The organism is Heyndrickxia sp. NPDC080065, assembly GCF_050281185.1.
GTDB lineage: Bacteria > Bacillota > Bacilli > Bacillales > Bacillaceae_C > Heyndrickxia.
In genome coordinates, this window is the sequence record NZ_JBNNWS010000008.1 from 173014 (window position 1) to 266967 (window position 93954).

Genomic DNA, 93954 nt, shown 5'->3' on the forward strand with positions numbered 1-93954 from the left:
TGGTTAAAGGTGCCTCTTACCCTGAAGATGAGTCATATCCTGTTGAACTAGTAGTTATTAATCAGGCCGATGAAATAGCAGCGGAGGATGATGATAATGAATCAATGTCCGATGATTTTGATAAGGTGGAATTAGAACAGTCACAATTGGAAGCTCGTTTTATGGCGAGAAAGATTAAAAGATTAATTGAGGAAAAAGAACCGATCTTTAATCCGAAGACTGGAACCTATCGTCCCATTCAATATCGTGATATAGTGATCCTTTTACGCTCGATGCCTTGGGCTCCCGAAATTATGGAGCAATTCAAACTTGAAGGAATCCCGATTTATGCGAATCTTTCAACTGGATACTTTGATGCAACTGAAATTAGCATCATGCTATCACTTTTGAGGGTTATCGATAATCCTTATCAAGACATCCCTATTGCTTCAGTATTGAGATCACCTATTTGTGGACTTGATGAAGAGGATCTGTCAATCATTCGTATTCAGTCCAAACAAGGGACGTTTTATGAGGCTTTAAAAAATTTTACGGAAATAAAACCTGCAGTAGAAAATGAAGAGCTTCATGAAAAGCTAAGCATATTTATTGAAAAGCTGAATAATTGGAGACGTATAGCTCGGCAAGGAGCTCTGTCAGATCTCATTTGGCAGTTGTATAGGGATACGAACTTCTTTGACTTTGTAGGAGGGTTACCAGGCGGGAAACAGCGGCAGGCCAATCTTCGAGCATTTTATGATCGGGCACGCCAATATGAAGCAACCTCATTCCGTGGATTGTTCCGTTTTCTCCGTTTTATTGAGAGAATGCAGGAACGGGGAAATGATTTAGGTACGGCTCGAGCACTTAGTGAGCAGGAAGATGTGGTAAAACTAATGACCATTCACTCAAGTAAGGGACTCGAATTTCCAGTCGTCTTTGTAGCCGGCCTATCGAGAAAGTTTAATATGATGGACATTAATCATTCCTATTTGTTTGATAAGGAATTTGGGTTTGCGAGCAAATATGTGAATGCAGATAAGCGAATAACCTATCCGTCATTACCTCAGTTAGCATTCAAGAGAAAGAAAAAATTAGAAACGATTTCAGAAGAGATGCGTGTACTATATGTTGCCTTGACTAGAGCAAAGGAAAAGCTTATTCTTGTCGGTTCGGTAAAAAATGCTGAAAAAGCGATAAAAAAATGGGGAAAAACATTAAACCATACAGAATGGCTATTAAAGGATAGCTTACGTGCTCAAGCATCGTCTTATTTAGATTGGATTGGACCAGCCTTAATTCGTCATCATTGCAGCGAAGACATTTATATAGATGGTTTATACAGAAATCCTCTAATTTCTGATGAAATAATTTTACATCCTTCAAGCTGGCATGTTGAAATATTGGAAAAGGGAAGCTTAGTCGAAAGTACTAAGGACCATGAGGAAACTACTGATGATTGGCTCGACATCATCAAGGCTGGAAAAACAATAAACATTCATTCAGAACAGAATGAGGATATTTTTGAGCGATTAACTTATCAATATCCACACCAGTCTTCAACGGTAAAACGTTCCAAGCAGTCTGTTTCTGAGCTGAAACGACTTTATGAAATCAAAGATGAATCAGCAAGTACAGATATTATCCGTAAATATAATAAGCCAATTATGAATCGACCTCGTTTTATGAGGGAAAAGTTCATTACACCTGCTGAGCGTGGGACAGCTATGCATATGGTGATGCAGCATATTCCATTTGATAACATACCAACTAAGGATTCACTCCAGGGTTTGTTGGAGGTAATGGTAAGAAAAGAATTGCTTACAATGGATCAAATGAATGCAATTGATACCGAGCAAATATTGCGGTTTTTTTCAACAGAAATTGGCCGTCAAATGCTGGAGGCCCAAAAGATTCAAAAAGAAGTTCCCTTCAGTATGGCGATAGATGCAGGAGAATTGTATGCAAATGAGCATTTTGATACAGAAAAGGTTCTTGTTCAAGGTGTGATCGATTGTATCTTCGAAAATAATCAAGGAATTTATCTTCTTGATTATAAAACGGATGGGATACATGATCGATTTAAAGGTGGCTTTGATGAAGCAAAACCGATATTAGAAAACAGATACCGTGTTCAAATTGACTTATATGAAAGAGCTATCACACAAATATTGGAAAAAGAGGTAGCTGGAAAATATCTTTATTTCTTTGATGGTGGTCATTTGATAAGTATGTAAGTAAGATTTCGAATTTCCTTTAGTAAGAGGCTGACCTATTAGTTTTAGGTCAGCCTCTTTTTATCGTTTAGGAAATTATAAAATATTCGCACTGTGGATAACTTTATAAAGAGCGAAGTTTACGTCTAGCTCCAGCGCCTATCGGCTAGCGGATTTCTCCGTCTCCTCTCTACGATAAGTCAACATCGGCTCGTGAACTACCTCACCGTGTTTCCTTTATCTCAGTCGAAGACTACAAAATCCGTACGCCGATGAGCAAGGCGCTTGCGCTTTTGTTCTGACAGAATGATATTATAGGCGAAAACCCCATTTTAAGTAAAGATAAGCTCTTTTCCTAAATAAACGAATAGCATGTAATTGGGTAAAATAATCTTCTTCAAAAGGCAGGTGAAAAAACATGTATCCTGATATGAGAGACTGGATGATGCATCCTTATGGAATGGGAATGGGATATACCTCACCATATCATATGATGGGATATGGATATCCTTCTTACGGTATGGATCCTTGTTGCGGGTATCAGCATTATCCAATGCACTTCCACCATCCACATCATTACCATCATCACCACCACCCAGATATGATACAGAAACAAGCACAAGCAATGATGGTAAATATGCATGGAATGCCAGGTATGATGCATCATAACTAAAAAGATCTGAGGAGGCCTCTATTTGCTCGAGTCAAATGGAGGTTTTTTGTGCGTTTGGCAGCACGATCCACTATAGTATGATAATCGACCGATGATGTCAGATATTCGTGGCAGTAGATATGTAGAACAAAGTGTCGATTTACTGCACTTTGTATAATCTAAATGCTTTTTTAATATTCATGGAAAATTCTCGTTTGGATACCTTTCCTATTGTTGAACAAATAAAAATAGCACCCAGTATAAAGTGTTTTAAACGTAAAACACTTTAAGAGTGCTCAGGAAACATAGATAAAATTAGATTAAATAAGCTAGGCATTCCCAATAATTGGTTGATCTAGTAGGTCAGTATCTAATGTGGAGGTAATATTAAAGTTGTTATTCACTATAAAAAGTTTTCCAGTATTATTCGAACCTGAGCCAACAGCAACTGTAAAACTGCTTTTAGGAGAAACTAAAATTGAATCCCCCAATTGATAAACTCCTTGATCAACACGAATGACTTGTAAAGCTCCTACAACAGCTGGCATTAGACAACACTCTTTTCCAAAGTTATTTTTATGGTAGTTTATGTTTTGAGTGTATTTTTTGTGTTTTTTTTATTTTAAAGCCCGATAAAATCCCGACAAATAGGGGGATTGAATAGAGATTGAAATAAAAGAAATCGAAAATAAAAGAAATTGGCCTATTCGCCAATTTCCTCTTATCCTATCTCAAATCTCTAATTTAAACTAGGCATTCCCAGCAATCGGCTGATCTACAAGCTTTGTATCAAATGTGGTGTTGATACTAAAAGCATTATTCACCATAAAAAGTGCTCCCGTATTGACCGCACCCGAGCCGGTAGAAGTTTTTGCACCACTTTTTGGAGAAATCCAAGCTACATCCCCAAAATGTACAACTCCGCCTTCAACGTTAACGATTTGTGAAGCTCCGAGTATTGCTGGCATTAGTCAACACCCTTTTCTATGTTATTAGTGTAGTCTATGTTTTAAGATTGTGTTTCGTGTTTAGTTTTCTATCTATTTTTAAGCTGACGAGTATGGTGGACTCTTGCTTCGAGATATACATCATTGGTACTTCCAACATGGAATATCGCACTAGCGGACATACCGATAATCCTCACAAAAGGAACATGGATAGATGGCTCGGCATTATAAATATTAAAATTGATCTTTTCTAAAATCGGCGGGATTGGAATCGGTTCTGTAAAATTCCCAAAATTATCATATTCAGATTCGATACCATAAAACAATTCCTGCTCTCTCTGTAAGGCAAAAACTTTCGCAATAGCATTGATTTGTGATGAATCACCAATTTGTACAATTGATCCATGGACAATATCATTAATGACAATATTATCTACAAACGAATTTCGTTTTACCATTTTATTATTTCGAAGTAAAAGGTGTTAAAGGTCCGACAATCAGTGATTCGGCAGGTGTATCAAATGTAGTTGCTTGCTGAACTGTTTCAGCGTCCCCAATGATAAAAAGTGCGGAGGTCGCTAAACCAATAATGTGTACTGACCCTACGTTAACTTCCCTGTTAATGACATTAAGCTCCATTAGGTTCATCTCCGTTTCTATTTTGTGGCAGTTTAGATATAAACATAAAGACCGCTTGATCGATATCTGTTTTCATTCTTGAAAATGCTTGTTCAAGTAGCTCTTCCTCTGATAAATTTCCGAGATTTTCTTTGGCTAACAAATTAACAAAATAATCAACCCGTCCGGGTAACTGTTTTTGCAAATCTTCAATAATAAAATCCTCATATTGCTTTTCAAGATTCATCCCTAGCTGTTGTTCTGTGTCATGAATGACTGTTTTCACTCTTTTATTAATATACAGATTAAGCCTATTTAGTAAATTTTGTTTAAATGCGGGATTAGTGACAATAGAACTATGTGTTGGGGAGGCAGGGACATCTATATCATCAATATTATTTAAATCAGCAGGATTAAGACCGATGTTTAATGTTCCATCCAGCTTTTCTATTTTTAATTGATCAAATTTATATTCTAAACGCTCGACATTAATAGGTGGCTTTTCTTTGAGAGATTCAATATCCTTTGTTAAAGTGTCTATTTTTTTCTCAAATTTGGAAAGTTTTTTTTGCTGGTATCGAATATATTGATACAATTGCTGGATATGTCTATTGTAATCAATCAATGAATAAACCTCCGTTTCTTCATTATGATCTTTTTGAAATATTTTATTTACTCATCTTCATCATCGTTTCTAAGTGGAACTAATATCGGTGTTTCAGGTGGTGCAGCAGGAGTTACTTCAGCCGAAACTTCTGTAGGTACTCCCCCAGCAACTGGTGCAGGACCAGTAAAACATCCTGTATCAAACAAATGGGAAACGGGTTTAATAATTCCTGCTGTACCGATTTGAAAAACAGATGAGTTCGTAATTCCTCCGATTTTTATCATGCGAATTTGGATGTTTTGTTGCACATAAATTTTCATTTGATCACCTAATTATAAAAATACAGATTACAAGTTAAAGAATTGTCCTTGATCCACGACATCATTATCTAAAGTGTTTGTTGCGGATTGATGATTTTCGATGGCTAAGGTTTCACCTGTATTAAATGAACCCGCCCCAGCAAAAGTTTTTGTAGTTGAAACTGGGTGGACTTGAAAAACATCCCCAATGTGAAAAACACCGCCCGAAGTAATATTCATGACTTGAACGGCCCCGACAAACGCTGGCATAACCGTTCACATCCTTATTACTAATTCAAATGAATTGTTATTACATGAAATATCATATGATAGGAAAAATGAAAGGTGATTAATTAGCCTAATTGGTTAAGTCATTGTAAAATAAATACATAGTGAGTCACAGGCCCGAAAAAGAGGGAGTGTGGAATCAAATTTGTAGTAAGATGGTGGTAAAATGGATGATCAGTTATATCCGACACAATTAAATGAACGAATTTCTTCATTAGATGTGTTAAGGGGCTTTAGTTTACTAGGGATTTTTCTCATTAATATGATGTCATTTCAATCTCCAATACTATATTATGATCCTCATCAATGGTGGAAAGATGCTGATCAATCGTTGTTTGAATGGATTCAAATATTTGTACAGGCAAGTTTTTATCCTATTTTTGCAATGATGTTTGGGTACGGACTAGTCCTATTGAGGGAGAAGACCATCAGAAAAGGGATGATATATAACAAAATAGTGTCGAAGAGATTATTAACATTATTAGTAATCGGAATCATTCATGCATTTTTCATATGGTCGGGTGACATATTAATTAATTATGCATTATTTGGTTTCCTCCTGATTCCCATGCTCAAATGGTCTGGGAAGGTGTTAATGGCAGCAGGATTAGCTATATTTTTCATTCCCAATATGTTATTTAGTTTACTGTTAATGATAACGGCAATTATTTCGGGGCAAGATGTTAGCACGTTTTCTGACATAAATAGTGTCACTAAATCAATTGAAACATACGCAACAGGAAGCTATTGGGATATTACGATTCAGCGATTTATCGATTGGTATATGGTAAATGGAACGGAAAATATCGTATTTTTGTTAATTTCCATTATACCTTTAATGATGATTGGTGCAGGAGCTGCGAAATTATCATGGTTACAAAAAGCCCATTTAGAGAAAAAGAAATGGTCCATCATTCTATGTATTTCAATTCTTCTAGGTGTATGTTTAAAATCGCTCCCATCATTAATCGATTCGAATCTAGCATACCATTACATACAGCAGACATTAGGGGGAACGATTTTAAGCTTCGCATATATTTCTCTTATTATTCTTTTAACGACAAACATCTTAACAAAAAAAGTATTGAGCCCTTTTGCTTCAGCAGGTAGAATGTCTTTAACCATTTATTTAACTCAATCGATTGTAGGGACACTAATATTTTACAGCTATGGCTTAGGTTTATATAGTAAGATGACATTAGGTACAAGTATGTTATTAGCCATTATTATCTTTTTTATACAAGTTGTTGTAGCAGAAATATGGTTTTCAAAATTTAAATATGGCCCGATGGAAAAAGTGTGGCGCTTTTTTACCTATGGCAAAGGGGTTTAAATTCAAAATTATTATTGAATGAGGGGGATTAAGAATGAAATTTGTCAGCTATGAATGTAATGGTTTGGAACAATACGGAATTGTGGATGATCAAACAGGAGATATTTTGAATTTATCACAGATTGCTATTATAAAAGAAATTGATGATTTCCCGTTAACGCTATTGGAAGGTATTAAACAAGGAGATCATTTTATTACAACGATCCAGAAAGTCATGGATAGTCTAGAGCAGGACTACAGTTCCTTTTTATTAAAAAAAGATTCCTTAAAATGGCTGTCCCCAATCTCCCATCCACCTAAAAATGTAATATGTGTAGGAAAGAACTACCGTGAACATGCGATTGAAATGGGAAGTGAGGCTGATATTCCTGAGCATGTAATGATCTTTACAAAGGCAACTACAGCAATCACAGGACATTTATCTAATATTGATTTACATTCAGAGGTTACGAGTGAACTAGATTATGAAGGTGAGTTAGCAGTTGTCATTGGGAAGGGTGGAAAAAATATATCTGAATCAGATGCTTTAAAGCATGTGTTCGGGTATACGATTTTAAATGATATAACAGCAAGAGATTTACAAAAACGTCATAAACAATTTTTTATTGGAAAGAGTTTGGACACATCATGCCCGATTGGTCCATGGATCATTCATCATTCACAAATTAAGAACCCGAATAACTTAGATATCACAACAAAAGTAAATAATGAAGTCCGTCAAAATTCTAATACAAAACATTTCATCTTTCCAATAGAAGAGGTTATTTCAACTCTTTCAAAAGGAATGACTTTAGAGCCAGGTGATATTATCGCGACCGGAACTCCAGCTGGGGTAGGAAAAGGGTTCAAGCCGCCAATATTTTTGAAAAGAAATGATCAAATTGATATTACTATCGAAGGTATTGGAACTTTGACAAATAAGGTACAATAAACTATGTTCCATTTCATTACAGTTATACTTGTGATAAGATAGTTGAAACAAATGAATAGAGGAGGAAGAAGAAATGTATACTACACATGCCCATATTACAACGTGGGTCGTTGCCCTTATTTTGTTTTTCGTTGCCCTGGCACTTTATAAGAGCGGGAATTCAAAAGGCTCTAAAATTGTTCATATGATATTACGCTTATTCTACATACTTATTATCGTGACAGGTGCTTTTTTATTTTTTAAATTTCAATCAATCGATCCAGCTTTGTACGGGATCAAGATGCTTGATGGATTACTTGTAATCGGAATGCTTGAAATGATATTAGTTCGATTAAAAAAAGGAAAAGGTACAGGTCTTTTCTGGATATTAATGATTATTTTCTTTATAATCGCCCTTTACTTAGGTTTCGTTAAACTTCCTTTATAATTGGAACTATTTGAATTAAAAGAAGCGTTAAAGTAGAAGTAAAATGCTTTAACGCTTCTTTGCTTTTCAAGTCCTTTGTCTTCTATATTTATTTACACATTTTATCAATGATTAATCTCTTCCCAGTACTCAATGTAAATTCAAATCGATCCTTTTTTTCATTTTCATAATGAAAGTGATGATGTACAGATAAGACGATTTCGCCATTGTCAAAAATAAGTATATTTACTCCTTTTTTGTTTGCAGTTGTTTCCAAAAATGAAAGATGATTATGACTAAATATACAGTCATAAATAGAAAATTCAAGAGTGTTCAATGTATTGATAAACTGTAAAAATGCTTCATCTTCCAATTCATCAAGTAACATATCGAGAGAGAAAACAATTTGTTTTCTTATCCGAAGCTTCATCTTATCCAAAAGAAAGATCGTTTCGGTTTTATGTGTAAAGCGCCCATCTTCCTCTAAAATTCCTTTTATCCATTTATGGTGAAGATAAATTTCAATCTCTTGATCGACATAATGCTCAAGCATTGTCGCCACATCTGATTCTTCGTCAAAGAATACCCACTGATCATTAATATTTTCAATAACACCTTCCAAAAAGGCCCTTGATTGATGCTCTATTAGCTGCATTCTCTGTAACTGATCCATCAAAACAACCTCCCTTTCATCGACCCTCTAACAACGTTTTAGACAAATAATTACTAATTCATACATGATCCATGACTTAAATCATGTAAAAAGAAATCGGCTAAATCCCCGATTTTCTCAACTCTAAACTCCAACTTCTAATTTCTGGTTCAAATGTGTCATATAAATTTCAAATTTATCTACAATTTTTCTTTAATTTTTTTGTATTGGTTTGACGTTAGTAACTAGAAAGGATAATCTTAATTCGTGATGAAATATTTTGGAGGGCGGATAAATGTTAAAAAAAGTGATGGCATTTTGTTTAATTCCGTTTCTTCTTTTTTATGCTGTACCCGCAAGTGCAAACGAAAAGGAAGATCGAAGTTGGCAGGATGAAACGATATATTTTTTAATGATCGACCGATTTAATAATGGTGACGCTACTAATGACTATAATGTGAGAGTACGTGACCCATTAGGTTTTCAGGGTGGAGATTTTCAAGGTATAATTGACAAACTAGATTACCTAAAAGATCTAGGTTTTACCACAATTATGCTGACACCAATCTTTGAAAATGATGATAAGGGTTACGACGGATATAGAATTAAAGATTTTTACAAAACAGATAAGCATTTCGGGTCGATTAAAACATTCACTAAGCTTGTAGATGAAGCTCATAAACGTAAAATGAAAGTGATAATGGATTTCCCAACAAATCAAGTAAGTTCGGAAAATCCTTTAGTTAATGATCCATCTAAAAAGGATTGGTTTAAAGAAAAAACTGAGGGGAGTTTACTATCTTTAAATCAAGATAATCCTCAAGTAAATCAGTATTTAATAGATACAGCTAAATGGTGGATTAATAAAACAGATATCGATGGATATTATTTAAGTAAAGCTGATCAATCCCCAACCGGATTTTGGAAGCAATTTTCCACGGCGGTAAAATCGGTTAAAAGTGACTTTTACCTACTAGGTGAAGTAAATACAAAGCAATCTAGTGAAATTAAGAAATATGCGGAAGCGGGTTTTGATGGATCTTTAGATATCGCATTAAATCAAGTAATCCGTAATGCATTTTCAAATATTAATGAACCAATTAAGCCGGTTCTCACTGTTGAAGATAAAAATAGTAAGGAATACGCTAACCCATCGTTAATGGGAGCATTTTTCGATAATCATAATATGAAGCGGTTTACAAGGGATATGGTGGGCCATAATCAATTTCCAGGAACTCGCTGGAAGCTTGCTTTAACTTATTTATATACACAGCCTGAAATTCCTATCGTCTATTACGGAACTGAAATTGCTGTAGATGGAGGAGATACTCCTGATAATCGAAAGATGATGAATTTCAGAACGGAAAAAGAATTGATAGATTACATGACAATGATTGGTGAAATTCGCCAAGAGCAGCCAGCATTAACGAGAGGTACTATGAAAACCATCTATGAAAAAGGTGGTTTGGTTGTGTACAAAAGGGAGTATAAGGATAAAGTAAATTATATTGCCATTAACAATACGGATAAAACTCAAGTAGCATATATATCCGATGAACAATTAAAAAATAAAGAATTAAGAGGATTAATAGGTGCCGGTATTGTTCGTTCTGAAAATGGAACATTCAAAATTGCGCTCGAGCGAGAAACCTCCGAAATATATAATGTCGTTGAAAAAACAGGCATAAACTTTATGTTTATAGCAATATTAGTTGCTATCTGGATTGCTTTCTTTGCTTTCTTGTACATCGTTTGGAAACGCGGTAAAGAGAAAAAAATTAAATAATGATTTGAAAGAAATAACCTGCTCTTTAAAAGTCGGCAGGTTATTTTTTATTAAGAGAGGTCCAATTAATTTTTTTGATATTACCCATTCACCACTGTTCCTCCATTAACATGCATAATTTGGCCTGAGACATAACTTGAATCATCTGATGCTAAATAGACATATGCAGGTGCAAGTTCATAAGGTTGTCCAGGTCTAGACATCGGAGTGGTTGAACCAAACTGTTCAACTTCTTCAGCTGTAAAGGTTGATGGTATAAGTGGAGTCCAAATAGGACCCGGTGCCACTCCGTTTACACGAATGCCTTTAGGAGCTAATGAAAGGGCAAGAGATCTAGTAAAAGAAACAATAGCTCCCTTGGTTGCGGAATAATCAAGCAATGTTTTATGACCTTTATAGGCAGTGATTGATGTAGTATTAATTATCGTACTTCCTTTTATTAAATGGGGAAGTGCAGCTTGTGTCATGTAAAAATATGAAAAAACATTCGTTTGAAAGGTTTTAGTTAATTGTTCAGATGTGATATTTAGGATACTTTGTTGAGGATGCTGCTCCGCACAATTATTCACTAAAATATCTAATTGTCCAAATTGGCTGATAACCTGTTGTACAACTGACTTACAATGTTTTTCATCTCCTAAATCCCCTCGTAAAAGTAAACATTTCCGACCTTCTTTTTCCACTAGTTCTTTTGTTGTTTCAGCATCTTCGTCTTCATTTAAATAACAGATACCAATATCTGCACCTTCCTTGGCGAAGTAGATTGCAACTGCTCTCCCAATTCCGCTATCTCCTCCGGTAATAATCGCAGCTTTTCCTGAAAGCTTTCCGCTTCCTTTATAGGAAGGGTAAATAGATTTTGGTAGAGGATTCATTTCGGATTCAATTCCAGGCTGTCTGTTTTGATGTTGTTTAGGTAAAGTTTTTTTCTTTTGTTGATTAGACATCTTACTCGCTCCATTTCTTGTTAAAATAATGATAAAGGGGGAGATAATTTATGGATTTCATCATACGAAAAATTAATGCAGAGGATGCAGAAAAATTACTTTCTCACACTCAATTAGTGTTTACACAATCATCATTCTTATTAACAACTCCTGAAGAATTCACATTAACGTTGGAAAAAGAGCGAACTTGGATAGAAGAACAACAAAAATTAGGGAATTTACTTCTAGCCGCAGTACATGAAGGTGAAATTATTGGATTTCTTAATGCTTCACGCTCACAAAGAAAAAGGGTTAGTCATAATTGCATGTTTGGAATCAGCATTCAAAAGGATTATTGGAACAAAGGAATTGGGAGAAAAATGCTTGAGTATATGATTAAATGGGCAGAAAATCACCCTCAAATTGAAAAAATAATGCTTGAGGTGTTTGCTCATAATGAGCGGGCCATCTATTTATATCAATCAGTAGGATTTATCGAAGAAGGCCGCAAAAAAAATCATGTGAAATTTGAAGATGGAACATATGTAGATGAAATCATCATGTCCAGGTTTGTAAAATAAAAAAACGAATGGGGAATTCATCCCCCATTCGTTTTTGACATCTCAGCTTATCTATAATTCACAAACTGTACATCGATTGGTAAATCAGCTTCACGAACCGCTGCAATGATCTTTTGCAGGTCATCACGGCTTTTTCCTGTTACACGAATTTGATCATCTTGAACTTGGCTTTTCACCTTCACACCGCTATTTTTTATAATCGTGTTAATTTTTTTCGCGTTTTCCTTGTCAATGCCTTGTACAAGCTTAGCACGCTGGCGGACAGTGCCACCAGATGCCCCTTCCAATTTGCTATAATCAAGGTTTTTAACAGGGACGCCTCTTTTTATTAACTTACTAAAAAGTACATCCTTTAATTGATTCATTTTAAATTCGTCATCTGAAATGAGAACTAGCTCCTCTTTATCAAGGCTAATTTCACTTTTACTGCCTTTAAAATCATAACGAGTTTGAATTTCCTTCGTAGCAAGATTAATTGCATTTGTTACTTCGGAAAAATCTACGTTAGAAACAATATCAAAAGAACTTTCCTTTGCCATGGAGACCCTCCCAATTACTTAATGTTTAATACTTAAAAAATATCAAAAATAGTATGGAAAGTCCAACCAATGTATTTTTTTAGAGGTAGATATAAGTATATACATAAAAAAACAAGGCTTGTCCGGCCTTGTTTTTAAAGATGATCTGTTTTTTTGGAATATTGATGTTTACCTGCTTTACGGTTTTTCTCTCTCTCCATATTTTTTTCATGTCTTAATGCATTGTTGTCAAAGGCTTTTTTGTCATTGTCAGATGTATGCGGCATAAAACTTTTATCTCCTTTCAAAATTTATCATTCCCTTTGAATAGGAGATTATGAAATCTATTTCTTCTTATTTAAGAAGAATATCGCCAATGTACCTGGACCAGCATGTGCTCCAACTGCAGAACCAATCATATTAATATAAAAGTCTTTTGTTCCAAATCTTTCTTGAATTAATGACTTCAATTCGAGTGCAGCTGCTTCATCATCGCCATGACTAATTCCAATCAGTTGGTTTTCTAAATCAACACCGCGCTCTTCCATAACATCAAGAATTCTTTTTAGAAGTTTCTTTTTTCCACGAATTTTTTCAATAGGTATTAGCTTACCGTCTTCTACATGCAGGAGTGGCTTGATATTTAATAAACCGCCTAAAAAGGCTGAAGCTCTAGAAAGTCGTCCTCCCCTGGCTAAGAAATCAAGGTCTTCCACTGTAAATAAGTGTTCCATATGTTGACTTCTGAACTCAATATCTTGCACAATCTCTTCTTTGGTTGCCCCTTTTTGTAGTAATTCAGCAGCTGCTTTAACAACCAAGCCAAATCCAACAGAAGCACACTTCGTATCAATAATGGTTAGATCAAAATCAGGATATTCCTCCTTAATTTGTTCATGAACCATTACAGCAGTTTGGTAAGTCCCGGATAATGCGGAAGAAAAAGCAATGTAGATTCCTGATTGATTGGATCGAGCTATTTCTGTAAATATTTCATGAAAATCTTGAGGAGATGGCTGCGATGTTTTAGGCATTTTTCCAGCTCTAATTTCTTGAAACACTTGTTTAGGATGAATCGTTTTTAAATCTTCATATTCAGCTTCATCTATGTATACACGAAGAGGAATCAATGAAACCTGATTGTCTTCAAAATAAGAAAGTGGCAGATCGCTTGCGCTATCAGCAAACAATTTAATACTCATGTGTTTCACCTCCAATAATATTTATAGGAAATTGGTTTTAAATTTAGTGTACCATTTTAGGAGCTGCTTTGTTAATGGTTATTGTTGATAATTTACCTGTGAGGTATATGTGAATCGATTTTTATTCGGAGTATACTTGCTGAATGGTTATAGAAAATTATCAAAAAATATCTGTATTGTTTAAAAACATTAGGAAAAAATCACAATCATTTCAGTATGAAGTTAATAGAAATGGGTAAATCAATAATAAGATAAGGAGGTCAACTATGAGGGATTCCGTTTGGGAACATATAAAAAAACTAGCAATTGTCTTTATTGGAGCACTTTTAAATGCATTTGCTATGAATTTTTTTTTAAAGCCAGCTAATGTATATGCTAGTGGTTTTACAGGAATAGCCCAGTTATTATCAAAAATAATTACTCAATTTACACCATTAAATTTGTCTACTGGGCTATTGTTATTCTTATTTAATATTCCAGTAGCAATTTTAGGGTGGAAGAAAATAGGGAAGGCCTTTACTTTATATAGTTTTATTGCTGTCATATTTATGTCGGTACTAATAGAAATTATACCAATCCAAAAAACATCGGATGATATTCTTCTATATTCTATATTCGGTGGAGTGATTTCTGCAGTAGGTGTAGGAATTACATTAAAGTTTGGAGCCTCCACTGGCGGGCTGGATATCATTGCGATGGTTTTATCAAGAATGAAAGATAAGCCAGTAGGAATATATTATTTTATCCTCAATGCTGTTATTATTTTTACAGCTGGGGCAGTATATGGATGGGATAAGGCATTGTACACTTTACTTGCATTGTATGCCTCAACAAGAGTAATTGATGCGATACATACTCGCTACCAAAAATTAACTGCCATGATCATAACAAAAAATTCGGATGAACTAAAAAAGGCTATTCATCGAAAATTAGTACGGGGAATAACGATGGTTCCAGTAAAGGGAGCTTTCACAAATGAGGAGAGACAGATGTTAATAATTGTAATTACTCGCTATGAATTATATGATTTAGAGCATATTATCAGGGAAGTCGATCCAAATGCATTTACTAATATTGTTCAAACTACTGCAATTTTTGGTTCTTTTCGCAAGGATTAAGATGTAAAATATAAACTAATACTAAGGTGAGATTTTTATGAAAATGGCTTTATTAATGGTTCTTTTCGTATAAATTGTTGTTTTTAGACTATAAACTTAGTCCGTTGATTTCCGCTCCAGACACTTGCTTTCCGCGGGGAGGGATGGGAGCCCTCCTCGGCGTTACCGCCTGTGGGGTCTCCCACTTCCCTCTTTTTCCCGCAGGAGTCAAGTGTCCTCCGCTACAATCAACTCAGATTGTTAATAAAATATCACTAAAAAATCAACAAACTTTACGAAAACAGCCTTATTAATAGATATTGTCGATAAAATCACCTGTATGGTATGCGTGAAGCGATTTCTTTACGCAGTAAAACTAGCTGAACGCATACCATACAGGGTTTTATTTAAAACAACATAATTGTTTAATAAAGCCATGAAAATAAAGGAGAGTTCACCTTGAAAAAGTATATTTTGTTTTTTGTCATGTTCCCCATCATGTTCATGGCATCTATTCCTGCAGAGGCTGAAAGGGATGGTTTATCAATGATATCATGGAATATCCATCTAACACCTAAGCCCAATCAACTAGATATTGAACTTATTGTCAAAAATTTAAGCGACTCAGATGTAACATTAGAATTTCCGACTAGCCAATATTACGATTTTTCTATTTTTGATACGAAAAATAAAGAAGTATATCGTTTCAGTAAAGGAAGATATTTTTTACAAGCATTTCAGTATATTACCATTAAAAAAGGTGATAAAAAAGTATGGAAGTCGAGTTGGGACTATACATCTGAAGGACAGAAGCTAAATGAAGGTGCTTTTGTGGTAAAAGCAAAATTGCTACCAACAAAAATTAATGGAGAACGACCATCAAAAGGGTTCGTTACTTCAGAAGAATTTACGATTTCTGATAAAAAATAGCTGCCTAAGCAGGCAGCTATTTTAATTGCTCTAATTCATTTTGAAATTCTTGTAATTGCTGTTGTTCGGCAAATGTGGAATTAGCATAAGCGGAAGATAAGGCGTTTTTCGCCTTCATTATTGCCTCTTCTCGTTCCTCACAATTACTCGAAGAAGCTTCTTTTGCTCGTTCTACAAATTGTCTCGCCTGTTGAAACAGTCTGTTCGCCACTATTCGATTCCTCCTAAAGAGGATTCCTTCATGAATTCAAGCTGTCGTTCTTCGGCTTCAGCCATAGTTGACCGAAATGGAAAGCGTTCAGCATGTTTTGACACTGCGTCTTTTCCTTGTTGAACAAAGCGTTTAGACTTGTTTCTTTTACCCAAACGAAACACCGCCTTTTTTATGCTATTAGTGAAAAGAAATAATGGTTTAACCCGTTATTTCATTATTTAGTATGAAACACACAATAGCAAAAAAAACGAGAAAAAAATGGAATTATATTTTCTGTTTCAGATTAAAAAAGTCCTCTAAAAATACGGAGACACCATCTTCCATATTAGAAGAGGTTATTTCATTAGCGATATCTTTTAATGGTTTTATGCCATTTCCCATCGCTACACCAATTCCGGCATATTCAATCATTTCCATATCATTATCCTCATCTCCGAAGGCAATAATGTTCTTTTGATCGATATTGTAATAATTGGCGACTTTCTGAATCCCGACAGCTTTATTTAATCCAGATCTAACTATTTCAATAATATGCCATGGAGCACCCCAGCGGCGATGGTCGATGACTTCTGCATGAACATCATTTAAATGGTGTCGGATGTAAGGAACATCTTTTTCATCTGCATGAATTAACATTGAGGTTGGATTATCTGTTAAAAAATCTGCGATATTCCCTGTTGTCACTTTCGGATTTCCCATGCTAAATATATCTAAAAGTTTTTCATCATGATAGTGTAAGTAAACGCTATCTAATACTTCAGCTACAATATTATGGATTTTGTATTGGTTACATGATTCAACGATTTCTTTTGCTACTTTTAATTCCATTGGGCTATGATATAATCCCCAATTAGAGTCTAGTGGATGATGCACAAAAGCTCCATTAAAATTCACAATAGGTGTTTTTAAACCTAATTCATGATAATATTGAACACTGGAACGGAAAGGCCTTCCAGTTGAAATCATTACGATGTGACCCTCTTGTTGAAGTTTTTTGATGGTCTTTAAGGTTCTTTCGGAAATCGTTTTATTATCAGTTAAAAGGGTACCATCCAAATCTAATGCGATTAAGTGTTGATTGGTCATTTTTCGTCTCCTTTTAAAATGGAATTTATTTGATTTAAAAAAAAAATTATAAAACCTCAATTTTAGGAAATTGAAAGTTATTTTGCTAAACTATAGTTAACTAATTTAAATATACTAAATAATAAAGCCAATTAGAAGGATAACATCTTAGAAGGAGTGGGAAACGTGGTTATTATTGAAAATCAGGTAGTTCAGTCAATCCCGGTTTTACATGTTGTAAAAGAAAATTTAAAGGGTACAAAAACTCCTTTTATTATGTTTGTACATGGATTTGAATCCGCAAAGGAACATAATTTACACTATGCTTATTTGTTAGCAGAAAAAGGATTTCGAGTTGTGTTACCAGAAGCAAACTATCATGGTGAGCGGGAAGAGAACCTATCTCAATCTGATAGGATGTTTCGTTTTTGGAACGTTATTATTCAAACGATACATGAACTCAATATCATAAAAAATCATTTTGTTGAATCTGAGCAAGTGGATGATAAGAATATTGGTGTTGTGGGAACATCAATGGGCGGCATTGTTACATTAGGTGCACTCACTCAATATGATTGGATAAAAGCAGCCATAAGTTTAATGGGGAGTCCTCATTATGCTGATTTTGCGAAAGCCCAAATAAACCATTTTAGAAGTACTGGTGTCAATATTCCCTTTACAGATGATGAGCTTGAAGCTCAATATAAGGACCTAGAGCCATATGACTTAAGCAAAAATGCACATAAGCTTAAAAATCGTCCATTAATGTTTTGGCATGGAAAAAGGGATCAAATGGTACCTTATGAGCCAACCTTTAATTTTTATAAAAAGCTTAAAAATATGTACACCGATAACCCAGACAAGTTATTTTTCTTAACAGATGAAAAGGCCGGACATAAAGTTTCAAGAGAAGGTTTGTTAAAGACGGTGGAATGGTTTGAAAAATGGTTAATTAATAAGGATGTTCGATAAGTCCGGGAAAAATAGCTGTCGAATTTCAGCGTCAGCTCGCTCCTCCGCTCCTCACGTATTAAAAGCATACGCTCTGGTGCTCGGAGGCTTCGCTTCCTTGAACTTCTCGGCTCTTTTTGTCCTCCTTATTGAACTTTATTATATGGCTGATATTTTTACAATTTAGTGATTTTTGGTATGATGGTGATAATATGTTATGAAGGAGTGAGTGGAATGGATGAGGAATTAAAAGAAAGTATTTTTGGTGCTCTTGAACAAGTGATTGATCCTGAATTGGGGATTGATATCGTCAATTTGGGCCTTGTTTATGATATAGATATGAATGAAGAAGGAAAAGTGACTGTAACAATGACCTTGACTGCTATGGGATGTCCATTAGCAGGTGTGATTGTTGATCAAGTTCAATCAGCCTTAAAAGATCTGCCTGAAGTAAAAGATACAGAGGTAAACATCGTCTGGAATCCGCCTTGGTCAAAAGACCGTATGTCTCGTTATGCAAAAATTGCATTAGGAATATCTGATTAAGAACAAAAGAGTAAGCGTCTTGATCATCGGCGTACGGATTTCGTAGTCTTCGACTGAGATAAAGGAAACACGGTGAGGCAGTTCACGAGCAGAGGTTGACTTATCGTAGAGAAGAGACGGAGAAATCCGCTAGCCGATAGACGCTGGAGCTAGACGTAAACCTCGCTCTTCATATAGTTCCCCACAATGCGAATATTTTATAATTAACTAATCGAAAGAGAACAATTTTTGTTCTCTTTTTTTCATTTTTTTCCTAGTAAAAAATTACTGTAAACGACACAAAATAAAACTGTAAAGGTTGCATTGTAGTTAGACAATTGAAGGAGGTAAAATAATGGGACAAAGTCATCGCTTTCGTTCTGGAGATAAAGCTCCAAATAATGGAATATATATCGAAGTAGGAGAGACCGGAAGCATGGTCAAGAATCCGAAGCAAATAAAGCTAAAAGCTGGTGATCGTTTTCCGGAATCTTCGAACGACGACCGCCATTGGACATATAAGAGGAAACCATAAACCATCCACCCAGGATGGTTTTTTTTAAATAGGAGAAAATTATGGATAAAGAATCAATCCAAGGAAAATACATACCTTTTTAGTTTGAATACAATTACTTTTAGAATAGAATATGGATAACAGTATTTTTTTAGAGGTGAGATCATTGGATATTCAAAAATTTACTTTATCTGTTCAAGAGGCTCTTGGCACGGCTCAGCAATTATGTGCAGAATATGGTCATCCTGAAATTGATATCATCCATCTTTGGTCAGCACTGCTAGATAAACCCGATAGCTTACTAACAAGCATTTATAATCGACTAGGAGTAAATACAGCCGACTTAAGGGGATTTTTCAAGGAAATCTTGAAGAAAAAACCTCAAGTTTCAGGAAGTAATCAAAATCAGTATATATCTGCTCAATTAAATTCATTATTTGTTGAAGCAGAAAAGGAAACTAAGAAATTAGATGATGAATATATTTCGGTTGAGCACCTTATCTTAGCCTTAATGAAACTTCATTCGAATGAAATCGTAGAATACTTACATAAGAAAAATATCACTACTGAAATGCTTAAAAGCGAAATAATGAATATAAGGGGGAATCAACACGTGACAACACAAAACCCTGAAGCTACCTATGAATCCTTAAAGAAATATGGCCGTGACCTTGTCGCTGCTGTTAAAGAAGGAAAAATTGATCCAGTCATCGGACGCGATAGTGAAATTCGCAACGTTATTCGAATTTTATCTAGAAAAACGAAAAATAATCCTGTTTTAAACGGTGAACCGGGAGTAGGAAAAACTGCGATTGTGGAAGGTTTAGCTCAAAGAATCGTTAGAAAAGACGTCCCTGAAGGTTTAAAAGATAAAACAATTTTTGCTCTTGATATGGGAGCACTAATTGCGGGAGCGAAATTTCGAGGCGAATTCGAAGAAAGATTAAAGGCTGTATTGCAGGAAATTAAAAAAAGCAATGGTCAAATCCTTTTATTTATTGATGAACTTCACACGATCGTGGGTGCTGGAAAAACAGAAGGGGCAATGGATGCAGGAAATATGCTTAAGCCAATGCTAGCAAGAGGTGAACTTCATTGTATTGGTGCAACAACCTTGGACGAGCATCGTAAGTATATTGAAAAAGATCCTGCTCTTGAACGCCGTTTTCAGCAAGTATTAGTTCAGGAGCCAACAGTTGAAGATACGATATCCATTTTGCGAGGATTAAAAGAAAGATTCGAAGTCCATCATGGTGTAAATATTCATGACCGTGCCTTAGTAGCAGCTGCAACATTATCCAATCGCTATATCACAGACCGCTTTCTTCCAGATAAAGCAATAGACTTAGTAGATGAAGCTTGTGCAACGATCCGTGTAGAAATTGATTCAATGCCAAGCGAATTAGACGAAGTGACAAGACGTGTCATGCAGCTGGAAATCGAAGAGGCAGCATTAAAAAAAGAATCTGATGCAGCAAGCAAAGAACGCTTAGATATTTTGCAGAAGGATTTAGCAGATTTGAAGGAAAAAGCCGATGAAATGAAAGCGAAATGGCAGGCAGAGAAAAAGGAGCTTCAAGATATTCAAGAAAAGCGGGAACAATTAGAAAAGCTAAGAAGAAAGTTAGAAGAAGCTGAGAATAATTATGATTTAAATAAAGCAGCAGAATTAAGACATGGAAAAATTCCAGCATTAGAAAAGGAATTAAAAAACTTAGAATCAACTATGTCAGAGGGAGATAGTGAAAATAAATTATTGCGGGAAGAAGTAACCGAGGAAGAAATTGCAGAAATAGTTGGTCGTTGGACCGGCATACCAGTTACAAAACTAGTCGAGGGTGAACGTGAAAAATTATTAAGATTAGAGCAAATATTACACGAACGCGTAGTTGGACAGGACGATGCAGTAAGATTGGTCAGTGATGCCGTCCTTAGAGCACGAGCGGGTATTAAAGACCCTAATCGTCCAATCGGCTCTTTTATCTTTCTCGGACCAACAGGAGTGGGGAAAACAGAACTAGCCAAAGCCCTTGCCCAAACTTTGTTTGATAGTGAAGAACAAATGGTTCGAATTGACATGTCAGAATACATGGAAAAACATACGGTTTCAAGATTAATTGGAGCCCCTCCGGGATATGTAGGCTATGAAGAGGGAGGCCAATTAACTGAAGCTGTTCGGAGGAAACCTTACTCAGTAATATTATTAGACGAAATTGAAAAGGCCCATCCAGAGGTATTCAATGTTTTACTCCAAATTCTAGATGATGGACGGGTAACGGATTCACAAGGAAGAATGGTTGACTTTAAGAATACGGTAATCATCATGACTTCTAATATTGGTTCTGGGTATCTATTAGAACGAGAGCATATATCAGAAGATATTGCAGAAGAAACGAAGGAAAAGGTATTGGCTCAGCTTAGAGCCTCTTTCAGACCTGAGTTTTTAAATAGAGTGGATGATATTATTATTTTTAAACCATTATCGATCGAGAATATAAAAGGCATTGTCACTAAATTGATTCAACAATTACAATCAAGATTAAATCAACAGTATATTCATTTAAATATGACAGAGGATGCAAAGGAATGGGTAGCCAAGGCGGCTTATGATCCTATTTATGGTGCACGACCATTAAAACGCTATATTCAGCATCATATTGAAACAAAGCTAGCAAGAGAAATCATTTCCGGAAATATCCATCCACAAACAACTGTAACCCTAAGCTTAGAGAATAATCAATTAACAATAAAAACAGAAAAATAACCTCGCTATTTAAGCGAGGTTATTTTTATTGTCTAGCTCCAGCGCATTTCGATTAATGAGCTTCTGTAGATGGTTTTGGAATTACTGCCGATAAAACAGCAATCAAAAATGTAGCTATTACACCGATAATTGACATGGTTTGAATACTATATTCTGTATTTGTCATGGAGCTTGCTACATATCCTAAAACTTGAATAAGGATAAAGGTCCAGAAAAGAGTTGCAATAAATTTCATTCGATTCACCCCATTTTATAAAAACTATATAATAATTTTATTTACAATTAATATTCCCGTTCCATCTTAACATAGCTATTCGAAATAATAAATAAATTTCACAAAATATATAAGGGCATTTTGTACGAAATAGCATAATTATTACGAAAACATTACTAATTACCGAAGAAAAAACAATTCCAGTCAAAAATAGGCGTTTACCCTTTCTAAAGATAAAAGACTTGCATACATTATAATGACCGATACTGCATTGTTTTTATATTGGCAAATAAAAGTGGTAAAAAATCTTAATTTTTTTTAAAGCCACCATACAAGGAGTTTTATTAAAATGTTGGAAAAATTTCTGTTTGATCAACAATGGTGTAGAATACATTATCCAGAAAAACCTAATGGGTTTGCTATATTTTTCATCGGTGATCAACAGCATTATGTAAATGAAAATACAAGTTTTTGGGTTGACAATAAAGGACGAGCAAAAATGATTGATCAGTTATCAAAAGCAGGATATTTAGTCTATTACTCCAATCTGTATGAAAAAAATTGGGGGAACCATCAATCAGTTGAACATTCCCATAATCTTTATCATCTAATTATGCGAAAGGAAATATTAAATAAAAAAATTCATATCTTCGCTGAGGGGATGGGATCACTTACAGCTGCACAATTAATCCCTCTTTTGAAAGAAAATATCCGCTCCGTAGTTCTTTTTACTCCATGCATTTCACTAGATAGTCATATACAACAGGAGAAAAACAGAAAATTTTACTACAAAAAACTAATGAAGGAAATAAAAATAGCATTTAATAATAACGTACCAGATTTAGGAACAAAAAGACCTTTAGAAGAAATGAAGCAGCCTTTATGCCTAATTCAAGTAATTGATCAAAATCGATATAAAAGTCAAAAACAAATCATCGATGAGCTTTTCCAAATTCGAAAAGAAAATAACCTTCCTGTAGAAAATTATTATATTCTCCTTGAAAATCGTTTATATATTACTGAAAAAATGATTCGCTTTTTAAGAAGTACAGAAAAAGAATTATAAAGAATGAATAGCTAAAAGGGCTAACTAACATGGTAAGCCTTTTTCTTTATGCTAAGAATCTGTGATTCAAACGGTTCCAAAATATTTGTTTTAGTTCATGCATACGATTACTGTATAGGAGCATTGGAGGGAGGCATTTTTTATGGATCGTGCAATAGTTTTCACTGCTCAACAGTTTCTAGGGTTTGAATTATGTAAAGGTCTGTTAGAAAAAGGATTTGAGGTTACTGCTGTTGAGCATAAAGATATGATCAATAATGAATGTGAGGATAAATGGCTTGAAATTGGGAGAAATGCAAACCTTTCATACCAATTAATGAACGAAAAAATAGAATTGTGCGAGCAAACATCTATTTGCTTTGTTCCAATATATGATTTATTTGTTGAAAAAGATGAAAAACTTTTAAATAGATGGATTGGAAGATTTAAGGAGATATATGATGAATTGAAATCAAATATTAAACTGATAGTACTAATTAGTCCAAGCCAATTTTTATTAAATTTTTCTAATAGGGGCGATAAAATTTATTATGACATGATATCAGATATTTTTAATATAGTCCGATCAAGAATTCTCGAATTTTATGTACCGACAATATACGGTCCTTGGCAGCCAAATTCATTCTTATTTCAACAAATAATCTCTAGAATGGGAGTAAGAAATTATATAGATGATTGTCAGGATGCTATTTATATTGAAGATGCTATTCAAACCATCCTCCAAAATATAGATAAAGACTTATATGAGGAAAAGATTCTATTAAAAAGCGAGAAAAAAGATTTATGGGAAAAGTGTATACACTTTTTAAATTATGCTGATCCTTTCCGAAATAAAGATAATCAAAGACAACTTAATTATACAAAACTAATTAATGTAAAAGAAAACACGTCTTATGAAGAAGGTCTCAAAAAGCAAATTGATTGTAATCGAATAAGGAAATAACCCTTTGCATAAATTCTTGATACGAGTAAAATAAAAAAGAAATTGTCTCCTTATGTATCAGCTTGAAAAAAGGAGTTGCTTGAGATGTTAAAAAAATACATAATTATTTTCGTACTTCTGTTGCTTTTATCAAGTTGCTCAAACAGTACTGATAAAGGTAATATTAAAAAGGTTGGACTTCTTGTACCAGAAACGATTAATGATCAGGTATGGGGTACTAAAGGATATAAGGGACTATTACTTATTCAAAATGAATTCGATGTAGATGTATTTTATAGAGAAGGAATGAATTCTGAATCGGCCGTTGACCATGCAATTAAAGAACTTAAGCAAAAAGGCGTCAATTTAATTTTCGGTAATGGTGATGTATATTCAGATATCTTTAATAAAATTGCTACAAAATATCCTACTATTCATTTTGTAAGTTTTAATGGTGATGCAAAACAAAAAAACACAACGAGTATTAAATTTGAAGGTCATGCTATGGGTTTCTTTGGCGGAATGACAGCAGCACATATGTCGAAAAATAAAAATATAGGAATTGTAGGAGCTTATAGCTGGCAGCCAGAAATAAAGGGATTTGTTGAAGGTGCTAAATTCGAAAACCTAAATACAGATGTGAAAATCCTTTACACAGAGAATTGGGATGACCAAGAAAAGGCAATTATATTATTACAAAAGTTAATCGATGAAGGTATAGATGTTGTCTATCCTGCAGGTGATGGTTTTAATGTTCCGGTAATTGAAAAAGTGAAGGAAAAAGGTCTTTATGCAATAGGGTTTGTTTCAGATCAATCGGATTTAGGGAAAAATACAGTTTTAACAAGCACAGTACAATTAGTAAGCAAACTTTACGATCTTGTTGCCAAAAAATTTGCAAATGGTACCCTTCAATCAGGGAATCTTTCTGTTGATTTTCAAGATGGTGTGATTGAAATGGGGAAATATAGTCCTTTAGTTGATAAAGAATTTCGAACCAAAATTGATCATTATGTTGAAGAATACGAAAAAACAGGAAAATTACCCAAATAAAATGTAAAGAACAGAGCATAGTAGGAGGAAATCGTAATGAATCAAGATAAAACAATGGAATTTATGCAAATTGCAATGAAATATCTGCCTGAGGCAAAGGAAAAACTTGATCAAGCTGGTGTGGAAATCTCTTTTGAATTACTCCAACCTTTTATGGAATTGTTTACGAAAGTTATGAACGAAGCATATGATTTAGGAAAAAAAGATGCATCGAATGAATAATAAAATAGAAAAAAGCTTCCATAATTATGGAAGCTTTTTTTTATTATTTCTCTTTTTTTAGATACTTAGTTATTAAAGGAGACACCTTTTGAAACATAGGCTTTAATTCATTAAATGAAACAAACAAATTTTCGAAATGGTTCATCATTTCATCTAAATTAATATCTTTTAATACTGGGTGATTTGAAAGACCAGGGAATAGTAAATCCAATTCTGATGGCTGATTCACCTCATCCTCTTTTTTTTCCCTCTCCTGTATAGGACGCCTACGCTGCCCACCGAAAAACATTCGATCAAACGGATGAACAGTGACATCATCATTGCTATCGGTCTTTTTCGTCTCGACCGCTTTGTTTTCTACTTCATTATCCATAATTTCCTCAGTATTTTCTATTTGTATATCGTCACTCATTTTCCACACACCTCCTATTCATCAATACAAATTATGCAATTATTTTAATTAAGAATGGACGAATGTCACGTTTTCATGAAAAGATAAGAAAGGATCGTATTTCTTACATGTCTAGCTCCAGCGCCTATCGGCTAACGAGATTTCTCCGTCTTCTCCCTCCGATAAGCGGGCATCGGCTCGTCTCTCGCCGTGTCTCCTTTATCTCAGTCGAAGACTACGAAGGTGAAATTAGCACTTCAAATTTCACTCATCCGTACGCTAGAGCTGCGGCGCATGCGCTTTTCTTAACTAGTGACAAAAAAATTTGAAGCTGATATAATTATTAGGAGCAGGTCATAATAATAGATATAAATAACTTTGGGATATTTCTATTAGGCTCTTTTCTAATACTTTCTTGTTTTTGAACTGAAAATCGTAAAAGAAAGCATATTAGGTTAGATGAATACGAATGTATTTAGAAAAGATGCCATGAAACCTAGCTATATTTGGATTTTATCCATAAAAGTAATAGCAATAATTTTTATGAAAACAGCCTTCTATAAAGGAGATGTTCGTGGTGAACGCAGGAATCATTGGAGTGGGAAAGTATAGTCCTGAAAAGGTTTTATCTAATTTTGATTTAGAAAAAATGATGGATACATCAGATGAATGGATTCGTACACGTACAGGAATTGAGGAACGTCGAATTGCTGAAAAGGACATGGGTACATCTGACATGGCATATGAAGCGGCTGTAAAAGCAATTAAAGATGCTGACATTTCTCCTGAAGAGCTAGACTTAATTCTTGTTGCTACAGTTACACCTGATCAACCATTTCCATCAGTAGCTTGTATGATTCAAGAACGTTTAGGTGCAAAAAAAGCAGCAGCAATGGACATAAGTGCAGCTTGTTCAGGATTTATGTATGGAGTAGTAACTGCTAAACAATTTATTGAAACCAATGCTTATAAATATGTGCTTATTGTTGGTGTTGAAAAGCTTTCTAAAATCACAAATTGGGAAGATAGGAATACCGCAGTATTATTTGGTGATGGTGCAGGCGCAGCAGTAATGGGTCCCGTTTCAAAAGGAAGAGGAGTACTAGCGTTTGATTTAGGGGCTGATGGATCTGGTGGTAAATATCTATATGAAGATGAAAACAAGCATATTATTATGAATGGTAGAGAAGTTTTTAAATTTGCTGTAAGACAGATGGGAGAATCCTCCGTCAATGTAATTGAAAAAGCGGGATTGAAAAAGGAAGATGTTAATTTCCTTATTCCTCATCAAGCAAATATCAGGATTATGGAAGCATCCAGACAAAGACTGGATCTCCCTATCGAAAAAATGTCAAAAACGGTTCATAAATATGGAAATACTTCATCTGCTTCCATTCCAATTTCACTTGTTGAAGAATATGAAGCAGGCAAACTAAAAGATGATGATGTCATTGTCTTAGTTGGTTTTGGCGGCGGGCTAACATGGGGAGCTATTGCGCTAAAATGGGGAAAATAGTTTGAAACTGGAACTTATATTTATTTCAGGTTATTATGTATAAAGAAAATAAAAGAAATCAATAATCTTCTTGATTTGGAAGGAGATAGGTGAAATGAATAAAAAACGTGTTGTAGTTACAGGTATTGGAGCAGTATCACCAGTAGGAAACGATGCCGAGACATCATGGAAGAATATTATAGCAGGTAAGTCAGGTGTAGGTCCTTTAACAAGAGTGAATCCGGATGATTACCCTGCAAAAGTAGCAGCTGAAGTAAAAGATTTTGATATTGAAAACTTTATTGAGAAAAAAGAAGCAAGAAAGATGGACCGTTTTACACATTATGCCATTGCTGCTTCAATGATGGCTGTTAAAAATGCAAATTTAATAATAGATGATACGAATGCGAACCGTGTTGGTGTTTGGATTGGTTCAGGAATTGGCGGGATGGAGACGTTCGAAAACCAATTTGAAACATTCCAGCAGCGGGGCTATCGCCGTGTCAGTCCATTTTTTGTACCAATGATGATCCCTGATATGGCAGCAGGACAAGTATCAATTTTTCTTGGTGCCAAAGGAATCAATTCATGTACAGTAACCGCATGTGCTACTGGCACAAACTCGATTGGAGACGCATTTAAAGTTATCCAGCGCGGAGATGCTGATGTTATGATCACAGGGGGTGCAGAAGCCCCAATTACAAGAATGTCTGTTGCAGGCTTCTGTGCAAATACAGCTTTAACAACGAATCCTGATATTAAAACAGCAAGTCGCCCATTTGATTTAAATCGCGACGGTTTTGTTATAGGTGAAGGAGCAGGTATCGTTATTTTGGAAGAACTTGAGCATGCTCTTGCACGTGGAGCTACCATTTATGCTGAAATCGTAGGCTATGGAGCAACAGGAGATGCACACCATATTACGGCTCCGGCACCAGGTGGTGAAGGTGGAGTCCGTGCAATGCAGGCTGCGCTCAACGATGGAAATATTAAACCTGAAGAAGTTGATTATATTAATGCTCATGGTACGAGTACACCATATAATGACAAATATGAGACCATGGCCGTTAAAGAAGTATTTGGTGAACATGCATATAAACTTGCGATAAGTTCAACAAAATCAATGACAGGTCATTTATTAGGGGCAGCCGGTGGAGTAGAGGCAATCTTTTCTGTATTAGCAATTAAAGAAGGCATTGTGCCTCCAACAATTAATCTTGAAACACCTGATCCAGAATGTGATCTGGATTATGTCGCAGATGGTGCCAGAACACAAGAGGTAAACGTTGCACTTAGCAATTCCTTAGGATTTGGCGGCCATAATGCAACAATTGTATTTAAAAAATATCAATAGATTTTTGTAAAAGGACAGGGAATGACCTGTCCTTTTTGCTGTTTTTATGCTACCAATTATTCATTATTAACATAGATTGGTAAAAGGTAAAGAAAGCGAGGTGATCATCAAATGGGGTAATTAGAACGGATCGCTGGCTTGAGGAGTATATTGATAAACCAGAAGAAATATGTAGAAAAATGAATCCCAGATTGAAAAATTCTCGAGCATATTATGAGTATTTACAATATTTCGGAATGTATCGACCATCAAAAACAGCGAGGGAAATCTTCAAAAAGTTAAAAGAACTAAATGCATGGGAAGAAATAAATGAATATTATAAAAATTACAAAAAACTATGGAACGGTCCGGAAATGAATATCTATATTTTGCCGATTAACGGAAATAATAGGAGCCTCATACGTCAAACAAAGGGGAAATCCGGGGTTACTTTTAAAGATAAAATGATGCTATTTCTTGGACCAATTGAAGATCTAAAAGAGTGGGAAGCTCTCTTTATTCATGAATATAATCATGCAACAAGGATGTCTCACATGACAGATGATCCATTAGATTATACTTTACTCGATTCGGTCATTTTAGAAGGGATGGCAGAGTATGCAGTTAAACAATACTGCGGAGAAAAGTATATAGCTCCATGGACGAGAGCTTATTCTGAAAAAGTGCTCAAAAGAAATTGGGAACATGATTTTAAACCAAGATTAACGATTAAAAAGAGGAATCCTTTGCATGATGATTTACTTTTTGGAAGGAAGTTAGTGCCTAACATGATCGGATATGCTTTAGGGTATAAAATAATTTCCGAATATAATAAAAATAATATTTATTCCGTTAATAAAATGTTTTCTGTTCCTTCTGAAAATTTAATCATTCGTAATATTTTTAACGAATAAACCCGTGAAATATGGGTTTTTTTCATTTTTTTGGGTCTATTGTAATATTTCAAACAAAAAAATATTGCAATTCTATTCCAACTATTATAATATACTATTTAAATATAGTAATTTGTCTGAATAATTAAAGAAGTTTTGGGGTGTAGCTATGAGTACGGATGCAAACATTAATAATCAATCACCCATTCTAGAGGTGAAAAATTTAGAAACAGCCTTCGATATTGAGGGCAAATTGTATAACGCAGTTGATAATGTATCATTTCAGGTTAAGCCAAAACAAATAGTTGGAGTTGTTGGTGAATCTGGATGCGGAAAGAGCGTTATGTCCTTATCAATTATGAAGCTTCTACCCAAAGGAATAGGATCCATACGAAATGGTGAAGTTGTATTTGAAGGGAAAAATATTGCACAAATGTCAGATAAGGAAATGAATAAAATTCGTGGAAAAGATGTTTCAATGATTTTCCAAGAACCAATGACATCCTTAAATCCAGTTTTCACAATCGGATATCAATTGCAGGAAACACTCTTCAATCATATGAATATTACAAAAAAAGAAGCTCGCGATAAGAGTATTGCATTATTGAAAAGTGTAGGAATATCCCGTCCAGAAAAAATCGTTGATGAATATCCTCATCAGCTATCAGGAGGGATGAGACAACGTGTCATGATTGCGATTGCGATAGCTTGTCAGCCTAAACTGTTAATTGCCGATGAGCCGACCACAGCTTTAGATGTAACGGTACAAGCACAGATCTTGGATTTATTAAAAGAAATTCAAGAAGTGAATAATATGGCAATTATTATGATTACTCATGATTTAGGGGTAGTTGCTGAATTGTGTGACGAAGTCATTGTTATGTATGCAGGACGAATTGTTGAAAAGACAGATGTTGATACACTATTCCATAATCCGAAACATCCATATACAAAATTATTAATGAACGCCATTCCAAAAATGGATGAAGATGTTGAAACATTAAGCACAATTGAAGGTATTGTTCCGTCCCTTCAGAAAATGCCTCAGGTAGGCTGCCGCTTTGTAAATCGCTGTCCGATGGCTAAGGATGAATGTAAAACAATCACTCCTCGTCTTGCTGAGGTTGAAGCGGGCCACGAGGTTTCCTGTTTGCTGTATGAAACGAGCAAACCGAAAGAGGGGGCAATGGTTTAATGAATACAACAATGAATAAAGATAAAGTACAAGAAAATAAGGAAAAGTCTCAAAATCTATTAGAAATTCACAATCTTAAAACATATTATCCGATTAAAGGCGGATTTTTCAAAAGGACTATTGGAAATGTAAAGGCCGTTGACGATGTAAGTTTTAATATTGCTAAAGGTGAAACCCTTGGATTAGTTGGTGAGTCCGGTTGTGGAAAATCAACAACAGGTAGAACGATATTAAGACTATTGAGCCCAACTTCCGGAAAGATTATGTTTGATGGAAAAGATATCACGAATTTAAGTGGGAAGGAATTGCGATTAGCAAGAAGAGACTTTCAAATGGTCTTCCAAGATCCCTATGCCTCACTTAATCCAAAACAAATGGTTGGCGATATTGTTTCTGAACCAATCAGGAACTTCTCCAATCAAAGTTTAAAAGACTTAAAAGATGAAGTAGTAGAACTTCTTAAAAGAGTAGGTTTACCTGAAGATGCGTACTTTAAGTATCCACATGAGTTTTCTGGTGGACAAAGACAAAGGATTGGAATTGCTCGAGCACTAGCTCTTAAACCGAAGTTAATCATTGCGGACGAGCCTGTATCTGCTTTAGACGTATCTGTTCAATCCCAAGTACTGAATCTATTAAAAGAACTACAAGAAGAATTTGATTTAACATTCTTATTTATTGCACATGATTTAAGTGTAGTAAAACATATGAGTGATCGTATTGGAGTCATGTATCTTGGTAATTTAGTAGAAATAGCCGATAAAGACAGTTTATATGCAGAACCATTACATCCTTATACACAAGCATTAATTTCAGCAATTCCGGAACCTGATCCTCGTAAGCGAAAAGAAAGAATCGTTTTACAAGGGGATGTACCAAGTCCAGCAAATCCTCCAACAGGATGCCCGTTCCATACGAGATGTCCAGTTGCTAAAGAGGAATGCTCGAAGGTTAAACCGACATTAAAGGAGGTGAAACCTGGACACCAAGTAGCTTGTATACTATATAACTAATAAATGGGGGAAAATATCTTGAAAAGAAAATCGATTTTGTTACTAGCTTCACTTATGCTAGTAATGTCAATGTTTTTAGCTGCATGTGGCAGCAAAGAAAAATCAAGTGGATCTGATAAAGGAAAATCAACTGGTTCAGGACCGCAAGATGGTGGAACATTAGTGTATGCAGTCGATACTGCACCTGAAGGAAAATTCAACTTTAACTTCTATGGTAATGCATCTGATTCAAATATATTGCAGTTTGTTGATGATGACTTAATTACATATGATGAAAAAATGAAGCCTATTCCAAATATTGCTTCTTGGGAAACAAAAGATAACAAAGTCTATAAATTTACATTTAAAAAAGGCGTAAAATGGCAAAACGGTGAAGAACTAACAGTTGATGACTGGATCTTCGCAATTCAAACACTTGCAGATAAAGACTATGATGGTCCACGTTATACAAACGTACAAGATATCGAGGGTGCCGCTGCTTACCATGATGGAAAAGCTAAGGAAATCACTGGTCTAAAAAAGATTGATGATTACAATATCGAAATCACATTTGACAAAGCACGTGTAAACAATCTAGAAAATCTTTGGTCACACCCTCTTTCTCGCAAAGAATTTGAAGGTGTAAAAGTTAAGGACATGTCAGCTTCAACACAAGTTCGTCAAACACCTGTTGGTACTGGCCCTTATAAAATCAACAAAATCGTGCCTGGTGAATCAATTGAGTTAGTACGTAATGAAGATTATTGGCAAGGTAAGCCACATATTGAAAAAATCATTATTAAAGTAATTGATCCAAGCTTAATGGTTGGAGAATTGAAAAATCAAACAGTTGATTTCTCAGACTTCTCACCTGTTAGCTACGATGAAATTAAAAAGCTAGATAATGTTAATATCCTAAAATCTCCTGGAGTTTCCTACTACTATGTTGGTTTTAGACTTGGAACTTGGGATGGCAAGAAAAATGTAGCAAACTATGACAAATACAGTGATAAAAAGCTTCGCCAAGCTATGGCATATGCGATGAATCGTGAAGAGTGGAATAATGCGTTCTTCTTTGGACTTGGACATCCAGTAAACCGCCCTATTCCATCATCACACTGGATTGCTGCAGATAATAGTGAATTAACCGATTATAAATATGATCCTGAGAAAGCAAAGCAAATGTTAGACGAAGCAGGATATAAAGATAAAGATGGCGATGGATTCCGTGAAGATCCAAAAGGTAATAAATTCGAGATTAATTTCAGTCACTATAAAACTGCAAACCCAACTTTCGAAGCTCGTGCAAAACAAATTGCACAATATTGGGAAGAAGTCGGCTTGAAAACAAAAGTATCAATGGTGGAAGCTAACCTTTACTACGATAAGTTGGAAAAATCTGACAAATCAATGGAAGTATTCTTTGGTGGATGGAGCACAGGCTCTGATCCAGATCCATCAGGATTATGGAAATCTGATGCTCTTTGGAACTACGCTCGTTGGGTGAATGAAAAGTCTGACCAATTACTTGATGATGCACTCGATGTTACAAAGGTAGGTACAGATCAAGACAAGCGTAAAGCACTTTATGTTGAATGGCAAAAATTATTCAATGAAGAATTACCGGTTATTCCGATCGCAGAACTTGATCAAACAATTGCTTTAAACAAACGTGTTCATGGTGTAGAACTTAATCCGCTAGGAACAAATAGTTCTCATTTATGGTGGGTTGACGGTAAATAATCACTTTAAGCTGTAACAGATAAGGGGAATGCATATGTTGAAATATAGCCTTAGAAGATTACTTGGCATGATCCCAATGTTGCTCCTTATCTCCATTGTTGTGTTTACCCTGGCGAAATTAATGCCAGGGGATGCCTTCAGTGGGGAAATAGATCCGAACAATACAGATCCAAAATATATTGAACATATGCGCGAAAAGCTCGGTTATAATGACCCGGTTTATGTTCAATACTATCACTGGATTTCGGATTTTGTTAAAGGAGATTTTGGGAAGTCAGCACGTTATAAAATACCTGTGACCGAAGTGATAGGTGAAAAAATTCCTAATACAATCTTTTTAGGATTGACCTCACTTTTATTAACTTATATTTTTGCATTTTTTATGGGCAGTTATGCTGGGAGGAAGCCGTATACGATTGGAGACCACTTCATTGGCGGGGTAAACTATCTCGGTCTGTCAATCCCATCATTTGTTGCTGCTGTATTTTGTATTTACTTCTTTTCATTCCAATTAAACATTTTTCCTTCCAATGGATCCGTTGATATTACTGTCACGGAAGGAACATTTGATTACTGGCTAAGTAAAATACATCATGTTATTTTACCAGCACTAATGTTAGGTCTTTTAAGTACAGCAAGTTATACACAGTTTTTACGTAACGATATTATTGAAAACAGTCGTAAAGATTTTGTACGTACAGCAAGAGCAAAAGGAACAAAGGAAAGCAAAATATACAATGTTCATATTTTGCGCAATTCAATTATTCCACTCGTTACCTTTTTAGGATTTGATATTGTGTCAATCATCAGTGGGGCAATTATTACAGAAACCATTTTTACTTATCCGGGTATTGGACAACTATTTCTTGAGTCTGTTAACAATAAGGATTATCCGGTACTAATGACCTTGACAATGATGTTCTCGTTTTTAACATTATTCGGGAATTTAATAGCTGATATATTATACGGGGTAGTCGATCCGCGTATACGTTTAGATTAAGGAGGATGGACATGGAAGTAGTAACAGATAAATTAATAGAAAAACCAATACAAAAAAGTCTCTCTCCATGGGCCATTGCTCGTCGAAAATTTGTAAAAAATAAGCTGGCTATGGTGAGTTTAGGATTTTTAGTTTTGATTGGTTTAATTTCAATATTAGCACCAATTATTTCAACACAAGATATTGTTAAAGTAAACATAAAAACAATGTCATTATCCCCTTCATCTGAGCATTTTTTAGGTACGGATAAAAGTGGACGAGATGTTTTCACCAGGTTGATGTACGGTGGAAGAATTTCTTTATTGGTAGGACTTTCCTGTACATTTCTAGTAATTTCCTTCGGAACGATCGTTGGTTCGATAGCTGGTTATTTTGGTGGAGCAGTCGATAGCATACTTATGCGCTTTACAGACTTTGTACTGAACTTTCCATTTTTTGTATTTGTTATCGTGTTAAATACTATTTTATTTGGAAAGGTAAATGGTGTTTGGGTATTAATTATAGTCATCAGCTTTCTTAGCTGGGGTGGAGTCGCGCGTATCGTAAGAAGTAAAATATTAGCTGAAAAAGAAAATGAATATGTGCTGGCTTCTATATCAATAGGTTGTTCTTCATCAAAAATTATTATTAAACACCTATTGCCAAATATTTTGTCTACGATCATCGTACAAGCTAGTATCACTTTCGCCGGTATGATTGTAGCCGAAGCAGCATTAAGTTACCTAAACTTTGGTGTACCACAAGAAATTCCTAGCTGGGGGAATATGCTTTCTTCAGCAAATGAACCAGATGTACTTCAATACAAACCATGGATTTGGGTTCCACCTGCATTAATTATTACAATAACAACTCTTTCCATTAACTTTATTGGTGAAGGCTTAAAAGATGCATTAAATCCGAAATCATAAAAAAAAAATTCCCAACCAAATTTGGTGGGAATTTTTTTTGTATTTTAACATTAAAAGCTCACTTTCCCCCTAATCTTTCCCTTTTTTTAGTCTTTATTTTACTTCGCATTCCCTTTGTTTTAATATATCCAAGGTTCATTCTAATCGTAAATTTTAAAAAAGTCTTGCAATTGTAACTGTATTGTAATAATATTTTATTCAAATATAATAACTTTCAGAATAATTAAAAAGGGTTTGAGGTGTATCGATGAGCACAAAAGCAAACTTTGATAGTTTAACTCCAATAATAGAAGTGAAAAACTTACAAACAGCTTTTCAAATAGATGGAGAATTATACAATGCAGTAGACGATGTATCCTTTAGTGTGAAACCAAAACAAATTATTGGTGTTGTAGGTGAATCCGGATGCGGCAAAAGTGTTATGTCTTTGTCAGTTATGAAGCTTTTACCTAAAGGAATCGGATCGATTCGAAGTGGTGAGGTTGTCTTTGAAGGAAAAAACTTAGAGAAATTATCCGATAAAGAAATGAATAAGATACGAGGAAAAGACGTTTCGATGATTTTCCAAGAGCCAATGACCTCGTTAAATCCGGTTTTTACCATCGGTTATCAGCTTCAGGAAACCCTCTTCAATCATATGAATATAACAAAAAAGGAAGCTAAATTAAAAGCAATCGCATTATTGAAGAGTGTTGGGATTTCTCGTCCTGAAAAAATTGTCGATGAATATCCACATCAATTATCAGGTGGAATGAGACAGCGTGTTATGATAGCCATTGCTATTGCGTGTCAGCCAAAGCTGCTTATTGCGGACGAACCGACAACAGCTCTGGATGTAACTGTCCAAGCACAAATTCTTGATTTATTAAAAGAAATTCAAGAAATCAATAATATGGCCATCATCTTAATTACCCATGATTTGGGTGTTGTTGCGGAGATGTGTGATCAAGTTATTGTAATGTATGCTGGTAAAATCGTCGAAAGAACAGATGTCGATACGTTATTCCATAATCCGAAGCATCCATATACTGAGCTTTTAATGGGTGCGATCCCAAAAATGGATGAAGATGTCGAAGTTCTTAGCTCCATAGAGGGCATTGTACCTTCGCTTAAAAATATGCCGCAAGTAGGATGCCGCTTTGCGAATAGGTGTCCGAAGGCTATGCCAGAATGTAAAATGATTACTCCTCAGCTTGCTGAAACCGTAGCAGGCCATGAGGTTTCATGCTTGCTCTATGAAACAAGCAAGCCGAAAGAGGGGTCGAATGTTCAATGAGCAGTCAAACAGCAATCAATAAAGATGTAAAAGAAACAGAAACTAATTCTAATAAACTATTAAAAATTCAAAATCTTAAAACCTATTACCCTGTTAAAGGCGGTTTTTTTAAGAGAACAATTGCCCAAGTAAAAGCAGTGGATGATATCAGTTTTGAAATTAATAAAGGTGAAACTCTCGGACTAGTTGGTGAGTCTGGCTGCGGAAAATCGACTGCTGGAAGAACAATTTTAAAGCTGTTAAGTCCAACCTCTGGAAAGATAGTATTTGATGGAAAAGATATTACCCATCTCCGCGGAAAAGAATTGCGGCTTGCTAGAAAAGATTTTCAAATGGTTTTTCAGGATCCATATGCTTCTCTGAATCCAAAACAAATGGTCGGAGATATCGTTTCTGAGCCAATACGAAATTTTTCGAATAAAAGCATGAAAGATTTAAAAGAGGAAGTAATGGAGCTATTGCAAAAGGTTGGCTTGCCAGAGGATGCGTACTATAAATATCCACATGAATTTTCAGGTGGGCAGCGTCAAAGGATCGGGATTGCAAGAGCATTAGCTTTAAAACCAAAATTAATTGTAGCAGACGAACCTGTATCCGCTCTTGATGTATCTGTTCAATCACAAGTACTGAATCTTTTAAAAGAGCTTCAAGAAGAATTTGATTTAACGTATCTTTTTATCGCCCATGATTTGAGTGTCGTAAAGCATATGAGTGACAGAATCGGGGTTATGTATTTAGGGAATCTAGTAGAAATCGCAGATAAAAGCAGTTTATATGCTGAACCGCTTCATCCTTATACCCAAGCATTAATTTCAGCTATTCCGGAACCAGATCCCCGTAAGCGAAGAGAGCGAATTGTCTTACAGGGAGATGTGCCAAGCCCGGTTAATCCTCCATCTGGATGTCCATTCCATACTAGATGTCCAGTGGCAAAAGAGGAATGCTCGAAAGTAAAACCTGCTTTAAAGGAGGTGAAGCCGGGCCACAAAGTTGCGTGTGTACTTTATAACTAATGAAGAATAAATATTTGGGGGGAAAAACATTGAAAAGAAAATCCATATTATTGTTGGCAGCTCTAATGTTAGTGATGTCAATGTTTCTTGCTGCCTGTGGAGGCAAGGAAAAAGCAGGGACAAAAACAGAAGGAAATAAAAACGGACAAACAAAAAATGGGGAAGCTTCAAAAGATGGCGGTACATTAATATATGCTGTTGATACAGCTCCTGAAGGGAAGTACAATATTAACTTCTATGGAAATGCTTCGGATTCTGCCGTTCTCGATTTTATTGATGATGGCTTAATCACATATGATGAAAAAATGAAGCCTATTCCAAATATTGCTTCATGGGAAACACAAGATAATAAAGTGTATAAATTCACTTTCAAACAAGGTGTTAAATGGCAAAATGGTGAAGAGCTAACAGTTGATGACTGGATCTTCGCAATTAATACATTAGCAGACAAAGATTATGAAGGTCCACGTTATGTTAACGTACAAACAATCGAAGGTGCTCCTGCTTACCATGATGGAAAAGCTCAGGAAATTTCTGGTCTTAAAAAGATTGACGATTACAATATCGAAATCACATTTGACAAAGCACGTGTAAACAACCTTGAAAACTTATGGACTTACCCACTGTCCCGTAAAGAATTTGAAGGTGTAAAAGTTAAGGACATGATGAAATCACCTCAAGTTCGTCAAAATCCAATTGGTACAGGTCCATACAAGATTAATAAAATTGTACCAGGTGAATCAATTGAGTTAGTTCGTAATGATGATTATTGGCAAGGTAAGCCTCATATCGAAAAAATCATTTTAAAAGTAATTGATCCAAGCTTAATGGTTGGGGAATTGAAAAACCAAACAGTTGATTTCTCAGACTTCTCACCTGTAAGCTATGATGAAATTAAAAAGCTAGATAATGTCAATATCCTTAAATCTCCTGGAGTTTCCTACTACTATGTTGGTTTTAGACTTGGAACGTGGGATGGCAAGAAAAATGTAGCAAACTATGATAAATACAATAATAAACAGCTTCGTCAAGCTATGGCTTATGCGATGAATCGACAAGAGTGGAATGATGCATTCTTCTTCGGTTTAGGTCATCCAGTAAACCGTCCTATTCCATCTTCACACTGGATTGCTGCAGACAACAGTGAGTTAAATGAGTATCCGTATGATCCAGAAAAAGCTAAACAATTGCTAGATGAAGCTGGATACAAAGATGTTGACGGTGACGGCTTCCGTGAAGATCCAAATGGAAAGCCATTTGTTGTAAACTTCAGTCACTATAAAACAGCAAACCCAACTTTCGAAGCTCGTGCAAAGCAAATTGCTCAATATTGGGAAGAAGTTGGTTTGAAAACAAAGGTTAATATGACACAGGTAGATCTTTACTATGATAAGTTAGAAAAAGCCGACAAAGCAATGGAAGTATTCTTCGGTGGCTGGAGTACAGGTTCTGATCCAGATCCATCAGGATTATGGAGATCAGATTCTCTTTGGAACTATGCTCGTTGGGTGAATAAAGATTCTGATAAATTACTTGATGATGCACTTGATGTAAAAATCGTTGGTACAGATCAAGAAAAACGTAAACAACTTTATGTTGATTGGCAAAAATTATTCAATGATGAATTACCAGTAATTCCTATCGCAGAACTTGATCAAACAATTGCTTTAAACAAACGTGTTCATGGGGTAGAGCTTAATCCACTTGGCACAAATAGTCCTCATTTATGGTGGGTTGATCAAAAATAATCACTTTTAGCTGTAGCAGATAAGGGGAATGAAGCATGTTAAAATATAGCCTTAGAAGATTACTTGGCATGATCCCGATGTTACTCCTTGTCTCCATTGTAGTGTTTACCCTGGCAAAATTAATGCCAGGGGACGCCTTCAGTGGGGAAATAGATCCGACCAAAACAGATCCAAAATATATTGCACATATGCGTGATAAGTTGGGCTATAATGACCCAATTTATGAGCAATATTATAGATGGATAAAGGATTTTGTTCAAGGAGATTTTGGAAATTCGGTACGTTATAGAATACCTGTTAGCGATGTGATAGGAGAAAAAATTCCTAATACAATCTTTTTAGGAGTAACATCACTTTTATTAACTTATATTTTTGCATTTTTTATGGGCATGTATGCTGGGAGGAAACCGTATACGATCGGAGACCATTTCATAGGCGGGGTAAACTATCTAGGTCTGTCAATCCCATCATTTGTTGCTGCTGTATTTTGTATTTACTTTTTTTCATTCCAACTAAACATATTTCCTTCTAATGGATCTGTTGATATTACTCTCACGGAAGGAACATTTGATTACTGGCTAAGTAAAATTCATCATGTTATTTTACCAGCACTCATGCTAGGTCTTTTAAGTACAGCAAGTTATACACAGTTTTTACGCAACGATATTATTGAAAACAGTCGTAAAGATTTTGTACGTACAGCAAGAGCAAAAGGAACAAAGGAAAGCAAAATATACAATGTACATATTTTGCGTAATTCAATTATTCCACTCGTTACCTTTTTAGGATTTGATATTGTGTCAATTATCAGTGGGGCAATTATTACAGAAACCATTTTTACTTATCCGGGTATTGGACAACTATTTCTTGATTCCGTTAACAATAAGGATTATCCGGTACTAATGACCTTGACAATGATGTTCTCGTTTTTAACATTATTCGGGAATTTAATAGCTGATATATTATACGGGGTTGTCGATCCGCGTATACGTTTAGATTAGGGAGGATGGACATGGAAGTAGTAACAGATAAATTAATAGGAAAACCAATACAAAAAAGTCTCTCTCCATGGGCCATTGCTCGTCGAAAATTTGTAAAAAACAAGCTGGCTATGGTAAGCTTAGTATTTTTAGTTTTGATTGCTTTAATATCAATATTAGCACCGATTATTTCAACACAAGATATTATTAAAGTAAATATAAAAACAATGTCATTATCCCCTTCATCTGAGCATTTTTTAGGTACAGATAAAAGTGGACGGGATGTGTTCACCAGGTTGATGTACGGTGGAAGAATATCTTTAGTAGTAGGACTCTCCTGTACATTTCTAGTAATTTTATTTGGAACGATCATGGGTTCGATAGCTGGTTATTTTGGTGGAACAGTCGATAGCATACTCATGCGCTTTACAGATTTTGTGCTTAACTTCCCCTTCATAGTATTTGTTGTCGTATTAAATACCATTTTATTTGGGAAAGTTAATGGTGTTTGGGTTTTAATTATGGTAATCAGCTTTCTTACCTGGGGTGGAGTCGCACGTATCGTAAGAAGTAAAATATTAGCTGAGAAAGAAAACGAATATGTATTAGCGTCAAGATCAATAGGATGTTCTTCATCAAAAATTATTATTAAGCACCTATTGCCAAATATTCTTTCGACGATCATCGTACAAGCAAGTATTACTTTCGCCAGTATGATTGTATTTGAAGCAGCATTAAGTTATTTAAACTTTGGTGTACCTCAAGAGATCCCAAGCTGGGGGAATATGTTATCTTCAGCAAATGAACCAGATGTACTCCAATATAAACCATGGATTTGGGTTCCACCTGCATTAATTATTACAATAACAACTCTTTCCATTAATTTCATTGGTGAAGGCTTAAAAGATGCATTAAATCCGAAATCTTAACTGAAACATGATCCCTGCCAAAAATGGTTGGGATTTTTTTATGTGCTTTATCGATATTTAGTAGACTTGCTATTACTGAATGTTTAAATTGTAAAGGGAGGAATAATTTTACTTAAAACTGCCCATACTTATTGCAAACAGTTGATGCAAGGGGGTTAACGAATGCTGTATCTTCATGATGTATGGGTAAATTGGTTTGAAGGGGAAGAAAATGGGTACAATATTTGTCATTTTCATGAATGGAGAAGAGATGACACGATTGAATTATTAGATCAAGTACCATTATTATTAGTTGATTCTTTATTATACGATTACATAGAAAATGATTTAAGTGAGTTACCATCTGAATTAATGAATGATGTTTACCAAAAAGCTTTTTCAAGAAAAAATCATGAACGTGTACAACTAGAATATTGCTTTGTTGTTACTGATGGAAAGGGAATATTAGCCGTTGATACGATTGGTTATAATATACCGATTCGGAAAAGCAGACTGATTCCACGTCAAGAGCAGTTAGTATATGAAATGATTGAACAGCATGAACCAGCAGAATTTAAATTTGAAAAAGTCGATGTTAAAAAGGAACATCATATTTTATCTCCGGAACCAGTAAATATGTGGGGACTTACAAGAAAAGAAAGACAATTAAAACAATTACTTTTTATGGCATTGGATCAGCTTTATTCCTCAAAAAATGCGGCTGAAATCCGATATTGGTACACAGAATGGTCACCAGAACGTTATCCGGAAATTCAAATGATGGATTTTAATGATGTGTGGAACAAACTTTATGACGAAGTGAAGTGTGGATGGAGTGAAAAACATGTAAACCTATGTGAAAATTTGATTAAAGGACAACCCTTTTTTGAAAAACTATGGGAAATGGAGCATGGTCCGAAGGTAAATTAACACCTTGAAAAAGAGTACACCATTATGAATGGAGTACTCTTTTTGACGGTTATTTACGTTTTCTTCCAAGGCCCATTGCGTTTTCCATTTTTTTGAGCATTTTATTAGCAACCTTATTTGCTTTTTCAGCCCCGTTGTCCAAAATCTTATCTAGTTCATCTGATTCAACTAATTCAAAGTATTTTTTTTGAATTGCAGAAAATCTATTAACTACTACAGCAGCTAAATCAGTTTTAAATTCTCCATAGCCTTTACCTTCATATTGCGCAACAATTTCATCAATTGGCCTGTTTTCAATAATCGAGTAAATAGATAGAAGGTTAGAAATTCCAGGCTTATTTTCTTTGTCGTATTTCACTATTCCTTCTGAGTCAGTAACCGAACTCTTAATTTTTTTCTCAATTGTTTTTGGATCATCAAGTAAGGAAATAAAGCCTTTTGTATTAGGATCCGACTTACTCATTTTTTTCAATGGATCCTGTAAAGACATAATTCTCGCCCCTACTTTAGGAATTCGAACTTCTGGTATGGTGAAAATATCATTATATTTCTTATTGAATCTTTCAGCCAAATCTCTAGTTAACTCAAGATGCTGCTTTTGATCTTCACCTACAGGGACTAAATCTGTGTTATAAAGCAGAATATCTGCAGCCATTAGCGGCGGGTATGTTAGTAGTCCTGCAGTTACTGAATCCTTACCACTAGACTTGTCTTTAAATTGTGTCATACGCTCTAATTCACCAATATAAGCGACACATTGTAGCATCCAACCTGCTTGTGCATGGGCTGGAACCTCAGATTGAATAAATAAGGTTACTTTTTCAGGATCAAGTCCAGCGGCAATATAAAGAGCTGCTAAATTTCGAATATTTTGGCGCAACACTAAACGATCTTGGGGAACAGTAATCGCATGTTGATCTACAATACAAAAATAACAATTGTATTCATCTTGTAGTTCTACAAATTGCATTAATGCCCCAATGTAATTACCTAATGTAATAGTTCCGCTAGGTTGTATCCCAGAGAATATCGTTTTCATTATAAATCCCTCCGTATAAAAAATAAAAACCATTCGTCCCTATAAAAATAGGGACGAATGGTTGATTCCGCGGTGCCACCCTAAGTGCTAAAATATTAGCCTCTTAGTTCCATGTAAATGATCATGGAATCTCATTAACGTGAGATATACGCCAAAAACTAATAAGCCTTAGCCTTTCATTTTTGGTGCTCCAAAGTCCATTCCATAAGATCAGCTTGTTTGTTTACACCAACCACAAACTCTCTATTAAAGCTAGATCAAATGTACTACTCTTTATCAATGCAATTTAATGTTTATAAAATTTATCATATTGTATCTAAATTCTCAGAAAAAGTCAATAAAACTTTAAGCAAATTTTAATATTTCTATGAGAAACTAAATTCATAACATATTAAGATGTAAATCAATAATGAACAATAAGGTAAGAATTTTCAATTGAGATTGATAATCAATGAATATGTTATAGCTCATAAATAAAAGAAATTTAAGGTTCAATTAATTCATGTTTTTAGGAAAAAAATACTGTTGCTGGCAATACGACTATTGTCACATTGCTGACAATTTTAATTTTTGTAAGAAGCATTTTTTCAAAAAATATATTCATTGAAGTGTAATTAGTGTATAATACATAATATAGATTTTTTATTTAAAGTAATTTTAATTTAAAAATCAATAATCCTTGCTGGATTATGTATACAAAATCTAAATTAAGGAGTGTGAATGATAAATGGTAACATTATACACTTCACCTAGTTGTACATCATGTAGAAAAGCAAGATCATGGCTTGAGGAAAATAATATTGAATATAAAGAACGTAACATTTTTTCTGAACCATTGAGTTTAGATGAAATAAAAGAAATACTAAGAATGACGGAAGACGGTACAGATGAAATTATCTCTACACGCTCAAAAACTTTCCAAAAGCTAAACGTCGACTTAGATACGTACCCTTTACAAAAGTTATATAAATTAATTCAAAAAAATCCTGGATTATTAAGACGCCCAATTATGGTAGACGAGAAACGTTTACAAGTTGGATATAACGAGGATGAAATTCGCCGATTCTTACCACGTAAAGTACGTTCGTATCAATTGCTTGAAGCTCAAAAGTTGGTTAATTAAGAATTATCTTAACATAAAATCTTTGTCAAATGTTAATAGATATAGAAATCATCAATTCGGGATTTCTTTAATCTTACTTCTAACATCTGACTACTGTAAAATTTATAGTTTTTTTCTTACTCACGCCTTCATGCCCATATTGTTTGGAATGAAGGCGTTTTATGTATTGTGGAAATGTTTACTGAAAATTTAGTCTTGAATATTTTCGATAAATCCGATAAAATTAGCAAAACAATAGAATTTTTTATAGTGTCTTTAAAAATTTGTGGACACTTTTAGGTATAAGTGGAATTTTAAATTGGGTAGACTTTTTATTTCCAATTATAAGCTTTTTATCATAAAATAAGAGTACAAGTGTAAAATATTATATAATACTAATCATACACTGGCCTTATATGGGGGAACAGTCCCTTCATAACTTTCAAATAGAAGGGAGAGTTGATGTATGGAAATCGAACGTATTAACGAAAATACAGTCAAGTTTTATATTTCTTATGTTGATATAGAAGAAAGAGGATTTAATCGTGAAGAAATATGGTATGACCGTGAACGAAGTGAAGAGCTTTTTTGGGAGATGATGGATGAAATCCATAATGAAGAAGAATTTGTTCCAGAAGGCCCGCTTTGGATTCAGGTTCAAGCTTTAGATAAAGGGTTAGAAGTATTAGTTACAAAAGCACAACTATCTAATGATGGCCAACGCTTTGAACTTCCAATACCGGATGAAAAATTGAAAGAGTTACCAATTAATGAGCGTATAGAAGAATTTCTTGATGAACATTTTCAATCGAAGCATCTCCAAGATGATGAGGATGACATTTTGGAATTTATGATGTCTTTCAAGGATTTTGAAGATGTCATTTCCTTATCAAAGAGATCTGGTTTAGACAATATTTTGACAAAGTTGTTTTCCATTAACAATAAATATTATTTATACGTTGAATTTCCAGATGAATTGTTCGAAGAAGAGGAAATTGACAACATTTTAAGTATTTTGCTTGAATACGGGGAAGAGTCATCGTTCACTGTACATCGTCTCCAAGAGTACGGAAATGTAATCATTGACAAAGATGTATTTTCTACAATAAATCAACATTTTAATTAAGAAAGCTAAGTACCAATTTCAATGTGAAATTGGTATTTTTTTTGATTTTTTAGCAGGATAAATATCCATCAAGATTGAATATATTTTATTAAGGGAAAGGAAGGTGAAGGAATGCTTACGGCATTAACAAATGATGGAAAGCCAGTTTGTTTAATCCATTGCCGCACAAAAAATGAATTATTAAATTATAAAAGGTATTCATTTTACTGTCCGCAATGCCGGGAAAAGGTAATTTTAAAAACAGGCATCTACAAAATTCCTCATTTTGCCCACCAACCATTGTCCAACTGCGTATCAAGTTCAGAACCAGAAAGTGAGATTCATTTACAAGGGAAAATCGATTTATATTCATGGTTAAGTAAACGAGGTATGGACATTGAAATGGAAAAATATTTACCCAGAATCAAACAACGGCCTGATTTACTGGTGAAAAGAAACGGACGAGTTTATGCATTTGAATTTCAATGTTCATCCATTCCTGTTAAAGAAATGATTTCGAGGAGCTCTGGCTATGCTTCTTGCGATATTATTCCAATTTGGATATTGGGTGGTGAACCATATCAAAAGAAAATTAGTTTTACAGAAAATGTATTTCAGATATCAGATTTTCAGTGGTCATTTACACAGTATAATATTACACAAGGGATGCATTTTTATAGTTACTCACCAATTTCAAAAAAGTTGAACATCCTATCCCACATAACTCCTCTCTCAACCAGAAAAGTTTTAGCTCATCAAACCTCTGTCCCGCTATCACAACTTGAATTCCCATTTCAATTTCCAGCAAAGGAATATTTAAAAATTAATCATGAGTATTGGTATACAGAAAGGAAAAAATGGCTCCAAAATAAAATAATCTACACAAAAAATTTTAAGGATCCATTTTTACAATCTACTTACTATAATGGACACTCTCCTTTATTGTTATCACCTCTCATAGGTATCCCTGTTAACTTTATGGCTGTTTGCAAGTCACATCCTGTTGTATGGCAATATTATATTTGGAGCGATGGAATCATGTATCTTACGGCAGGTGATGAATTTACATTATCAAAGATTGAGGGAGTTTTTGAAAAGCGAGTTTTAGCTGGGGATATCGAAGTGAGAATTTTTCCTATACTAAAAATAAATTTTCAAAGGCAAATGATTTATCACTATTTGAAGTTATTATCTCAATTCGGATATATAAACGAGATTAGGATAGGTAAGTATGTGATGAATAAATCATTGCCCATTCCAAACAATATAGAGGATGTTGTTAGGCAGGAGCAAGAAATAGGAAGTAGCTTATTAAAATAATATTATTTGGGAAGTCAAATAATTTGCAGGATTCTATTATTCTGAATAGAATAATAAAGGAGTAATGGAATTTCGAAGTTCGAAAGAAATGGAGGAAATAAAATGACTAATAATACATCTGTAAAATCACTTCCAAATCGAAATGAAGTGCCCGAGGAACTTACTTGGAGGCTAGAAGATATATTTGAAACGGATGATGCCTGGGATAAGGAATATAAAGGGGTTAAGGCATTATTAACAGAAGCGGATCGGTTTAAAGGTACTCTTGGAGAAAGCGCGAAAAACCTGTATGATGCATTAAAATTTCAAGATGAAGTTTCTGAAAAACTAGGAAAGCTATATACATATGCTCATATGCGTAGTGATCAAGATACGGCAAACTCTTTTTATCAGGGCTTAGACAGCAGGATGAGAAGCTTATTAGCAGAGGCTGGCAGTGTATTTGCATATTTAGTGCCAGAAATTTTGTCTATTGATGAAGAAAAGCTTAATAATTTTATTAATGAAGATGAAGAACTTAAACTATATCAGCATGCTTTAGAACAAATTAATCTTCAAAGGCCACATGTTTTGTCTGCTGATCAGGAAGCATTATTAGCACAAGCAGCTGAGGTGATGAATGCTTCAAGTAATACGTTCGGTATGCTAAACAATGCAGATATCGAATTTCCATGCATTAAGGACGAAGATGGGGAAGAAGTTCAAATTACCCATGGACGTTACTCACGATTTTTAGAAAGCACTGACCAACGTGTGCGAAAGGATGCATTTGAAAAGGTTTATGAAACCTATGGAAATTTTAGAAATACTTTTGCCAGCACATTAGGTGGTCAGGTGAAAAAAGATAACTTTAATGCAAAGGTTCGTAAATACAAGTCGGCAAGACATGCTGCGCTTTCGAATAATAATATTCCGGAAAGTGTTTACGACAATCTTGTAAATACAGTTAATAAGAATCTGCATCTTCTCCATAAATATGTAAAGCTTCGTAAAAAAGTTTTAGGAGTAGAAGAGCTTCATATGTATGACCTTTATACACCTCTTGTAAAAGATGTGGAAATGAAAATTCCTTATGAAGAAGCGAAAGAACTTGTACTAAAGGGGCTTGCTCCATTAGGTGAGGAATATCAAAGCATCTTGAAAGAAGGCTTTGAAAATCGTTGGGTTGATGTAGAGGAGAATAAAGGAAAAAGAAGCGGTGCATATTCATCAGGAGCATATGGAACAAACCCATATATCTTAATGAATTGGCAAGATAATGTTAATAATCTTTTTACATTGGCACATGAATTTGGTCATAGTGTTCATAGCTATTATACAAGAAAGAATCAACCGAATACATATGGGGATTACTCTATATTTGTAGCGGAGGTTGCTTCAACATGTAATGAAGCACTATTAAATGATTACTTACTAAAAACGATTGATGATGAACAGAAAAGAATTTATTTGTTAAATCATTATTTAGAAGGATTCAGAGGAACTGTATTCCGTCAAACGATGTTCGCTGAATTTGAACATCTTATTCATCAAAAAGAGCAAAATGGTGAAGCATTAACTGCTGAGCTTTTAACAAAAGAATATTATGAACTAAATAAAAAATATTTTGGCGGCGAGGATATTATCATTGATGAACAAATTGGCTTAGAATGGTCAAGAATTCCTCATTTTTATTACAATTATTATGTGTATCAGTATGCAACTGGATTTAGTGCTGCAACTGCATTAAGTGCACAAATATTGGAAGAAGGAAAACCTGCTGTAGAACGTTATATTGGTTTCTTATCTTCAGGAAGTTCAGATTACCCTATTGAAGTATTGAAAAAAGCAGGAGTAGATATGACAACCTCTGAACCGATTGAAGAGGCGCTTAAAGTATTTGAAGAAAAGCTTAATGAGCTTGAAAGTTTATTATCGTAGTGTATAACATAAAAAGGTCAGGCGAATGAGCCTGACCTTTTATTTAGTTAGTATTTTTTTAAAAGGTAAGAAAGTATAAAATCTACTAAGGATATTAGGCATGAAAAGTGTCGGCTGTGTCTAGCTCCAGCGCCTATCGGCTAGCGGATTTCTCCGTCTTCTCCCTACGATAAGTCAACATCGACTCGTCCCTCGCCGTGTCTCCTTTATCTCAGTCGAAGACTACGAAATCCGTACGCCGATGAGCAATGCGCTTGCGCTTTTCTTATCAATGAAACCCTCGGAATTGATTTCTACTGTTTAAATAATATACAAAAATGAATAGTGATATAAACAAAATTGGAGATGTAACATAAAGGGGAAGGAGTTTCATTAGCCCGAGAATGTTTATACAAAAAGCAAGGAGGATTACAATTAAATAAATGGGAATAACATACTTTTGCATTTGAAAACTCCTTCCGGTTATTGCTTAATACTATATAAATATTAAATAAAGGAGAAGAATATCACTTGTTTTTGACAATATTGTGAAAGTCTTAACATGAACTTGCACATACAAGATGAATTATGCTATATTAAGGATGTGAAGTTGATCACAAACAAACATATACCCCTTTGTTTGACCGTGAAAAATTTCTCCCATCCCCTTTGTTCGTGTTGAAAAAGGTCCTGTATATACAGGGCCTTTTTCTTATAGGTAAGGAAAATTTTTTTGAGAATAACTTTTCTAGAGTGAAGGTCTACCTTTAGAACTAGTAAATCTCAAGGATTAAAAGCTTTTCCTAATCTTGTAACCTTATTAAAAGGCTGTTTTCGCTTAGATTGTTAAAATCCTAATGCCGATTTTAACCTGTTGCTTTTCGAAATAGCTCCCATCCTTAAATAAATTGGCTTCGTGTTCTTTTCATCATCCCATACTCATCATGAAAGTAGTAAATAACCGTAAAAATCCTACTAGATATTTACTGCGTAAAATCTCTACCGATCTTTACTTTGTTACAGAAAGCAACAATGTTTCAGAAAAGAGCATATTAAAAAAAGGAATTTAGCCTTATAGCCAAATTCCTTTTAGAAATTAATGCTCTTCTTTTTCGATATATCTCCAAAATGTCCCGAACTTACCTTGAATGATTTTTACTTTTTGCTGCAGTACCCATTTTTTTAACTCTTTTTCAACATCAGAGATTGTCATATCATAAACGATAGCTATTTCCTTTGAAGCTACAAGCTTAAATCGTTTTAGAAATTGCTCCAATGATGGTAAAGGCGAAGGGGATGGACGATCTTCCAACATTTCTTGAATGATTTGCACATACACTTCATAGGGATAGAGCCCAGTAATTTTTAACCCTTCATCCTCGATATTTTCATTAAAGAAAACAAGGGATGGGATTTCAGTAACTTCCATTTCAACTAAAATTTTCAAATCACATTGAAATGCTTTAGCTGCACTATCTGAATGGATATCATTTAAAAATTCATCAATGTCTAAGTTAACGCTTTTTGCACATTCAATAAGTACATCCAGATTAGAAACATTTTGTTTTTCGAGAAATAACATCTCTTGAATTTTTCGAAGGAAGCGAATCCCGGCTCTTCTTCCTTGTAATTCAGCTGCTTTTATAGCAATGGAAGCACGATAAGGAGCTGAAATGGGATTTTCAAACCATAGGCTTCCGTCACATGACATCCCTGTTCTGCTTGCTGTATTCTCCCAAAGTTGAGCAATTGCTTCACGTTTTTTAGCACTTAAGTTTAATCTTGTTAGTTTTCCGCTTAGAACATGTTTTAAACGAAAATATTGACCATATTCTAATTGTAATTTTTTTATGATCGGTTCAAGTGCCCAACATTCAGGGCATAATGGGTCAATAAACATATAAATTTCTAATGGTTTTTTATCAGAATTAAAGCAACAGTGGTAATTTGTGATTAGATTATCTTTCAATTTTCTTCACCTGTTGTTGGATCAGGGCTATTTACCATGTGCCTTGCTGTTAGAACAAGTCTAGAAAAAAATTCTTCCCGTATTGGTCCATCTAATTTGATTTCGTCCATTGCCTCACTCATGCAAGAGAGCCATGCTCTTGCCCGTTTTGGAGTAATTTCATGAGGAAGATGGCGTGCCCTCATCATTGGATGGCCAAACTCTTGCGTATAAACTTGCGGCCCACCTAAATATTGTGTTAGAAACAGTTTTTGCTTGTATGCGACTTCCGTTAAGTCTTCTGGAAAAATTGGGATTAGATCGGGATGCCTTGCGACTCTATAATAAAACGCATCGACAAGATTGTGCAGAGTTTTTTCCCCAATTATCTCATACGGTACAATACGTTTCTCTACCATATGAATATCTCCTTTTAAATGAAATGATTATAGTATGTTTATTTTAGCAGGTGGGAGTACAATAACTCAAATAAATAGCTTTTTCAATTCTTATATTTTGCTTATTTTTATTAAATATTCCAATGAGAGAAGGGATTAAGTAAAATTTGTAAATAACTAGAATTAACAAAAACGTAAAAATAAAAAACGCTATTCATATGAATAACGCTTTACGTTAACAGTTTTAACTATAATAACGATCAGTTATTTTTTTTACATAGTTTTGAGTTTCTTTAAATGGTGGAATACCGCCATAACGGTCAACATTACCTGGTCCAGCATTGTAAGCAGCTAGTGCAAGTTCAATATCTCCATTATAACGATCCAGCATATTTTTTAAATACTTGCTTCCTGCCATAACATTTTGTTCAGGGTCAAAAACATCTGTCACCCCAAGGCTTTCTGCTGTGGAAGGCATTAACTGCATCAAACCAGCTGCTCCTGCATTGCTAACAGCATTTGATTGAAAACTGGATTCTTGATGAATGATAGACTTAATTAATTCCGGCGGGAGACTGTACTGCTCACTTGCCTTTTGAATAATCGCCTCAATATTTTTAGGTGCAATTGTTTTTTCAGCAGGATTCTTCACTGTATAGTTAATATTTATTGGAGCGGAATTACTCAGTGAATCATAAAGATTTGCCGTATTATTCCCTGATTTTACACTCGAGGCACTCTGTAATGCATCTTCCAATAATTCCTGAAAAAGCGTACTAGAATCGCCGGATTGTAAGTTTGATGAATTTGAAAAGCTTTGAAGTGCTTGCAATTCAAGCAATATCTTCATTTGATTAATAGTGGTCATTTCTTATTCCTCACTTAGCTTTTTCTTTATAAAATCGCACAATCTTATTATCGGTTTGGCGAATCGGAATATTTAATTGATTCATTAAAGAAATAAATTTTTTTTCTCCTAAGTCTCTATCCTTTACTTCATATTCTATCTCAAAATCTTCTTTTTTTAAATAGAAACTATGATCAAACACTAGTAAGCCATTTAAATAATTTACTTCTGCTCGTTTTGTTGTTAATGTCCCGAAATAAACCAGATCAGTTAGTGGAATATCTAACTGTTGTAGTCGATTTTTCACCTCGCCTTCAGGCACTTTTCCATGGCTTATCATTTGATCTACTTGTTCAATGTCAATCCTTTCATTCGTTTCTAAAAGCCCTACCTTAGCAGGCTGTTTCAATGTTAGCTCATAAAAATCTTTTTTCTTTCTAATTCGAAGGGCACAACCGATAAGTTTTAAGGAAAAAACCTGAGTATCAAAGTAATGATTTTCTTGTTCGATGAAATCATTTTCTTGGATAGAAAATTGATTAATTACTCGATAAAACTCTTCTTTTGTCAATAAATTTTTAAATTCTATTTCTATTTCACTGCTCATTTTGATCGCTCCTTATTTACTTTTGCGCATTTAATCCTTGTTAGCATTTTATCAATTATAATCTTTAGTTCGCAATCAGTTATTATGGTAAAATGGTATTGAATGTATAAATGGAGTAAAATTTTGATGTATGGGTAAATTTTGCATAAATATATAAAGTAAAGCAGTTACTCCTGATTTGTAAGTTAGAGGTGATGGTAAGTGAATCATTGGGAACAGTTTTTAGCCCCGTATAAGCAGGCGGTTGATGAGCTAAAGATAAAATTAAAAGGGATGCGTACACAGTTTGAACAAGAGCATATCCACTCACCAATTGAATTTGTAACAGGTCGTGTGAAGCCAATTGCTAGTATTTTAGATAAAGCAACTCAAAAAGGGATACCACTTGATCGATTAGAAACAGAGATACAAGATATCGCGGGACTTAGAATGATGTGTCAGTTTGTAGATGATATTAAAAAAGTGGTTGAACTATTGAGAATGAGAAATGATTTTAAAATTATTGAGGACCGAGATTATATTTCTAATAATAAACCAAGTGGTTATAGATCATACCATGTAGTTATTGAATATCCGGTTCAAACAATTCATGGTGAAAAGAAAATTTTGGCTGAAATTCAAATTAGGACGCTGGCCATGAATTTTTGGGCAACGATTGAGCATTCATTAAATTATAAATATCGCGGACAATTTCCGGAAGACATAAAAATGCGTCTTCAACGTGCTGCTGAAGCTGCCTTTCTGCTTGATGAAGAAATGTCAGAAATTCGCGAGGAAATTCAAGAAGCCCAAGTATTTTTTACGAAAAATAAAGAAAAGCATAAAAATACAACGAAAAAGAATATGGAATAATAAATACATGTTACATATATGGGAGAAGGTGATACAGGAATGAAATTCTCAATAACATCAAAAGGAAATGCAAAATCAAATACATTAATGCATAAGATTCGTACATATTTGCAGGACTTTGGGCTTGAATATGATGATGATCAACCTGATATCGTCATATCAGTTGGTGGTGATGGCACCCTGTTATATGCTTTTCATCGATATAGCTCGAGATTAGATAAAACGGCATTTGTAGGTGTACATACGGGGCATTTAGGTTTTTATGCAGACTGGGTTCCTGAGGAAATTGAAAAACTAGTTATTGCAATTGCAAAGACTCCTTATCAAGTAGTTGAGTATCCACTGCTTGAAGTGATTATTCGTTACCAGCATGGCGGAAAAGAGACAAGATATTTAGCTTTAAATGAATCTACCGTAAAATGTGTAGAAGGTACATTGGTAATGGATATTGAGGTTCGTGGTCAGCATTTTGAGCGATTCCGCGGTGATGGACTATGTGTTTCAACTCCATCCGGAAGCACGGCTTATAATAAAGCCCTTGGAGGGGCAATCATTCATCCTTCTTTACAAGCGATTCAATTAGCTGAGATGGCTTCGATTAATAACAAAGTATTTCGTACTATCGGATCACCATTGATTTTTCCAGGGCATCATACTTGTACGTTGAAGCCAGTTAGAGAACAGGATTTTATGGTTACAATTGATCATTTGACATTATTGCATAAAGATGTGAAATCGATTCAATTTCGTGTCGCAGATGAAAAAATTCGATTTGCACGCTTTCGTCCATTTCCATTTTGGAAACGAGTCCATGATTCGTTTATATCAGATTAATGAAGGTGAATAGGGTGGTTTCATTTTCCTTACAATGGTGTATTGAAGAAAAAGATGAAGGTAAGATGATTAAGGAATATTTAATCGAACAGGAGATCTCTAGAAGATCTTTAACAGATATTAAATTTTCTGGCGGTAAAATTTTAGTTAATGGTCAGGAAGAAAATGTTTTGTATCGGTTGAACATTGAAGATCATCTCGAAGTTATTTTTCCTCCTGAAAAAAGCAGTGAAACATTAGTAGGAGAAAATATTCCTTTAAAAATCATATATGAGGATCGAGATATTTTGGTCATCGAAAAACCGCCATATATGAACACGATCCCTTCAAGAGAACACCCGACTGGCAGTCTTGCCAATGCAATCATTGGGTATTATCAAAAAGGTGGTATAGAGGCTACTGTACACATTGTGACACGTCTTGACCGAAATACTTCTGGTTTAGTACTAGTTGCGAAACATCGATATATGCATCATTTATTAAGTCAAATGCAGCAAAAAAGGTTGATTAAGCGTACATATGAAGCGTTAGTTGAGGGTGTTTTGGATCAAGCTAGTGGAACGATTGAGGCTCCCATCGGCAGAAAAGACACGAGTATCATTGAAAGAGAAGTACGGATGGACGGACAATTCGCACGGACCCATTTTGAAGTATTGAAGCAAAAATCTGGTTATTGTCATGTGAAACTGTGGCTGGACACAGGAAGGACACATCAAATCCGTGTGCATATGTCATTTATTGGGCATCCGTTATTAGGCGATGAGCTTTACGGTGGTAGTACTGACATTTATAAGCGTCAGGCGCTACATTGCAGCAACCTCTCTTTTTACCATCCTACACTGGAAAAGGAATTGAATTTTCATAGTTATTTTCCATTTGACGTATGAAATAATGGGCCTTGGTCATAGAGCCGAAGGTCTATTATTTTTTGGGGTTGAGGGGTCTTCTTGCAAAGCCCCGGTATGATATAGATAAAGCGAACAAAATTCAAAATATCTATATCAAAGCCCCGTTATGATATAGATATATCGAACAAAATCCAAAATATCTATATCAAAGTCCCGTTATGATATAGATAAATCGAACAAAATCCAAAATATCTATATCAAAGTCCCAGTGTTATATAGATAAAGTAAACAAAATCCAAAATATCTTCAGCTTACAGCAATAAATATTTTATTTCACATAATATGCACTTTTACCATGTCCGAAAAGATTAAAGTTTTTTGAAATAATCCTCTGTATCGTTTGAAAAGGAATGTTCTTACACCACTCATGGATTATTTTAGTGGTAATTTTTGTTTCTGGAAATAGGATGGTCAATTCGGCTATGCTACGTAATACGGCATTTGTAACATCCTCTTTGTGAGCACAGTAACTACATTCCAAAGTTTTTCTTATAAAACTTGTATAAAAAGATTGGCATTTCATACAAGTAATTCCTTTCTTAAGATCATTTAACGTATATTTAGGTATTCTCTTATAGGGTGACACTTGCATATGGGAAGCTAATAGTCGGTCAACTAGTTTCGTATGATTTTTTGCTAAATTAGAAGATTTGTTCTCTAGATTTTTCATAAAGCGGTTAATCTGGGGTGGAAAAACAATCTGCAGATTTCGTGGAGCGTTGTACAAGTGGAACTCGGGGTTGATAAAGATAAGATATGATTCAATTGAATAATTGAATCCAGAACTTTTAATGAATCGGCGGAATAGTGATTCAATTCGGTGCAACTGTTGTAACGGATTGGTTATTTCTTTTCCGGATAATGAATACCATGTGTCATTTTCAATATAGAAATCACCCTCATAATTTTTTACTTCAAAAAGGTAGTTCGTTTCAGAATGAATGCATAAACTATCAATTTGATAGGAGGTATTATTTGTTTCGAGTAGTAAATCATTGAGGACCGTCCAATCTTTTGAGAGGTTTGATAAATATTCATCAAACTTTTTTTCACCTAAGAAGCCTTTTTGAAGGTTTAAATAATCAAGCTTTTCTTTTTCAGGTAAATCCATTCGAATGTTCAATGACTTTAAAACATTTAGTTCAAATGATTCTTTACGTTGTTTAATAATGATAATTACATCACCTAACTTTCTTTTTTTAATTTTACGAAATTCTTCCTATATTGACAATGATAAAAAAATAAAAAACGCAAAGCAAAGTGCCTCGCGTTTTTGTTAACCAAAGGTTAATAGTAAACCGCACTTTTATTCATCTAACAAAATACTTTAAATATTAATCCTGCAAAACCTAAATATCCTATTAGTTCACAATGGTTTTTAAGTGGTCGATAATCTTCAAAATCGAAAAGCATTTAAAAACCTCCTTTTTAATGATATGACCAAATTCACAATTGATTAAGTTTTCAACATTCAATTAATTGGGTTTGATCTTAGGGATAGCCAATTTGATAGGTATGAAGGGATCTGTCCATTTTCTGGTAAACTTACATGTCCCTTGTGGAGAAGTTGAAAGGTTTTATCTTCACTCGAGACTAAATCCATAATAGGCATGATTTGCTCTTTTGGTACAAGTTTGTCATTTTGTGATCCAATTACTAATAAATTTGCTTTAATATTTTTTAAGCTTACTTCTTCTCCTTCTATAATCATCCCTCCATTTTTTAGTTTATTTTCTTTAATTAGATCATTAAATAATTGTTTCAATACTGTACCAGGCATAGGGATATGGCCCTTTGTCCATTCATTCATCCTGCTCCATTTAATTTGATATTGTGCATCATATGCATGATTTAATAGTGATAAGTATGGGGAGTAGTAAACAGGGGATGTAATTAAACGAATCCCATAATATATAAATAATGGTGAAATTAGGCCTACAGAATCTAAAATTTCATCAAAATTTGTTTGTTTTTCGGTTAGTGGTTTTTTCCAGTTGCTATAATTAGGGACATATTGAAAATCGATGGGTGTTGAAGCAAGAATTAAATTTTTGATTGGTTCTTTAGCAATACTCGTATACATCGCAGCCAAAGTTCCACCTAAACAAAATCCCATGATGCTTATTTCTTCTGCCCCTGAATGAGATAAAGCTCGTTGTACACCTTTACTCAAGTATTTTGTAATATAATCATTGAAGGTTAAATCCTTATCTTCGTATCCAGGAATCCCAAAATCAAGTAGGTATACCTCATAACCACTGTCAATTAATGTTTGAATAAAACTATTTCCTTTACAAAGATCTAGAATGAACGGTTGGTTAACGAGAGAATATACTAGAAATAAAGGGGTTTGATATTTTTTTATAGTTGGTTCGTAATACCACAAGGTGGTTTTATTTTTTTTCCAAATTTCTTTAGGCAAGAGACCAGTCTCAGTTACTGGATGAATAGTCGTTTTAAAGAAACCTGCCCATCTTTTTAGCTCTTTTATCGGTAATTCGTGTATCCTGCTTATGGTATTACCCATTTTGATTTCCACCCTTTGAAGCTAATTGTTTAAGTTCTTTAAGAGCAATTAGTAATTCATCCACTTTTTCATCAATTTGATCGACCTTTTCTTCTGTCTGTATATTTATTTTTGTAGCGTTAGCAACATCATTTTTTGTTGGGAAATTTAAAGGAATAGAGACTGTTTCAACAGTATTTTGAAGTTTTTTAATTACAGCTGCAGCTACTCTACTATGTGTACCGAATTGTTTTACAATTGCTTCGTTATTTAGTTTGGATTGAATGGATTGATTTATTGTTTCTTCTAGCTTAAGTCCACTCATTTTTAAAATTTGATAGATGTCTATTGATATTTTATTTGACATAAATGAAACTCCTTTCAATTTTTTAAATGTGAAAACAGCTGAAGTATTCATAGAAATGTTTTTGATGTGATGATAAATGTGACAAACATTTCAACATTTGTTATAACTGCTATAAGTTAACGGTTAATCCGCCATCTACAACTAGCAATTGTCCGGTAATATAATCGGAGGCTTTAGATGATAGGAAGAGGGCGGTTCCTTTTAAATCAGAGTCACTTCCGAAACGTTTAGCAGGGATTTTGCTTAAAAGAATTTTGTTTGCATGATCTAATACTTTTGTTATTTTTGTAGGAAAAAATCCAGGGGCAATTGCGTTAACTTGAATGTTATAATCAGCGAGTTTTACAGCTAGATCTTTCGTTAAGGAAACCACAGCGCCTTTACTAGTGTTATATGCGATAGAATCTAGAAATGCCGGATTGGTTCCGTAAAGTCCAGTAACAGAAGAAATATTAATTATTTTCCCGCTACCTTGCACTTTCATGACTTTAGCAACTGCTTGAGAAAAAAAGAACATCCCTTTAAGATTTACATTCATGACTTTGTCCCATTTATCATCTGGCAAATCAAGTACTGGATGGATCCACGATGTTCCGCTATTATTAATTAGTATGTTAATGCTGCCGAACGTTTCCAGTGTTTGTTTCACTACAAATTCAATATCTTCTTGTTTTGTGACATCACATTTAAGCGCAATTGATTGAAAACCTTGTTGGTTTAAGTGTTCACTCATTTTTTGGCAAGTTTCGAGATTACGGGAACAAATAACTACATTGGCACCTGCTTCTGCAAGGGCACTTGCCATTTGTGCGCCAAGTCCACTTCCCCCACCTGTAACAATAGCTGTTTTATTCGATAGATCAAATAACTCCTTCAACCTCAAAGAAATCATCCTTTCTTATAAGAGTTACATAATTAGAATTTTGGATTCTATTCATTATAGATAATCAGATGAGGAAGTGTGTTAAAATTGATATTTTTGCCGAAGCCCTATTTTTAGAAAAATTATATAGATGATAGATTCACTAAGTCTAGTTATTCTGCAAATGTTCTAAACTTCTCTGGGACATAGGGCATGGATGAAACAACTGAAACTATTTCCATCTCCGGATAACGTAAAGCTGTGAGTTTTCCTCCGAAAACTGCCCCAGTATCAATGTTAACTGTATGGTTAACGAATCTAGCTTCTTTAACAGGGGTATGTCCATATACAATCCATGTGCTGCCAGTATAATGTTTTGCCCAATCGCGTCTAACTGGTGAGCCGTCCTCATGTTTTTCACCTGTAATATCTCCGTATAAAACGAAGGTTTTAACACTTTTATGGTACTGGCCAATATAATCCTCTCGTATTCCCGCGTGAGCGATGATTAGCTTTTTGTCGTTTAATATTTGGTAAAGCGGGGATTCTTCATATAATTGGATAAACATCTTTTTATAATGGTTTTCTTCTTTCGGTGTACATGCCTTAAGTTCAGCAACAGTTGTTTCAAGTCCATGAGTTATTTGTACGTTTCTTCCGATAAAATATCGGTAAAGTTTATTGCAATGATTTCCTGGAACATAGAAAGCAAGATTTTGCTGCCACAGCTTCCATACGATTTCAATTATTTTTAACGAATGCGGACCTCGATCGGTTAAATCACCAACAAAGCTTAGTTTACGATGATCGGGATGGACTGGAATTCCTTCACTCCAATCATATCCCAGCTTTTTTGTCAGTGTGAAGAATTCATCATAGCAGCCATGAATATCGCCAATAATATCTGTTTTCATTTTAAACTCCTTTAAGATATTCTTTTTTTTATTATTCTAATTGGTTGATGTAAATATAATGAGTAAATATGGAAACATAATACTATTAAAGATAAATCAAAAAAGAATACTGTACACATTCTTATTTAACGACAAATTAATATAGTTTTGGTAGGATATAAAAATAAACATGGACCATAAGAAGTGTGTTTCTTATGAAACCTATTTCGGAGTAGAAATAAAATTAATGAGGAAATTTGAAAAATCGCATAAAATTTGATTTTCATCTTTGACCTCCAGAAAGGGGAGAAACCATGGAAAGTGGATCACTTACCTCTGTTGTTATTGTTGTCATAGCTGCATTTCTTACTCCACTTTTACTACATCGTTTCAAGCTCAATGTTATTCCTGTTGTAATTGGTGAAATTATTGTTGGATTGATCATTGGAAAAAGTGGATTTAATTTAATCGAAAAGGATATGTGGTTGCAAACTTTGTCCACTCTAGGTTTTATTTTTTTAATGTTTTTAAGCGGGCTGGAAATTGATTTTTCGGCATTTTCGGGAAACAAAAAAACAGCCACATTGCCAAATGGTAAAAAAGAACCTAACCGTTTAAAGGTAGCGTTTATCATTTTTATTGGCATTCTCATTATATCTGTTCTGCTTTCATACTTATTTGTATTAGCAGGCTTAATGCAAGATGTATTTTTATTGACGCTAATTATATCTACCATTTCATTAGGTGTAGTAGTACCTACATTAAAAGATGCTCATATTATGAAAGCGGCTATTGGCCAAATCATTCTCTTAATTGCTGTCATTGCTGATCTTGTGACGATGATATTATTAACGGTCTATGTGTCACTAACAGGTGACGGCGGGGGAAACATGTGGCTGCTTTTGATTCTTTTTGCAGCAGGTGTCCTTCTTTATTTCATTGCAAGGCGATTTAAACAAAAATCATTTTTTGAAAAACTATCAAAAGGTACTACTCAAATTGGGACACGAGCTGTATTCACACTTATTCTAGTTCTTGTTGCCCTTTCTGAATCAGTAGGTGCCGAAAATATTTTAGGAGCTTTCCTGGCCGGTACTCTTGTATCATTGTTAGCACCAAATCCAGAAATGGTCCGGCAGCTAGATTCGTTTGGATATGGATTTTTAATACCTATTTTTTTCGTAATGGTCGGTGTTGACCTCGATATATGGTCTTTGTTAAGCGAAAAAAAATTACTATTACTGATCCCATTATTAATGGTTGCTTTTCTAATTTCAAAAATCATTCCAGTTTTCTTACTGAAAAAATGGTATGACACTAAGACAGTCATCTCATCGGCCTTTTTGCTCACATCGACACTTTCTCTGGTCATTGCAGCAGCAAAAATTGCTGAACGAATTGGTGCGATTACTCCTGAAATGAGTGGGACATTCATATTGGTAGCAGTTATCACTTGTATCATTACACCGATATTATTTAGAAAAATTTTCCCTAAAGAAAACCTGCAAGAACGAAAACAGAAAGTCGCTTTATTAGGTGCCAATCAGTTGACGCTATCGATTAACAGGGAATTAAGCCAGAAATTATATGAGCCAACTTTATATCATACTAATCAGGATAAGGCGGATAACCAAATTGCTGATTCGCTTTTTAATGAAAAAGAAATTCACAATTATGACATTCCAACATTGGAACAAGAAGGTGTCTTTTCTTCAGATATAATGGTTATCATGTCAGGGGACGAAAAAACAAATGCTGCGATAGCGATAGAAGCAAAGCATAAAGGCGTAGAAAGAGTTATTGCTAGAGTTGAAAGTCCAGAGCTCGAGCAGATGGTGAAAAATCAAAATGTAGAAGTGTTCTCAACGCTTCTTTCTACACAAGCATTATTGAGAGCGTTAATTGAATCACCAAGTGTGATGAAAATATTAACCAATCAAGAAACATCTTTATTTGAAATTAAAATGTTAAACAATGAATTTGAAGGAATGACACTAAGAAAATTTCCGTTTACCGGAGATGTTATTTTTGTCAGGATTTTTCGTGGAGGAGAATCCATTATTCCGCATGGTGACACTGAACTTCATTTTAATGATCGGCTGATTGTTACCGGCTCAAAAGAATATGTTGATGAACTAAAGCGTGAATTAGAATTTTGTGATTGGTGTTAGTTTAAAATAAACTTTCATTGTTTAAGAAAATCAGGTAAAATTAGTACTAGGTACTAATAACTTGTGATAATATTGTAATCATTCATAATCCATTCGAGGAGGAAATAAAATATGAATCTTTCTTTACAGGGTAAAACCTATGTTGTTATGGGCGTTGCTAATAAACGGAGTATCGCTTGGGGGATTGCACGTTCTTTACATGAAGCTGGAGCAAGATTAATCTTTACATACGGACGTGACCGTACGGAGAAAAGCGTTCGCGAGCTAGCAGGAACCCTAGATGGTCAAGACTCTATAATTCTTCAATGTGATGTGACTAGTGACGAACAAATACATGCATGCTTTAGTAAAATTAAAAATGAAATTGGTGCTATCCATGGGGTTGCTCACTGCGTTGCTTTTGCAAATAAAGAAGAGTTAAGCGGTGAATATTTAAATGTAACACGCGAAGGTTTTTTACTTGCACAAAATATTAGTTCGTATTCACTCTCTGCCATTGCTAAAGAAGTGAAAAATTTGGAATTAATGCCTGAAGGAGGCAGCTTTATTACATTATCCTATTTAGGCGGAGAACGAGTAATGACAAACTACAATGTCATGGGTGTTGCAAAAGCTTCATTAGAAGCAAGTGTGAAATATTTAGCGAGTGATCTTGGAAAATATGGAATTCGTGTCAACTCTATTTCAGCGGGTCCAATTCGTACATTGTCGGCAAAAGGTGTAAGTGACTTTAACACCATTTTAAGAGAAGTCGAAGAAAAAGCACCACTTCGCCGAGTGACAACTCAGGAGGAAGTAGGAGATACCGCACTATTCCTATTCAGTGATTTATCTCGAGGAATTACTGGTGAAAATATTCATGTGGATTCTGGCTACCATGTAATTGGGTACTGATTTTTAAACAAATAACATAAAGAAAAGTCTCATTTCATAGGAAATAAGACTTTTCTTTATGATTTCTCCAAATCTCGGGTAATTCTAAATTTTCCAAAGTTTATTCTGCATCATTATCTTTCATACTACTTGAAAAGGAGCTTGATGATATATCAATAACCATTTTTTTCGTAAATGAATGATAGATAGAGAAAATAGTCTCTAACACTTTTCTTCCCTCAAATCCATCAATAAGTAATTCTTCATTTGCGTCTTGTATTGAGTGAATAAAGTTTTCATACATATAAATATACTCCTTATTATCTTTCAAAAGTTCTTCTAAATGTTCAAAATTTGTTTCTTCCTCTATCATATACCATCGAATGAGCTTGTTTAATGATGAGCCTTCTAGAGAGATACATCCTTTATTACCAAATATTGATAGTTGGTAGCCTGAATTTTTTGGTTGTGTGATGATATTGGCTTCGATTAATCCTTTTGCCCCGTTTGTGAAGGTAATAATGCCAAGAGAGATATCTTCTGTTTCTTCTGTCTTGGAAAAGGAAATATTATCTCCATATACATTTTTTATATCACCTAAAAACCATTGCATTAAATCGATAAGGTGCATCCCTTGATTAACAAGGATTCCACCGTCTTTTTCCCAATCCCCAGGCCAATTAGCTGCGGCATAATATTCTGAAGAACGGTTTATCCGAATAGATGCGATACCTAAAAAGGGTTTTCCGATTATCCCTTCATCAATAATCTGTTTGATTCTCTTTATAATTGGTTTAAAACGCATTGGATGACAAATACAAACTTCACGGTTATTATCTTTTGCAAGCTGAATAATTTCGTCTGCATCTTTAAGTGATAAAGACATTGGTTTTTCAAGAATCACATGCTTTTCTGCCATTAACACAGCTTTCGCCATTTCAGCATGAAGCCTTGGAACTGTACAAACTATAACTACATCGACTTCATCATTTTTGAGCATTTCGGTGTAATTTTCATAAAGGTTTATTAAATGATGTTCATTAGACAATTTTTTATAATGATGGATTGCTTCAGACATTCTTTCGTTAATAAGATCACTAACTGCAACAAGCTTGGCATCGTCAAAAGTTGCCAAAGCCTCTATATGACATTTTGAAATGTACCCGCAACCTATTAAACCAAAATTAACACCCACGTTATTTCTCCACCAAATAATATCCATTCGGGAATTTATTATCTATTTTTAAGTCTATTAAATGAAACATTATTTACCTCCTTGAAGTAGTCGCTGTTTTGTCGTCAACATAGATTATGTAATGAAGAAATCATCGTAACGGCTAGATTACTAGAATGTTAAATATTCAATGAATATTAGAAAGAGAATGAATTGTAAAAGAAAAGTAGCATTGTAATTAAACTGTAAAATTGTTAGAAAAACCTGATAGGGTAAGGCTTAAGGACAAACTATGAAGAGATTGGGGGAATTTTCCTCAAAGGCGTTTTACTTTTCTATGTTAAAATCGGTTTGCGTGATCATCAAAACATCTTTGGAGGTAACCAATGAAAAAACATCTAGCAATAACTACACTTGCAGTTACACTAGGTTTAAGTACTATAGGGGTGACTTCTCTAAATGAAGTAAAAGTCGAAGCAGCTGCTGTAAATCCTCAAAATAATCAATTAGCTGTGGAAGCAAAAGCCAATCAATTGATTCAAACTGGTAAGAGTTTAATAGGGAAGGCTACGTACAGTAACTCGGAATACAAACCAACAGCCCCATACAAATTTTCATGTGCGTCTTTTATTATGTATATCTTTGAAAAAAATGGAGTAGACCTTGCTACGTATAATGAAGATTATATGGTTAAACAAGGCACTTATGTTCCTAGAAATCAACTGCAAAAAGGTGATCTAGTTTTCTTTAAAAGTAAGAAAACAGGCACTGATCCAGATCATGTAGGAATGTATATTGGCGATAATAAAATTATTCATATGGCAGACCCAAAACAAAATATTGTAATTTCAGATTTAGATAGTAAGCCTTATTATAAAGACAGTTACTTCTCAGCAAGAAGGGTATTACCAAGCTTACTCCCATCAAATCCTGCAACTAAAAGCGATAACATTGTTAAACTTTCATATGATTTAATGAATAAAGTGAAAATGGGTAATACAAATGATGAAAAAGCCATGAAATTTACAGGCACAGGTTTTGTTAATTATATCTATAAAAAAAATGGAGTTAATTTAGGAACAACTAATATAAAAGAACAAATGAAACTCGGAAAAACAGTAGCAAGAGGGAGCTTAAAGAAAGGTGATTTGATCTTCTTTAACAGTGTGAAGGGATCAAGCACACCAACTTCAGTAGCGATCTATGCAGGGGATTACAGACTTATTATCCCGAATTCGAACGGAATTATTACAAGAGTTCTTTTTGTTGATTATTATGATCAGCATTATATCACTGCAAAACGTGTTTTTTAAGCAAAAAATAAAACCTTACCGAAGCATTCGATGTCTAAGCATCGAATGCTTCTATATTTTAATTAGGTAAGATTCCTCTATGTGAAAAAATATGAAAATATTCAATTATCCTTTTTCAAACTGCTAGCAAATTCGATCATGGATCTGCTTGACATTGGGCCTTTAATAAGTAAAATCGCTTTACTGTCTAGTAAAGGTTCTAAAATTTCTTTGAGTCCGTAAACATCTTTAAAAATATGAACATTGGCTTCTGTTCCATCTTGCATTGCTTGTTTGGCTATTTCCTCAGCCTTGTTTCCAATTGTAACTAGGGTATGAATATTTCTTTTAGCAACCATACTGCCAATTTCACGATGGTACTTCTTTTCAAAATTACCTAATCTATTGATATCACCTAATACGAGAATAACATTTTTCCCTTTTCCAATTGAATCAAGTACTTTTAAAGCTGCTTCCACAGAAGTGGGATTATTTGTCCATGTATCATCTATAATGGTACTTCCACCTATTCCAGAAAAAAACTCTAAGTGTCTACTCATATTCTGATAAGTTGCTAGACGAGTAATCGCTTCGTTTATATTCATTCCCATTACATTTACAGCCGCTAGTGCAGCAAGTGCGTTATATACTTGGTGTTCTCCGTATCCGGGGATAAAAGATTCATACGTATTATTTGAATGATGAAGAAGGAAAGACATTCCGTTTTTAGATACTTTGATATTGGAGGCTCTGAAATCAGACCTCATATTAGTCCCAAAATAGATAATCTTTCCTTTGAATGATTGTATAGGAACCTTCTTAGTATTTTCATCATCCGCATTTAAAATTAAGGTACCGCCCTTTTTGATACCTTCTACAATTTCTGATTTAGCTTTAATATATCCTTCAAGATTTTTACATCCATCTAAATGATGAACACCAATATTTGTAATGATCCCGATTGTAGGTTGATAAATCATACATTGATGCGTAATATTACCTGAGTTCCCCAATCCATGTTCGAAAACAGCTGCATCAGTTTTTTCGTCAATTCCCATTAAATATGGAAATGACCTTCGTGGTTCATTTTTGCTGCTTTCAGAAGCATGGACATTCCGATCTTTACTTAAAATATGTTTGATCATCTCTTTTGTTGTAGTTTTTCCGCATGTACCAGTTATTGTAACAACAGGTATCTGAAAAAGGTTGCGATAATACTCGATAAATTTCCAGTATGCTTGCACAAGGCTTCTAACTTTTATTACAGTTGTATTTGGCAAGGCTTTGTTCAATTCTGAATGAGGTTTATCAGATATGACGAGAGATGGCCCCTTTTTATTAATTTCATTCCAGTTTATAGAATCACTTCTACTGACAAACATAAGTGTATGCTTCTTAGTAAGATCGTGTCGATGATAGTAGATGGCTTCCCTTACCTTCCAAAGTTCTGAGCCGCAAATTAATTCACCTTGAAGCAATTTTCGAATATCTCTTACTAGTAAAGGTTGCAATAAAGTTCCTCCTTTCTATTATACAGTATGAGAAGCATACCCTTGATGTATGGGGACTTAGTATGAATATGCTATTACCTATAAAAAATACACTAAAGGCTCATCTGTAGATTTTTAACATTATATTCCTTGGTATAACTTTCCACGTATTGTATTAACCCTCACTCTGCAATTTTCGAATCTCCACTATACGTTTCCACATGGACTTATTTTCCATTTTGCCAAATCCATTAATTCCTGGAGTTGTATTTACTTCAAATAGTATAGGTCCACTTTGATTTAATCCGAAATCAATCCCATATTCCCTGCAAGGAAACTGGGAAGCGATTACTTGAGCGGCGTTGATAGAAATTTCCTCCAATTTCTCTATAACTCTTTTTTTATCTGTATGTCTCATTTTCAAATGTAACGAAAATAATTCATCAATCGAAATGACCTGGTCAGCTCGGCCAGAATTGATAATACCAGTACTAATTGTTTCTTTCGTACCAATTTTTCCATTCATGCCACCAATCTCCCATTTTCCTTTAAGATTTTGAACATGAACCCTGATGCAAAAAGGCAGTCCCTCATTAGTAAAACTCTTGATGCCCTCCTGAATAATATAGGTACCACTCAATCTTCCGAATTTCTCAAAAGGGTGTAGAAATTGGTGGAAATCTTCAATCATTTTTACACACTTATTTATTGGTTTACCTTGTAGTGTGAAACCTTTAAAACAATAGGAAGCGTCTTCCTTTTGAGAAAGTTTATAAATTCCTCTTCCTTGTCCAGAAGTATCGTGTTTAACATAAACATAATCATAACGATTTATGAAATCTAATAGGTTACCTAGGGTATAAATATTTGTTTCTGGAATACTATTAGCTGTTAGAGGATTTTGCTTCAACAGTACATTTTGTTTCCATTTACCTAGTGATTCACTCAAGAAAAACACCTCATTAGAAATATGATTGCTATAATATATGTCTTTTTTTATATCTTCGTGTGGGTAGGGGAGAGTAGCAAATATCACGAAAACATTTAAATTAATGCTGGATTTCTTTGTTATTTCAATATTCATTTAAAAATATCGAAAGTATTTTATAGTCTAAAAATAATAGTTATTTCCCCTAAATAGAAAGATTTTTATACAGAGGGGCATATCGATTATTCTGATTATTTTGTTTAAACATATTATGAATAAAATTAAAAAAGCTAAGTGAAGGATTGATCACTTGAACAATGTTTTTAAGTTAATACCATTAAATATTAATGATCAATGTCTAATGCTTTATCCTAACCAAAGTAAATTAATAGACAAAACCATGCAGACTACTACTATTCATTTTGGTTTTCAAGAAATGGAGGTTAATTGTAAACAATTAAATACTTTAAAAGAAAATGAAATAGGGCTATCAAATACTACAATTGAAAAACTGCAACTTCCTTTAGGAGTTGACTATGAATTATCCATTCAAAAAGATGGAATAATTATAGGGCCGTTTATTGGTTTGTTAATAGCAAATACCGATGCTGATCTCAAACGGAAATTAAAAAATCTTTATAGTATTGTAAAACAATATCCATTGGTGAGGGGGACTATTGTAGTATTTTCTTGGGAAGGGTTAGATCAAAAACACTATAAGATAAATGGTTATATTTACAATCCAACTTTACAAAAATGAGAAAAAGGTACATTACCTTTTCCTACTGTAATAATAAAACAAATAGTGTTGTCCACGAAAAGATCCAATTATTTGAAAAATCTTTATGGTTCACGTATTTTTAATTCAGCTTATATAAATAAATGGAAAATGTTTCAGTTGCTAAGTCCAAATCAAGATTTGCTTCCCCATCTGCCCCAAACCTTCCTATATCAACAGCCTAAAGACATATTATATTATCTTAAAAGTTTTCGTACTATTTATGTCAAGTCACTTTCAGGTCTAAAGGGAATGAGTGTTGAAAAGTTTATTGCTGATGATGATAAATATTGTGTTAAATATCGTAGTAACAATGAAAATAAGACAATTAACTTTTACTCAGAAAACGAACTACTTGAATATGTTAAAGCTAAGTTCAAAAGTGAGAAATATATAATACAACAAGAAATAGATTTAGAAATAGAAAAAAATCATCTCATTGATTTTCGAATTGTCCTAATAAAAGATCAGAATGGACAATGGAAGGATGTAGGCATGGTTGGGAGAAAGGGAGTTGAAGGGAGTGTTGTTAGCAACCGTTCAAGTGGAGGACAGGGAACGAGGAGAAACATTACTTTCAAAATCTTTTCATCTATCAGAAGCAGAGGTGATAAGTTTCCGCAAAAAAATGTCTGAAATTGATATTAAAGCGGCAAGAGAGTTTGATAAATATGAATCTATATATAAATATGGAGTTGATATCGGGATTGACCGAAATCATCATATTTGGTTAATTGAAATAAACAACCATTGCCCGAATGATAATATTTTTTCATATATTGGGGATCATGATACAGTTTCTAAACTTAAAGATTCAAGTATGTTGTATGCAAAATATCTTGCAGGTTTCCCGGAAAAACAGGGGAGGGGAATCAAATAAAACTATAATAAAGTGAAAAACCACAAATCATCATCAACGGTATGTGGTTTTAGCATATCTTTTGTTGGTATTTATTCTATAACAAAACTATTTGGGGTAGTTTGATATTCATTCTTTGTTCTCACGATATTTCGATATATATTTTTATCTTTAAGTTTATTAAACATAGCGAGGTCTGGAGTATAATTTCCTTCAATAATCCATATATCTCCTTGATGTGTAATCCCAATGTCAAAACCGATAATTGCTATCTCGGGATTATTTACTTCTAGTTGGCTCGCTGCAGTTAAACAAATCCCATCTATTTTATCTTCAAGGGAACCTCTATTTAAATGTGAAATATTTGATTCTTTTATGGCATCTCCAAATAATAATAGCTTTTGGGCAGCATTGGTAATAAAGAAACCATTACCTGCAACTTTAACAATTTTTCCAGTTACAAACCAGACAGAACCTACTTTTTGAGTAATAACTCTTATATCCATTGGACAATCGTTGATTGCTGCTAATGATAGCTTTTGTTGAACAATATAGTACTCCTTGGAAAGAAAATGTTCTTCAATAAAACGATAGGTTTCTTCTAAGGTTGATTTCGTGAACTTCCTTCCTCCTGAATGAATTTCATAAGTATTGAAATGGTTGGAGGAAATTTGGACAATTCCTTTACCATTTTGACCAGTACAAGGTTTAATAATTACCTGTCTATATTTTTTTAGAAATTCACAAAAAGTGACTTTAGTTAGTAAATCAGTTTTGGGGATGTAAGGAACAAGTGAATTATTTGTGGTTAGTGTATGATATTGGCTCCACTTGCTTATTGGAAAATGTAAGATTGAATCTTCAATCCATAATCCTCCTTTTAGATCATACACGATTTCAATCACAATAGTGTTACATTCAGGAAAATATTCTCCCAGTTTTTTTGCCGCTAGAATTGATAAGCTCTCGATTTTTCTTAATAAATATTTATATAAATATTTTCCTAATGTAGAGAGAGATTTCTTCTTTTTGAAAATACAATACCAATCATTAGAGGCTGATATCCGGTGCACAGTAACAGTATAATGGAAGTTGCTTTGATAAAATTCCACATTAATTTTTGTAGGCTGAATAACATAATATTTCTGTATTAATTCATTTACTATAAGATGTTGATAAATATCCTCAATACTAGTAACTGTAGTTAAATTAGTATTTGATTTTATTATAAATTCACCATTTTCAGAGAAAACAAAAATCTCCCCTGGTCCAAAAACAGGTTTAATAATAATTGCTTTGTTCTTTTCCAAAAATTCGTATAAAGATTCCTTCGAAAATAATTTTGTTTCTAACATATAGATACATAAGTTTTCTTCTGTCATTAAAATTTTGTATTGGCCAATTCGTCCTCTACTGGCTTTCAAAGTTTCCAACTCCCTTTTAGTGTTAATACTTTAATCATGAGATTGAAAGAATCCGATATTTGAAATATAAGTAAAGCTCCCAGCATTGAATGCTGGGAGTTCCTTAAATAATTCAGTTACTGACAACCCCGTGTAACGATGGTACCTTGAGAAACTGGTAGAGGATCATTTTGATCAAAGAAACCATGAATGACAAACTTTTGAACAATGCTGGATGATTGCTCCATGCCTTCACAAAATACAGCTTCGAAAGGAAACTGTTGTCCCTTAACAATTCCAGTTCCTTTCACAGTGACAATACAAATCTGCCCTTCCTGTCTACATATTACTGAAGTGATGGAATTTGCCTTAAAGAAAAAACTATTACTAGGAGCTTGTATATCTTCATATGTCAATGAAAGTGTCGAAGTTTCAAGAGTGGTAGAGCAAATATCAGCAAGGTAAGACAACCTGCTTCTAATAACTTTTTTAATGATTCTACATTTACATTTAACTATCTTTTGGATATGATTAATCTCCGAATGCGCATCAACATAGACTCCACAGGGACAATAAATCCCCATATATGTTTCCCCCTTTAATTTATAATGGAGTGAAAAATTGAAAAAAGAATTGATTTATAATAAGTTAACCTTTATTTAGAATAGAATGATTCGCTATATTTGAATAAAAAAATAGCTACCCTTTAGTCACTTTTGGTTTTGGAGGGGAGCTATTCCTTCTTCCGTATTTTAACAGCTAAATCAATGATCGGCTTACTGTACATATCTCCTTTAATTAACACAATAGTATCTTCGTCTAAAATTTTTTTTAATATATCATATACTAGAATACTATTTTTAAAGGAATAGATCTTTGAATCCAAGCCGTTCTTTACAGCTTGATCTGCCATAATACGCGCATGCTCACCAATTGTAATGAGAACATCCACACCATTCTGACATATGATTTCTCCAGCTTGTTCGTGTATAATATATCCCCAAGACCCTAAATCAGTTATGGTACCTAGTATAGCTACTCTTTTTTTGGATTTCCCAACTTCATTTAATACTTTTAAAGCTGCTTCTAATGAAGTGGTAGTCATGCTCCATGTATCGTCAAGAATGGTGGACCCATTCATCCCTTTATATACTTGTAAATGTTTATTTAAGTTTTGAAATGTTTTTAATCTGCTTGCAGCTTCAGTTAAATCTATACCTATTTCATTAACAGCAGCAATAGCAGCTAACGCATTATAAACTTGATGCTCTCCATAACCGGGAACAAACATAGAATAATTTTTTTCTTTAAACTGGACATTAAACCGCATTCCATCTTTACAGTATTGAATGTTATTAGCTTTAAAATGACAAGATGGATCGGTGCCAACTTTTATTATCCTACCTTTAAAATTTTTCAAATCTAATTTTTTACTATTTTTATCCTCCGAATTTATAATGAGTACGCCTGAATGATTGAGTACTTCGGCCATTTCCCCTTTTGCCTTAATATAGGCTTCAAGAGTTTTGCAATAATTCAAGTGATGTGCTCCTATATTTGTAATAATCCCTATGGTAGGCTTGAAATAATTTCCTGCTCTTAATACGTCTCCAGGTGCACCGACTGCCGTTTCAAAAACAGCCGCATCAGTTTCATCATCAATACTAAGAAGGTATTGTAAATGAGCAGTTCGTGAATTATTACTGCTGTTTGTAGCTGCAACTGTTTTTTCTCCAGAGAGAATGTGCTTAATCATTTCTTTTGTTGTAGTCTTACCAGATGTCCCTGTAATGGCGATAACAGGAATATGAAACAAACTACGGTAATAATTCACGAATTTCCAATATGCTTCTTCTACATCATTGACTTTTATTATTGTTAAGTTCTCCAACCTTTCATTCTGACTGATTTTTCGGTTGGTTACAATTACCATTGGAAATAATTCCTTTAGACTTTCCCAATCAAGTATTACAGTCTTAGAAAAAAAAATGGTATTTTGATTCTTCACCTGTTTAAGACGGTATGCACCATTATAGACGATAACATTGTCAGACCCATGAATTAATTCACCATCAACAATGGATCTTATCTGACTAACCGATAGGGGCTTCATTGTAGTATTCCACTCCTTTCATTGCTGATATAATATGTTTTCTAATTTCATTTGCTTGTACGATTAAACTATATAAAAATAGAAAATATTCCTTTTAAACATTCAAAACCTTCTAATTCCTTTTTACTTATTCATACTTCCTATGATAGGTATCTATACAAAAAACGGTTTATTCCATAAACATATATTGAGTTATTTTAATTGATGTTTATATAGGGAGTGGGCTTTTTGAAAACGATTATCTTTATAGGTATAAATAAATCTGGTTCAAGTAGGGAAGCAGTTAAAGCAGCAGAACGACTCGGTTACTTTACGGTTGTTTTCACAAATAATGAAAAACAAGTAAAGCAAAGAGAAGAGTATACTGATGTTCACGAAATGATTTTAGTTGATACGAATAACCTTTCCGATATGAAGAAGGAAATTAAGAAATTACAGTTAAGGGGGAAAGAGATAAAGTCGATTGTCAGTTTTATTGATTCAAATGTTTATATTGCTTCCATACTTTGTGATGAATTTTGTCAAAATAATACTTCGTCAAAAGCTATTGAAATAATGGAAGATAAAGAAAAGACTAGGATAGCTCTTAAAAAGCAGCCTTATTCGCCGAAATTTATTATTATTAGACCAGATGAGGTGTTTTCATTTGAATCAATACACAAAAAGCTCAACTTTCCAGTTGTAGTTAAATCACCAAAGTCGACTGGCTCCAAAGATGTTCTTTTTACAGAGAATATAGATGATTTTAAGAAACAGACATTAAAATTGCAGGAAAAGAACCCAGATGAAGCAATTATTATTGAAGAATATATTGAAGGTGAACAATATATAGTCGAGGCACTGGTGTACAAAAATAAAATACAAATAGCTGGGATTATTCAACAAGAAATTTCTCAAGGAAAAAGATTTATTATCACAGGTTACGGAGTTCTTATGGAGGTTTCAAAAAATATTAAAACAGGAATAGAAGAGGTACTTCAGTCTGTTATCACAACTTTTGGGATAAAGAATGGTGCCTTTCACCTTGAATTAAGACATACTAAAAATGGTTGGAAGCTCATTGAAATTAATCCGCGAATCTCTGGTGGTGCTATGAATAATATGATACAAGCAGCCTATGGGTATAGTTTAGTAGAAGAAACTCTTAAATTACACTTAGGAGAAAGTCCTTCTTTAGTACCAAAAAGAACCAATAATGTCTTTACCCAGTATCTCATTGTGTCGCAAAAAGGAATATTAGAAAAAGTTACTGGGAAGGGAAGGGCAAAAAGATCTCCAGGGGTTGTTGAAGTTTATGTAAAGCCTAAAAAAGGAACAAAGTTAATTCCGCCATTATCAATGGGTCATCGATATGCTTATGTGATTGCTACTGGATCAAGTATGGAAGAAGCTAAAAAAAATGCCAAAAATGCTGCAAATGAGATTAAGTTCCATTTAATAGAGGAATAGGAAAGAACAAAAGATTGTATGAAGAGATAAAGTTTAATCCAAAACAACACTAAAGACACCGGTAATAAAATCGGTGTCCTTTTCTCATTCCTACGAGTCTTGATTAACTGTTAATATTTCGCACTCTAAATACTCGTTTTCAGTAATTTGATAACATTTAATATCTGTCTTATTTTTAGCGAATGAAACAATTACCATAAGTACTTTTGGGTCCAAATGATATTTTATATCCTGATAAGATGGGATTGCAAGAGCAGTTGGATGTGAGTGAAAAATGGCAATCAAATGATCATTTAATTTATTAATGTTTGAAATTACTATATCCACCTTCTCTTTGCTAACATAAAATCTGGATGAGGAATTTAATTCATTTTTAAATTTCCATATCCTTTTTACAATGAGATTTTCTCCGGATATTTCTCCTGATAATATTCCACAAGCCTCACATGGTAATTCTTGATGGGTAAATTCTACAATTTCGCGTAATTGTTCTTTTGTGATATTAAACTTCATTTTTCATTTTCTACTTTTAAAGAAGGAAAAGGCAGTGGTCACCTTTTTTTCTTTTTTCATTAATTCTGTAGTATCTTCAATGGGAAGCTTCTTATCTACCTCTTCATCTTTATCGTTATTAACAATTGCTGTTGATTTTGATATTTCCTCACTTGTATTATTCTGAATGGGCCTAACAATTTGGGGATTTCGAACAGTTTGCCTAAATGAAGAGTTCAACTTAAACATACTTTGATTATTCATACTTGAAGTGGAATTGATTTTAGAGGCATTTTGTAAATCCCTAAAAGTAAAAGATGATTTGTTTTCTCCTAAGTGTGGGTTAGTTTTCACGTTTGAATTATTTACGATATCGATTGGGTCGCTTTTTATTAAATTGCTTATATCTGTTAATTTTTGTTTTAATTCACTTAATTCATTAAAATATTCCTGTTCATTATTGATCTCATTTTTCCCTATGTTAGCATCTATTTTATTTATAAGATCATCTCTTAATCCCATCATTTCATTTTCCATATTCAATAGTGAAGTTTGTATCGTTTTCATTTGATTTTTTATTTGTTTTACTTCATTTCTATATAATTGCATTGTTAAATGATTTTGCTCACCCATTTTTACTATTTCATCCACTTTTTCTTCCAATAACTTCTCTAAACTTTGAAATAGGTTAAGATACTCTTCATTTTTTTTTTGGCTTCTGCTCATATCCAGTTGATATTTCTTTACTCGCATTTCTAATATTTTTATACGATTTTCCTGATTTTTGTCCGTCATGCTCTCAGTTCCGCCCCTTTTTGAAATAGTGGTATGTTATTATATGAAAATCCTAAAAATTATGTGAATTAGTAAGATTGCCCACTAGATGAATTTATAGTGATCTTTAGGTGGGTAATTCTATCAATTTTACTATTAATATGCTATTGTCCTATTTCTTTATTGGATATATTGCATAGATTAAAAGTGTAAAAAATAATTGAAAGGAGAAAAAATATGCAATCAAAACCGTTACAAGGAGCTCAGGAGCTCTTATGTATAAACACTGAAAAGGTGTACGACTGGATACTGGAGGAATCTACTGCAAGCCAGACAGTTCCAGAAGCTTCCCTCGGTTTGCCTGCAGGTTTTGACCTTACTTTGTTCGGCAATCCTGCTGCACAAATCGTAATCAAAGCTGTATTAACAGATTCTACTGGTACTCCACTGCCGTTAAACTCAGAGGTGACTGTAACTGAATCTCTCCCTAGAGTTGATCGTCAATTTGAAGTGGATGGCGCTTTAGTTACACTTCAACGTGTTACATTCACTAAAACAGTATTTGTGGTTTTGGAAATTAGCGGTGTAATTCCTGCTACTGGAGTCCCATTCTTAATTACAACACCACCTATTACATTTACACTTACTGAGACGGCCTTCTTATGTGCACCTGAAGGAACATCACTAGTAGTAAGAATCTCAGATTTTGAAGCACAAACAATCATTAACCTTAGCGCAGCAGGTGCTTTAGTTAGCATCGGCGTAACAATCGATGTTTGCCAAAGCATTCAAACAGTTACACCAGTGACATTAGAATTGACAGCTGAATTCTGTATGCCACGTGCACCTCTATTTGAAAGCTGTACAACACCATTAATTCCACCACAATGTCCTGTTGTTTTCCCAGGAGCATAATTGTGGAGTTCAATGAATAAGTATTAAATGAGAGGGGAAGCATATGCTTCCCTTTCTTTATAAATTTATTAGAAAGTAGGGGATCTTGATAAATACTTTCATTGAAGAAATTAGAAAAACACTTTCTCAAATCAAAAAAACACAAAAAGAAAAAATTCAAATATTAGATAGTGTTCTTTCGAATTATAATTTTTCAAGCAATAGTTGTATTGCATATTTTACAGAATCGATCTCTTTATCTTCCGAGCCCTCAGACGAGAATGTTGTAATCGGTAATTTTCAAGTAATAAATATAGGACATACTAGTATTCATCAGCCTATCCTTCTCATAAAAATAAAAAGTGATTCGAATTTTAATTTCTCCGGTAAATATGCTCCAATTGAAGGGCAAGACACACAAGGCATCTATGAGTGGGAAAGAATTAAAACAAAAGGTGATATGGAAAAAGAATATTGGTTAAGGCCTTTGAAAGTTAATAAAATTGCTCCAGGAGAAAAGCTTGTATATTCAAGCTTTCAATTAAAATTTCCTGCATGTGATAATTTGGTTTTATCAATGGATGGATTTGTATATTATGAAGAAAATCACGAAGGTGTTCGGTCACTAAACTCAATTAATTTTACAATTTAAAAGGGGGTTTTTAAATATGTCTAATAATTGGGAAGAAGCAATCATTCAAAAAATTGATGAATTACTTTACGAAATAGTTTTGGGGGAAGAAAAAAGGATACATAACCCGAGGGTTCAATTAATGCTCCTTTACTTAAAAATGCGAATAACGTATCAAAAAGAGGAAGAATACAATTATAATGAAGAAGAATTGAAAATCTTATTACATGAAATAAAAGAATTTCAAGAAGAACATAAAAATGGATTTCAAAAAATACTCAGAGAAACCCCATGAAATTATAGATTTTAGACTATTTTTATATCACCTTACTGCTTTCATCTATACCACAAAAAATCGACATAATATTATATAGTAAATAAGCAAGGGAGGTGAGCTTTTGTGTCAAATTTGAATAATATTTATGTAACGAACGGAATTACGGTAATAAAGAAAAAAAGAAAGCTCGCGAGTAAAAAAGCGATAACACTTCATCCTGGAGGATGTATGTGCGGAAAATTGAAGAAAGTAGGAAAAAGTTAGAATTGAAGACTTTATTCATATAAAAAACAAATCCCCGAATAAATTTGATTATTCGGGGGTTGTTTTCGTTTAGGAAATTATAAAATATTCGCACTGTGGATAACTTTATGAAGAGCGAAGTTTACGTCTAGCGCAAGCAGCCGTCGGCTAGCAGATTCTCCGTCTCCTCCCTACGATAAGTCAACATCGGGTGAAATTTGAAGTGCCAATTTCACTAGCTCGTGAACTACCTCACCGTGTTTTCTTTATCTCAGTCGAAGACTACGAAATCCGTACGCCGATGAGCAAGGGCTTGCGCTTTTGTTTTTAACTAAATGTTTGATCCAAAAACTTCACGATATCAAACATATTCGTTTTGCTGGCTCCTTTAACTAAGACAGTGTCCCCTTTTTTAATAATTTTTAATAATAACGTGTGCAGTTCATCCTTATCAGTGAAATGGTATACATTTTTAGCGGAAAAACCCTTTCTAATAGCATGAGTTCCAATTTCTTCTGTTCTAAAACCATAGGTGATTAAAAAATCAATTTCTTTATCACAAACATACTCTCCGACTTTACGATATTCTTCTTCTCTTAAATTCCCTAATTCTCTCATTTGTCCGATAATTGCTATTTTACGTTGTTTTCCAATATTGGAGAGGACATCAATGGCAGCTTTTACTCCTTGAGGGTGGGAGTGAACGGTATCATCTATAACTGTAATGTTATCTTGACAATGATAGATTGTTAATCTTCTTGGTGGTTTTCTAAATAGCAGTCCTGCTTTAATTTCCATCGGAGTGAAACCTAAGTAGTCGGCAACAGCGATTGCATTTAGAGCATTATATACATGATGTTCTCCAAAAATAGGAATAAACAGTTTCGTTTCTTGTCCCTGAAGTTTCATTTTGAAATTCATTCCATTGTCTGCATATTTTACATCATAGGCTCTATAATCAGCTTCAGTATTTATTCCGATTGTGAGGATTTTCCCTTTGAATCTTTTAGTCTCTAAATATTTTGAGTTTAGATCATCTTTGTTAATAAATAGAATTCCTTCTTGATCCATTCCATGAATTAATTCAGATTTTGCATGCGCGACCTTTTTAATATCATCGTCAAAGTTACCAACATGTGCTAAACCTACATTTGTAACAATACTAATATTTGGCTTTATAATGCTGCAATGTTCTGTAATTATACCTGGATATGCCATACCATATTCTAATACTACTGCTTCATGAGTTGAATTGATTTCTGCGGCATGTTTTTTAGTATGCTCTGTTGTATTCCAATAATCCTTAGACTCAAATATATTCCATTTTTTCGCTAGGATTGATGCTAGGAATGCTTTCGTCGTAGTTTTGCCAGCACTACCCGTTACAGCGATAATTGGAATTTCTCCTTTTTCTTCAATACTTTTTTTCTTTACTTTTGTTATCTTTTCTTTTAATTTTTTTTGGTTGTTTGCAAGAAACATAGCATATTTAATGGAATTGATAACAACATCTAGCTCTAAATAAAACGCTGGAGGACAACCTGGTCGCCAATTTACTTCATATATCCATATTTTTCGATTATCATCTAATCCAATATCTATTCCGATTTCATCGATAACTTCCTCATAATGTGATATTTGAATTTCGTCTAAATGATTTGCTAAAGACAGGCCAAAATGCTCCAGTGTGCGTCTAATGTTATAAGCCTCTCCTTTGAATTCTTGTTGCAGAAATGGATCTAAATAATTGGTGAATCCGCCATTGTTAATATTAGGGATTATTGATCCTTTTGGAGCAATCCGTGGATATATAGTGGTGATAACCCATTTTCCTTCTCCATTTTTTTGAACATGAATTCTAAAATCATATACTTGACCTGATTTTGTAATTGAGTGAATATAGGGTTGAATAATAAAAGTTCCTTTTGAAAGCATCGAATGAATAAAGTCATTTAATTGTTGTTTTGAATAGGCAATAATATCAGAATCCTTCTTGACCTCGAAATAGTCATCTTTTTTAGAAATAAAAAAGATTCCTTTACCTTTTCTTCCGTCAATGGGTTTAAATACGATTTTTTCAAATCCATCTATAAACTTAAAAAAATTTTCAGTATTTTTAACTATTTCTGTGGGGATTAAATAGTTTGAAAATTCTTTAGCTTCTTTTAATCTTTCACTAACATTCCACTTGTTACCAATCGAATGAGTAGTAAAAGGGATCTTTTCTTTTAACCTCTGAATGATTTCCTTTGACTTAGCTAGTTTTTCAGGACTACCAGCATTGTAGATAACATCTGGGAAGGGCATAATTCGCTCCACCCATTTTCCGTTTTCATATACTTGTCCTCTAATTGAGTTATTGGTGAAATTTACTGTACCGGGAGAAAAATAGAAAAACTTGGCACCTTCAGCTTTAGCAACTGCAGCATAGGCATAAGACTTGATAACTGTTTGGGGGTCTTTACGATGATGTAACATTCCTATCAATGTCATTGAATAATCTCCTTTTTCTTTTCTGTAATCTATATATATTACATTCAATAGATCATGTTTTTGATACAGACATTTGTTCAATTTTGGCCATAAATAAATACCCCAGTAATAACCTGAGGTATCATATTACCATTTCGGTTCAATAATAATTTTCCTTTTAAGTAAATCCAAATTCAAAGTTTGAATGGCTCTTATACACGATAAATCTACTTCTGTACAAGTATTTGTTTTTATTAATTTCATTACATCGTTATGAATTTGAGTAACATCCCCATGTATATCCAATGGGCAAAGGATTGATAGTGATGCATAGAATTTATCGTTATCAATGGATTCAATTCGAAAATAATTTGAAGTGAACCTGTTTTCCTTATCTGTTTGATTATCTCTATAAACCCCCATTTGTGAAAATAATCCATCGTTTGTATATAAAAAGATAGGGATGGTATCTACACCAACTAAATGAGAAAGCAATTTTCCAAAGTATTTAGTTTTAGAATTCGTCAGCAGATCTTGTATCATTTTTAATTCTAATAATGCCTCGCAAATATCCTGTTTATTCCCTATTATACTGATCAAGTCATTTGTCATCTCCTCAGTCTGCCCCTTTTTTATATGATATTGAACTTTCTAAGGGATTGTGCGAATTGGTGAGGAATATAGACTTGGCTAATTCATCTATTTATCGATGATTCATGTATTGACAAGTTTTTTTAAAGTGGTTCCAAATAGAATTTTATTTTCTTCGAGGCTTCTAAGGCAATTTGTTTTGCATGTTCAGATGATTCAGCGGAGGCGATGATACAGGCATATCTATAGCCCATGGAGAAAGGGGGAGTTAAAATACTTCCAACTTTCGGTTTGATATAAACGTATTTAACTCCTTTGTGCTCCAAAGCTTGTTCTGTTCCCACTATTTTAAGTAATTTACCAGGAGAGTATATTGTTAAATATTTGGCATACACATGTTGTTGTTGAGTTACTTTTAGTGAAGGCTGTTCTCCTAGATGCATTTTTAATATTTCTTTGACGAGATTAATACCTGTTCCTTCCTCAATGATTCGATTCATTGTTCCCCCTGACATTCTCGGATTTATTTCAATTAGTTTCCAGTCTCCTTGCACATAACGCATCTCTAAGTGACACGAACCACATGAAAGTCCTAATTGATCAATAATGCTTTTAATGGACACATGAAGGTTCATATGATCTTCATCATTTAAGTTTGCGGGAAATTGATATCCGGTAACGATAAACCTTCCATTGTTAATGACTTCTTGCTTAATTACTCCGACAACAGTCATTTCATTGTTGTGAACAAGAACCTCAATCAGAAACTGAGGTCCTAATAGATATTCTTCTGCCAATATAGGTTGTCTTGGATACTTTTTTTGTAAATATCTTATACGGTATTCCAACTTCGCTGTATCATCAACTAAAAATACATCTTTTGACCCATTGGATGAGGGGGATTTTAATATCAATGGTAAAAAAGAAATGTACTTCTGAACAAACTGATCAATTGGAGTATCAAAATCAATAATAGTAAAAAAAGGGGAGGTGGAAAGTTCTTTTAACTTCTCTCTAAATCTTATTTTATTTTCCATAATAAATAGTGAGTTTTCGGATATTTCTACTAATCCGAGTCTTTTAGCTAGCCTAGCAGTATAAGAAATATACGGGTCTATAAAACTAATACAAGCACATATTTGTAGACCATTGTCTTTTAGTTTTGTTATTTCATCTGTAACGCTTTTTTCATCAAGTAAATTATTGATAAAAACTAGATGATCTACATCTTGAAGGTTATGATTTTTAAGCTTGAACTTTTCTCTGTTTGTTAATAAAACAATAAAATATCCCATTTCTTTTGCAATGGTTAAAGCTTCTCTGCTTGTTCCAAATTCATAACAACCAATAAAAATGATTGATTTCAATCTGTTTAACCTTCTTCCTTACACATTTATATAAATAATTTATGTTACCTAAAATTTGTGGATACAGAAGTATTAGCAATAAAATATAAGATAATATAAGGAAATTGCTTAGTTTTTAATGATTTAACAGGTATATTACTAATAAAAAATATGCGAAAACACTCCTCTAAATGCTGAAACGGATTGTACATATGATTAATACATTATAAGTAAATGGTAAGGAGGTGAAGGATAGTGGTTGAAGAAATGAAGGGGAAAGATGGAGAAGTGAAGGTTAGTGTAAATGAAAACAATGAATCAAAAGATATGACAAATCTAAGTTCAGAACAAGTCCAACAATTAGTGGATTCGATTAATAAGAGTTTAGAAAATGCAATGACTACTGTCAATGAAAGTTTAACAAATATATTGGGAGGATTGGATTTAAATAGTTTAAAAAGCGAAACTTCCAAGAAAGATTTATCTAAACTTATAAAAAGCTCATCGATTTCCAATGTGATATCTAAAATAAAGCCATCGAATTTGAAAGATAAATTACCTGTACTTGAAACAACCAATGAAAAAGGTAATTTTAAAGTTCATTTAAATGAGAAAAAAATATTGGAAATAGATTTATCCAACTTAAAAAGTAAGGAGTAAAACTAACGTTTGCCTTACTATATATGCGGATACAACGAAACTAGTAAAACATAGACTATATTATCAATGACTGGAGGTGAATTTTATGTGTATGACGAAACCATATCGAATTTATAATTGCGATTCAACGAATAGTGAAAATACTCATAATCCTAAAGATGAGAATAATGAAGGTAAAAATGGAAATAGAAACGGAAATGGCAATGAGGTACTAAAATTTCAAGGTCTTATTAATAGATATGGAAATTTAACATCGACTGGAGGACATGGTGGAGCTGCTATCGCTACTAGTAATAATACTTTGGCCTTAGCTACTGCAAGTATTTCAACTGCAATAGGAGGAGCTGGAGGTTTTGGAGGTGCAATTACTCCTATAAATCCAGTAACAAATGTTCCAGTTAGCTTCTTGGATGGAAGCTTTAATGGCAACCTAAATGGATTGTTAAATGATAACCTTAGTGACAACTTAAATGATAACTTTAGTGACAACTTAAAAGGTAATTTTAGCGAAAATAAAAATTCGATTGACGACTAAGTTGATATTGCATAATGAGATCTTTTATCATTCGTCCAACAAAAAAGGGGGGAAACAAACTGAGTAAAAATAATAAAGTGCAACTTGCTAAGGAAAAATTAATGGATTTGGGTATTTCGGGAGATATTGCCTCTAATTTAGCCAATAGTATTTTAGATGGCTCTAAACCATCAGTGAATTCACATGCACAGGGTGGAAAAGGGGGTCAAGCATTAAACTTAACCTATGTTGACAACTATTCTACCTTAATGCTCGTTTATACATTCCTCTTAAATTCTTTGGACGATAAGGAAGATTCTAGTCTCCTAAATCAATCCCTTTTATCAACGTTGCAGACTGTAATGAATGAGCAAAAACAATACCGTGATGCCTTCCTAGAGGCTGTAAAAAACCTTAATAAATAATAAATAAATTGGGCTGTCTGAAAAGCAAAGTGTCAGGCACTTATAAGACAGCCCTAAACAAAATTTGTAATGAATAGAAATCCCTCATAATATACATTAATTAAAACCCATAGGCACCTACCACATTTCTAATGCATACATATAATACGAAATATTTACTTTAAGAACGGAGGTGCAAATGTTGGGTTCCAGTCAAAATCAATTTAATACATCAAAACCTCTTTTATACATTATCGAACCAAAATCTCAGGAAATATTTGTGAATATGCAAAGAACATATATGACTAAGTTATCTAAAGAAGAATTTCCAGAAAAATCAATCGCAGTTGATAATAATGATATGTCCGAAATCAATATAACCGACAAGGAAATGGCAGAAAATGAGAGACCAGCAGTCCAAGAATACAAAGAAGTAGAAGAAGAACCTATTCAAATTCAAATAGAAAATTACATTGAAAATGAAGCTATTACAGAAGAAACCATTGCTGTAGAAGAGTCTTTGCCAATCAATACGGGATATCGTAGAAGATCCTTTAAAGATATGGATATAGATGAAAAAATATATTTTCTTGTAAATATGCCTCGCTATCTCCCTAAAGTAATTGTTGAAATAAAAACAGAAACAATTAGTTATAGTGGAATAGTTCTTAAATATGAAAATGGGATGATTTTATTCGATCAATTATTATTGGAAGAAAAACCTCTTCAAATTGATGTAAAAGAAATTAATGATATAAAATTCGTATCAAAATAGAGGAAAAGTCGATAAGCTTTTTCTTATCGACTTTTCAGATGAAGATCACTTTTCATTATAAAGTTTATTAATTTGGAACGAATCATTTTTCTTCGTTGGCCTTATCTTCTTTAACAACCTGGTAGATGGATATCATCTAAGCACTGGATGGCAATGAAATTACTTAAGTCTACAGTTATACAAGAGTCTGATAAATGTAAGTTCTTTTGAGGATTATCGACTTCCGGGCAAGGGCTAGTCGTACATTCAGGTTCTAAAACACGTAATAATGCACAGCAACCTTCAATATTTTCCACTCTAAAGAACATAGATTTACAGAAGAAATCAATTTTATCATAAATCTTTTTGCCTTCTTTATCACAAGGGCAGGCATGACTTCCCTCATTTGGCTTAAAGAATGCTTCAAATGGTTTTCCGTCTCTAGTATATAGGATGAATGGACGTGTGTTTTTTCGCTTATAGGGTTTATTCTCATTGCCACCTAATACTGGATTGAGACAGTTTGTCGGACAATTATTATTTAAGTCCTCATCAGCAGCATCTTGTAAGTCATTTATAAAGTGTACAACATCGCATACACAATTAAAGTGATCATCATGATCTCTGAAGCTCATTTAGATTTCAACTCCTTTATTTTTTGTAATGTACATCACATTAATAGAATATTGGAAATGACATCATTTTGTTACGAATGTCCTCGCTTTTTTTGAAAAATAGGCATAAGGTTATTACCTATAAATCAATGATTCCTTATTTTCACTTCTCTTTTTAATAGACTAATGCCTATTGAAGATGAAGAGTAATTTAACTTTGTCCATTGCGAGGTAAATAAAAAAGGGGGGATAGCATGATTCAATCATGGCTTTTATTAATTTTATTTGGTTTAGCCAGTTTTCGATTGACCCGCCTAATTGTAATGGATAATATCACTTCTTTTATTCGGAAACCATTTCATGAAGAAATAGAAGAACAAGACGAAGCTGGGAATATTTCCACCTACATTAAAATTAAAGGCATCGGTTTGAGAGCTTGGATTGGAGAATTATTAAGTTGTTATTGGTGTACAGGTGTTTGGAGTTCTCTCTTTCTTTATATTTCATGGATTTTATGGCCATTTATAATGGAACCCATAATCATTATTCTTGCCATTGCCGGCTTAGCAGGGATCATTGAATCAATTATTACAAAAATCATAGACTAGTGGCATGAACAACCTATTTAGACCAACATAATATATGAACATAAATCCATAATAATGAAAGGATGTTATTTTATGAACAAACCAAATGGGAAAGCTCCTGTCTTACCCTCAAAACAAGTGAAATATACTGAGAACAATAATGGTAAATTAGTAAAAAAAAGTGGCTGTGGCTGCGGAAAGAAAAAGAAAAAATAATAGGCATCTTGCCTGTTATTTTTTTGTAGAAAAACTTTTTCACATTATCAAATATAAATTTAATTTCCTTCATTTTCCTTAATTAATTTTTCATAAAATGATTGTTTCTGTCAAAAATAAGAAATAACTTTTTGAAATTTATTGAGGGGAATAACGAATGAAAAATGTTTTGTTTGTAAAATTAATTATCATTTTCTTCGTAACCATTTTAGTTGGTTGCAGCTCCGGGCAGGATGGTAAAGTCAGTCGCTTAGCGTTGTTAAAAACAACACAGCCAGCACCGGTAAAATTAAACAAGCAAGAGAATCGATCAATTTCAGAACAAGTAAAAAATGATGTGTTGAGTCATCGAACTATTTACGATGCGGCAATAATCGAAGGTGAAAAGCAGATTTTAGTTGCATATAAAGTAAACCATTTTTATCGCTTTAAAATGAAAGGGATTGAAAAAAAGTTAAAAAAACAATTAGAAAGTCATTTTCCAGACCAAAAATTTGTTGTATCAAGCGATTATAAAATTTTTTTAGAGTCGGTTCGTTTAAAAGAGGCGATCAAAAAACAATCTATTTCGCAAAAAGAGGCAAAAAAGAGATTTAATAAAATAATCAGTTTAACAAAAGAAATGACATAGAAAGAGTGAGTCCCAATGTCAAATAAAAATAAAACAAAAACACCTGAACAAATTCAATATGATCAATTAGAAAAAAGGCATGAAATTAAAAGACCACTTTTAAAAAATTGTGTACGTGCATTTTTAATAGGTGGTTTAATCTGTGTTATTGGACAGGCAGTTACCTATTTTTATATCTATTTTTTTAATTTTACTGAGCAAACCGCTGGAAATCCAACAGTCGCTACAATGGTCTTTTTTGCCATGCTTTTAACAGGATTTGGGGTTTATGACCGACTCGGTCAATTTTCTGGGGCAGGGAGTGCTGTGCCAGTAACTGGCTTTGGGAATGCGGTAATTTCTGCAGCGATCGAACATCAGACGGAGGGATATGTGTTAGGTGTGGGGGGGAATATTTTTAAATTAGCTGGATCAGTTATTGTTTTCGGTGTTTTCTCTGCATTTGTCATCGCATTAATTAAAACTATCCTCATTCAATGGGGGGGATTCTAATGTTAAAAGGATCACAAACATGGGTATTTTCTAATCAACCTACCATATTATCGACTGGAGTGGTTGGGGGGCCATTTGAGAAAAATGGGAATCTAGCTGATGATTTTGATAAGTTTCACGAGGATCTATGGATGGGACAGGATACTTATGAAAAAGCACAAAGAGTGTTAATCGAGGATGCAGTCGATGTTATTTTACAAAAAGAAAAAATAAAAGAAGAAAAGATTCAATTTTTTTTATCAGGAGATTTAATTAATCAAATTACTCCATCTAGCTTTGCCGCTAGAACCATTCAAATTCCGAATATAGGTTTGTTCAGTGCGTGTGCTACTTCAATGGAAGGTCTTGCCCTCGCTTCGTTTCTTATAAATTACAATGGAGCAAAAAAGATTATTACAGGTGCATCGAGTCATAATGCAGCAGCTGAAAAGCAATTTCGATACCCGACTGAATATGGAGGGCAAAAACCACCGTCAGCTCAATGGACTGTAACAGGAGCTGGTTTTGCTCTAGTTACATCTGGAAATAATGTTAAAGATCCACATCCCCGTGTAACCTCCGCAACGATTGGAAAGGTGATAGACCTAGGATTATCTGATCCGTTTAATATGGGGGGAGCAATGGCGCCTGCAGCTGTTGACACGATAGAACGACATTTTCAAGATCTTCGGCTCGATCCATCCTATTATGATTTAATCATTACTGGGGATTTAGCAACAATCGGCCGTAACATTGCCTTAGAATTGTTTCAGAATAAAGGACTGCCAATTGATGAGAAACTGTTTAATGATTGTGGGCTTTTAATATATAAGAAAGATCAGCCTGTACTATCGGGGGCTAGTGGTCCTGCATGTTCAGCAACAGTTTTGTATGGACATTTATTAAATCAAATGAAAAAAGGTGTTTATAAAAGGATATTAGTTGTAGCAACAGGTGCATTATTATCTCCATTGTCATTTCAGCAGAAAGAAACGATTCCATGTATTGCACATGCAGTATCGATTGAATGGATTTAGTCCTTACAAAATTCTGGGATGAAGGAAAGGGGTAGTGTTTCATGTTAGCGATGTTTTTTTGGGCCTTTATTATTGGAGGTATCATTTGTTTAATAGGGCAATTGCTATTTGATGTTGCCAAACTAACTCCAGGTCATACTTTAAGTTTATTAGTTGTCATTGGAGCGGTTTTATCTGGTTTAGGATTGTATGAACCTTTGATTGATTTTGCAGGAGCTGGTGCAACAATTCCCATTACAAGTTTCGGTAACTCTCTAGTTGAAGGTGCAATGAATGAGGCGCAAAAACACGGGATTGTTGGTGTATTAACTGGAATGTTTGAAGTCACTTCCTCCGGAATTTCAGCAGCAATTATTTTTGGATTTATTGGAGCGCTAATCTTTAAGCCTAAAGGATAAAACGTGGATCCTATTGGAGGAAGGCTTTGACTTAAGAAGTTTTTTATAAAAAATGCCCATGCACATTGGCTTTTACCCACATATTCTAAAATAAGAATATAAAAGTGAGGTGATAGTGATGTATGGATATGGCGGATATGGCTGTTGCTACGGTGGCTATGGATACGGTTTCGGCGGGGGAAGCACTTTTGTCTTAATCGTCGTTTTATTTATCTTATTAATCATTGTAGGAGCTGCATTATGTTAATGAAAAATAACAAAGATGAAGTAAAGCCAGATGGATTACTTCATCTATTTTTTTGTACATAGATCAAGGCGCCCCGCACTTTTCTATGTCTAGCTCCAACGCCTATCGGCTAGCGGATTACTTCGTCTCCTCCCTACGATAAGTCAACATCATCTCGTGAACTGCCTCAGCACGGTTTCCTTTATCTCAGTCGAAGATTACGAAATCCGTACGCTAGACCTGCGGCACTTGCACTTTTCTTAATTTGTCCGCTTTTGTCTTTCACCTTTTTTTAACTGCTTTCATAACATAATGTAGTTGAAAGGGAGGGCGAGACGAAGAATGGAAAATAATTTTTTTAAAAATATTGAGAAAAAAACTGGTGTGAATATGAAAGACATTTTTGAGTTAGCAAACTCATTGCAGAATGCAAATTTTAAAGATGAAAAAACTGTGCGAAGCATTATTCAAAGGGTTTCGCAAATTGCTAATAAGCCAGTGTCAAAAGAGCTTGAAAATAAGATGGTTAATTCAATAATTAATGATGGTAAAAAGCTAGACTTTAATACTATTTCAAAAATGATGAATAATAAGAAGTAACTTATATGGGCTTGCACTGCAAGTCCTTTTGCTTTTTTTGATTTTTTGCACAATTTAACGGTTTGTTTATTTTTGAAATGGTTTACAATAGGATTAGGGGTGGTTAAAATGGTCTATAGATTAACATTGGAAAATGATCAGTATAATCAATATAGTAATCGAATGATTAATCGAAATGAACAATCCATAAGGTTATTACGAACTTCCAAAATTACAAATCCATCATTTTTTAAAACTCCACAAAATTTAAATGATAATAACTTTAGAAATTCTAAAATCAATAAAAGTTCTTCATTCCCAGACATAACAGGAAAAGGGAAGTTTATAAACGAATATATATAATAAACATATATCTAGGAGTGAAAACATGGCAACAATCGAAGATTTTTTGAAGCTAGATTTACGAATTGGGACAATCCTTAAAGCTGAACACTTTCCGGAAGCAAGGATTCCTGCAATAAAAATGGAAATTGATTTTGGTAATGAAATTGGAGTAAAACAATCGAGTGCACAAATTACCAAAAGATATACACCAGATGCTTTAGTAGGCGAGCAAGTTGTAGCAGTAGTAAATTTCCCGCCAAGGAAAATTGCTGGATTTAAATCCGAAGTTTTAGTTCTAGGAGGAGTGCCTGAAGAAGGTGATGTCGTCTTGTTACAACCTAGACAGCCGATTCCAAATGGAACTCCAATTGCATAAGTGTTGCATAAATAATTAAGGCTGTCCCATGGGACAGCCTTATGAATTATAATCTTTTCTCCATCGTTTTGTGTGGGATGCCTGCATCCATAAATTCATCAGATACCACTTCGTAACCTAGTTTTTCATAAAAAGGAATGGCATGGGTTTGAGCATTGAGCTTTAAAACTTGGATATCCTGATTGGATGCATAATTTTGTATTGCATCCATAATCAATTTCCCTGCACCTTTCCCACGATAGGTAGGGATGATGCAAATACGCTCAACCTTCCCTTTACTATCGACTATTCGAAACCTTCCAGCTCCTACAGCATCATCCTTATCATATAAGACAAAATGTACGGCAGAATCTTCAAATTCATCGATTTCTTCTTCGATACTGACTTGCTGTTCTTCGACAAATACAGTTTTTCTAATTTTAAATGCATCTTCTAATTGTTGATCGGTTGCTACTTGTAAGACTTTCACGAACTTTTATTCCTTTCCTAAGTGATAAGTTTCATAGACCGTCCATGAACCATTTTCAAGCTGATATAACAGATGGAAGCGATCCACGACTTCTTCATGGTTGATGCCAAGCAAGCGAAGCTGGCCATATATATCTGAATGTTCATCATTTGATAGCTTTTGTCCAATTGTAACATGCGGAACAAACGCGTATTCTGGTTCTCCTCCAGGTAAGTCTTTATATAAATCAAGGTGAAGTTGTTCCAGCTCTGGTGTAGATTCAATCTTAAAATAAATCGTATTATTTACAGGTTGAAAAGAGCTGACCTTTGAAATATGAAGCTTGATTGGTTTATACTTCTCGGCAACGTTTTTAAGCCTTTCTGAAATATTATTCATTTCATCATCAGAAGATTCAAAGACATGTTTAAGAGTGATATGTGGAGGAACCAGTGCATAGTGGGGATCATATCTTTTCCTATAAGAATTAGCTAGATCTTGTAGCTTTTTAGATGGAAACATTACAATACCGTATTTCATTTATTTTACCTCCTTAAAGAATAATAGGCTTTGTTAATATTTATTGTTGATTAATTTCTCTGTAGGGTATATGTGAAGCGATTTCTATACGGAGTATAATTAGCTGAACACATCCCCTACAGGATTTTATAAGAACGACATGAAAGTTAACAAAACCGAATGATAAAAAAGCCTACTTTTATTATAACAATTATTCGGAAAATTTAACATAATAAAGTACTCAGCTTAAAATGTATTCTTCAAAGCTCGTTTTAAATCAGGCTGCCAAAATTTCCAAGTATGATTTCCATCAAATTCCTCATAAAAGTTTTGGAAGCCTTTTTTCTGAAATAATTGATGAAGCTCTCGATTAGGAGTCAAAAAGTCTTGAATGCTCCCATTTGTCGTTGTAACTTCTGTTTCTCCTTTTCCAATAATGTGGTAAACATCAAGCAAATGAGGATTTGAATGATTTGTTACCGCATGTAAAACTTTTTCATCGACCAATGGAGATTGCAAAATGACTTTTCCAAAAATATTAGGATATTTCACTGCAGTCATCAATGAAACAGTTGCCCCTAAAGAATCACCAATTAATACCCGCCCATTTCCCATTTGGAATGTAGGATACTCTTGATCTAAATAAGGAACAAGCTCATGTGCCAAAAATCTTATGTAGGCGTCATTTTGTTCACCGTCTGGGTGATATTTCTTCCTTCGATCATGGACATTTTTATATGGTATTCCCACAATTATAAGGTTTCCAATTTCGCCCTTATCTAACAACTCATCTGCTACACGAGCAATTCTTCCTAACTGAAAATAGTCTTTTCCGTCTTGAGCAATCAATAAATTGTATTTATATAAAGGAGAATAGTTAGCGGGTAAATAAACTAAAAGATTTAATGTTTCCCCTAATTCCTTACTCTCAAAAGATATATCTGTAATTGTGCTTTTTGATGTAGTCAATGAATTTCCTCCTATCTGTACAAGCTTCCTATGATCACAGAACTATCCCCTCTGGAGAAAAACTTTCACACTCAAAGGTTGTTCTTGTGAGCGTAGTCACTAGGCAAATCTTTTCGCTTTTCTATTGTAAGATAATTTTACTTCGATTAATCAAAAAAAGGAAATATTTTATTTTTTTAGTGAAAATGATTGACATAATAGGATTTACATACTATATTTAATAATGTCCCAGAAATAATATTGTGATTCTGTAGCTCAGCTGGGAGAGCACCACCTTGACAGGGTGGGGGTCGCTGGTTCGAGCCCAGTCAGAATCATACATAAAACCCTAGAGCCACAATGGTTCTAGGGTTTTTAAATTTCGTAGAAATATTAAAAAATGAGTCGTTGTTGACGAATTGTTGACGAAATCATTAAATGCTCTTTTTTTGAGGAGAAAAAACATTATCTAATTTATTCGCTACTTCTTTGTCAGCTGTTTGAAGAGCATGTCCATAAGTATCCATTGTAATTCTAATATCAGCATGTCCTAGTCGTTCCGAAATAATTTTTGCATACACTCCCTGATTAATTAAAAGAGTTGCAGATGTATTACGTAAATCATGTAAACGAATATACCGGACTTTTGATCGTTTTATAAAACGCCTCCACCAAGTTGACGGGGTAGAATGATAAAAATGCGTTCCATCTTCATTGCAAAAGACCCATTCACGTTCTTTTTCAATCCAAAGCTCACCAGATTTTAGTTTTTCTTTTTTCCAATTCGTATTAAATTTTTTTAATTCCTCTACTATTGAAGGAGGTAAAGAGACAATACGTTTTGATTTTTTCGATTTTGGTCCCTTGATTATTGGCCTTCCGTTTTCACCTTTAACTATTACCTTTTTAATATTTATTGTTCCTTTTTCTAGGTTAATATTAGACCATTCGAGTCCTATTAATTCACCACGTCTTAATCCAGCTGCTAGAGCCAGAGTAACGAAGATTCTCCAATGAAATAACTCGTCTTGAACAAGAGTAAAAAGTTGTTGAACTTCTTTTTCATTGTAAACATTAGCTTCATGATCCTTATTATCTTTCGGCTTTTTTACTTCAGCTACCGGGTTAGATTTAATAATTTTCCTATCCTCTGCGCGCTGAAATACATTTCTTAACGTTCTGTAAATGTATTGCTTTGTTCCGACTGAAAGTTCTCCCTTTTTTTCGTCTTTTCTTTTAGTGATTCATAAAATTAATGACGTGAATTGGTTTCACTTGGTCTAATCGTTTTTTCCTCAAACTCAGGTAATATATGATTATTTAAATGTTCCTTGTAATTATCTAATGTACCTGGAGAAAGTTCATTTTTAGCATATTTTAATTCCCATTCTTTTACGAATTCGCCAAATTTCATCTTTTCCGGGGCTATATATAAACCTGCTTCTACTTCCATTTTATCACCCGGGGCCAGTGCTTCTTTCTGGATATGCTCATCATATATATGACGAGAGATTAAAGTATTGGCAAAGAGAAACTATGGATGTTGCTGCAGAAGCCGGGGCAAAACGTCAAGAAGTACTTTGGATTAATCCAGTGGCGGCTAAAACAGGAGTATTTCAGGAATCTTTGTTTTAAAAAATACCATTCTCTTTCACAGGCATACCAGCGATGGTGTTGCCTAAAATGAAACAATCAATTAATACAAGAAGCGTTCCGACGATTATTTTTAGTCCTTCAGGTGTTTTAAATAGTAGTTTCATAAACACCACTCCCTTTTCAAAAATTTTCGCTAGGATGTTATTCTGTACAGCTTCTGGGAGCAGAGCCTGTGAAAAAGAACGGTAATCCAATTATATAATAAAAGGAATCTTAATACATAGTACAAAAAAGGAGTGAATATAGTGAGTAAATCATTTAGGCAGTACAAGGTTGTGGAAACAGAAGGCATGAGCGCAGACGAGTTACAAAAACTTTTAAATAAAGCAACAGACGGGTTCCCAGAAATGCAAATAGATCATGTTGTAGGTACCAAAATAATTCTCGGTTATGAATCACTTTTGAATGCGAAAGGGAGAGCTGAAAGGGCAGTAAAAAAAGCTATGAACGCTCCAATAAAAAACAGTTTAGGTTTTAGATGAAAAGTTTGAAAAAGTGAAGTTGTGAGGTGGTTCAATGGAAATAAAATTAAAAATGCCTTCATTGTTAGA

At 34.1% G+C, this 93954-nt stretch carries 108 protein-coding genes, 1 tRNA gene, 1 pseudogene and 1 other annotated feature (1 of these 111 only partly in view); of the genes and pseudogenes, 65 read left to right on the forward strand and 45 right to left on the reverse strand.

The genetic code is table 11. The features are described 5' to 3' along the window. Together addA and ACQKP0_RS11475 are read left to right on the forward strand one after the other, a co-directional pair. Window positions 1-2216 carry the 3' portion of a helicase-exonuclease AddAB subunit AddA gene (gene addA, locus ACQKP0_RS11470; RefSeq protein ID WP_427405979.1) on the forward strand. 1549 nt of this gene lie to the left of the window's left edge, so only the last 2216 of its 3765 coding nucleotides appear in the window; the start codon falls outside the window, past its left edge; it ends in the stop codon at window positions 2214-2216. Between the two features lie 397 nt (window positions 2217-2613). After that, the gene (locus tag ACQKP0_RS11475; protein WP_427405980.1) at window positions 2614-2868 is read left to right on the forward strand and encodes a hypothetical protein; all 255 of its coding nucleotides are present in this window, start codon (window positions 2614-2616) and stop codon (window positions 2866-2868) included. A 308-nt stretch (window positions 2869-3176) separates the two neighbouring features. On the opposite strand, the gene ACQKP0_RS11480 is transcribed toward ACQKP0_RS11475, so the two are convergent. The 7 genes from ACQKP0_RS11480 to ACQKP0_RS11510 form a co-directional block, all read right to left on the reverse strand. Next, window positions 3177-3395, reverse strand: a complete 219-nt coding sequence (locus tag ACQKP0_RS11480) for a spore germination protein (protein WP_427405981.1) — start codon at window positions 3393-3395, stop codon at window positions 3177-3179. A gap of 201 nt (window positions 3396-3596) precedes the next feature. Further along, window positions 3597-3815, reverse strand: coding sequence for a spore germination protein (locus ACQKP0_RS11485; RefSeq protein WP_427405982.1), 219 nt, complete (start codon window positions 3813-3815; stop codon window positions 3597-3599). Between the two features lie 68 nt (window positions 3816-3883). Then, window positions 3884-4252 carry a spore germination protein GerPE gene (locus tag ACQKP0_RS11490; protein ID WP_427405983.1) on the reverse strand — a complete coding sequence of 123 codons (369 nt, stop codon included), beginning with the start codon at window positions 4250-4252 and terminating at the stop codon, window positions 3884-3886. A gap of 4 nt (window positions 4253-4256) precedes the next feature. After that, window positions 4257-4433: a spore gernimation protein GerPD gene (locus tag ACQKP0_RS11495; RefSeq protein ID WP_427405984.1), complete on the reverse strand. Its 177-nt coding sequence runs from the start codon at window positions 4431-4433 to the stop codon at window positions 4257-4259. Then, entirely contained in the window at window positions 4423-5037 is a 615-nt protein-coding gene (gene gerPC / locus ACQKP0_RS11500) for a spore germination protein GerPC (RefSeq protein ID WP_427405985.1), read from the reverse strand. The genes ACQKP0_RS11495 and gerPC overlap by 11 nt, the downstream gene beginning before the upstream one ends. Window positions 5038-5084: 47 nt before the next feature. After that, window positions 5085-5339 carry a spore germination protein GerPB gene (locus ACQKP0_RS11505; protein WP_427405986.1) on the reverse strand — a complete coding sequence of 85 codons (255 nt, stop codon included), beginning with the start codon at window positions 5337-5339 and terminating at the stop codon, window positions 5085-5087. Between the two features lie 27 nt (window positions 5340-5366). Continuing rightward, on the reverse strand, window positions 5367-5588 hold the full coding sequence (locus tag ACQKP0_RS11510) for a spore germination protein (RefSeq protein ID WP_427405987.1): 222 nt from the start codon (window positions 5586-5588) through the stop codon (window positions 5367-5369). 184 nt (window positions 5589-5772) lie between these two features. Here ACQKP0_RS11510 and ACQKP0_RS11515 point away from each other — a divergent pair, with 184 nt between their 5' ends. The 3 genes from ACQKP0_RS11515 to ACQKP0_RS11525 all read left to right on the forward strand — a co-directional run bounded on the left by ACQKP0_RS11515 (window position 5773) and on the right by ACQKP0_RS11525 (window position 8297). Next, window positions 5773-6939 carry a DUF418 domain-containing protein gene (locus tag ACQKP0_RS11515; protein WP_427405988.1) on the forward strand — a complete coding sequence of 389 codons (1167 nt, stop codon included), beginning with the start codon at window positions 5773-5775 and terminating at the stop codon, window positions 6937-6939. 34 nt (window positions 6940-6973) lie between these two features. After that, entirely contained in the window at window positions 6974-7870 is an 897-nt protein-coding gene (locus ACQKP0_RS11520) for a fumarylacetoacetate hydrolase family protein (protein WP_427405989.1), read from the forward strand. A gap of 73 nt (window positions 7871-7943) precedes the next feature. After that, window positions 7944-8297, forward strand: coding sequence for a YisL family protein (locus ACQKP0_RS11525; protein WP_427405990.1), 354 nt, complete (start codon window positions 7944-7946; stop codon window positions 8295-8297). Window positions 8298-8385: 88 nt separating this feature from the next. Here the strand turns inward: ACQKP0_RS11525 and ACQKP0_RS11530 are convergent, their stop codons facing one another. After that, window positions 8386-8949: a DUF2777 family protein gene (locus ACQKP0_RS11530; RefSeq protein WP_427405991.1), complete on the reverse strand. Its 564-nt coding sequence runs from the start codon at window positions 8947-8949 to the stop codon at window positions 8386-8388. Between the two features lie 274 nt (window positions 8950-9223). Between ACQKP0_RS11530 and ACQKP0_RS11535 the strand changes: the two genes are divergently transcribed. Next, the gene (locus tag ACQKP0_RS11535; protein ID WP_427405992.1) at window positions 9224-10714 is read left to right on the forward strand and encodes an alpha-amylase family glycosyl hydrolase; all 1491 of its coding nucleotides are present in this window, start codon (window positions 9224-9226) and stop codon (window positions 10712-10714) included. Between the two features lie 80 nt (window positions 10715-10794). On the opposite strand, the gene ACQKP0_RS11540 is transcribed toward ACQKP0_RS11535, so the two are convergent. Continuing rightward, window positions 10795-11661 carry an SDR family oxidoreductase gene (locus tag ACQKP0_RS11540; RefSeq protein ID WP_427405993.1) on the reverse strand — a complete coding sequence of 289 codons (867 nt, stop codon included), beginning with the start codon at window positions 11659-11661 and terminating at the stop codon, window positions 10795-10797. 50 nt (window positions 11662-11711) lie between these two features. On the opposite strand from ACQKP0_RS11540, the gene ACQKP0_RS11545 reads away from it, so the two are divergent. Beyond that, window positions 11712-12221 carry an N-acetyltransferase family protein gene (locus ACQKP0_RS11545; protein WP_427405994.1) on the forward strand — a complete coding sequence of 170 codons (510 nt, stop codon included), beginning with the start codon at window positions 11712-11714 and terminating at the stop codon, window positions 12219-12221. A gap of 47 nt (window positions 12222-12268) precedes the next feature. Here the strand turns inward: ACQKP0_RS11545 and ACQKP0_RS11550 are convergent, their stop codons facing one another. From ACQKP0_RS11550 to ACQKP0_RS11560, 3 genes are all read right to left on the reverse strand, one after another. Beyond that, entirely contained in the window at window positions 12269-12760 is a 492-nt protein-coding gene (locus ACQKP0_RS11550; RefSeq protein ID WP_427405995.1) for a YajQ family cyclic di-GMP-binding protein, read from the reverse strand. A gap of 134 nt (window positions 12761-12894) precedes the next feature. Beyond that, complete coding sequence (locus tag ACQKP0_RS11555; RefSeq protein ID WP_427405996.1) at window positions 12895-13026, reverse strand: DUF3941 domain-containing protein; 132 nt, start codon at window positions 13024-13026, stop codon at window positions 12895-12897. A 57-nt stretch (window positions 13027-13083) separates the two neighbouring features. After that, window positions 13084-13941: a DegV family protein gene (locus ACQKP0_RS11560; RefSeq protein ID WP_427405997.1), complete on the reverse strand. Its 858-nt coding sequence runs from the start codon at window positions 13939-13941 to the stop codon at window positions 13084-13086. Between the two features lie 266 nt (window positions 13942-14207). Between ACQKP0_RS11560 and ACQKP0_RS11565 the strand changes: the two genes are divergently transcribed. Continuing rightward, a complete protein-coding gene (locus ACQKP0_RS11565; RefSeq protein ID WP_427405998.1) occupies window positions 14208-15059 on the forward strand; it encodes a YitT family protein in 852 nt (283 codons plus the stop codon). 438 nt (window positions 15060-15497) lie between these two features. Further along, entirely contained in the window at window positions 15498-15968 is a 471-nt protein-coding gene (locus ACQKP0_RS11570; RefSeq protein WP_427405999.1) for a BsuPI-related putative proteinase inhibitor, read from the forward strand. Window positions 15969-15984: 16 nt separating this feature from the next. Here the strand turns inward: ACQKP0_RS11570 and ACQKP0_RS11575 are convergent, their stop codons facing one another. The 3 genes from ACQKP0_RS11575 to ACQKP0_RS11585 form a co-directional block, all read right to left on the reverse strand. Further along, complete coding sequence (locus tag ACQKP0_RS11575; protein WP_427406000.1) at window positions 15985-16179, reverse strand: DUF3813 domain-containing protein; 195 nt, start codon at window positions 16177-16179, stop codon at window positions 15985-15987. Then, entirely contained in the window at window positions 16179-16334 is a 156-nt protein-coding gene (locus ACQKP0_RS11580; protein WP_427406001.1) for a hypothetical protein, read from the reverse strand. Before ACQKP0_RS11580 ends, ACQKP0_RS11575 begins: the two co-directional genes overlap by 1 nt. 112 nt (window positions 16335-16446) lie before the next feature. Next, the gene (locus ACQKP0_RS11585) at window positions 16447-17268 is read right to left on the reverse strand and encodes a Cof-type HAD-IIB family hydrolase (protein ID WP_427406002.1); all 822 of its coding nucleotides are present in this window, start codon (window positions 17266-17268) and stop codon (window positions 16447-16449) included. Between the two features lie 165 nt (window positions 17269-17433). On the opposite strand from ACQKP0_RS11585, the gene ACQKP0_RS11590 reads away from it, so the two are divergent. The 4 genes from ACQKP0_RS11590 to clpB all read left to right on the forward strand — a co-directional run bounded on the left by ACQKP0_RS11590 (window position 17434) and on the right by clpB (window position 22001). Beyond that, window positions 17434-18219 carry a prolyl oligopeptidase family serine peptidase gene (locus ACQKP0_RS11590; RefSeq protein WP_427406003.1) on the forward strand — a complete coding sequence of 262 codons (786 nt, stop codon included), beginning with the start codon at window positions 17434-17436 and terminating at the stop codon, window positions 18217-18219. Window positions 18220-18432: 213 nt separating this feature from the next. After that, window positions 18433-18744 (forward strand): metal-sulfur cluster assembly factor, encoded by a 312-nt coding sequence (locus ACQKP0_RS11595; RefSeq protein ID WP_427406004.1) that lies wholly within the window; start codon window positions 18433-18435, stop codon window positions 18742-18744. Window positions 18745-19078: 334 nt separating this feature from the next. Continuing rightward, complete coding sequence (locus ACQKP0_RS11600) at window positions 19079-19258, forward strand: YjzC family protein (protein WP_427406005.1); 180 nt, start codon at window positions 19079-19081, stop codon at window positions 19256-19258. 145 nt (window positions 19259-19403) lie between these two features. Beyond that, complete coding sequence (gene clpB / locus ACQKP0_RS11605; RefSeq protein ID WP_427406006.1) at window positions 19404-22001, forward strand: ATP-dependent chaperone ClpB; 2598 nt, start codon at window positions 19404-19406, stop codon at window positions 21999-22001. Window positions 22002-22053: 52 nt separating this feature from the next. On the opposite strand, the gene ACQKP0_RS11610 is transcribed toward clpB, so the two are convergent. Then, complete coding sequence (locus tag ACQKP0_RS11610) at window positions 22054-22236, reverse strand: YjzD family protein (protein ID WP_427406007.1); 183 nt, start codon at window positions 22234-22236, stop codon at window positions 22054-22056. A 328-nt stretch (window positions 22237-22564) separates the two neighbouring features. Between ACQKP0_RS11610 and ACQKP0_RS11615 the strand changes: the two genes are divergently transcribed. The 4 genes from ACQKP0_RS11615 (at window position 22565) to ACQKP0_RS11630 (ending at window position 25478) form a co-directional block, all read left to right on the forward strand. Further along, window positions 22565-23281, forward strand: coding sequence for a hydrolase (locus tag ACQKP0_RS11615; protein ID WP_427406008.1), 717 nt, complete (start codon window positions 22565-22567; stop codon window positions 23279-23281). Window positions 23282-23423: 142 nt separating this feature from the next. Next, entirely contained in the window at window positions 23424-24224 is an 801-nt protein-coding gene (locus tag ACQKP0_RS11620; protein WP_427406009.1) for a hypothetical protein, read from the forward strand. An 84-nt stretch (window positions 24225-24308) separates the two neighbouring features. Further along, window positions 24309-25256: a BMP family ABC transporter substrate-binding protein gene (locus ACQKP0_RS11625; protein ID WP_427406010.1), complete on the forward strand. Its 948-nt coding sequence runs from the start codon at window positions 24309-24311 to the stop codon at window positions 25254-25256. A 36-nt stretch (window positions 25257-25292) separates the two neighbouring features. Beyond that, complete coding sequence (locus ACQKP0_RS11630; protein WP_427406011.1) at window positions 25293-25478, forward strand: ComZ family protein; 186 nt, start codon at window positions 25293-25295, stop codon at window positions 25476-25478. Window positions 25479-25521: 43 nt separating this feature from the next. Here ACQKP0_RS11630 and ACQKP0_RS11635 read toward each other — a convergent pair whose 3' ends face one another. After that, window positions 25522-25890, reverse strand: a complete 369-nt coding sequence (locus tag ACQKP0_RS11635; RefSeq protein ID WP_427406012.1) for a hypothetical protein — start codon at window positions 25888-25890, stop codon at window positions 25522-25524. A gap of 556 nt (window positions 25891-26446) precedes the next feature. On the opposite strand from ACQKP0_RS11635, the gene ACQKP0_RS11640 reads away from it, so the two are divergent. From ACQKP0_RS11640 to ACQKP0_RS11705, 14 genes are all read left to right on the forward strand, one after another. Beyond that, window positions 26447-27385, forward strand: coding sequence for a beta-ketoacyl-ACP synthase III (locus ACQKP0_RS11640; RefSeq protein WP_427406013.1), 939 nt, complete (start codon window positions 26447-26449; stop codon window positions 27383-27385). 94 nt (window positions 27386-27479) lie between these two features. Beyond that, the gene (fabF, locus tag ACQKP0_RS11645) at window positions 27480-28718 is read left to right on the forward strand and encodes a beta-ketoacyl-ACP synthase II (protein WP_427406014.1); all 1239 of its coding nucleotides are present in this window, start codon (window positions 27480-27482) and stop codon (window positions 28716-28718) included. A 191-nt stretch (window positions 28719-28909) separates the two neighbouring features. Continuing rightward, a complete protein-coding gene (locus ACQKP0_RS11650; RefSeq protein WP_427406015.1) occupies window positions 28910-29611 on the forward strand; it encodes a DUF2268 domain-containing protein in 702 nt (233 codons plus the stop codon). Window positions 29612-29759: 148 nt separating this feature from the next. Beyond that, entirely contained in the window at window positions 29760-30785 is a 1026-nt protein-coding gene (locus tag ACQKP0_RS11655) for an ABC transporter ATP-binding protein (protein WP_427406016.1), read from the forward strand. Beyond that, window positions 30785-31798, forward strand: coding sequence for an ABC transporter ATP-binding protein (locus tag ACQKP0_RS11660; protein WP_427406017.1), 1014 nt, complete (start codon window positions 30785-30787; stop codon window positions 31796-31798). The genes ACQKP0_RS11655 and ACQKP0_RS11660 overlap by 1 nt, the downstream gene beginning before the upstream one ends. An 18-nt stretch (window positions 31799-31816) precedes the next feature. Next, window positions 31817-33520 (forward strand): oligopeptide ABC transporter substrate-binding protein, encoded by a 1704-nt coding sequence (gene opp4A, locus ACQKP0_RS11665; protein WP_427406018.1) that lies wholly within the window; start codon window positions 31817-31819, stop codon window positions 33518-33520. A gap of 34 nt (window positions 33521-33554) precedes the next feature. After that, the gene (gene opp4B / locus ACQKP0_RS11670) at window positions 33555-34520 is read left to right on the forward strand and encodes an oligopeptide ABC transporter permease (RefSeq protein WP_427406019.1); all 966 of its coding nucleotides are present in this window, start codon (window positions 33555-33557) and stop codon (window positions 34518-34520) included. 11 nt (window positions 34521-34531) lie between these two features. Beyond that, a complete protein-coding gene (opp4C, locus tag ACQKP0_RS11675; protein ID WP_427406020.1) occupies window positions 34532-35428 on the forward strand; it encodes an oligopeptide ABC transporter permease in 897 nt (298 codons plus the stop codon). Window positions 35429-35675: 247 nt separating this feature from the next. Further along, the gene (locus ACQKP0_RS11680; protein ID WP_427406021.1) at window positions 35676-36704 is read left to right on the forward strand and encodes an ABC transporter ATP-binding protein; all 1029 of its coding nucleotides are present in this window, start codon (window positions 35676-35678) and stop codon (window positions 36702-36704) included. Further along, window positions 36701-37717: an ABC transporter ATP-binding protein gene (locus ACQKP0_RS11685; RefSeq protein WP_427406022.1), complete on the forward strand. Its 1017-nt coding sequence runs from the start codon at window positions 36701-36703 to the stop codon at window positions 37715-37717. The genes ACQKP0_RS11680 and ACQKP0_RS11685 overlap by 4 nt, the downstream gene beginning before the upstream one ends. A gap of 29 nt (window positions 37718-37746) precedes the next feature. Next, window positions 37747-39465 carry an oligopeptide ABC transporter substrate-binding protein gene (gene opp4A, locus ACQKP0_RS11690; RefSeq protein WP_427406023.1) on the forward strand — a complete coding sequence of 573 codons (1719 nt, stop codon included), beginning with the start codon at window positions 37747-37749 and terminating at the stop codon, window positions 39463-39465. 35 nt (window positions 39466-39500) lie between these two features. After that, window positions 39501-40466, forward strand: a complete 966-nt coding sequence (opp4B, locus tag ACQKP0_RS11695; RefSeq protein WP_427406024.1) for an oligopeptide ABC transporter permease — start codon at window positions 39501-39503, stop codon at window positions 40464-40466. Between the two features lie 11 nt (window positions 40467-40477). Continuing rightward, window positions 40478-41374 (forward strand): oligopeptide ABC transporter permease, encoded by an 897-nt coding sequence (opp4C, locus tag ACQKP0_RS11700; RefSeq protein ID WP_427406025.1) that lies wholly within the window; start codon window positions 40478-40480, stop codon window positions 41372-41374. A gap of 162 nt (window positions 41375-41536) precedes the next feature. Then, window positions 41537-42283: a YjbA family protein gene (locus ACQKP0_RS11705; protein ID WP_427406026.1), complete on the forward strand. Its 747-nt coding sequence runs from the start codon at window positions 41537-41539 to the stop codon at window positions 42281-42283. 49 nt (window positions 42284-42332) lie between these two features. On the opposite strand, the gene trpS is transcribed toward ACQKP0_RS11705, so the two are convergent. Then, entirely contained in the window at window positions 42333-43325 is a 993-nt protein-coding gene (gene trpS / locus ACQKP0_RS11710) for a tryptophan--tRNA ligase (RefSeq protein ID WP_427406093.1), read from the reverse strand. A 43-nt stretch (window positions 43326-43368) separates the two neighbouring features. Next, window positions 43369-43611, reverse strand: a binding site (T-box leader). Between the two features lie 438 nt (window positions 43612-44049). On the opposite strand from trpS, the gene spxA reads away from it, so the two are divergent. The 4 genes from spxA to pepF all read left to right on the forward strand — a co-directional run bounded on the left by spxA (window position 44050) and on the right by pepF (window position 48769). Beyond that, window positions 44050-44445: a transcriptional regulator SpxA gene (gene spxA, locus ACQKP0_RS11715; RefSeq protein ID WP_427406027.1), complete on the forward strand. Its 396-nt coding sequence runs from the start codon at window positions 44050-44052 to the stop codon at window positions 44443-44445. A 445-nt stretch (window positions 44446-44890) separates the two neighbouring features. Next, the gene (mecA, locus tag ACQKP0_RS11720; protein WP_427406028.1) at window positions 44891-45550 is read left to right on the forward strand and encodes an adaptor protein MecA; all 660 of its coding nucleotides are present in this window, start codon (window positions 44891-44893) and stop codon (window positions 45548-45550) included. A 111-nt stretch (window positions 45551-45661) separates the two neighbouring features. Continuing rightward, window positions 45662-46849 (forward strand): competence protein CoiA, encoded by a 1188-nt coding sequence (locus ACQKP0_RS11725; protein ID WP_427406029.1) that lies wholly within the window; start codon window positions 45662-45664, stop codon window positions 46847-46849. Window positions 46850-46951: 102 nt separating this feature from the next. Then, window positions 46952-48769 carry an oligoendopeptidase F gene (gene pepF, locus ACQKP0_RS11730; protein WP_427406030.1) on the forward strand — a complete coding sequence of 606 codons (1818 nt, stop codon included), beginning with the start codon at window positions 46952-46954 and terminating at the stop codon, window positions 48767-48769. Between the two features lie 1075 nt (window positions 48770-49844). Here the strand turns inward: pepF and ACQKP0_RS11735 are convergent. The 4 genes from ACQKP0_RS11735 to ACQKP0_RS11750 form a co-directional block, all read right to left on the reverse strand. Then, window positions 49845-50717, reverse strand: a complete 873-nt coding sequence (locus ACQKP0_RS11735) for a ClpXP adapter SpxH family protein (protein ID WP_427406031.1) — start codon at window positions 50715-50717, stop codon at window positions 49845-49847. Then, complete coding sequence (locus ACQKP0_RS11740; protein WP_427406032.1) at window positions 50714-51115, reverse strand: globin; 402 nt, start codon at window positions 51113-51115, stop codon at window positions 50714-50716. The genes ACQKP0_RS11735 and ACQKP0_RS11740 overlap by 4 nt, the downstream gene beginning before the upstream one ends. 223 nt (window positions 51116-51338) lie before the next feature. Further along, the gene (locus tag ACQKP0_RS11745; protein ID WP_427406033.1) at window positions 51339-51962 is read right to left on the reverse strand and encodes a lytic transglycosylase domain-containing protein; all 624 of its coding nucleotides are present in this window, start codon (window positions 51960-51962) and stop codon (window positions 51339-51341) included. Between the two features lie 10 nt (window positions 51963-51972). After that, complete coding sequence (locus ACQKP0_RS11750; RefSeq protein WP_427406034.1) at window positions 51973-52548, reverse strand: CYTH domain-containing protein; 576 nt, start codon at window positions 52546-52548, stop codon at window positions 51973-51975. Window positions 52549-52749: 201 nt separating this feature from the next. On the opposite strand from ACQKP0_RS11750, the gene ACQKP0_RS11755 reads away from it, so the two are divergent. The 3 genes from ACQKP0_RS11755 to ACQKP0_RS11765 are packed head-to-tail and all read left to right on the forward strand — an operon-like array spanning window position 52750 to window position 55121. Further along, complete coding sequence (locus tag ACQKP0_RS11755; RefSeq protein ID WP_427406035.1) at window positions 52750-53400, forward strand: GTP pyrophosphokinase; 651 nt, start codon at window positions 52750-52752, stop codon at window positions 53398-53400. A 39-nt stretch (window positions 53401-53439) separates the two neighbouring features. Then, window positions 53440-54234 carry an NAD kinase gene (locus tag ACQKP0_RS11760; protein WP_427406036.1) on the forward strand — a complete coding sequence of 265 codons (795 nt, stop codon included), beginning with the start codon at window positions 53440-53442 and terminating at the stop codon, window positions 54232-54234. Continuing rightward, window positions 54234-55121 (forward strand): RluA family pseudouridine synthase, encoded by an 888-nt coding sequence (locus ACQKP0_RS11765; RefSeq protein ID WP_427406037.1) that lies wholly within the window; start codon window positions 54234-54236, stop codon window positions 55119-55121. The genes ACQKP0_RS11760 and ACQKP0_RS11765 overlap by 1 nt, the downstream gene beginning before the upstream one ends. Window positions 55122-55410: 289 nt before the next feature. Here ACQKP0_RS11765 and ACQKP0_RS11770 read toward each other — a convergent pair whose 3' ends face one another. The 5 genes from ACQKP0_RS11770 to prpE all read right to left on the reverse strand — a co-directional run bounded on the left by ACQKP0_RS11770 (window position 55411) and on the right by prpE (window position 59791). Then, the gene (locus ACQKP0_RS11770; RefSeq protein ID WP_427406038.1) at window positions 55411-56265 is read right to left on the reverse strand and encodes a nuclease-related domain-containing protein; all 855 of its coding nucleotides are present in this window, start codon (window positions 56263-56265) and stop codon (window positions 55411-55413) included. 348 nt (window positions 56266-56613) lie between these two features. Next, window positions 56614-57669 (reverse strand): alpha/beta fold hydrolase, encoded by a 1056-nt coding sequence (locus ACQKP0_RS11775; RefSeq protein ID WP_427406039.1) that lies wholly within the window; start codon window positions 57667-57669, stop codon window positions 56614-56616. Further along, the gene (locus ACQKP0_RS11780) at window positions 57662-58015 is read right to left on the reverse strand and encodes a hypothetical protein (RefSeq protein ID WP_427406040.1); all 354 of its coding nucleotides are present in this window, start codon (window positions 58013-58015) and stop codon (window positions 57662-57664) included. Before ACQKP0_RS11780 ends, ACQKP0_RS11775 begins: the two co-directional genes overlap by 8 nt. A 109-nt stretch (window positions 58016-58124) precedes the next feature. Beyond that, window positions 58125-58898: an SDR family oxidoreductase gene (locus tag ACQKP0_RS11785; RefSeq protein ID WP_427406041.1), complete on the reverse strand. Its 774-nt coding sequence runs from the start codon at window positions 58896-58898 to the stop codon at window positions 58125-58127. A gap of 152 nt (window positions 58899-59050) precedes the next feature. Beyond that, on the reverse strand, window positions 59051-59791 hold the full coding sequence (prpE, locus tag ACQKP0_RS11790; RefSeq protein WP_427406042.1) for a bis(5'-nucleosyl)-tetraphosphatase PrpE: 741 nt from the start codon (window positions 59789-59791) through the stop codon (window positions 59051-59053). 293 nt (window positions 59792-60084) lie between these two features. Between prpE and ACQKP0_RS11795 the strand changes: the two genes are divergently transcribed. Further along, entirely contained in the window at window positions 60085-61941 is a 1857-nt protein-coding gene (locus ACQKP0_RS11795) for a monovalent cation:proton antiporter family protein (RefSeq protein WP_427406043.1), read from the forward strand. Window positions 61942-62052: 111 nt separating this feature from the next. After that, a complete protein-coding gene (gene fabI, locus ACQKP0_RS11800) occupies window positions 62053-62835 on the forward strand; it encodes an enoyl-ACP reductase FabI (RefSeq protein WP_427406044.1) in 783 nt (260 codons plus the stop codon). A 100-nt stretch (window positions 62836-62935) separates the two neighbouring features. Here fabI and ACQKP0_RS11805 read toward each other — a convergent pair whose 3' ends face one another. After that, complete coding sequence (locus ACQKP0_RS11805; protein ID WP_427406045.1) at window positions 62936-64009, reverse strand: Gfo/Idh/MocA family protein; 1074 nt, start codon at window positions 64007-64009, stop codon at window positions 62936-62938. A 365-nt stretch (window positions 64010-64374) separates the two neighbouring features. Here ACQKP0_RS11805 and ACQKP0_RS11810 point away from each other — a divergent pair, with 365 nt between their 5' ends. Beyond that, the gene (locus tag ACQKP0_RS11810; protein WP_427406046.1) at window positions 64375-65301 is read left to right on the forward strand and encodes a C40 family peptidase; all 927 of its coding nucleotides are present in this window, start codon (window positions 64375-64377) and stop codon (window positions 65299-65301) included. 101 nt (window positions 65302-65402) lie between these two features. Here the strand turns inward: ACQKP0_RS11810 and ACQKP0_RS11815 are convergent, their stop codons facing one another. Together ACQKP0_RS11815 and ACQKP0_RS11820 are read right to left on the reverse strand one after the other, a co-directional pair. Continuing rightward, the gene (locus ACQKP0_RS11815) at window positions 65403-66791 is read right to left on the reverse strand and encodes a Mur ligase family protein (protein ID WP_427406047.1); all 1389 of its coding nucleotides are present in this window, start codon (window positions 66789-66791) and stop codon (window positions 65403-65405) included. A gap of 154 nt (window positions 66792-66945) precedes the next feature. After that, entirely contained in the window at window positions 66946-67719 is a 774-nt protein-coding gene (locus ACQKP0_RS11820) for a YheC/YheD family protein (protein WP_427406048.1), read from the reverse strand. Between the two features lie 289 nt (window positions 67720-68008). On the opposite strand from ACQKP0_RS11820, the gene ACQKP0_RS11825 reads away from it, so the two are divergent. Beyond that, window positions 68009-68458, forward strand: coding sequence for a hypothetical protein (locus tag ACQKP0_RS11825; protein WP_427406049.1), 450 nt, complete (start codon window positions 68009-68011; stop codon window positions 68456-68458). A 129-nt stretch (window positions 68459-68587) separates the two neighbouring features. Next, a pseudogene (locus ACQKP0_RS11830) lies at window positions 68588-69356 on the forward strand (YheC/YheD family protein). A gap of 71 nt (window positions 69357-69427) precedes the next feature. On the opposite strand, the gene ACQKP0_RS11835 reads toward ACQKP0_RS11830, so the two are convergent. From ACQKP0_RS11835 to ACQKP0_RS11845, 3 genes are all read right to left on the reverse strand, one after another. Next, entirely contained in the window at window positions 69428-70759 is a 1332-nt protein-coding gene (locus tag ACQKP0_RS11835; protein ID WP_427406050.1) for a YheC/YheD family protein, read from the reverse strand. A gap of 116 nt (window positions 70760-70875) precedes the next feature. Then, entirely contained in the window at window positions 70876-71322 is a 447-nt protein-coding gene (locus ACQKP0_RS11840; protein WP_427406051.1) for a hypothetical protein, read from the reverse strand. A 149-nt stretch (window positions 71323-71471) separates the two neighbouring features. Next, window positions 71472-72851, reverse strand: a complete 1380-nt coding sequence (locus ACQKP0_RS11845; protein WP_427406052.1) for a Mur ligase family protein — start codon at window positions 72849-72851, stop codon at window positions 71472-71474. Window positions 72852-73079: 228 nt separating this feature from the next. Between ACQKP0_RS11845 and ACQKP0_RS11850 the strand changes: the two genes are divergently transcribed. Next, entirely contained in the window at window positions 73080-74300 is a 1221-nt protein-coding gene (locus ACQKP0_RS11850; protein WP_427406053.1) for an ATP-grasp domain-containing protein, read from the forward strand. Window positions 74301-74390: 90 nt separating this feature from the next. Here the strand turns inward: ACQKP0_RS11850 and ACQKP0_RS11855 are convergent, their stop codons facing one another. Beyond that, on the reverse strand, window positions 74391-74813 hold the full coding sequence (locus tag ACQKP0_RS11855; protein ID WP_427406054.1) for a Mov34/MPN/PAD-1 family protein: 423 nt from the start codon (window positions 74811-74813) through the stop codon (window positions 74391-74393). A 3-nt stretch (window positions 74814-74816) separates the two neighbouring features. After that, the gene (locus tag ACQKP0_RS11860) at window positions 74817-75587 is read right to left on the reverse strand and encodes a hypothetical protein (RefSeq protein WP_427406055.1); all 771 of its coding nucleotides are present in this window, start codon (window positions 75585-75587) and stop codon (window positions 74817-74819) included. A gap of 216 nt (window positions 75588-75803) precedes the next feature. On the opposite strand from ACQKP0_RS11860, the gene ACQKP0_RS11865 reads away from it, so the two are divergent. From ACQKP0_RS11865 to ACQKP0_RS11880, 4 genes are all read left to right on the forward strand, one after another. Beyond that, window positions 75804-76481 carry a hypothetical protein gene (locus tag ACQKP0_RS11865; protein WP_427406056.1) on the forward strand — a complete coding sequence of 226 codons (678 nt, stop codon included), beginning with the start codon at window positions 75804-75806 and terminating at the stop codon, window positions 76479-76481. An 85-nt stretch (window positions 76482-76566) separates the two neighbouring features. Next, entirely contained in the window at window positions 76567-77112 is a 546-nt protein-coding gene (locus ACQKP0_RS11870) for a hypothetical protein (RefSeq protein ID WP_427406057.1), read from the forward strand. A gap of 16 nt (window positions 77113-77128) precedes the next feature. After that, window positions 77129-77386, forward strand: coding sequence for a hypothetical protein (locus ACQKP0_RS11875; protein WP_427406058.1), 258 nt, complete (start codon window positions 77129-77131; stop codon window positions 77384-77386). Between the two features lie 105 nt (window positions 77387-77491). Next, window positions 77492-77632: a hypothetical protein gene (locus ACQKP0_RS11880; protein WP_427406059.1), complete on the forward strand. Its 141-nt coding sequence runs from the start codon at window positions 77492-77494 to the stop codon at window positions 77630-77632. 306 nt (window positions 77633-77938) lie between these two features. On the opposite strand, the gene ACQKP0_RS11885 is transcribed toward ACQKP0_RS11880, so the two are convergent. From ACQKP0_RS11885 to ACQKP0_RS11895, 3 genes are all read right to left on the reverse strand, one after another. Then, entirely contained in the window at window positions 77939-80104 is a 2166-nt protein-coding gene (locus ACQKP0_RS11885) for a YheC/YheD family protein (protein WP_427406060.1), read from the reverse strand. A gap of 126 nt (window positions 80105-80230) precedes the next feature. After that, window positions 80231-80695 carry a CotY/CotZ family spore coat protein gene (locus tag ACQKP0_RS11890; RefSeq protein ID WP_427406061.1) on the reverse strand — a complete coding sequence of 155 codons (465 nt, stop codon included), beginning with the start codon at window positions 80693-80695 and terminating at the stop codon, window positions 80231-80233. A 122-nt stretch (window positions 80696-80817) separates the two neighbouring features. After that, window positions 80818-82041: an ATP-grasp domain-containing protein gene (locus tag ACQKP0_RS11895; protein WP_427406062.1), complete on the reverse strand. Its 1224-nt coding sequence runs from the start codon at window positions 82039-82041 to the stop codon at window positions 80818-80820. Window positions 82042-82275: 234 nt separating this feature from the next. Between ACQKP0_RS11895 and ACQKP0_RS11900 the strand changes: the two genes are divergently transcribed. The 4 genes from ACQKP0_RS11900 (at window position 82276) to ACQKP0_RS11915 (ending at window position 84373) form a co-directional block, all read left to right on the forward strand. After that, window positions 82276-82680 carry a hypothetical protein gene (locus ACQKP0_RS11900; protein WP_427406063.1) on the forward strand — a complete coding sequence of 135 codons (405 nt, stop codon included), beginning with the start codon at window positions 82276-82278 and terminating at the stop codon, window positions 82678-82680. A gap of 85 nt (window positions 82681-82765) precedes the next feature. Beyond that, window positions 82766-83215: a hypothetical protein gene (locus tag ACQKP0_RS11905; RefSeq protein ID WP_427406064.1), complete on the forward strand. Its 450-nt coding sequence runs from the start codon at window positions 82766-82768 to the stop codon at window positions 83213-83215. Window positions 83216-83229: 14 nt separating this feature from the next. Next, entirely contained in the window at window positions 83230-83619 is a 390-nt protein-coding gene (locus ACQKP0_RS11910) for a hypothetical protein (RefSeq protein ID WP_427406065.1), read from the forward strand. A gap of 181 nt (window positions 83620-83800) precedes the next feature. After that, the gene (locus ACQKP0_RS11915) at window positions 83801-84373 is read left to right on the forward strand and encodes a CotO family spore coat protein (protein ID WP_427406066.1); all 573 of its coding nucleotides are present in this window, start codon (window positions 83801-83803) and stop codon (window positions 84371-84373) included. 110 nt (window positions 84374-84483) lie between these two features. Here the strand turns inward: ACQKP0_RS11915 and ACQKP0_RS11920 are convergent, their stop codons facing one another. Then, window positions 84484-84987 carry a CotY/CotZ family spore coat protein gene (locus ACQKP0_RS11920; RefSeq protein ID WP_427406067.1) on the reverse strand — a complete coding sequence of 168 codons (504 nt, stop codon included), beginning with the start codon at window positions 84985-84987 and terminating at the stop codon, window positions 84484-84486. Between the two features lie 233 nt (window positions 84988-85220). Between ACQKP0_RS11920 and ACQKP0_RS11925 the strand changes: the two genes are divergently transcribed. From ACQKP0_RS11925 to csaA, 10 genes are all read left to right on the forward strand, one after another. After that, on the forward strand, window positions 85221-85574 hold the full coding sequence (locus ACQKP0_RS11925; protein ID WP_427406068.1) for a DUF1360 domain-containing protein: 354 nt from the start codon (window positions 85221-85223) through the stop codon (window positions 85572-85574). Window positions 85575-85646: 72 nt separating this feature from the next. Further along, a complete protein-coding gene (locus ACQKP0_RS11930; protein WP_427406069.1) occupies window positions 85647-85769 on the forward strand; it encodes a hypothetical protein in 123 nt (40 codons plus the stop codon). 157 nt (window positions 85770-85926) lie between these two features. Then, the gene (locus tag ACQKP0_RS11935) at window positions 85927-86400 is read left to right on the forward strand and encodes a sporulation protein (RefSeq protein WP_427406070.1); all 474 of its coding nucleotides are present in this window, start codon (window positions 85927-85929) and stop codon (window positions 86398-86400) included. A gap of 15 nt (window positions 86401-86415) precedes the next feature. After that, the gene (spoVAC, locus tag ACQKP0_RS11940) at window positions 86416-86892 is read left to right on the forward strand and encodes a stage V sporulation protein AC (protein WP_427406071.1); all 477 of its coding nucleotides are present in this window, start codon (window positions 86416-86418) and stop codon (window positions 86890-86892) included. Then, window positions 86892-87908, forward strand: a complete 1017-nt coding sequence (spoVAD, locus tag ACQKP0_RS11945) for a stage V sporulation protein AD (protein ID WP_427406072.1) — start codon at window positions 86892-86894, stop codon at window positions 87906-87908. Before spoVAC ends, spoVAD begins: the two co-directional genes overlap by 1 nt. A 41-nt stretch (window positions 87909-87949) precedes the next feature. Continuing rightward, window positions 87950-88306, forward strand: coding sequence for a stage V sporulation protein AE (spoVAE, locus tag ACQKP0_RS11950; RefSeq protein WP_427406073.1), 357 nt, complete (start codon window positions 87950-87952; stop codon window positions 88304-88306). A gap of 118 nt (window positions 88307-88424) precedes the next feature. Beyond that, the gene (locus ACQKP0_RS11955; protein ID WP_427406074.1) at window positions 88425-88553 is read left to right on the forward strand and encodes a YjcZ family sporulation protein; all 129 of its coding nucleotides are present in this window, start codon (window positions 88425-88427) and stop codon (window positions 88551-88553) included. A 321-nt stretch (window positions 88554-88874) separates the two neighbouring features. Further along, window positions 88875-89132 carry a stage VI sporulation protein F gene (locus ACQKP0_RS11960; RefSeq protein ID WP_427406075.1) on the forward strand — a complete coding sequence of 86 codons (258 nt, stop codon included), beginning with the start codon at window positions 88875-88877 and terminating at the stop codon, window positions 89130-89132. Window positions 89133-89240: 108 nt separating this feature from the next. Next, window positions 89241-89474 carry a hypothetical protein gene (locus tag ACQKP0_RS11965; RefSeq protein WP_427406076.1) on the forward strand — a complete coding sequence of 78 codons (234 nt, stop codon included), beginning with the start codon at window positions 89241-89243 and terminating at the stop codon, window positions 89472-89474. Window positions 89475-89499: 25 nt separating this feature from the next. After that, on the forward strand, window positions 89500-89832 hold the full coding sequence (gene csaA, locus ACQKP0_RS11970) for a chaperone CsaA (RefSeq protein WP_427406077.1): 333 nt from the start codon (window positions 89500-89502) through the stop codon (window positions 89830-89832). Window positions 89833-89878: 46 nt separating this feature from the next. Here the strand turns inward: csaA and ACQKP0_RS11975 are convergent, their stop codons facing one another. The 3 genes from ACQKP0_RS11975 to ACQKP0_RS11985 all read right to left on the reverse strand — a co-directional run bounded on the left by ACQKP0_RS11975 (window position 89879) and on the right by ACQKP0_RS11985 (window position 91768). Then, a complete protein-coding gene (locus ACQKP0_RS11975) occupies window positions 89879-90301 on the reverse strand; it encodes a GNAT family N-acetyltransferase (RefSeq protein WP_427406078.1) in 423 nt (140 codons plus the stop codon). 6 nt (window positions 90302-90307) lie between these two features. Beyond that, the gene (locus ACQKP0_RS11980; protein WP_427406079.1) at window positions 90308-90820 is read right to left on the reverse strand and encodes a YjcG family protein; all 513 of its coding nucleotides are present in this window, start codon (window positions 90818-90820) and stop codon (window positions 90308-90310) included. Between the two features lie 225 nt (window positions 90821-91045). Next, complete coding sequence (locus ACQKP0_RS11985; protein ID WP_427406080.1) at window positions 91046-91768, reverse strand: alpha/beta hydrolase; 723 nt, start codon at window positions 91766-91768, stop codon at window positions 91046-91048. A gap of 244 nt (window positions 91769-92012) precedes the next feature. Between ACQKP0_RS11985 and ACQKP0_RS11990 the strand changes: the two genes are divergently transcribed. Next, window positions 92013-92085: transfer RNA gene (locus ACQKP0_RS11990), tRNA-Val, on the forward strand. A gap of 96 nt (window positions 92086-92181) precedes the next feature. Here the strand turns inward: ACQKP0_RS11990 and ACQKP0_RS11995 are convergent. Then, window positions 92182-92991 (reverse strand): site-specific integrase, encoded by an 810-nt coding sequence (locus ACQKP0_RS11995; protein ID WP_427406094.1) that lies wholly within the window; start codon window positions 92989-92991, stop codon window positions 92182-92184. Window positions 92992-92999: 8 nt separating this feature from the next. Then, window positions 93000-93200: a hypothetical protein gene (locus tag ACQKP0_RS12000; protein WP_427406081.1), complete on the reverse strand. Its 201-nt coding sequence runs from the start codon at window positions 93198-93200 to the stop codon at window positions 93000-93002. A 17-nt stretch (window positions 93201-93217) separates the two neighbouring features. Here ACQKP0_RS12000 and ACQKP0_RS12005 point away from each other — a divergent pair, with 17 nt between their 5' ends. Then, complete coding sequence (locus ACQKP0_RS12005; protein WP_427406082.1) at window positions 93218-93382, forward strand: hypothetical protein; 165 nt, start codon at window positions 93218-93220, stop codon at window positions 93380-93382. Here ACQKP0_RS12005 and ACQKP0_RS12010 read toward each other — a convergent pair. After that, window positions 93379-93507 (reverse strand): hypothetical protein, encoded by a 129-nt coding sequence (locus ACQKP0_RS12010; RefSeq protein ID WP_427406083.1) that lies wholly within the window; start codon window positions 93505-93507, stop codon window positions 93379-93381. The genes ACQKP0_RS12005 and ACQKP0_RS12010 overlap by 4 nt on opposite strands. A 141-nt stretch (window positions 93508-93648) precedes the next feature. On the opposite strand from ACQKP0_RS12010, the gene ACQKP0_RS12015 reads away from it, so the two are divergent. Next, complete coding sequence (locus tag ACQKP0_RS12015; protein WP_427406084.1) at window positions 93649-93885, forward strand: hypothetical protein; 237 nt, start codon at window positions 93649-93651, stop codon at window positions 93883-93885. Window positions 93886-93954 lie beyond the last annotated feature (69 nt).

Excerpts from the sequence above, each read along its gene's own strand:
- ACQKP0_RS11475 (WP_427405980.1), top strand. The coding sequence starts at position 2,614 with ATGTATCCTGATATGAGAGACTGGATGATGCATCCTTATGGAATGGGA.
- ACQKP0_RS11480 (WP_427405981.1), bottom strand. The coding sequence starts at position 3,395 with ATGCCAGCTGTTGTAGGAGCTTTACAAGTCATTCGTGTTGATCAAGGA.
- ACQKP0_RS11485 (WP_427405982.1), bottom strand. The coding sequence starts at position 3,815 with ATGCCAGCAATACTCGGAGCTTCACAAATCGTTAACGTTGAAGGCGGA.
- ACQKP0_RS11490 (WP_427405983.1), bottom strand. The coding sequence starts at position 4,252 with ATGGTAAAACGAAATTCGTTTGTAGATAATATTGTCATTAATGATATT.
- ACQKP0_RS11495 (WP_427405984.1), bottom strand. The coding sequence starts at position 4,433 with ATGGAGCTTAATGTCATTAACAGGGAAGTTAACGTAGGGTCAGTACAC.
- ACQKP0_RS11505 (WP_427405986.1), bottom strand. The coding sequence starts at position 5,339 with ATGAAAATTTATGTGCAACAAAACATCCAAATTCGCATGATAAAAATC.
- ACQKP0_RS11510 (WP_427405987.1), bottom strand. The coding sequence starts at position 5,588 with ATGCCAGCGTTTGTCGGGGCCGTTCAAGTCATGAATATTACTTCGGGC.
- ACQKP0_RS11515 (WP_427405988.1), top strand. The coding sequence starts at position 5,773 with ATGGATGATCAGTTATATCCGACACAATTAAATGAACGAATTTCTTCA.
- ACQKP0_RS11520 (WP_427405989.1), top strand. The coding sequence starts at position 6,974 with ATGAAATTTGTCAGCTATGAATGTAATGGTTTGGAACAATACGGAATT.
- ACQKP0_RS11525 (WP_427405990.1), top strand. The coding sequence starts at position 7,944 with ATGTATACTACACATGCCCATATTACAACGTGGGTCGTTGCCCTTATT.
- ACQKP0_RS11530 (WP_427405991.1), bottom strand. The coding sequence starts at position 8,949 with ATGGATCAGTTACAGAGAATGCAGCTAATAGAGCATCAATCAAGGGCC.
- ACQKP0_RS11535 (WP_427405992.1), top strand. The coding sequence starts at position 9,224 with ATGTTAAAAAAAGTGATGGCATTTTGTTTAATTCCGTTTCTTCTTTTT.
- ACQKP0_RS11540 (WP_427405993.1), bottom strand. The coding sequence starts at position 11,661 with ATGTCTAATCAACAAAAGAAAAAAACTTTACCTAAACAACATCAAAAC.
- ACQKP0_RS11545 (WP_427405994.1), top strand. The coding sequence starts at position 11,712 with ATGGATTTCATCATACGAAAAATTAATGCAGAGGATGCAGAAAAATTA.
- ACQKP0_RS11550 (WP_427405995.1), bottom strand. The coding sequence starts at position 12,760 with ATGGCAAAGGAAAGTTCTTTTGATATTGTTTCTAACGTAGATTTTTCC.
- ACQKP0_RS11555 (WP_427405996.1), bottom strand. The coding sequence starts at position 13,026 with ATGCCGCATACATCTGACAATGACAAAAAAGCCTTTGACAACAATGCA.
- ACQKP0_RS11560 (WP_427405997.1), bottom strand. The coding sequence starts at position 13,941 with ATGAGTATTAAATTGTTTGCTGATAGCGCAAGCGATCTGCCACTTTCT.
- ACQKP0_RS11565 (WP_427405998.1), top strand. The coding sequence starts at position 14,208 with ATGAGGGATTCCGTTTGGGAACATATAAAAAAACTAGCAATTGTCTTT.
- ACQKP0_RS11585 (WP_427406002.1), bottom strand. The coding sequence starts at position 17,268 with ATGACCAATCAACACTTAATCGCATTAGATTTGGATGGTACCCTTTTA.
- ACQKP0_RS11595 (WP_427406004.1), top strand. The coding sequence starts at position 18,433 with ATGGATGAGGAATTAAAAGAAAGTATTTTTGGTGCTCTTGAACAAGTG.
- ACQKP0_RS11600 (WP_427406005.1), top strand. The coding sequence starts at position 19,079 with ATGGGACAAAGTCATCGCTTTCGTTCTGGAGATAAAGCTCCAAATAAT.
- ACQKP0_RS11610 (WP_427406007.1), bottom strand. The coding sequence starts at position 22,236 with ATGAAATTTATTGCAACTCTTTTCTGGACCTTTATCCTTATTCAAGTT.
- ACQKP0_RS11615 (WP_427406008.1), top strand. The coding sequence starts at position 22,565 with ATGTTGGAAAAATTTCTGTTTGATCAACAATGGTGTAGAATACATTAT.
- ACQKP0_RS11620 (WP_427406009.1), top strand. The coding sequence starts at position 23,424 with ATGGATCGTGCAATAGTTTTCACTGCTCAACAGTTTCTAGGGTTTGAA.
- ACQKP0_RS11625 (WP_427406010.1), top strand. The coding sequence starts at position 24,309 with ATGTTAAAAAAATACATAATTATTTTCGTACTTCTGTTGCTTTTATCA.
- ACQKP0_RS11630 (WP_427406011.1), top strand. The coding sequence starts at position 25,293 with ATGAATCAAGATAAAACAATGGAATTTATGCAAATTGCAATGAAATAT.
- ACQKP0_RS11635 (WP_427406012.1), bottom strand. The coding sequence starts at position 25,890 with ATGAGTGACGATATACAAATAGAAAATACTGAGGAAATTATGGATAAT.
- fabF (WP_427406014.1), top strand. The coding sequence starts at position 27,480 with ATGAATAAAAAACGTGTTGTAGTTACAGGTATTGGAGCAGTATCACCA.
- ACQKP0_RS11655 (WP_427406016.1), top strand. The coding sequence starts at position 29,760 with ATGAGTACGGATGCAAACATTAATAATCAATCACCCATTCTAGAGGTG.
- ACQKP0_RS11660 (WP_427406017.1), top strand. The coding sequence starts at position 30,785 with ATGAATACAACAATGAATAAAGATAAAGTACAAGAAAATAAGGAAAAG.
- opp4B (WP_427406019.1), top strand. The coding sequence starts at position 33,555 with ATGTTGAAATATAGCCTTAGAAGATTACTTGGCATGATCCCAATGTTG.
- opp4C (WP_427406020.1), top strand. The coding sequence starts at position 34,532 with ATGGAAGTAGTAACAGATAAATTAATAGAAAAACCAATACAAAAAAGT.
- ACQKP0_RS11680 (WP_427406021.1), top strand. The coding sequence starts at position 35,676 with ATGAGCACAAAAGCAAACTTTGATAGTTTAACTCCAATAATAGAAGTG.
- ACQKP0_RS11685 (WP_427406022.1), top strand. The coding sequence starts at position 36,701 with ATGAGCAGTCAAACAGCAATCAATAAAGATGTAAAAGAAACAGAAACT.
- opp4B (WP_427406024.1), top strand. The coding sequence starts at position 39,501 with ATGTTAAAATATAGCCTTAGAAGATTACTTGGCATGATCCCGATGTTA.
- opp4C (WP_427406025.1), top strand. The coding sequence starts at position 40,478 with ATGGAAGTAGTAACAGATAAATTAATAGGAAAACCAATACAAAAAAGT.
- ACQKP0_RS11705 (WP_427406026.1), top strand. The coding sequence starts at position 41,537 with ATGCTGTATCTTCATGATGTATGGGTAAATTGGTTTGAAGGGGAAGAA.
- spxA (WP_427406027.1), top strand. The coding sequence starts at position 44,050 with ATGGTAACATTATACACTTCACCTAGTTGTACATCATGTAGAAAAGCA.
- mecA (WP_427406028.1), top strand. The coding sequence starts at position 44,891 with ATGGAAATCGAACGTATTAACGAAAATACAGTCAAGTTTTATATTTCT.
- ACQKP0_RS11725 (WP_427406029.1), top strand. The coding sequence starts at position 45,662 with ATGCTTACGGCATTAACAAATGATGGAAAGCCAGTTTGTTTAATCCAT.
- pepF (WP_427406030.1), top strand. The coding sequence starts at position 46,952 with ATGACTAATAATACATCTGTAAAATCACTTCCAAATCGAAATGAAGTG.
- ACQKP0_RS11740 (WP_427406032.1), bottom strand. The coding sequence starts at position 51,115 with ATGGTAGAGAAACGTATTGTACCGTATGAGATAATTGGGGAAAAAACT.
- ACQKP0_RS11745 (WP_427406033.1), bottom strand. The coding sequence starts at position 51,962 with ATGACCACTATTAATCAAATGAAGATATTGCTTGAATTGCAAGCACTT.
- ACQKP0_RS11750 (WP_427406034.1), bottom strand. The coding sequence starts at position 52,548 with ATGAGCAGTGAAATAGAAATAGAATTTAAAAATTTATTGACAAAAGAA.
- ACQKP0_RS11760 (WP_427406036.1), top strand. The coding sequence starts at position 53,440 with ATGAAATTCTCAATAACATCAAAAGGAAATGCAAAATCAAATACATTA.
- ACQKP0_RS11765 (WP_427406037.1), top strand. The coding sequence starts at position 54,234 with ATGAAGGTGAATAGGGTGGTTTCATTTTCCTTACAATGGTGTATTGAA.
- ACQKP0_RS11775 (WP_427406039.1), bottom strand. The coding sequence starts at position 57,669 with ATGGGTAATACCATAAGCAGGATACACGAATTACCGATAAAAGAGCTA.
- ACQKP0_RS11780 (WP_427406040.1), bottom strand. The coding sequence starts at position 58,015 with ATGTCAAATAAAATATCAATAGACATCTATCAAATTTTAAAAATGAGT.
- prpE (WP_427406042.1), bottom strand. The coding sequence starts at position 59,791 with ATGAAAACAGATATTATTGGCGATATTCATGGCTGCTATGATGAATTC.
- ACQKP0_RS11795 (WP_427406043.1), top strand. The coding sequence starts at position 60,085 with ATGGAAAGTGGATCACTTACCTCTGTTGTTATTGTTGTCATAGCTGCA.
- fabI (WP_427406044.1), top strand. The coding sequence starts at position 62,053 with ATGAATCTTTCTTTACAGGGTAAAACCTATGTTGTTATGGGCGTTGCT.
- ACQKP0_RS11810 (WP_427406046.1), top strand. The coding sequence starts at position 64,375 with ATGAAAAAACATCTAGCAATAACTACACTTGCAGTTACACTAGGTTTA.
- ACQKP0_RS11840 (WP_427406051.1), bottom strand. The coding sequence starts at position 71,322 with ATGGGGATTTATTGTCCCTGTGGAGTCTATGTTGATGCGCATTCGGAG.
- ACQKP0_RS11845 (WP_427406052.1), bottom strand. The coding sequence starts at position 72,851 with ATGAAGCCCCTATCGGTTAGTCAGATAAGATCCATTGTTGATGGTGAA.
- ACQKP0_RS11855 (WP_427406054.1), bottom strand. The coding sequence starts at position 74,813 with ATGAAGTTTAATATCACAAAAGAACAATTACGCGAAATTGTAGAATTT.
- ACQKP0_RS11860 (WP_427406055.1), bottom strand. The coding sequence starts at position 75,587 with ATGACGGACAAAAATCAGGAAAATCGTATAAAAATATTAGAAATGCGA.
- ACQKP0_RS11865 (WP_427406056.1), top strand. The coding sequence starts at position 75,804 with ATGCAATCAAAACCGTTACAAGGAGCTCAGGAGCTCTTATGTATAAAC.
- ACQKP0_RS11875 (WP_427406058.1), top strand. The coding sequence starts at position 77,129 with ATGTCTAATAATTGGGAAGAAGCAATCATTCAAAAAATTGATGAATTA.
- ACQKP0_RS11885 (WP_427406060.1), bottom strand. The coding sequence starts at position 80,104 with ATGACATTGATAGGAATGTTACATCATCGTAAAGACCCCCAAACAGTT.
- ACQKP0_RS11890 (WP_427406061.1), bottom strand. The coding sequence starts at position 80,695 with ATGACAAATGACTTGATCAGTATAATAGGGAATAAACAGGATATTTGC.
- ACQKP0_RS11905 (WP_427406064.1), top strand. The coding sequence starts at position 82,766 with ATGTGTATGACGAAACCATATCGAATTTATAATTGCGATTCAACGAAT.
- ACQKP0_RS11910 (WP_427406065.1), top strand. The coding sequence starts at position 83,230 with ATGAGATCTTTTATCATTCGTCCAACAAAAAAGGGGGGAAACAAACTG.
- ACQKP0_RS11920 (WP_427406067.1), bottom strand. The coding sequence starts at position 84,987 with ATGAGCTTCAGAGATCATGATGATCACTTTAATTGTGTATGCGATGTT.
- ACQKP0_RS11925 (WP_427406068.1), top strand. The coding sequence starts at position 85,221 with ATGATTCAATCATGGCTTTTATTAATTTTATTTGGTTTAGCCAGTTTT.
- ACQKP0_RS11930 (WP_427406069.1), top strand. The coding sequence starts at position 85,647 with ATGAACAAACCAAATGGGAAAGCTCCTGTCTTACCCTCAAAACAAGTG.
- ACQKP0_RS11935 (WP_427406070.1), top strand. The coding sequence starts at position 85,927 with ATGAAAAATGTTTTGTTTGTAAAATTAATTATCATTTTCTTCGTAACC.
- spoVAC (WP_427406071.1), top strand. The coding sequence starts at position 86,416 with ATGTCAAATAAAAATAAAACAAAAACACCTGAACAAATTCAATATGAT.
- spoVAD (WP_427406072.1), top strand. The coding sequence starts at position 86,892 with ATGTTAAAAGGATCACAAACATGGGTATTTTCTAATCAACCTACCATA.
- spoVAE (WP_427406073.1), top strand. The coding sequence starts at position 87,950 with ATGTTAGCGATGTTTTTTTGGGCCTTTATTATTGGAGGTATCATTTGT.
- ACQKP0_RS11955 (WP_427406074.1), top strand. The coding sequence starts at position 88,425 with ATGTATGGATATGGCGGATATGGCTGTTGCTACGGTGGCTATGGATAC.
- ACQKP0_RS11960 (WP_427406075.1), top strand. The coding sequence starts at position 88,875 with ATGGAAAATAATTTTTTTAAAAATATTGAGAAAAAAACTGGTGTGAAT.
- ACQKP0_RS11965 (WP_427406076.1), top strand. The coding sequence starts at position 89,241 with ATGGTCTATAGATTAACATTGGAAAATGATCAGTATAATCAATATAGT.
- csaA (WP_427406077.1), top strand. The coding sequence starts at position 89,500 with ATGGCAACAATCGAAGATTTTTTGAAGCTAGATTTACGAATTGGGACA.
- ACQKP0_RS11980 (WP_427406079.1), bottom strand. The coding sequence starts at position 90,820 with ATGAAATACGGTATTGTAATGTTTCCATCTAAAAAGCTACAAGATCTA.
- ACQKP0_RS12000 (WP_427406081.1), bottom strand. The coding sequence starts at position 93,200 with ATGGAAGTAGAAGCAGGTTTATATATAGCCCCGGAAAAGATGAAATTT.
- ACQKP0_RS12010 (WP_427406083.1), bottom strand. The coding sequence starts at position 93,507 with ATGAAACTACTATTTAAAACACCTGAAGGACTAAAAATAATCGTCGGA.